Here is a 113,340-nt window from a genome sequence, read left to right on the forward strand (position 1 = left end):
GGTTGCCTGTGCGGGTTGGGGGTTGCCCCCTGGGATTTTGCCGTGGCAACCCCCGGTTTGCGGGGTTAACCCCTCGGGTTGGGGGTTGTCCGGGCGGGCTGGGGGTTGCCTGTGCGGGTTGGGGGTTGCCCCCTGGGATTTTGCCGTGGCAACCCCCGGTTTGCGGGGTTAACCCCTCGGGTTGGGGGTTGTCCGGGCGGATTGGGGGTTGCCTGTGCGGGTTGGGGGTTGCGCGGGGTGCGGGTGGTGGGTCGGTGGGTTTAAGGGGTGGGTGGGGTTACGGCGGTTAGGAAGGATTTGGCTCGGGTGGCTAGTTCGGATTGGGGGCCGCCGGTGGCGGCGTTGCCTAGGAGGGGGGAGGCTACGCCGACTGCCAGGGCCCCGGCGGCCAGGTACTCGGGGGCGGATTCGGCGTCGACGCCGCCGACTGCGATCAGCGGGGCGTCGGGGAGTGGGGCGCGCAGCTCGCGGAAGTAGCTGGGGCCGTAGACCTTGGCGGGGAAGATCTTGACCGCGGTGGCGCCGAGGTCGAGGGCGGCGACGACCTCGGTGGGGGTGAGGGCGCCGCAGAGCAGGGGAAGACCGAGCTCGACGCTGCGGTGCGCGCCGCGGGTGATCGCGGGCGTGACCGCGAACCCGGCGCCGGCGGCGGCGACCTCGTCGGCCTGGGCGGGTGTGATGACGGTGCCCGCGCCGATCAGGATCGACGGGTCGTACGTCGAGCGCGCCTTGGCGATCGCCTCGACCCCGCCGGGTGTGGTCAGGGACACCTCGAGGGCAGTGATTCCCGCTTCGACCAGGGTGTGGATGCACTCCAGGGCGCGGTCGGGGTCGTCGGTGCGGATGATGGCCAGCACCTTGCGGCGCCGGAGCTCGGCAAGCAGATCCATGGTTCCTCCTCGGGGTCCACGCTATTGGATCGTTCCAGACATAGGACGTCCCATGTCATCGGTTTTGGACGCGCGGAAGTGGATAAATTACGAGGTGAACAACCGCCCCGTTGTTTACTTTCAGTTTTGGAGGCATCCGCCCATGCCCACCCGACTTCCACTCCTCGCCGCGCTCGCCCTGCTGGTCCCCGCACTTCCGGCAGCCGCGAGCCCACCGCCCGACGAGACCACCCAAGCCCTGACGGCGATCGCCCAAGGCACGATGGCAATCACCCAGACCGTCCTCTTCAACAAGGGAGACGCGGGGTACGGCTGCTACCGGATCCCCGCGATCGTGAAGACCAAAGCCGGCACGCTGCTCGCCTTCGCCGAGGCCCGGCGAGCCTGGTGTGCGGACTCGCAGGAGATCGACCTGGTGATGCGCCGGTCCGACGACGACGGCCGGACCTGGTCGGCGACGCAGACCGTGCTCTCCGGCACTGACTCCGACCCGAACGCGGTGGCGACCCGCGGCAACCCGGCGCCGATCGTCGACTACGAGACCGGCCGGATCGTCCTGCTGAGCACGATGGACCCCGGTACGACGAGCCGGCCGCGGACGCCGTACGTGCAGACCAGTGATGACGACGGCCGGACCTGGAGCACGGCCCGCAACATCGGCGACCAGATCGACGACCCGGCCTGGGGCTGGTACGCCACCGGGCCGGTGCACGGCATCCAACTGACGCGTGGTGCGCATGCCGGGCGGTTGGTGGCCGGGACCAACTACGACAACGGCAGCGGTCGTGCGGCCGGGCAGTTGGTGTACAGCGACGACAGTGGCGAGACCTGGCACAAGGGGGCGACCGACCTGCGGTCCGATGGCGCCGTACCGCAGGAGATCAGCGTCGTCGAGAAGGTGGACGGTGGCGTCTACGCAATTGCCCGCAACAACGCCGGTGCTGCCGGGGCCAGCCGGATGTCTGCGGTGAGCAACGACGGCGGGCAGACGTACGTCGCGCCGTACGCGACTATCGCCGGCCTGACCACTCCAGTGGTGCAGACGTCGCTGCAGCGGTTGCGGGCCGTGGATCGCGGTGACAAGTACAACCGCATCCTGTTCGCCGGGCCGGCCGATCCGGAGCGGCGGCGGTACATGACGATCCGGTCCAGCTTCGACGAAGGCAAGACCTGGCAGTCCGTGGCCGAAGGCACCAGGATCACCAGCGACTGGTCCGGGTACTCCGACATGGCGATCCTGGACACCGGTGAGATCGGGCTGCTGTATGAAGGCGGCACGGTCGACGCGCGCGACCAGGTCCGGTTCGCCCGGTTCACCGAGAACGACATCGGCCACCCGGACGCGCCCCTCGGCACGACGACGCCGGACGTCTCCGGGCTCGGCAACCACAGCTACCTGCGCGGCGGGACGATCTCGGTCACCGGCAAGTTCGGGCAGGCGCGCGACCTCGACGGCGTCGACGACGCGATCCAGTTGCCGTTCGCGGAGTCGCTCGCGGTCGGCGGCGGTGACTTCACCGCGATGGCGTGGATCAAGTACGGCGCGAGTACGGCGAACCAGGCCATCTTCTGGGCTTACGGCATCAACGAGTTCTCGCAGTTCTGGCTGCGGGCCGAGCCCGCGGACAGCCGCATCCGCGGACTGATCACCACCAACGGCAACACCGCGTCCGTCGCCACGACCAGCGCCTACAACAACAACGCCTGGCACCACGTCGCCCTGCAGCGCAAGGTGGGCACGCTGTCGATCTGGGTCGACGGAGTACAAGCCGCCAGCGTTACGGCGCCGGCCGGCTCGGTCAGCCCGGCGCGGCCGTTCAAGATGTACGTCGGCCAACGGCTCGACGGAGCGCATCACTTCGACGGCTCGATGGACGAGGTCCGGATCTACAAGCGGGCACTGACCGCGACAGAGATCAACAGCATCCGCATGACGAACAGCACCGCGGTCGCAAACGTCGTACTCGATCTGCCGCTCGGGTAGCGCCATCACACTGGCCTGGCGGAGACCGTCAACCGCCAGGCCAGCTTGCCACTCGGCGGTACGACGGCCGCGTCCTCCGGACCGGCCTCCGCAAGGTCGAACACCCGCCCGAGCATCGGTTCCACACCCAGGCTCCGGTACGGCGCCTCGTCGGGGAATCCGGCCTGGTTACGCCACAACGCCGTCGACACTGGTTGCCCGGGGCAACTCAACTCGAGCTGCAGGAGGGCGCCACGATCGAGGACGGAGACCGTGGGACAGTCGACGAGGATCGCGCCTACCGCGGTCCCGTCGGACGGGCCGTAGGTGTTGAGATCGAGCGGCGTCGGCCAGGTCGTGTCGAGCCAGGGCGCGTCCGCGGGCCAGGGCGTCGGGAGATAGGGAGCGGCTTCGGGGTAGAGCCTGCAGGGCGTGCCGCCGGGCGCCTGCACCGATGCGCCGACTGCGCAGTCCAGGAGTGCGTGTGCCGCCCACGTGAAGCGGTAGCCCGGCGGTGCCTGCAGATGGTAATCAGCGGTCACTGAGTCGGTGTCGGACGCGAAGGTCCGGGTCAGGGTGGCATCGCCAAACGTGACCTCGAAGTCCCAGGGTTGGTTCCAGAGACCGCCGTGGTCCGGGGTGCCGCGGACAGTGGGGAAGCACTCGTCGAGCCCGCCCGCGTCGGTGAAGGCGGTGTGGTTCGTGCGGGGTCCGCTCAGGAGGCCGGGACCCTGCCAGAGCCATTCCCGGCCTGCCAGCTGCAGTGACTTCCAGCGGCCGCCGTCCTCCGCATCGATGACTACCATTCGGCGAACGAGCCGTCGGGGTGCGTCCAGACGGGGTTGCGCCAAGCGTGACCGGTCTGGTCGGCGGCTCGGACCGCGGCCTCGTCGACCGTGATTCCCAAGCCAGGCAGGGGATTCCACTCGGCATGCCCGTTGACCCAGGTGTACGGCGTCGGGTCCGTCACGTACGACGTGAGGTCGCTCGCGAGGTTGTAGTGGATGCCCCGGCTCTGCTCCTGGATGAGGAAGTTCGGCGTCGCGAACGCGACCTGCAGACTCGCGGCCAGCGAGATCGGGCCGAGCGGGCAATGCGGCGCCAGCATCGCGCCATGCGTGTCGGCCAGCACCGCGATCCGGCGCAGCTCGGAGATCCCGCCGGCGTGTGACACGTCCGGTTGAACCACGGCGACACCCGCGTTGAGCGGCGCTACGAAGTCGGAGCGGTGGTAGAGCCGTTCACCCAACGCGAGCGGCACGGTCGACGCGCTGACCACTTCGGACAGATGCACCATGTGCTCAGGCAGCACCGGCTCCTCGACGAAGAACGGCTGCAGGTCCTCGACTGCGTGCAGGATCCGCCGCGCACCGGCCACGCCGACCCGGCCGTGCAGGTCGATGGCCACGTCGCGGGTGTCGCCGAGAGCATCCCGGGCCGCACTCAACCGAGCCACGATGTCCTTGATCTCGGCAACAGAAGGCGACGGCTGGATCAGGCCGCTGCCGTTCATCTTGACCGCGGTCATCCCCGCCTCGACCTGTTCCGCGACCTGGTCGGCCACGGCGGCCGGCTCGTCCCCGCCGACCCAGGCGTAGACGCGGACTCGGTCGCGTACCCGTCCACCGAGCAGTGCGGCGACAGGAGCGCCGTACACCTTGCCGGCGATGTCCCAGAGCGCGTGGTCGAGCCCGGCGACCGCGCTGCTCAGGACGGGGCCGCCGCGGTAGAAGCCGCCCTTCGACAGCACCTGCCAGTGCCGCTCGATCTGCAACGGGTCCTGGCCGATCAGGTACTCCGACAGCGTCTCGATCGCGGTCCGGACGACCTCGGCGCGGCCCTCGACCACGGGTTCACCCCAGCCGACGACGCCGTCGCTCGTCTCGATCCGGCAGAACAACCACCGCGGCGGGACCAGGAAGGTCTCGATCCTCTCGACCTTCACGAGCGGCGTCCCCGACCCCGGGCCGACGACGATCCACGGACCTCGGTCAAGTCCTCCGCCGCCTTCGCCAGCAGTTCGCGCATGGCTGCCTCCGCGGCACCAGGGTCGCCGGAGCGGACGGCGTCCACCACGCGCTGGTGACTGGGCAGCGGATCATCCGACGGCTTCACCTTGTGCACGAGCCGGTCGCGATCGGCGAGCCCGGTCTCCATGATCACTTCCATCTTGGTCAGCAGCTCGTTCCCCGTCGCCGCCAGCAACGCCCGGTGGAACTTGAGGTCCGCCGCGACCGCCGCGAGGTCGTCCTTCGCCGAGGCCATCTCCTCGAGCGCCGCGTCCAACGCCTCCAGGTGCGTCGACTCCGCACGCAGCGCGGCCAGCCGGGCGGCGGCCGGCTCGACGATGCCGCGCACCTCGTGCAGCTCCTCGAGGAGCTCCGGCCGGACGTCGTCGTCGAAGTGCCAGCGGATCATGTCCGCGTCCAGCAGGTTCCAGTCCGACCGCGGGCGGACGAACGTGCCGCGCTTCTGCCGCGCGTCGACCAGCCCCTTGGCGGTCAGCACCTTCAACGCCTCGCGGACCGCGGTCAAGCTGACGCCGAGGTCGGCCTGCAGCTCGGGCACGTTGATGGTCGCGCCCTCCGGGATCTGCCCGGACAGGATGCGCTGCGCCATCACCTCCACGATCTGCCCGTGCAGTCCCCGCGTCACGCCGCGCTGAATCCCCGTCACACCGCTCTCCCTCATGCCGAGTCCTTCACCGCGGACCAACCACCGTCGACCACCAGGCTGGCAGCCGTCACGTACGACGCTTCCTCCGACAACAGGAACGCCACGACCTGTGCCACCTCGTCCGGCTGCCCGAGCCGGCCGACCGCCGTGGCCTTCGCGCTCTGCTCGCGGCCCTCGGCATCGACGCGGTCCCACATCGCTGTCTCGATCGGGCCGGGCAGCACAGTGTTCACCCGGATGGAGCCGCCGTACTCGACCGCGAGCTGGCGTCCGAGCGCAACCAGGGCGCCCTTGCTTGCCGCGTAGGCAGGGTGTCCCGGTAGGCCGACCAGCGCGTGCACCGACGACACCAGCACGACGGAGGTCAGGTCGTCGTACAGGGTGCGGAAGCCGAGGAACGCGGCGGTGAGGTTCACGTCCAGCTGTCGCTGCCAGGACTCGGCGGTGAGCTCGTGCGCCGGGCGAACGTCGACGAAGACCGCGTTGCTGACGAGTCCGTCGATCGGCCCGAGCTCGTCGCGGCCACGGGACCGAACCTCGGCCCACGTGTCCGGCGACGACACATCACCCAGTACGGCGATCGCGCGGCCCGGCACCTCCTTGCACGGCTGCACGTCGACCTGCACGACCGACGCGCCGTCGGCCAGCAGCCGCTCGACACAGGCCGCGCCGATCCCGGACGCGGCCCCGGTCACCACGATCACCCGCCCCGTCAACCGCACCCGCGCCTCCTCAACAGCCGGCGATCCCGCCAGGCCTCCAACGATGAACGAGGCACCAGTTGACCGTGACGCCGCTGTCCCGTCAAGCGATTTGCTCGTAATTTACGAATTAATATTGACACCCGGGGGCGCTCGCCGCAAGATCGTCCGCAACACACCACTCACTCGACTGGCACATCGCTCAGATGGCCGTCGGGACGATTCCAGGAGTTGGCATGACGGGTCTGGCAGCAGATCGGCGGACTTTCCTCAAGGGACTCGGACTGCTCGGGGCGGCTGCCCTGGTGCCCGGGTGCGCGACCTCGACGAGCAGTCCGGGCAGCGGCAGCGCGGCCACTGGTGAGCTCTCGCTGCAGTCGAACCTCTCCAGCGAGCAGGCGAAGGCCGCGATGGAGAAGCTCGTTGCTGCGTACAACAAATCCGGCGGGTCCCAGGTCAAGCTGAACACGGTCGCGTCGGAGATCTTCCGGACCCAGCTGCCGACGTACCTGACCTCGGCGAGCCCGCCGGACGTCTACACCTGGTACGCCGGTTCGGTCGCGGACTCGTACGCGAAGAAGGACCTGCTGCTCGACGTCACCAGCGTGTGGGACGGCCTGCAGAACTACCCGAAGTCGATGCAGACGCTGTCCACCAGCAGCAACGGGCAGAAGATCTTCGTGCCGACCAGCTACTACTGGTGGGGCATGTTCTACCGGAAGTCGAACTTCGCCAAGTGGGGCGTGACGCCGCCGAAGACCTGGGAGGAGTTCCTGCAGGTCTGCAAGACGATCCAGGGCAAGGGCGTCCCGCCGATCGGCATCGGGCTCGGGGACACGCCGTGGGTCGCGTCGGCCTGGTTCGACTACCTGAACATCCGGATCAACGGGGCGCCGTTCCACCGCCAGCTGCTGGCCGGGCAGGAGCGGTTCGACGACCCGAAGGTGAAGGCGGTCTTCACCAAGTGGCGCGAGGCGCTGCCGTACTTCGACCCGAAGGGCAAGTCGTTCCCGTTCCAGGAGGCGACGTCGGCGCTGCTGGCCGGCAAGACCGGGATGTTCCTGATCGGCACGTTCTTCGCCGACTCGGCGCCGAAGGACGCGCTGGACGACATCGACTTCTTCCAGTTCCCGATCATCGATCCCGCCGTACCGGTCGCCGAGGAAGCGCCGACGGACGGGTACTTCGCGTCGAAGAAGGCGAAGGACCCCGAGGGCGTGAAGAAGTTCATGACGTGGCTGGCGACGGCCGAGGCGCAGGAGATCTACGTGCAGAACTCCTCCGGTACGGCGATCCCGGCGAACCCGGACGGGAAGGCCGCCGACACGCCGCTGGTGGCGAAGGGCAAGGCGATGATCGAGAGCGCCGCCGAGCTGACGCAGTTCTTCAACCGCGACTCCAGCGACGCGCTGCAGCCGACCGCCGACGCCGCCCTCACCAAGTTCCTCGACAAGCCCGACCAGATCGACCAGATCCTGAAGGACTGGCAAGCCGCCGCCCAGAAGGTCTTCCAGGCGTGACTTCCACTCTGACCGAGACGGCTCCCGGCCGGTCCGCACCACGGGCCGGCGGGGGCGCGTCCCGCCGTACCAAACGCTCCGGGCCGCGGCGGGTGTCGCCGTTGATCCTGGTGTTCGTGTTCGTGCCGTTTGCGGTCGAGGCGGTGTGGGTGTTCTGGCCCGCGCTGCAAGGGTTCTGGCTGGCGCTGACGAGCTGGGATGGGTTGTCGGCGCCGACGTTCGTGGGGTTCGGGAACTTCGCCGACATGCCGTCGGACCCGATCTTCCGGACGGCGTTGAAGAACACCGCGATCTGGCTCGTGCTGTTCGGCGGGCTGAGCGTGGTCGGCGGGTTCGGGATGGCGTTGCTGCTGCAGCGGGAGCGACGCGGTGTCGGCATCTACCGGGCCGCGCTGTTCACCCCGGTCGTCTTCTCGCTCGTCGTCACCGCGCTGATCTGGCGCGTCTTTTACCAGCCCGACGGGCTCGTCGACACGATCCTGCGCACGATCGGGCTCGGTGACTTCATCCGCCCGTGGCTCGCCGACCCCGACACCGCCCTGTACGCCGTCATCGTGCCGGCGCTCTGGCGCCAGATCGGCTACGTGATGGTGCTGTACCTGGCCGGCCTCAAGGCGGTCGACCCCGCGCTCTACGAAGCCGCGAAGGTCGACGGCGCCTCGGCCTGGCAGCGGACCCGCTACGTGACGATCCCGCAGTTGAAGGGCGTGAACTCCGTCGTCCTGTCGGTGATCGTGATCGACTCGCTGCGATCCTTCGACATCGTCTGGTCGATGACGAGGGGCGGTCCGTACCACTCGTCGGAGCTGCTCAGCACCTACATGTACTCGACTGCGTTCCAGTCCACCCAGCTCGGCTACGCGTCCGCGCTGGCCGTGGTCATCTTCCTGCTCGCCCTCGCCGTCATCCTCGGCTACCTGATCCGCGCCTTCCGGGAGGAGTCCTGACGTCCTCCTCGACCTGCTGATCGAGGATTCCAACTACTACACGGAGGTAGCGTGTTGAGGTTCACGCTTCGGCGAGACCCGTACGGGCGTCTCTCGGCGTGCGCTGACGGCCCGTCCGGCCGCGATGTTGACTGCCGCGTTCACGTCCGCGTTGGCCCGATGCCCGCAGGCCACGCACCGGAACACCGCTTGGCTCTCGCGGTTCTCCGGTGCGCAGTGCCCGCAGACGCTGCAGGTCCGCGACGTGTACGCAGGGTTGATCTTCTCGACCCGTCCCGCTGCTTTGTGCTCCAGCCGCTGGACGAGCAGTCCCCAGCCGTTGGCCAGGATGCCCCGGTTGAGTCCGGCCTTGGCGCGCCGGCGATTCGGCAGGTAGCCGCCTCGCCGGTCTGGGTCGGGTTTCGGCCTTGGACGGTGTGTCATCTGCGCGATCCGCAAGTCCTCAACCCGGATGACGTCGAAGCGACGGGCGAGGTCGGTGCTGATCTTCTCGACCCAGTCCTTGCGGCGGTCGCGGGCACGGGAGTACAGCCTCGCGATCGCGGCCCTCACCCGGAGGCGCCGGTTGGAGCCGCGGCGGCACCGGGCCAGGCGTTGCTGCAGGTGTCTGAGCCGTTCGCGCTCGCGGTCCGACAGGCTCGGACAGGTCAGGCGGTCGCCGGTCGACAGCGCGGCCGAGACGGTGATGCCGCGGTCCACGCCGACGACCTCACCCGTGCCGGGCGCCGGGATCGGCGCCGGCACGACAGCGAACGCGAGGTGCCAGCGGCCGGCCCGGTCGCGGGTGACCCGGTACGACTTCGCGTCGGGGATCGCGCGGGACAGGCGGAACCGCACCCAGCCGACCTTGGGCACCAGCACCCGCGCCCACTTCCGGCTCAGCTTCTCGATCCGGGCGGCCTGGGAACCGACGATGCGAAACCCTTCGTGCAGCCCGGCTTTGCGCCAGGTCGGACGCCGATGGGTCCTGGCATAGAAGTTCTTGACGGCCTGCGCGAAGTCCCGCAACGCCTGCTGTTGCACGGTCTGCGACCCGGCCCGCAGCCAACCGAACTCGGCCCTCGCCTCGGTCAGTTGCCGTGCCTGCTCCACAAACCTCGCCGCCGGCGCCTTGTCGGGGGTCCACATCGACCATTGCTCGAGCGCCAAGTTCCACATGTATCGGGCATGCCTGCACTGCCGCAGCAGCGCAGGCTCCTGCGCGCCAGATGGGTACATGCGGAACCTGGACATGCCACCCACTCAATCAGCCGGGACCGACAGTCCCCGATGCACGAAGGGAGGGAGTCGCGGGCGGTTTCGGTTCTGCATCACGGAGCATCCCCGCGGCACCTCAGGTGAACCGCCTCAAGACGTCCGGGTACCACCTGACGATGGGGTTGATCTCGTTCCTGTGGGTTGCGCCGATCCTGTGGGTGATCGTTATCTCGTTCCGCAGCTTCGACGACGTCGCCGCGAACGGGCTGGGCTCGCTGCCGCACTCGTTCACGTTCTCGACGTACAAGTCGGCGTGGGAGGACGCGGACGAGTTCCGGGCCCTGATCAACAGCCTGCTGGTCACGATCCCGGCGGTGCTCCTGAGCCTGGGGCTGGCGTCGATCGCGGCGTACGGGCTGGCGCGGTACAGCATCCCGTTCCGGCGGACGGTGCTGCTGCTGATGCTGATGGGCAACCTGCTGCCGCCGCAGATCCTGCTGATCCCGATCTCGCGGTTCGTGGAGCTGATCGGGTACTACGACACGCTGATCGCGCTGATCGCCGTCCATGTCGGGTTCGGGCTCGGGTTCTACACGTTCGTGCTGCACGGGTTCATGCGGGACCTGCCGCGGGAGATCCAGGAGGCGGCGACGATCGACGGGGCCGGGCCGGGGAAGATCTACTCGAGCGTGATCCTGCCGCTGACCCGGCCGGCGCTGGCGGCGCTCGGCGCGCTGTCGTTCACCTGGATCTTCAACGACCTGCTCTGGTCGATCACGGTGATCCGGTCCGGCGAGAAGATGCCGGTCACGCCGGCGTTGCTCGGTCTGCAGGGCTTGTTCGTCTCGTCCTGGAACGTGATCGCGGCCGGCACCGTGATCGCCGCGATCCCGACGGTCGCGGTCTTCCTCCGCTTCCAGAAGCACTTCGTCGGCGGCCTCGCGATCGGAGCCGTCAAGTGAGGACCTGGACCCTGCGCGGCCCGAGCACGTCGTACGTCGTCGGCGTGCCCGACCACGGCGGGTGGGCCGAACTGGTTGCCTGGGGCCCGCACGCCGTTGCCGAAGGCCCCTCCACCCTCGCCCCTGAAGGCACCGAGCACTTCCTCCCCCGAGCCGACATCCAACCCCTCGAGTACGCCGCCCGCGGAATCCGCTACGGCGCCCCCGTAGACCTGATCGTCGCCGGCGCAGACGGATCGGACGAGCTCCGCCCGACCTTCGCCGGTGTGCGTGAAGGCGGGGAGCTGCAACTGGAGTTCAAGGATGAGGTTCGGTCGGTGTGGGTGGTGTTGCACTACCGGATGGTGGGGGACGTGGTGGAGCGGTGGGTTTCGGTGCACAACGATGGTGCGGACGGGCTCATTTTGTACCGGCATGGGTCGGCCGGGTTTGTGATTCCTGCGCGGGGACCTGTCAGGTACTTGTGGGGGGAGTGGAACAGCGAGTTCCAGCAGGCTGAGGTCGACCTCGAGCGCGGGCGGTTCTGCATCGGGAGTCAGCAGGGGATCACCGGGCACTCCTACTCGCCGTTTCTGTCGGTCGACGGGTACGGCGTGCAGCTCGCGTGGACCGGGTCGTGGGAGATGTCGGCAGAGGTGGACACCACGGGGCAGACCCGGATCCAGGCTGGTCGTGCACCCTCCACGCTCGGGCTGAGGCTCGGCCCTGGGGAGTCGTGGGAGTCGCCGAAGGCCGTCGGGGCGTACAGCTCCGAAGGACCAGACGGCCTCGCCCGCGTCTTTCACGACTACCAGCGCTCCTTCTCCCGTCGCCGTACGCCGAAGGTCCTCTACAACTCGTGGTTCGCCACCGAGTTCGACGTCCGCGCGGAGCACCAGCTCGAGCTGGCGCGACGGGCGGCCGCGATCGGTGTGGAGACGTTCGTCGTCGACGACGGCTGGTTCACCGGGCGGACCGACGACAAGCATGGGCTCGGCGGCTGGGAGGTCGATCCGGCCAAGTTCCCTGATGGGCTCGACGCGTTCATCACACAGCTGAAGGACCTCGGACTCGACTTCGGACTGTGGATCGAGCCGGAGTCGGTCAGCCCGGGATCGCAGCTGGCCGCCGAACATCCGGAGTGGATCCTGCGCACCGAGGGCCGCGAGCCACTCCAGGTCCGCAACCAGCTCCTGCTCGACCTGAGCCGGGACGACGTTCGCGAGTTCATCTCGGGCACGCTGCACCACCTGTTGTCGACGTACGACATCAGCTACCTGAAGTGGGACGCGAACCGCCCGCGTCTCGACGCCGGCGACCAGCGTCGCAACCTCGATGGCCGCGTCGTCGCCAACCTGTACGCGATCCTCGACCGGCTCCGCGCCGAGCACCCGCAGGTGTACGTCGAGGGCTGCGCCGGTGGCGGCGCCCGCGTCGACCTCGGGATGGCCGCCCGGGTCGATACGCTCTGGCCGAGTGACAACACCGCCCCGCTGGATCGGCTCAGGATCCAGCGGGGATTCCTCACCGGGTACGCGCCGCACCTGATGAGCTCGTGGGTGACCGATGCCGTCGGCACCCATGACGGCCGCGAGCGGTCGCTGGACTTCCGGTTCCACGTGGCGATGTCCGGCGTGCTAGGGATCGGCGCTGACCTGTCCCGGTGGAACGACGACCAGCTCGAGACGGCACGGCACCACATCGCGGAGTACAAGTCGATCCGCGACGTGGTTGCCAACGGCACCGTTTATCAGCTCGGCGCCGGCCTGCAGTACGTCGGCGCCGACCGGTCGGTGGTGTTTCTGTGGGAGACGGGTGACGGCAACGTGCGCGGGACGTTGCCGACCAGGCCGCGCCGCGTGCCGCTCGTCCAGCTGGACCCCGCGACGAACTACCGGGTGGGAGACGAGGTCCACCCGGGCAGCTACCTGCTGCAGGCCGGCGTCCGCTGGGACGGCTCGGCCGACTCGAACTGCCTGGTCGTCGAAGCACTCGACTGACCGTTCCGCTCAACGGCAGCAAAGGACAACAGATGAAGCGACTATCCGCATTGCTTGCGGCGGCCCTGGTGAGCGCCTCGCTCGTCACCACCACGACAACCTCGGCCAGTGCGACCGGCGTGACCGCGGCGCAGCCCCAGGCCGACGTGCCCAGCCCCACGCCGTACATGGGCTGGAACACGTACTACGGTCTCGCCGGCGACTTCACCGAGGACTCGGTCAAGTCGGTGGCCGACTCGATGGTGAGCCGAGGGCTCGCGAAGGCCGGCTACGACATCGTCTGGCTGGACGGGGGCTGGCAGGCCGACGTACCGCGGAGTGCGGCCGGCGACCTGCAGCCGAACCCGGCCAAGTTCCCGAACGGGCTCGAGCCGCTCGTCGACTACATCCACAGCTTGGGACTCAAGGCCGGTATCTACACCGACGCCGGTCCGTACATCCCGGGCAAGTGTGGTCTCGGCAGCGGTGGTTACTACCAGCGCGACGCGGACCAGTTCGCGGCCTGGGGGTTCGACGCGGTGAAGGTCGACTACCTTTGCGGGATCGCGGCCGACCTGGACCCGAAGACGGTGTTCACCGAGTTCGCCCAGGCGTTGCGGAACAACGCCAGCAACCGGCCGATGATCTTCAACCTGTGCAACCCGGTGACGTCGCCGGACTGGGGCAACTACCCGGAGTCCCAGCAGTCGATCAACTCGTGGACGTACGCGCCCGGGATCGCGCAGTCGTGGCGGACGTACACCGACGTCGGGTTCCTCGGTGACATCAAGTTCAAGGACGTGCTGCGCAACTACGACGCCAACGCGCGGCACCCCGAGGTGGTCAGGCCGGGTGCGTTCAGCGACCCCGACTACCTCGGACCTGAGCTCGGCATGACGGACGAGGAGTTCCGCAGCCAGTTCACGCTGTGGGCCGTGGCCGCGGCGCCGCTCGTCATCGGCAGCGACGTACGCAAGCTGAGTGCGACCTCGATCGCCACCCTGACCGACCCCGACGTGATCGCGATCAACCAGGACAAGGCCGCGGTTCAGGCGGTCCGTGTCGGTGCCGCGGGTACGACGGAGACGTGGGTCAAGCGGCTCGCGGACGGCAGCCGGGCGGTCGTGCTGCTGAACCGTGGCGACTCCGCGAAGACGATCACCACGACGGCAGGCGCGGTCGGCCTGAGCGGGGACCGGTTCACGCTGAAGAACGCGTGGACCAACGCGGTGACCGAGAGCGCGGGCACGATCAGCGCGGCGGTTCCGGCCCACGGTACGGCGCTCTTCCGCGTGCAGCCCGCCACGGGCCTGCCGGCCATCCCGCACGTGACCGCCGGGATTCCGCAGGTGACCAAGGTCGGGACCGACGCACAGCCCGAGGGAGTTGCGCCGGTGGTTGCCGGTGGCGACGAGCTGACGGTGCAGGTTGCCGTCCGCAACGACGGCGTGCTGCCGGTGTTCAAGCCGGCCGTGAAGGTTGCCGGTGGCACCGGGTGGACGGTGAAGGCGTTGACCAAGTCCCCGGGCCTGCTCGCCAGCGGTCAGCAGGCGACGTTCGCCTTCACTGTGAAGCTTCCCGCCGGCGCCCCGGCCGGGTCCGCGAGTCTCACAGCGACGACGTCGTACGAGACCCTCGGGTACGGCGTCCAGCGGCAGACAACCGTGTCGCCGGTGATCGTCGCGCCGGAACCGCCGGACGGTACGGTCGCGCTCTCGCACCACGACTGGATCAGCGCGACCAGCGGCTGGATGTCGCCGACGATCGACGAGAGTGTCGGTGGTGGCAACCCGATCAAGCTGGTCGGCACGACGTACGCGACTGGGATCGGGGTGGCGTCGCCGTCGACCGTGCGGTACTACCTGGGCAAGGCGTGCACGCGGCTGACCGGAGTGGTCGGAATCGACGATGCTGTGCGCAATGTCGGGCCGGAGGGTGGCACGGCGACGTTCCAGGTGATCGGTGACGGGAAGGTGCTGTACGACAGCGGGGTCGTGGACCGCGACAACCCGAAGTCGATCGACGTCGACCTGACCGGCGTACGCGTCCTCGACCTCTTCGTCAGCGACGCCGGCGACGGCGGCTACAACGACCGAGCCGACTGGGCCGACCCAACGGCAACCTGCTAGGCCCGCATTCGAGGGGATAACCCCTGAGCTTGTCCCTTCTCCCTCCGTATACGAGGGGAGAAGGGACAACGCGAGGGGTTATCCGGCTCTTGTGACTGATGTGTGGTTGGTATGGCGGGTGTGCTGGTCTGGCTGGGCCGTGGGTGAGTCTGCGGTGGCGGCGAGACGGGAGGGCATGCATTTCGACAGGTTGTGCCGGGTCGACGGTGGTGCGGTTGAGCGCCGTCGGGTCGGCGTGTACGGCGTTTCGCCGGTGCACTACCTGTCCGCATGTCCCGGCCCTCCACGCAACGTCGTCCGCGGTGGGCGACCACAACTGCCAGCTTGGTGCGGGCCGTGGCCGGCGGGGCTCCGGGGGCGTGGGAGACCCTTCGGCCCGGAATGGGCAGCGTTGCGCATCGGGGCTTGACCTTCGGAGGGATATCCGTTCGAGTTGTGGGTTCTCCTCTCGTCTGCGAGGGGAGAACCCACAAGCGAAGGGGTTATCCCCTCGAACGGGCGGGTGTCAGATTCTTACGGGGTTTGGCGACTCGCCGTGTGGTGGTGACATGTTGTTCATTCTGCGCCAGTCTCATCTTGTCGGAATGTGCTTGTTCGGACAGTTGAGGAGACATTTGTGCGCAGAATCCGCCCCCGCACCCTGGCCGCCACGATCGCCGCGGTCCTCGTCGCCGGCGTCAGTCCACCGGCCGCAGCACTGGCCCCAGCGGGCGCCAGCCCCGCTCAAACCGACCCGGTGCCGGTGCAGCTGGTATCGATCACCGACTTCCACGGGTACCTGCGGCCGCCGTCGCCCGCTGACGGCGGGACGATTGCCGGTCCGGACGGGAAGGCCCAGGTTGTCGGCGGAGCAGCGTACCTGGCGACCCACCTGAAGAGCATCCGCGCCGGACACCGCAACTCGATCTTCTTCGCCGACGGAGACAGCTTCTCCGGGTGGCCGTTCGAGGTGGACGCGCACGCGGACGAGCCGACCGTCGAGGTGCTGAACGCGCTCGGCGTCGAGTTCTCCAGCGTCGGCAACCACGAGCTCGACGTGTCGAGGAGCTTCCTGGTCGACCACATGGCGAAGGGCAAGTGCTTCGGCACGGTCGGCGTGGACAGCTGCTTCACGGACTCGACCGGCCGCCGCTTCCACGGCGCCGACTTCAGCTTCCAGTCGGCCAACATCGTCGACGCCAAGGGCCGCACGATCGTCGCGCCGTACACGATCCGTTGGGTCCGCGACCACGGCCGCTCGTACCCGGTCGGCTTCATCGGCCTGACCGTCCCGGACACCCCGGTCGGCTCCACGTCGTACCAGCCGGAGCTCAGGGCGCTCGACCCGGTCGAGTCCGCGAACAAGGCAGCGGCCGAGCTGACCCGGCGCGGGGTGAAGGCGATCGTGCTCAACATGCACGACGGCGGCACCGACGGCTCGGCGACGTACGACAACTGCGTCAACCCGAGCGGTCCCGCGATCGACCTGGCCCGCAAGGTGACGCCGCAGATCGACGCGATCGTCACCGGCCACTGGCACGCGGCGTTCAACTGCAGCATCCCGGACCCGGCCGGCAACCCGCGCCCGGTCGTCGAGGCCGCGAACCACGGCCGCCTGATCAACGAGATCAACGTCCAGCTCGACCGCCGGACCGGCGAGGTACTGCGGGACCGGACCACGTCGACCAACCGCCCGGTCACCCGCGACGTCACCCCCGACCCGAAGATCCAGGGCATCGTCGACTACTGGACCGCGGCCGGCGACCGCAAGTACGCCGAGCCCGTCGCGACGGTCACCGGCGACTTCACGCGTACGGCGAACGCAGCCGGCGAGAGCACCTTCGCCGATCTCGCGGCCGACGTACACCTCTGGACCGCCCGCCAGGACGGGCCCGCCGACCTCGGCCTGATCGCAGCCAGGCCGGCCACCGGGTCGACCGCACTCCGCGGCGACCTCCTGGTTGCCAACAGCAACAAGCCGGGCGACGGGGACGGCCGGGTGCTGCTGGGGGAGTCGTGGGAGGCGTACGGCTACGGCAACCCGGTCCTGACCGTCAGCCTGACCGGTGCACAACTGGACGCCGTACTCGAGCAGCAGTGGCAGACCCAGCCCAACGGCACGGTGAAGTTCGCGCCGCTCGCGGTCTCAGGCAACGTCAGCTACGCCTTCGACGCCGGCCGCCCGGTCGGTGACCGGGTCGACCCGGCCGACGTGAAGATCGACGGCGCCGTACTCGATCCGGCCAGGACCTACCGGGTCGCCGCGCTGGTCTACACGGTGATCGGCGCGGACGGCTACTCCGCCTTCAAGGTCGCCACGGACCCGGTCCGGAACAACACCGACCACGAGACCTTCGCGTCGTACCTGAGAACCCACAAGACCTTGACCCCGGCGCCCCTTACCCGAGTGGTTCAGAAGGGGGCATAGTCGGGGTGTGGTGCTTGGGTTCGGGGGAGATCTGGAGTTCGACCCGGTGTTGTTCGAGGTGCGCCGGGGTGGAGTTCCGGTGCCCCTGGAGCCGCAGGCGTTCGACGTGCTCGCCTACCTCGTCTCGCACCGTGACCGGGTGGTCGCAAAAGAGGAACTGATGGACGGTGTCTGGGGCGGCCGTTTCGTGAGCGAGACGGCCGTCACCAGCCGGATCAAGCAGGTACGGCGCGCGCTCGGCGACGACGGCCACAGCCAGCGGATGATCCGGACCCTGCACGGTCGCGGCTACCGCTTCGTCGCGCCGGTCGAAGCGTCGGATCGGCCGGCCGAACCGATCCGCTACACCGTCAGCGACGGCCTGCACATCGCGTACCAGGTGACCGGCGGCGGCGACCTCGACCTCGTGCTGATCTCCGGATTCGTGTCGCACCTCGAACTGGACTGGGCCGATCCGCGGCACGCCCACTTCCTGCACCGGTTGGGGTCGATGGGCCGGCTGATCCGGTTCGACAAGCGCGGCACCGGGATGTCGGACCGGCCGTCCGGCCTGCCGGACCTCGAGACGCGGATGCACGACGTACTCGCGGTGATGGACGCGGTCGGGTCGCAGCGGGCAGTGCTCGTCGGGTACTCCGAGGGCGGGCCGATGGCGATCCTGTGCGCGGCGACCCATCCCGAGCGGGTCGCGGGGCTGGTCCTGTACGGCGCCTACGCCAAGCGGATCTCGGCGCCCGACTACCCCTGGGCGCAGCCCCAGGAAGTCTGGCGGGTCTACACCGATCACCTCGTGAACGGGTGGGACTGGGAGGCGGACATGCGACTGCGCTGCCCGTCGGCCGACGTACCGATGCAGCGGTGGTGGGCACAGCGCATGCGAGCGTCCGCGACACCGTCCACCGTGCGGGCGCTACTGGACATGAACTCGCTCGTCGATGTCCGGGACGCGCTCCCCGCGGTCCGCGTCCCGACCCTCGTGCTGCACCGGGTCGGCGACGCCCTGATCGATGTCGGCGGCGCTCGTTTCATCGCCGACCGGATTCCCGGCGCGCGACTGGAACTGCTCGAGGGGGCCGACCACTTCGTCTCCGGGAACCCGGACCAGATCCTCGACCCGATCGAGCGGTTCGTCGCCGACCTGCCGAAGACGGTCGGCCGGCCGGTGGCGCTGACCGCCGTCACCGCGCCCGCCGGGCCGTCTGCCGGTGAGTTGGTCTCGAGCCTGGTCGCGGCCGGCGGGCGCCGGTGCGCCGGGCCGGACTCACGAGCAGTCGTGTTGTTCGACGGTCCTGCCACCGCTGTGCGCGCCGGACTCGCCCTCTTGCATCCTGCCGACACGCTCGGCGTCGCGATCGCCGAGGTCCCGCGCGATGCGATCGAGCTGGACGCGTACGGCGTACAGGTCGCGATCGGCCTGGCCGACGAGGCTCCCCCGGGGTCGTTGTGGATCACCCCGGGGGTGCGCGATTTGCTGGCCGGCTCCGGGGTTGCGACGGAGCCTGCCGACTCGGTGTTCCGGGCAGTGCCGAGCTAGGCGGTCGCCACGTCGATTGACACCGGGACGCCGTGCGTGATCACGTCGTACACCGCGGAGCGCCGGCGCGACTGATCGACCAGGGCGGCCAGCTTCTCCGCCGCCTCGTCGCCCTTGACGTGGAAGACGACCCGGATCGCCTCGTACCCGTTGCGGACCTCGGGGTCGAGCCCGAGGATGCCGAGCAGGTTGATGTCGCCCTCGACCGTCGAGGTGACCTCCTCGAGGTCGATGCCGCGAGCGGCGGCGATGTTCGCCAGCCCGCTGGTGAGGCAGGCGGCCAACGCGTGCAGGAGATGCTCGGCCGGGGTCGGGCCGTTGTCGCCACCGACCAGCACCGGCGGGTGGTCGGCGTCGAAGGTGAAGGCGCTCGCGTGGCTGTGCTCCTGCCCGGCGCCGTAGAACCCGCTGATCGTGCCGCGGTTGTGGGTGCCGCTGATCCACTTGTTCGTGGCGCGGAACTGGAACCGGGCGAGCTCGGGCTGTGCCTTGACCGCGTCGAGGGTGGCGAACAAGGTCGCGGTGTCGACGCCGTTGCGGCGGTTCTCTGTCGTGGTGGTCATGATTCTTGTCCTCTCAAGCTGCTGAGGTGACGGCCTGGTGGCCGGGAAACGAGGCCAGTTGGTCGGCCTCTCGTTCGAGCGCGTCGCTGAGCCGGACCTGCAGCTCGACGAAGCGTTCCGGTGCTGGGAAGGCGGTCAGTGCGCGCGTCAGGTCGAGCACCTCACGCGCCATCGCGGTCCGATTCGCCTGGTACGACGACATCGCGGCGCGCTCGGTGGACGGGTCGCGGAGGCCTTGGTCGATGGCCGTCGCGAGGAGTTCGGCGTCCCGGAAGGCGTCGGTGATCCCGTGCCCGGTGATCGGATCGCGGTGGTAGCCGGCGTCGCCGACGAGCGCCCAGCCGGGGCCGTGCGACTGGCGGAGATAGTTCGGCAGGTCGGCCGCTCCGCGCAGTCGTTCGGTGATGCGACCGGCGCGGACCCGGGTGCCGAGGCTCGGCACCAGTTGCTCGAGTTGCCTGACGAAGGCCGCCGTACGGCGGGAGCCCGCCGTACGGATCGGGTCGAGAAGTGGAGTCGGCCGGATCAGCCAGACGCAGGCCTCGCCGTTGTGCGTCGGGAACACACCGGCGAACGCGTCCGGCGCGACATGGAACTCGTAGGTGTCCGGCGCCAGTCCGGTCACGTAGGTGAAGTAGACCGCGCACGGCGAGGTGTAGTGCTCCAGCGTCCTGGCTTGAACGAACTCCGCCATTCGTGAGCGGCGACCGTCTGCGCCGACGACAACGCGGGCGGACAGTTCGACGCGATCGCCGTTCCGGTCGCGGCCGACGATGCCGGTGACTCGTCCGTCGCGCGCTCGCAACAGACCGGTCGCGGTCACGCCCGTTCGGAGCTCCGCGCCTGAGTCCACAGCGGCATCGGCGAGCAGGCTGTCCAGGATCTGCCGACGGGGCGCGACGAGGATGTCCACGCCGACGCGCGGCTTGATCCGCCGTACCTTGGTCTCACCTGGAAGCTCGAACCGCACCTTCGTCACCGGCGGCGCACCACTCGCCAGGACGGAATCGAGCAGTCCCCAGCGGGACAGCTGGACCACCCCGCCCCGAAGCAGACCATGCGTCGACAAGGTGTCACTCGGCATCCGCGCCTTGTCCACCATCACCACGCGATACCCCATCCGCCCCAGCAACATCCCCGTCGCCGCGCCCGCACACCGCGCCCCCACAACCACCACGTCGTACATTCCCGCCCCCATCGTCGATACAACGACTCTGCGACAGGACCGCACCCAATACTTGGAGACCGAATGGAGGCCCGATCTCCACGATTTCTCCACACTTCCGCCGCCCGGCCGCCAAAGCCAGGCAGACGGACCGCTGGGCCATCACAATTGCCGGACTCGGTCCGGTTCAGGCGCGCGGGCGGGCGAACGGTGTGATTGTGATGGCCTGGCGGTCCGTAGCCCTACTGTCCCCGGTGCGTCTCGGCGAGCCGCTTCAGGTACAACGCGCTGGATTTGGGGGTTCGGGTTTGGGTTTCGTAGTCGACGCGGACGATGCCGAAGCGTTTTGCGTAGCCGTAGGCCCATTCGAAGTTGTCCATCAGGGACCAGGCGAGGTAACCGCGGATGTCTGCGCCCTGCTGGATCGCGGCGGCGACGGCGGCCAGGTGGGAGGTGAAGTAGGCGACCCGGTCGGTGTCGTCGACGAAGCCGGTCGAGTCGGGGTGGTCCTCGAAGGCGGATCCGTTCTCGGTGATGACCATCGGCAGCCCCGGGTAGTCCCGGGCGATCCCGACCAGCAGATCGGTGAAGCCCTCCGGCACGATCTCCCAGTCCATCGCAGTGCGCGGCTTGTTCAGCGGGACAGTGCGACTCACCGGCCGCCCGTCGTCATCGACAGTCCGCCCGTCCTCACCGAACCCGGTGAACTTCTGGCTGAAGTAGTAGTTCACCCCGAGTACGTCGATCGGCGCCGAGATCACCTCGAGATCGCCATCGACGACCGGCAGCGCGACCCCCTCAGCAGCAAGATCCGCAACCACATCGGCGGGATACCGCCCGAACACCAGCGGATCGAGATAGAGGCGCCGCCCTATCCCATCCGCCCGCCGAGCCGCGTCGACGTCGGGCCGCGCATCCGAGGCCGGGTACGCCGTCGCCACGTTCAACGTGATCCCGATGTCCAACCTCCGCGGAGACGCCTCCCGCATCCGAGTCGTCGCCAGACCGTGCCCGAGCAGCAGATGATGTACGGCGGCCAACGCCGCCGGGTACTCACGCCGACCCGGCGCATGAGCGCCGTACGCGTAACCCAGCATCGCCGAGCACCACGGCTCGTTGAGCGTGGTCCACGTGTCGACGCGATCGCTCAACGCGTCGAAGACCAGCATCGCGTAGTCGGCGAACCGGTACGCCGTGTCGCGCACCGGCCAACCGCCGGCGTCCTCCAGGTCCTGCGGCAGGTCCCAGTGGTACAGGGTCACCCACGGGTCGATGCCCTGGGCAAGCAGTTCGTCGACGAGCCGGTCGTAGAAGTCGATGCCGGCCAGGTTGACCGGGCCCTTCCCGTGCGGCTGGACCCGCGGCCACGCCACCGAGAACCGGTAGGTGTCCAGGCCGAGGTCCTTGATCATCGCCACGTCGGCCGGCATCCGGTGGTAGTGGTCGCAGGCGATGTCGCCGGTGTCGCCGTTGTCGATCGCACCCGGCACCCGGCAGTAGGTGTCCCAGATGGACGGCGTCCGCCCGTCAACGGCGACGGCGCCCTCGATCTGGTACGCCGACGTCGCGACACCCCACCGGAATCCGGCCGGCAGCCCCGCGATCAGCTCGGCGTCCCCCGAGACAGAAGTTGTGCTCATCCGCGTCCTCGCTTCGCTGCGGGCGCGGATGAAGCACGAGGTGCACTGTGCCTTCTGATGAACTCGCTTCGCTCGCTCATAGAGAACCTTTCAGGAGGTAGGTACGCGGCCAGGGAGCCAGCAGGCGACGGACCGGCTGGGATCGTTGCGGGCGGACGGAATCCCGAGCACCGGGATCTCGGCCGAGCACCGGTCGAACGCGTGCGGGCACCGCGGATGGAACGAGCAGCCGGACGGCATCCCGCGCAGGTCGGGCGGCGATCCCGGAATCCCGGCCAGCTCCCGCCGCGGTCCACGCAACGCCGGGAACGACTTCAGCAACCCCTCGCTGTACGGATGCAGCGAGTCCTTGTACAGATCCGCAGACCGCGCCTCCTCGACGATCCGGCCGCCGTACATGATCGCGATCCGGTCCGAGAACTCCACCAGCAGCGACAGGTCGTGCGTGATGAACAGGACGGAGAACCCGAGCCGCTCACGCAGCTCGACCAACTGGGCGAGGATCTGCCGCTGCATCACCACGTCGAGCGCGGTGGTCGGCTCGTCCATGATGACGATCTGCGGTTCCAGGACGAGCGCCATCCCGATCATCACCCGCTGCCGCATTCCGCCGGACAGTTGGTGCGGATAGGCGTCCATCCGGTCCGCCGAGATCCCGACCAGTTTCAGCATCTGGGCGGCCCGGGCGGTCCGTGCCTGCGGGCTCAACCCGGGTTCGTGCGCCTTGATGACGTCGAGCATCTGGGTCGAGACCTTGTGCACGGGGTTGAGCGAGTTCATCGCGCCCTGGAACACGATCGACGTCTCGGCCCATCGGAATGCCCGCAACTCCGGGTCCGTCAGCGCCATCACGTCGTACGAGTCACCGCTCGGCGGGTGGTACACGACCGAGCCGCCGCTGATCACTCCAGGCGGCGGGAGCAGCCGCGTCACGCCGTACGCGAGCGTCGACTTCCCGCTGCCGCTCTCGCCCGCGAGCCCGAGGACCTCACCGCGATGCAGGGTCAGCGTGACGTCGCGGACCGCCTGGACGGCCTGGTCGCCGAGACCGTAGTCGACGCAGAAGTCCTTGATCTCGAGCACCGGCTCCTTCATGCGGCCTCCTTCTTACGCCGTACCACAGGAGTCGCAGCGCCGGCCCTGGACCCGAGGACCGGGGTGAAGCCGACCCGCATCCGGACCGAGTGACCGTCCTTCGTCTTGACCTTGGTGTGCCCGCTGCTCCGCAACCGCGGGCTGACGAACTCGTCGATGCCGAAGTTGATCAGCGACAGTGCCGTGCCGAGGATCGCGATCGCGAGACCGGCCGGGACGAACCACCACCAGGCGCCCTGGGCCAGCGCCTGCTGGCTCTGCGCCCAGAACAGGATCGTGCCCCAGTTCCACTCGGAGATGGTCGAGATGCCGATGAACGCCAGGGTGATCTCGGACATCACCGCGAAGATCACCGTACCGACGAAGCCGGAGGCGATGATCGCGGTCAGGTTCGGCATGATCTCGGCGGTGATGATCCGCCAGGTGCTCTCACCGGTCGCCCGCGCGGCCTCGACGTAGTCGCGCCGCCGCAACGACAGCGTCTGTGCCCGCAACACCCGCGCGCCCCAGGCCCACGAGGTGAGGCCGATGACGAGGGCAACCATCAGGTCGCCGGCACTGGGGATGGTCGAGGCGACGATGATGATCAGCGGCAGCGCCGGGATGACCAGGAAGACGTTCGACAACGCCGACAGGCTCTCGTCCGCCGCGCCGCCGAGGAAGCCGGCGCTGACCCCGATCAGCACGGACAGCGCGGTCGCGACGATGCCGGCCAGCAGGCCGACGAACATCACGCCGCGGGTGCCGACGAGCACCTGGCTGAAGATGTCCTGGCCGAGGTGCGTCGTACCGAACCAGTGCTTGCCGGACGGCGGCTGGATCAGGTCGCTGCTGCGCGCAGACGGGTCGTACGGCGCGATCCACGGCCCGATGACCGCGATCACGCAGAAGAAGGCGAGCACGATCAGGCCGGTCGCGGCCTTCGGGTTGGCGACGAACCGCAGCCGGCGGCGCTTGGCCGGCGCGGCCGCGACCTCGGGACCTTCCGGCGTCACCGCGGTGATGGTGCTGGCTGGCGCGGACATCTCAGCCCTCCTTCCGGGTACGCGGGTCGAGCAGCAGGTAGGCGATGTCGGCCATCAGGTTGGCGACCAGGACGGACAGCGTGATGACCAGGAAGATGCCCTGCATCAGCGGGTAGTCCTTGGAGCCGACCGCCTGGAAGAGGTTGTAGCCGATCCCCGGGTAGGAGAAGACGATTTCCACCAGCAGCGTGCCGCCGACGATGAAGCCGAGCGACAACGCGAAGCCGGAGACGTTCGGCAGCAGCGCGTTGCGGGCCGCGTAGCTGACCATCACCCGGCGCTCGGGCAGGCCCTTGGCGTGCGCGACGGTGATGTAGTCCTCGGAGGCGACCGTCACCATCATGTTCCGCATGCTCAGGATCCAGCCGCTGACCGAGGAGATCAGGATGGTGACCGCCGGCAGCAGGCTGTGCTGGATCGCGCTGCCGATGAACTCGCCGTTCCAGGACGGCACCAGGCCGGGCTCGTAGCCGCCGGACGACGGGAAGATGCTGCCCGGGCCGGCCAGCAGGGTGATCGCCAGCAGGCCGAGCCAGAAGTACGGGATCGACGACAGGAAAGTTGTCACCGGCAACAGCCCGTCCAGCCAGGAGCCGCGGCGCCAGCCGGCCAGCACGCCGAGCGACGTACCGATCATGAAGCTCGCGAACGTCGTGATCCCGACCAGCGCGATCGTCCACGGCAGGCTCTGGCTGAGGATCTCCGAGACCGGCGTGGGGAAGAAGGTGAACGACAACCCGAGGTCGCCGCGGAACACCTGGCCCCAGTAGTCGACGTACTGGCTCCACAGGCTGGCGTCCTTGTCGAGGCCGAACAGCACGTAGAGCGAGTTGATCGCCTCGGTGCTCATCTGCCCCTGGAACTTGTTGATCAGCGAGGTGACCGGGTCGCCGGGGATCATCCGCGGGATGAAGAAGTTGATGGTCAGCGCGGCCCAGGCGGTGAAGAGGTAGAAGGCGACGCGTTGCAGCAGGAACTTCACTTCGCCGCTCCTTCCTCGTACAGCCAGCACGCGGCCCAGTGACCGTGGTTCGTGGGTAGGTCGAAGCGGGGCGGAAGGTCGGTCGAGCACTTCGGCATCGCGTGCACGCAGCGCGGGTGGAACCGGCAGCCGGTCGGCGGAGCGATCAGGCTCGGCGGTTCGCCGCTGCCACGGTCCTCCTCGGACTGGAGATCGCCGACCCGGTCCAGCCGGTCCGGGTCCGGCGCGCTCTCGATCAGCAGCCGGGTGTATGGGTGGGCCGGGTTCTGCGTGACGGTCTCGGAGTCACCGCCCTCGACCATCCGGCCGGCGTACATCACCAGCGTCTCGTCGGCGAAGTAGCGGGCCGACGCGATGTCGTGGGTGATGTAGAGGATGGCCAGGTTCAGCCGTTCCTTCAGGTCGCGCAGCAGGTTCAGCACACCGAGCCGGATCGAGACGTCGAGCATCGACACCGGCTCGTCGGCGAGCAGCGCCTCCGGGTCGGCGCCGAGCGCGCGGGCGATCGACACCCGCTGACGCTGACCGCCGGACAGTTCGTGCGGGAACTTGTCCAGGTAGCGCTCCGGGGGAGTGAGTTGCACCCGGAGCAGCAGGTCGCGCAGGTTCTGCTCGAGCTCGGCGGCCGATTCACCAGCCCGGCCGTGGATCTTCAGCGAACGGGTCAGGTGGTACCGCACGGTGTGCGTCGGGTTCAGTGACGCGAACGGGTCCTGGAAGATCATCTGCACCCGGCGGCAGTACGCGCGGAACTTGCGGCCGCCCTTCACCGTGACGGTCTCGCCGTGCAGGCGGATGTCTCCCGCCGTCCGTCCGTACAGCTGGGCGAGCAGGCGGGCGACGGTCGACTTGCCCGAACCGGACTCGCCGACCAGCGCGGTGACCCGGCCCCGGCGCAGCGTGAGCCGGATGTCGTCGACCGCGTGCACGACCTTGCGCTCCTTGGTGAGCAGGTCGCGGACTCCCCGCCGTACCGGGAAGTGCTTGGTGAGGCCTTGAGCCTCGAGGACCACCTCGGTGTCGGTAACCGTCATGGGACTCCAATCGTGGTACCGCGGCGCCGGGGGACATCCCGGCGCCGCGGTACGGCGGTCACTGGGCGCCGGCGGGCTTCAGGTTCAGGACGATCTGCAGCGCGTTCTGCTGGGTCGGCTGAGCAGGCGCGTACTGGTTCTGCTCGTCCGGCCAGCCCTCCCAGTTCTTGGTGCTGTAGAGACCGCCGACGTTCGAGGCCGAGGTCGGCACGACCGGCATCTGCTCGACCATGATCTTCTGCAGCGTGTTCAGCGCCGCGGTCCTGGTCGCGTCGTCGGTGGCGTTGGCGTACTGGTCCAGCGCCTTGGTCGCCTCCGGGCTGCTGAACCGGCCGTAGTTGCCGCTCACCCCGCCCTTGCCGACCGGCTTCAGGATCTTGCCGTCCATGATGTTCTGGTAGATGTCGTACGGCGTCGCGCCGCCGTTGGTCCAGTGCATCCCGGCGTCGAAGTTGCCCTCGTCGAACGCCTTGAACCAGGCGTCCTGGTTGGCCTTGTCGACGGTCGCCTTGATGCCGATCGTGGACAGGTTGTCCTTGATGATCTCGAGGTCGGTGATGTAGTCGGACCAGCCGGCCGGGTCGGTCAGCGTGATCGTGACCGGCTTGCCGGTCGGGTCCTTGAGCACGTCGCCCTCGAGCTTGAAGCCGGCGTCGGCGAGCTCCTTCTTGGCGCCCTCGACGTCGACGGAGTGCAACTTGTCCTTGAACTCCGGCGCGATGAACGATTCACCGGCCGGGGTCGGGATGCCGGTGATCGACTCGACCTTCGGGTAGAAGTAGCCGGCCTCGCCCTGCATGAAGATGTCGTCGCGGTTGATCACCTTGTCCATCGCCCGCCGCAGCGCCGGGTTGTCGAAGGGCTTGCGGGTGGTGTTGATCCACAGGCCGTGGATGCCCAGGTTCGCCGGGAACCACAGCTTGTGGTGCTCGGGGTCCTTGTCCTGGTAGACGGCCTTCACGTTCGGGACGAAGACGAAGCTCCACTCCGACGCGCCGTTGGCCAGCGCGGTGGTCTGCGCGTTGTTGTCGTTGTACGACGTGTACCGCAGCTCCTTCACCTTCGGCAGGTCCTGCCAGTACGAGTCGCGGACGGACAGCGTGGTCGTCTGCGGGGTGAACGACTTCACCGTGTACGGGCCGGTGCCGACCGGGCTCTTCAGCGTGTCCTGGCTCGGGTCCTTGAGCGTCGACCACTGGTGCTTCGGCACCACGAACACGGTCAGGATCTTGTTCTGGTTGACGAACTGGGACCGGGTGAAGGTCAGGTCGACCTTGTTGCCGGACGCGGTGATAGCGCCGTACGGGATGGCGTCCTGGTTCAGCCCCTCGTTGTCCTTGCGGAGCTGGAACGAGTACGCGACGTCGTCGGCCGTCATCGGCTTGCCGTCGGAGAACTTCACGCCGTCGCGGATGGTCAGCGACAGCTTGGTGAAGTTGTCGGCCCACTTCCACTCGGTGGCCAGCCAGGGCTTGCCCGGCTCGGTCGGCTTGATGCCGTTGACCATCACCAGCGGCTCGAAGATCATCCACCGGTACCCCAGCGAGGCACCCGAGGAGGAGCCGAGGAACGGGTTGTGGTTCTCGGTCTGCGGGCCGTTCGGCATCCCGACGTTCAGCACCGTGGCGGCGCTGCCGGATCCGCTCGTCGTGGTGCTCCCGTCCCCGCTACTACAGGCAGCCAATGTGGCTGCCGCGAGCAGGCCCGTCAGGGCCAGCGCGACTGTGCGTCGTGCTCGCATCGGTTCCTCCTGTGCATCTGTTGGCGGATTGCTCACGCCTGAGCCGCGTGAGCGAGTGCATCGTGGCGTGAGAACGCTCTCATGGGAAGAGCGAACGCCTTAACGGATCGATCTCAGGGGTTCGCCGGCGGCGGGACAGGGGCAGCTGCCCCGCCGCCGGAGTCTCAGGAACGCCGGTGTCTCGGGGCGGGTTTCGGCGATCTCGACGGTGACTTCTTCGGGGCGGTTGAGCTGCGGACCACCAGCGTGGTCGGCAGCACTTGCGGGTCCTCGGGCAGCGGAGTGCCGCCGAAGTACCCCATCAGCATCCGGGCCGCCGCCTGGCCCATCTGGCGCATCGGCTGATGCACCGTGGTCAGCGGGGGCTCGGTGTGCTCGGCGTACGGGATGTCGTCGAACCCGACCACCGAGACGTCGTCCGGCACGTTCCGCCCGGCCTCCCGGACGGCCTGGATGGCGCCGCCGGCGGACAGGTCGTTGTGGGCGAAGATCGCGTCGAACTCGAGTTTCTGGTCGAGGGCGTGCTGGACGCCGCGGCGGCCGCTCTCGTGGGTGAAGTCGCCTTCGAACACGAGCCTCTGGTCGAGCTCGATCCCGGCTTCGGCGTAGGTGTCGCGGAAGCCGTCCAGGCGTTCGTGCGTGCAGCCGAACCGCTCGACACCGGTGATCACCAGCGGCCGCTGCCGGCCGAGCTCGAGCAGGTGCCGGGCGGCCGACTCGCCCCCGGCCCGGTTGGTGGTGGCGACGGACGGGAACTGCGGCCGCTTGGCCCGATCGTCGATCAGTACGACGGGCAGGCCGCGCGCATGGAGTTGCTCGATGTAGGTGAGCGTGCCTTCGGGCTCTATCACCAGCAGGCCGTCGAACGACTGGGCCGAGACCTGGGAGGCGAACTGGTGCATCGACTCCTCACCCCGGTTGAAGGTGAACAGCAGCAGCCCGTAGCCCTCGCTCTCGACCACATCGACGGCGCCCTGCAGGACCTCGCCCATCCATGGCCAGGTCAGCGAGGGGACGAGCATGCCGACGATCCGGGTCCGGCCGCGGGCCAGGCCGACCGCGCGGGCGCTCGGCACGTAGCCGAGCTCGGCAATCACCTGGCGGACCCGCTCGGCGGTGCGCAGGTCGAGCTCACCTTTGCCGTTGAGGACGCGCGAAACCGTCGTCTTGCTGACGCCGGCACGCGCTGCGACATCGGCGATGGTGATCGACAAGGCACTGCTCCCCTCGGGCGGGTGCGGCCCCGGCCTGGTCGGCCGGAACCGGTTTCGGAAGCGGTTCCGTAGAGTGAATCCGAGGGGGCGGCAACCGTCAATCACGGGACGGTAACGAATCAGGTCTTAGTTCACGACCTGCATGAAGGCCGTCTTCCGGGCTACCGGTGTGGCGTGATGAACTTCGCGTGAGCGGCCTGCCTGAGGCCGGACCAGGTAGGGGTAGACGGCATGGATGTACGGCGGACCACTGTGCGCGACATGCGGCGGTCCAACCGGTCGGCGCTGCTGACCACCATCTACCGGGAGGGTCCGCTCAGCCGGCACGAGCTGGGCCTGCGCACGTCGCTGAGCGCCGCGAGCGTGAGCAACCTGGTCAGCGAGCTGATCGCCGAGGGCGTCGTCGAGGAAGCCGGATCGGTCGACTCCGAAGGCGGCCGCCCGCGTGTGCTGCTGCGGGTCTCACCAACGTTCCGGTACGTCGTGGGCGCTGAGGTCGGCGAGACCCGGGTGAAGGTCGAGCTGTTCGATCTCGCGATGAACGTGCTGGCGAGTGCCGAGTACCCGATCGACGCACCGCAGCCCGCGGTGGTCGTGAAGCACGTCCTGGAAGGGCTTTCGACGGTCATCGCCTCGTCCGGCGTCCGGTCCGACCTGATCCTCGGGGTCGGAGTCGGGGTCGCCGGCGTGGTCGAGGGCAACGCCGTCGTCGATGCGCAGACGCTCGGCTGGGACGCCGTACCGCTGCGGGAGATGATTGCCGAGAGCACCGAGATTCCGATCCAGGTGGACAACGGCGCGAACATGCTGGGCCAGGCCGAGATGTGGTTCGGCGCCGGCCGTGGAGCGACCGATGCCGTGGTCGCTCTGATCGGTTCGGGGGTCGGCGCGGCGTTGGTTGCCGACGGCTCCAGTTATCGCGGAACCCGCAGCAGTGCAGGAGAATGGGGCCACATGACGATCGCGTACGGCGGTCGCCAGTGCCGGTGTGGAGCGCTTGGCTGCCTGGAGGCCTACGCCGGCGCCGAGGCTGTCCTCGAGCGATACCGCGAGGCCGGTGGAACCGTGTCGGCGACCGATGAGGAGGCGGCTCTCGTCGAGCTGCTCGACGCCGTCGGTACGTCGGAAGTCGCGGCAACGATCGTGGACGCGACAGTCGGGTACCTGGCCGCGGGCGTCGCGAATCTCGTGAACCTGGTCAACCCGGAGCGGATCGTGCTCGGCGGATGGGCCGGACTGTTGCTGGGGGAGCGGTACCTGGACGACCTGCGGGCGGCTGTTGGTCAGCACGCGTTGCGGCAGCCGTACTCGCAGGTGTCGATCGAGCTGTGTGAACTCGGCAGGGACGCGGTCGCTTTGGGCGCCGCGACCCTGCCGGTTCTCCGATTGCTACGCGATGGCGGCGTTGTGCCGGCGCGTAGCTAGACGTTCCACTTCTGGTTGGCTGCTCCGGAGCAGGTCCAGGTCTGCAAAGGAGTTGCGTTGGCCGAGTTGTTGCCGGTGACATCGAGGCACTTGTTCGCCTGTGGGTTCACCAGGTCCCGGCCGGACGTGTAGACCCATTGCTGGGCACCGGTCCCGTTGCAGGTCCAGAGCTGGACTTTGGCGCCGTCGGCAACGGATCCGGCGTTGACGTCGAGGCACTTGCCCAGCGCGCGGATCGTGCCGTCACCGGGACGGCTCCACTGCTGGGCGTTGGTGCCGTTGCAGTCGTACAGTTGGACCGGCGTACCGTCCGCGGTGTTGGCGGCGGCGACGTCGACGCACTTGCCGGCCAGGCCGGTGATCGGTGTGCCGCCTGAGCTGCTGCCGATGGTGGAGACGCGGACGTAGTCGATCGTCATCGTCTGCGGCAGGACCGTCGTACCGTCGGGGTAGCCGGGCCAGTTCCCGCCGACCGCGACGTTCATGATCATGAAGAACGGGTGGTTGAAGACCCAGGCGTTGCCGTTGAGGTCGGCCGGCGTCCGTTGCTGGTACTGGACGCCGTCCACGAACCACTTGATCGAGTTCGGCTCCCAGTCGACCCGGAAGGTGTGGAAGTCGTCGGCGAACGCCCACCCGTTCGGATGGTTGTACGCGGCCCCGATCCCGCCGGCGCCGGCGTAGCCCGGTCCGTGGATCGTGCCGTGCACGGTCGCGGGCTCGCGGCCGATGTTCTCCATGATGTCGATCTCGCCGTCGTTCGGCCAGTTGCCGCCGCCGAGCATCCAGAACGCCGGCCAGATCCCTTGGGTCCTGGGGATCTTGATCCGGGCCTCGAACCGGCCGTAGGTCTGGGTGAAGGTCTGCGCGGTGAGCAGCCGGGCCGACGTGTACTCGCAGGTGCCGTAGTGGCACTGGTGCCCGCCGCTCTCGCGGCGCGCGGTGATGACCAGGTTGCCGTTGCCGTCGAGCGCGGAGTTGCGGGTGCTGTTGGTGTAGTACTGGCGTTCGTTGTTGCCCCAGCCGGAGCCGCCGATGTCGTAGCGCCACTTCGACTGGTCGGGCGCCTGGCCGGCGGGACCGTCGAAGTTGTCCTCCCAGATGGTCGCCGTCGGTGCGGCGGCCGCCTGGGGATCGGCGTTGGCGGGGGACTGGAGCAGTGCGGCGCCGACCAATGCGGCGCCGATCGCGACGAGCGCCGTGATGCGGGAACGCTTCATGATGCCTCATTTCTCGCGGGGGCGGTCGGGAGACAGGGCTCGGCCGGGATCTTGCTGTGAGAACGCTTTCACGTCAAGGTCGGGACTAAATAAAAGACGTGAAAAAAGTTCGGGTCTGCCGTTGACACACCTATATACGGATGGTTACCTCTTGCTGACCACCTGTTGCGGCGCGGGCAGACGCCGGAACCCCCGAAACCCTTCTAGCCAAGGGAGAACCGCCCCATGCCCGCGAACGGGACACTTCGTCGTGCCCAGCTGTGGCGACGACGCCTCCTGCCGGCCGCGGTTGCCGCTGCGTGCGTCGGCGCCGTCCTCAGTGTCGGAAATCCGCCACCCGCGCAGGCCGCCGGTGAGCAGGTGAACATCTGGCTGACCACCACGAACGACTCGGCCGGCCGCAACGTCACCCGCGGCCTGCAGCAGCAGACGCCGGTCAACTTCGGCCCGGCCGGTGGCACCGCGAACCAGACCATCACGGTCAACGAGAACACGACGTACCAGTCCTTCGAAGGCGGCGGCGCGTCGTTCACCGACAGCGCTGCCTGGCTGCTGAACAGCAGCAACACGATCACCGCGGCCACCCGCGACCAGGTGATGCGCGACCTGTTCGACCCGGTCAACGGGATCGGCCTCGCCTTCGTCCGCAACCCGATGGGCGCCTCCGACCTGGCCCGCTTCAACTACTCCTACGACGACACCTGCTGCGACCTGAACGACTTCAGCATCAACCACGACCTGGCGGACGTGGTGCCGCTGACCAAGAAGGCGCGGCAGCTCAACCCGGCGCTGAAGGTGAAGGGCGCGCCGTGGAGCTCGCCGGCCTGGATGAAGGACAACAACAAGTTCACCAACCGCGGCTGGCTGAAGTGGGAGTACTACCCGATGTACGCCCAGTACTTCGTCAAGTACGTCCAGCAGAACGAGGCCCAGGGCAACCACATCGACTACGTCTCGGTGCAGAACGAGCCGACCTGCTGCGGCACCGACGACACCGGCTACGCGTCGATGAACTGGAACGGCTCCGGCCTGCTCGAGTTCACCAAGAACCACCTGATCCCCGCGTTCCGGGCGGCCGGCCTCACCACCAAGGTGATGATCCTGGACTACAACTGGGGCAACTACAACGACCTCGGCTCGGCGCCGCTGGCCGACGCCGCGCTGCGCAACGACCCGCTGTTCGGCGGCATCGCCTGGCACGGGTACGGCGGTGACGTGAACCTGCAGACCCAGGTGCACAACCAGTACCCGGCCGTGAACCACTACATGACCGAGCACTCCGGCGGGACCTGGATCGCGAACCAGCAGGTCGAGGACATGAACAACCTGATCGACTACACCCGGAACTGGAGCAAGTCCTGGGTGAAGTGGAGCCTCGCCCTCGACCAGAACCATCTCCCGTACGTCGGCGCCGGCTGCAACGTGTGCACCGGTCTGGTGACGGTGCAGCGTGGCGGCAGCCGCGCGGGCCAGGTGGACAAGACCGTCGAGTACTACACGATGGGCCACCTGACGAAGTTCGTGAAGCCGGGCGGGGTCCGGGTCGAGTCGAACGCCAACAACTCGGTGAAGAACGTGGCCTGGAAGAACCCGGACGGGTCGAAGGCGCTGATCGCGTTCAACACCACCGGGAGCTCGCAGTCGGTGCGGGTGAACTGGGGATCGCAGTCGTTCATCTACACGCTGCCGACCAAGACGTCCGCGACGTTCACGTGGACGGGTTCGCAGAGCGGCGGCGGCACGGGTACGGCGATCACCGGGCTGGCCGGGAAGTGCATCGACGTCGCCGGGGCCAACAATGCGGACGGGACCGCCGTACAGCTCTATGACTGCAACGGTACGACGGCCCAGCAGTGGACTCGGCCTGGTGACGGGACGATCCGGGCTCTCGGCAAGTGTCTGGACGTGAGCGGTGGGTCGGTCGCCGACGGCGCTCGCGTTCAGCTGTGGACGTGCAACGGCAGTGGTGCTCAGCAATGGACCTATACGAGCGGAAGAGATCTGGTGAATCCACAGGCGAACAAGTGTCTTGATGTGACCGGCAACAACTCCGCGAACGCGACGCCGCTGCAGATTTGGACCTGCACTGGCGCCGCCAACCAGAAGTGGACCGTCTGATGCGCCGGGTGGCGGCAGTCGCCGCATCCGTGATGCTCGGGGCCGGCTTGCTGGTTGTTTCGTCCCCGGCTCAGGCGGCGACCGGCACAATCACCGGGCTGGCCGGCAAGTGCGCTGATGTTGCCGGTGCCAACAGTGCGGACGGGACCGTCGTACAGCTGTATGACTGCAACGGGACCGCTGCGCAGTCGTGGACGCGTTCGTCCGATGGGACGATTCGGGCCCTGGGCAAGTGCTTGGACGTGAGCGGTGGCTCTACTGCGAACGGCGCTCGGGTCCAGCTGTGGACCTGCAACGGGAGTGGCGCGCAGCAGTGGACGTACACGTCCGGGCGTGACCTGGTGAATCCGCAGGCGAACAAGTGTCTTGATGTCACCGGCAACAACTCGGCGAACGCGACCCCGCTGCAGTTGTGGACCTGCACCGGCGCGGCGAACCAGAAGTGGAACGTCCCGGCGGCCGACGACGGTCCGCCGCCGACTGGCGGCGCTCCGATGGCGGCGGCGCCGTACCTCTATCAGGGTTGGGGCAGTCCGCCGAACCCGGCGACCGTGATGAATGCGACCGGGGTCAAGTGGTTCACGATGGCGTTCATCCTGTCCAATGGGTACTGCAACCCGATGTGGGACGGCCAGCGGCCGCTGACCGGTGGCGTCGACCAGCAGGCGATCAACGCGATCCGCGCGAACGGCGGAGACGTCGTCGTGTCGGTCGGCGGCTGGTCCGGGAACAAGCTCGGCCAAAGCTGCGGCAGTGCCGGTGAGCTGGCGGCGGCGTACCAGAAGGTGATCAACGCGCTGTCGCTGAAGGCGTTCGACGTGGACATCGAGGCGGGCGAGTTCACCAACGCGACCGTCCGGCAGCGGGTGATCGACGCGCTGAAGATCGTCGAGCAGAACAACCCGGGGATCGCGACGTACCTCACCTTCGGCACGTCGACCACCGGGCCGGACGGCGACGGCCAGGACCTGATCCGTCGCGGTGCGGCGTCCGGGCTGAACCTGGACGGCTGGGTCATCATGCCGTTCAACTTCGGCGGCGGTACGACGAACATGGCCACGCTGACCCGGCAGGCTGCCGACGGGCTGAAGAACCGGGTCCGGGACGCGTACGGGCTGAGCGACGACGCGGCGTACCGGAAGATCGGCATCTCCTCGATGAACGGCATCACCGACGTCGCCGGCGAGCGGGTCAACCTGTCGGACTTCGAGTCGATGCTGTCCTACGCGTCGCAGCACCACCTGGCGCGCTTCACCTTCTGGTCTGTCAACCGCGACCGTCCCTGCACCGGCGGCCCCGCCGACAGCTGCTCCGGCGTACCCCAGCAACCCTGGGACTTCACCAAGGTCATCGGCCGCTACCGCGGCTGACCTTCCACCCGGCAGCCACCCGTCTCCGGGCGGGTGGCTGTCGTGTTGGTTGACTCTCCGGCTACCGGAGGGTGGAAGGTTAGGGGCATGACGGCGACCGTGACTGTGGGCGAGTTCTCCCGCCTGACGCATCTGAGCGTGAAGACCCTGCACCACTACCACGAGATCGGGCTGCTGGCGCCCGCCTCCGTCGACTCGTCGTCCGGCTACCGCCGCTATGACACCGCCCAGGTCGACACCGCCCTCCTGATCCGCCGGCTCCGCGAGCTCCGCATGCCACTCCCAGAGGTCCGCCAGCTCGTCGAGACGAGCGACGGCACGGAGCGCGAGGAGACCCTCCGCGCCCACCTCGAGCGCATGGAGCAGGAGCTCGCCCACACCCGCGAGGTCGTCACCTCGCTGCGCGAGATGCTCACCCCGGGCCAGCCGGCGCTCGACGTGGAGTACCGCTTCATCCCTGCGTTCCGCGCGTACGGCGTCCGCGACCAGGTCGAGCGCGAGCTGATCGGGCCCTGGTGTGAGCGCACCTTCCGACAGTTGGGCGAGGTCGGCACCGCGCGTGGCATCTTCGCCACGTCCGGGGCGACGTACAGCGACGAGTTCTTCACCGACGACACCGGCGAGGTGGTCGCGTTCCTCCCGGTCGCCCCCGACCAGGAGCCGGCCGACGGCGTCGAGCTCGTCGACCTCCCCGGTCGGTTCTTCGCGATCGCCGTACACGCCGGACCCCTGACCGACTTCGACCGCACGTACGGCGCGCTCGGCAGTCACGTCGCCGAACACTGCGAGGTCGCACCCGGACCGATCCGGGAGCTGTACGTCGTCAGTCCGGGCGACGTGGACGACCCGGCCGCCTGGCGAACCGAAATCTGCTGGCCGATCCAGCGCATCCCCGCACCGAAAGGCTGAAATATGTCCGTCTCCATCGCCCAGGTCACCATCGACAGCGACAACCCGCGCGACCTCGCCGCCTTCTGGTCCGCCGTCCTCGAGCAGGAGATCGACGACTACGGAAACGAGTTCGTCGCCACCGTCGGCCGGGCCGGCGGGAGCACCACACCGCTGATGTTCATCAAGGTCCCCGAAGGCCGCAACGGCAAGAACCGCCTGCACCTGGACCTCGCCACGGCCGAGTGGTCCGCCGAGATCGACCGCCTCGTCGGCCTGGGCGCCAAGCGCCTCGACGAGTACGACGAGTTCGGCACCCACTGGATCACCTTCGCCGACCCCGAAGGCAACCTCTTCGACCTCGCCGAGATCCGCTAGACCGATCGGTAGCGGTTGCCGTCGACCGTCGCCCGGCCGTCGTCGGCCAAGTCGTTGAGGTGAGCTCGCGCCTGTGCCACCGGCCAGCGGAAGGCACGGCCGAGCTCGCCGGGCGTCGTCTGCAGCATCGTGCTCAGGAAGCGCTCGGTGGCTCGGGCGTGGTCGGGCCCGCCGCCTACCTCGAACTGGTCGCAGGTGAGAGTGATCAGGGCGGCGGGCCAGCCGGACGCGGTCTCGTGGACGCCGGCCGTGGTGATGAGAAGGTTGCGCTGGAGCTCGGTGATCGCGCGTTGGTAGCGGCTGCGGTCGCCGATCAGTGCGCGGACGGTCGCGCTCGGCAACGGCTCTGCGGCGACCGCTTTGGCGATCTCGTGGGCTGCGGGCGAGAGATCGAGCGTCTCGTGATCGCTGGGGTGGCCGGCTGCCGGGTAGAGCGCTGCGAGGAGATCCGGTGCGAGGAACGATCCTCGGCCGCCGAGATAAGCGCCGTACCAGGCGAGTCCCTGGCGTGGCAGCTCGTCCTTCCAGGTCCAGACGCGCTGCTCGTTCGTCCCCATGCCTTCGCCGAACGGCGGCTCGTCCTCGCCGGCTACCGCCTCCCACAGTGACGGCACGGCGGCGCGCGGTGCCGGGAACAACGCCGCGAACCCCACGTCGTCGACGAACGCGGCAGCCCGCTTGATCGACCCGACCCGCCGCCCCCGCACCCACCACCGGGCAGCCCGCGCCCGCCCAAGCTCTGCATCGACTGTCACCACGCCAGCCAATCACTGTCCGCCGACAGTTCCAGCCAGGGTCCGGCAGATCCCCCGGTGGGGGGAGGTGATTCCCTCTCCGGCGGGAGTCCGACGTGCGACGCCCGTTCGTATCGTCGAGCCATGACTGCCCCCGGTTCCGTACGCCGCTGGCCGGCGTACCTGCTGGCTTTGCTCTTTGCCGGGTATGCGGCCGGGAAAGCCGCCTTCGCCCTGCAAGCCCGGCTGGGCTTCCCGAGCGGGCCGCCGGTGTCCGAGGCGGAGACTGCGGGCTACTTCCTCGACCCGACCCTCGCGCAGTGGCTCGCGTGTGCGTCCGGCGTACTCGGTGCGTGCATCGCCATCGCTTCCGTTTCGGCTCGGGGTCGCGGGGTGCCAAGACCCTTGATGCTGGTCGTGCTGGCGGTCATGACGCTGGCCGTCCTCGGTGGTGGCGGGGTCATGCTGGTGGACGGGTTCGTCGGCATCGGCGTCGGTTGGCAGTGGTACCACGGAGTCGTTGGCCTGGTTGCGATCGCCTTGTGCCTGGAGATGTTCCGCTCCTACGCGATGACAACCCGTGCCGCGCGCTGACCGCACGCGTGCGGCTGGCTACGGCGCGGCCGCACTCTCCGCCGCGTACGGATCGATGAAGCTCGCCCAAGCACTCGGCGCCAACGCACTGGCCGACAAGGACCCGCTCCCGCCCGACCTGCGCGAACGACTGCTCACCCGGGACCCACTCTTCGTCGCCAGCCACTGGGCGCTCGCCTGCGCGGCGGTCGTCGGCGTGATCGTCGCGCTGGCCACCGTCCGGCCGTGGGGTACGTCGCGTGCACGCCGGCTACTCGTGGTGGCGACCACGACTCTGGGCATCCTCATGATGGCCCGATCGCTCGGAGTTGTCGGGTTCGGCTTCGTCGGGGATGTCCTCGTGTTGACCGGAGTACGACCGGCACGGCCCGAGTACGCCGTACTGGCTCGGGACCTGGCGTGGTGGGACCTGTTGTTGTGGTCGCCGTTCTTCCTGCTGTGGGGTGCGTGCTGGGTGACCGCCGGCCGAGGGCTCCGGCGTGCCGAACGTGAGCGGTCGTGACCGTTGAGACACGGGCGGGCGGGTGTGGGCGCCGGGCATTGCCAGGGCCGCGCTCGCGGAGCAGTGTGGGTTCCGACCGGTGGCGCCACCGGGGCGCTGCCCTGAGGGGTAAGGGGGTGGACCGTGTACGCGCGTTCCACCACGATCAACGCCAAGCCGGGGTCGATCGACGCCGGCATCGCGCAGGTGCGCGACGAAGTGATGCCCATGATCCTGGACATGGACGGCTGTATCGGGCTGTCCATGCTCGCCGACCGGGAGTCAGGCCGGTGCATCGCCACCAGCGCCTGGCAGTCGGAGGAGGCGATGCGGGCCAGCGACGAAGGGCTCCGGTCCGTCCGCGAACGGATCGCCGAGACGATGGGCGGTGGCAGCCCCAAGGTCGAGGAGTGGGAGATCGCCGTACTGCACCGCGACCACCGCTCGGGTGAGGGCGCCTGCGTCCGCGCGACCTGGGTGAAGGTCGACCCGACGAACCTGGACCGGTCGATCGACGTCTACAAACTGGCCTCACTGCCGCGGATGGAAGACCTGGCAGGCTTCTGCAGCGCCAGCCTGCTGATCGACCGCGCCTCCGGCCGGGCGGTCTCGTCCGTCACGTACGACAGCCAGGAGGCGATGGACAGCAACCGCGAAGCCGCCGCCTCGATGCGCTCCGCCACCACCAAGGAAGCCGGCGCCGAAGTCCTCGACGTCTGCGAGTTCGAACTGGCCATCGCCCACCTTCGCGTCCCCGAACTCACCTGACCCCACCACCCACCGCACGGCCCGGAACCCCCTCCGGGCCGTCCTCATCCACCTCCACCCCTCCGGCGCTCGCCTCGGCCGCCCGTGCCCCATCCGGCGCTCGCCTCGGCTACCCCCGCCGCCCTGCTTGGCTACCCCGGGCCGCATCAGTCCATCGTGTCGAGGTGGGCTTCGAGGGCGTCGAGGCGGGAGCGCCAGAGGTCGCGGTACGGCTCGAGCCAGGCGTCGATCTCGGCCAGCGGGGCGGGGCTCAGCCGGTACCAGCGGCGCTGGGCGTCGTGGCGGACTTCGACCAGCCCGGCGTCACGCAGTACCTTCAAGTGCTTCGACACGGCCGGCTGGCTCATCGACAGTTCCTCGACCAGCTCGCCGACCGGGCGCTCCCCAGTCCGCAGCAGGTCCAGGATCTCCCGCCGCCGCCCCTCCGCGAGCACTTCGAACGTACTTGCCATACGAGGAATATACGTCGATCCACCCTCAGAGCGGGTGCCCGAACGTCGCCGTGAACGCTTCCTCGAACAACCTGCGCAGGTCCGGCTCACCGTCCTCGGCCGCCCACCGCAGCAGGGCGATGTGAGCAACTCCCAGGCACGCACTGGCCGCGGCCCGCGCCTGGAACTCGCTCGCCGGATCTTCCGAGCCGGCTGTCAACGCAGCGACGAGCGCCTCCTGAGTGGCGTACTGACTGTCGAGGTGACGGGCGCGCAGAGCCTCGGTCGCGATCATCAGCCGCAACCGAGCGAGGTGGAACTCCTTGTCCGCGATCGCCTGGTCGTACGTCGCGATGAGCGTCCGAGCAATCCGTACGACGAGGGGCTCGTCGGCTCGCAGTTCGTTGACAGTCGCGGCGGCCTGCTGGTCGAAGTCGTCGTACAGGACCAGGTCCTCCTTCGTGGCGAAGTGCCGGTAGACCGTCATCGCCGAGACACCGGCGGCTTCGGCGACGTCGTTGACCGTGGTCGCGTCGTACCCGCGTTCCATGAACAGCCGGATCGCCTGTCGCTGGATCGTGTGCTTCGTTTCGCTGCGACGACGTGCCCTCAGGTTCATGTGATAGATACTAACATCATGAGAGTATCTAACAGTTCTGACAGGGTGGCGTTGGTGACCGGTGCCTCGCGAGGGATCGGGCGAGCGATCGCGGAGCGGTTGGCTGCGGATGGGGTCGAGGTGGCTGTGCACTACAACAGCGACAAGGCCGGAGCCGAGGAGACGCTTGCTCGGATCGGTCGCGGGTTCCGGATCGGTGCGGAGCTCGGGGTGCCTGGTGATGTGGAGGGGTTGGTCGCGCAGCTCGAGGCCGGTCTGGCCGGTCGGCCGCTCGACATCCTCGTGAACAACGCTGCCGCCCCACCGGCCGGTCCGATCGAGACGGACACCGTTGAGGCGTTCGATCGGCTGTTCGCGGTCAACGTGCGAGCGCCGTACTTCCTCATTCAGCGGGTGCTGCCGCTGCTGCGGGACGGCGGCCGGATCATCTCGGTCTCGACGGTCGCCACCCGGATGGCGAACCCGACCCAAACCTCCTTCGCCATGACCAAAGCCGCCCTCGAAACCATGACCCGCACCCTCGCCCAGTCGCTGGGGCCACGCGGCATCACCGTCAACGCGGTCGCCCCCGGAGCCACCCGCACCGACGCCAACGCGGCCTTCTTCGCCACCCCCGGCCTGACCGACGCCATCACTGCGCTGACCGCCCTCAACCGCCTCGGCCGCGCCGAGGATGTCGCTGACGTCGTCGGCTTCCTGGCCTCGGACCAGGCCCGCTGGCTGACCGCCCAGACCTTCGAAGCCTCCGGCGGCCTCTTCCTCGGCCCTCAAGTCGCGTGAGGTCGCGCAGTTGATGGTGGAATGAGGCCCGCTGGTCTGGGTCTCCGCTCGTCGGAGCTGAGCTGTGGTCAGTTGGTGAGATAGGTGACCACGGCTCGGATTCGGCGGTTGTAGCCGGGGGTGTGGGTGAGGCCGAGTTTGTCGAAGATGGCGTTGGCGTGTTTCTCGACGGCGCTGGAGGAGATGAACAGACGCTGCGCGATCGCGCTGTTGTTGTGCCCCTCGGCCATCGCCGCGAGGACCTCGCGCTCTCTCGCACTCAGCCGTTCCAGCGGGTCGGTGTGGGTGGTGCGGGACAGCAGTTGCCGCACCACCTCCGGGTCCAGCGCCACCCCACCGGACCCGACCCGCTCGAGCGCATCGAGGAACTCCTCGACCCGCATCACCCGATCCTTCAGCAGATAACCGATCCGTGCCTGCCCGGAGGTGATCAGCTCACTCGCATACGACCTCTCGACGTACTGCGACAACACGAGGACCCCCACCGACGGCCAGGTCTCCCGGATCGCCAACGCGGCCCGCAGTCCCTCGTCGGTGTGGGTTGGTGGCATGCGTACGTCGACGCACACAACGTCAGGCAGAACCCCGTCATCGGCCCCCGCGCGCACCGCCGCCACCAACGCGTCCCCGTCCCCGACCGCCGCCGGCACCTCATGCCCTTCCTCAACCAGCAGCCGAACCAGGCCCTCCCGCAACAATGTCGAGTCCTCCGCCAAGATCACCCGCACAACTCCTCCTCCGTCCCAGCCGCCAACCGCGTAGCCGATGAGTGGGGTTTGGGGACGGTGCAGGGGAACTCGGCGTGGATGGTGGTGGGGCCTCCGGGCGGGCTGGTGATGGTGAGGTGGCCGTCGGTGGCGGCTACTCGGCCGGCCAGGCCGGTGAGGCCGCGGCCGTGGGGGTCGGCGCCGCCGTGGCCGTCGTCGGTGATGGTGATCAGGATCCTCGCGTCGTCTGTGTCGTGTGTGGAGTCGGCGGTGAGCGCCGGACTGGTGAGGGTGACATCGATGTGGGTGGCGTTGGAGTGTTTGGTGGCGTTGGTGAGTGCTTCGGAGACGACGAAGTACGCCGCCGTCTCAAGGTCCGGTGGTGGGCGGTCGGGGAGGTCGTACTGCAGTTGCACCGGGATGCTGGAGCGCTCTGCGAGGACGGCGATCACGTCGCGGAGGCCGAGTTGATCCAGGACGGTCGGGTAGACCCGCCAGGCGACGTCACGGAGATCCGCGAGCGCGAGCTCGGACTCCTCGTGTGCCTGGCGGACCAGTTCGGCGGCTTGCGCCGGATCGCGGGTCCGGCGGGCGCGGCTCAGGAGCAGGCCGAGGGCGACCAGGCGTTGCTGGACGCCGTCGTGCAGATCGCGCTCGATCCGGCGACGCTCGTCGTTCACGACCTCGACCACCTCGGCCCGGCTCACGGTCAGCTCGGAGATCCGGCGGGTGAGCGTCTCCTCGACGGACGGCACCAGGTGGCGCCGGGCGAGCCGGGCGTCCAGGTCGACGACGCCGATCAGCCCCATCACGTTCAGATAGAGCAGTAGGGCGCCAGGAACCGACGCGACCGCGAGCGTGCCGGTGCTGACTCGGCCGGCGCTCTCGATGAAGCCCCAGGTCCCGTCCAGGGCCCAGGCGCTGATCATCGTCCCCGCGACGACCAGCCCGTACAGAAGTAACAGCACGACGAGGCCGCCGAGCCCGCCGATCGCAAAGCGTCTGAGGATGTAGCCGTACGCCGAGCGGTCGGTGAACGGGCCGAGATCCCGGATCTCGTGGAACGTGCCGAGCCGGCGCTGCTCGACCACTGCAAGTTGCCGTGCGCAACGATGATTGAACGCCTCGACCGAGCGGCGGGCGCGTGGTGTTGCGAGGACCGGAACCAGCGCCAGCGCCGACAGGAGCACGAAGCACAGCTCGACGACAGCTGTGAGCGTGCCGGACATCAGACCCGCCAGGGTCGCGATGCTCCGTCGCAGGAGGCCGTGTCGTTGCTGCATGCACGCAAGAGTAGTGGGCACAGGACAAGAGGAAACTGCGGTTTTCCTCAGTTCTGTACTGTGGAAAATCCCAGCAAAAGACGGCGGTTGGCTTCAATGTGCGGACATCGTCCGCACGCCTACCGTCGTCGCCATGTTCACGACGAATCAGGTGATGATGACCGCGCTGCAAGCGACGCACGAGCCGACCGGAGGTGTGGCCGGATGGGCGATCGGCTTGATGGAGAAGCTCGGTGCACCGGGCGCCGGGCTCGCGGTAGCGCTGGAGAACTTGTTTCCGCCCCTGCCCAGCGAGGTGATCCTGCCGCTGGCCGGGTTCGCCGCCAGCCGGGGTGACCTGGGTCTCATCGACGCGATCATCTGGACCACGATCGGCTCGGTCGTCGGTGCGCTGGCTCTGTACGGCGTGGGCGCCGGACTGGGCCGTGATCGGACCAGGGCGCTGGCGGGGAAGCTGCCGCTGGTCAAGGTGGAGGACGTCGACAAGGCCGAGGACTGGTTCAACCGGCACGGGCCGAGGGCCGTGCTGATCGGGCGGTTGGTGCCGGTGGTGCGAAGCCTGATCTCGGTTCCGGCCGGCGTGGAACGGATGTCGGTGCCGCTGTTTCTCATGCTGACGGCGGTCGGCAGCCTGACCTGGAACTCGTTGCTGATCATCGCCGGGTATCAACTCGGTGAGCGGTGGCACGTGGTCGAGTCCTCGGTGGGCGTCTTCCAATGGGTCGTGATCGCGGGTGCGGTGGCGGCGGTGACGTGGTTCGTGGTTGTCAAGGTTCGGGCCAGGCGTTCGGAATCTGAGAAAGTCAAGTAGGAAGCTCGACTTTGGCTAGTCTCGATCCATCACTGCCGAGCTCAGGAGATGGGTCAGATGCCCTCAGTCGCGTTCGAACCGCAGGTCGTGCCGGATCCGCCGGTGTGGCCGCAGTCTGTCGTCACCGTGGTGGGCAACCCCCGGGCCGGGTCACGGACCGCGGTGGCGGCCGCCTCGGTCGCCGAACTGCTTGCGTCCGAGCTCGGGACGCCGTACCGGATCGATGAGCTCGTGGATCTGGTGACGTTTGCGCCGGCGATCTTCGAGGGGGAGAACGCGGGGGAGGAGCAGCGGGCGGCGCTGGAGAACGCGATCGATCTGGTGTCGTCGGCGTCGGTGCTCGTGGTGGGGACGCCGGTGTACAAGGGCAGTTATACGGGGTTGTTGAAGAGCTTCCTGGATGTGCTGAAGCCGCAGGCGTTGGCGGGGGCGGTTGTGGTACCGGTCACCGTCTCTGCGGCGCCGAGCCACAAATTGCTGGCGGATCAGCATCTGCGTCCGGTGCTCGCGGAGTTGGGTGCGAGTGTGCCGGTGCCTGGCGTGATCCTGGAGGAGCGGGACCTCGAGGACCTGCAGGTCGTCCTCTCCGGCTGGATCCGCGAAAACGCCGGCATCGTCCAGGCCACCACCATCGCCCTCCAACCCGTCGCCGAGCCGACCCCAGCCCGTTAGCCATCGAGTCGACCCCGGCACGGTGGTCGTCGAGCCGGCTCCAGTCCGGTGGCCGTCGGGCTGACCCGAGCCCGGTGGCCGTCGAGCCGGCTCCAGTCCGGTGGTCGTCGGGTCGGCTCCAGTCCGGTGGGCGTCGTGCCGGTCCTAGTCCGTGGCTGTCGAGCGGGCCGGAGGCTGGTGGGTGGGGTGGGACGTTGGGCGGGTTGTTGTGGACGTTCGGCCCTGCTCGGGGCTGCGTGCTGGGGATGTGCTGAGGGTGCGGGTAAGTGCCCGCGGCGGGATGCGGCACTGGAGGGGTGGTCTCGATGACAGCTGCCATAGCGGTCTCTGGACTGGTGAAGGAGTTCGGGCCGAGCACTCGGGCTCTCGACGGTTTGGATCTGCAGGTCGAGGCGGGGGAGGTGCACGGGTTCCTGGGGCCGAACGGTGCTGGGAAGACGACCACGATCCGGGTGCTGCTCGGCTTGCTGCGTGCCGACGCCGGGCACGTCGTACTGCTCGGTGGTGACCCCTGGCGTGGCGCGGCGAAGCTGCATCGACGTCTTGCCTACGTTCCGGGGGAGGTGAATCTGTGGCCGAACCTGACCGGCGGCGAGGTGATCGACGTACTGGGCGACCTGCGGGGTGGCCTGAACGCACATCGCCGCGCGGAGCTGCTCGAGCGCTTCCAGCTCGATCCGACCAAGAAGATCCGGGCCTACTCCAAAGGCAACCGGCAGAAGGTCGCCTTGGTGGCTGCGTTCGCCTCCGACGTCGAGCTCTATCTTCTGGACGAGCCGACGTCAGGGCTGGATCCGCTGATGGAGGCGGCCTTCCAGGACCTGGTCCAGGAGCTGCGGACCGACGGACGAAGCGTCCTGCTGTCCAGCCACATCCTGGCGGAGGTGGAAGCGCTGTGCGACCGCGTCACGATCATCCGGTCCGGTCGTGCCGCCGAGAGCGGTACCTTCGCCGACCTGCGCCACCTCACGCGTACGTCGGTTGTGGTCGACACTGTCCAACCGCCGGAGTCGATCGCGACCTGGCCTGGCGTGCACGACGCCCGAGTCCACGACTGCCATGCGGAATTCAGCGTCGAACCGGACGACTTGAGCGACGTGCTCGGACGCCTGGTCGAGCTCGAGGTGCGGTCGATGATCACCTCGCCGCCAACGCTTGAGGAGCTGTTCCTGCGGCACTACGACGAGGACATCGCCGTACCTGCCGCTGAGACAGCCGAGGTGGTGACGGTGCGATGAGCGGCTTCACCGGAACGATCCGGCTGGTTCGCCTCGCGCTGCGGCGGGACCGGATCACTCTGCCGGCGTGGATCCTGGGCATGGCCGGCTTCCTGGCGGCGACCACCGCCATGTTCGAGGACAGCTACACCAAGCACCCCCAGCTTCTCGTGCCGGACACCCGGATCGTGGTCGAGAATCCCGGCATGCGCGTGCTCGGCCTGGTCACCGGCCCGAGCGTCGGCGGCTACACCCTGCACCGGGACGCACTCACGTTGGCCGTGCTGGCGGCGATGATGAGCGTGCTTGCAGTCGTCCGGCACACCCGTCAGTCCGAGGAACTCGGTCGTGAGGAGATGCTGCGCGCCGGTGTGGTCGGCCGGCATGCCTCCCTGGCTGCCGCCGTCCTCGTTGCCCTTGCGGCGAACGCCGTACTGCTGCTTGCTCTCGGTCTCGGTATGGTGATCGCGGGTCAGCCCGCAGCCGGCTCGCTGGTTGCCGGCGCCTCGATTGCCTTGGTGGGTATCGTCTTCACCGGTGTCGCTGCCGTGACGTCCCAGCTGACGTCGACTGCGCGCGGAGCGATCGGCCTTGCCGGTGCGGGACTCGGCGTCTCGTTCATGCTTGCGGCTCTCGGCAACATGCTCGGGACCGTGGATTCGGCCGCGCTCCGGGTCACGAGCGCGTGGCCGGCCTGGTTGTCCCCGATCGGCTGGGGCCAGCAGATGCGGCCGTTCGCCGACGACACCTGGTGGCCGATGGCGCTCGCCGTGCTGATCATGGCATCCCTGTGCGCACTGGCGATCGTCCTCGTCGGAAGACGCGATGTAGGCCGGGGTACCTGGCCCGAGCGCAGGGGTGCTGCTCACGCCAGCCCAGCTCTGCTGAGCTCGATCGGCCTGGTCTGGCGGCTGCAGCGTGGAGCGCTGCTGGGCTGGGTGATCGGTCTGCTCGGGTTCGGGCTGGTGTTCGGGGCGCTGAGCGACCAGATCGGTGGGCTTCAGGGAGAGGCGACCGAGTGGTACAGCACGTTCGGCGGTGACGCCGACCTGCTCGGCGCCTACTGGGCCTCGATGATGCAGATGGCCGGAATGGCCGTCGCGATCTTCGTGACCACGCTCCTGCTGCGCTTGCACCACGACGAGGCGCAGGGCGAACTGGAGGCGGTGCTCGGCACCGCGGTCTCACGAGTTCGCTGGTTGGGCGCGTACGCCGTCAACGCCCTGGTCGGGTCGGTGTTGCTCCTTCTCGTCTTCGCGTCGGCGATGGCGGTCACCGGCGGTCGAACTGCCGGCGGTACCGGACCGTTGCTGCGCGACCTGGTCGGAGCGGCCTTGATCCAACTCCCAGCCATCGGTGTCCTGGGAGCCGCAGTCGTCACGGTGATCATGGTGCTGCCGCGATGGTCGGTCGGCCTGTCCTGGGCACTCGTGGTGGGCTCGATCGCGGTCGGTCCGATGTTCGGGCCGGCGCTGGGACTGCCGACCTGGCTGTTGGACCTTTCTCCCTTCACCCACGTGCCCAACGCGCCGGCCGTCGACCCGACCATCGGGCCGATCCTCGGTCTCTGCCTGGCTGGTGGCCTGCTGGCAGCAGCAGCGGTCCTGTCGCTGCGCCGCAGGAACCTCACCCTCCCCGTCTAGTCGGTGTGGGTTGGCTGGGTGGGGGACTGGCGGAGGGTTGTGGTGGCGGGGATGACGGTTGAGAGGAAGGTCAGAGCGCCTGCGGTTGCCACGATGAGGAGGTAGATCCACAGCGGGCCGGTGGGTAGCGACGAGCCGGAAACCTTGGCGGAGAAGGGGATCAGGCAGGCCAGGGCGACGAGAGTACCCAGCGTGATACCGGTAAGCCAGACCAGCGTGCTCTCGGTCGTGAGCATGCGCAGAACCTGGGCGCGGGTGGATCCGGTCAGGCGCTGGAGGGCGAACTCGCGACGCCGGCGGAGCGTGGTCGAGACCAGGTTGTTGACGACCGAGACTGCGGTGTACGCGATCAGCATGCCGACGAGCATGTAGTTGACCCAGGCCTGTGTCTGCAGGTCTTCCGCATTCGACGCGACCAGGGATTCGCGGTCCGCGACCTGTACGGCGGGGTGCTTGGCCGCAACCGTTGCCAGAGCCGGACGGACGTCGGTGCCGGGCGCAGCGCGGACCAGCAATTGCGTGATCAACCCGTCCGTGGTGTGAGCCGCGACGAGGGAGGCGGGCAGGATGATGGACTCGTAGCCGCGTTCAGCCGCGAAGGTTGCGACGACCCGCAGCTTCACCGCCGTCCCGTCGCCCAACGTCATGTCGATCTCCGAGCCGACGCGCCGATCGATCTTGTCGGCCACATAGTCCGGCAGCGCGACGGTCGATCCGGTCAGGCCGGCCAGTGATCCGCTCGTCAAGCGGACCGGCGCCGTACCGTCTGCGCCCTGCGCGTCGACGCCGATCAGGGGAGCGCCCTCCTCGTCGAAGGGCGCGTTGCGGGGCTCGTCGATGACGCCGGTACTGCGGACGAACGCCGAAGCACTCGCCACACCAGGAGTCTCGCGCACCTCGGCGAGCAGCTGAGATGACAGGCCTGCCGAGGAGACCAGTACGGCGTCCGCGCGAAGGTCCCGCGTGAACGCCTCGGTGGCGGCGTGGACCTGCGTGGTCTGCATGTAGAGGTTCGCGGTGGAGATGCCAACGGCAAGCATCATCGGCATCGCAGCCGCCGACAGCGCCACCGATCGTGCCGTGACGTTGCGAATCGCGAGCCGCCCGTTGACCCGGGTCAGCGCCTGCACCGGCCAACGCCACACCAGCAGCGCGGCCTTCGTCCAGAACGGGCCGAGCAACGCGACACCGATCGCCCAGCACAGGATCGACGGCCCGGCGGTCGCACCGGCCAGCGGACCGGTCATCACGGTCGCGGTCACGATCAACAGAGCCAGACCGCCGCCGAGGAACAACACACCGAAGAGCAACCGCAGCCAGCTGAACCACTTGCGCTGCAGCGACGCCTCCATCAGCGCCTCGACCGGCCGGATCTTGGCCGACCTGCGCCCCGCGATCAGGGCGGCGCCGACGGCCGCGAGTACGGCGGCTCCCGCGCCGGCGGCGAACGGGATCCAGCCCTGGGAGAACTCGATGACAGTCGACGCAACACCGTGCGCGCCAAGCTCCTTGAACAGGAATCGACCGAGGAAGACGCCGGGAACGACGCCGAGCAGCACAGCCGGGAGCGACACCAGCAACGCTTCGCCGAGGATCATCCGCCGTACCTGGCCGGGCGTCGTGCCGATGCCACGCAGCAGCGCGAACTCGCGCTCGCGATGCTGTGCGGACAAGGCCAGCGTGGAGGCGACGACGAACATCATCGTCATCGTCGCGATCCCGCCGAACGAGCCGGCGATCGCGATCAGCGCCACCGCCTGCGACTCGCCGCCGGGGTGCTCGGCCAGGCCGCGGTCGATCCCGGTCCGGACGGTGATCCCGGCGTCGAGCGCCTCGATCCGGTCCTTCACCGCGTCGAGGTCGGCGCCGGGGGCGATCAGTACGCCGACGTCGGCGAAGCGCGCCGGATTGTCGACAATCCGACGAGCATCGCGGTCGGAGAAGAACGCGTGACCGGCCGGACCCTGGACGATGCCGCTGACGGTGAAAGCAGTCGGTGCGCCGTCGAGGAGGAAGGTGACGCGGTCGCCGATCTTCGCGCCCGGCGCGGTCGTGACGACCTGGCCGGCGGAGGGCGCCCGGCCTGAGGTCAGCTGGTACGGCGCCAAGGCCGCGGAGCTCCAGTTGTGGCCTTCAGCAACCGTCGAGGCACCCTTGGAGGCGCCTGCGCCGAGCATCGCGACTGGGAACGTGTAGTCGCCGATCGCGGCCGAAATGCCTTCCACAGAACGGATCCGCTCCAGCAGCGAGGTCGGGACGCCGACCCGCTCGGGAAGCGGAGTCGAGTCCTCCGCACCGGGACGAAGATGCGACTGATTGCCAGTGACAACGATCGGCGCGGCCGCGAGGCGCTCCGGCGCGACGTTGGAGCGGATGCCGGTCTCCATCAGGCCGCCACAGGCCATCACGATCGCAGTACCGAAGACGACCGCGACGAAGGTTGCGATGAAGCCGCCCTTGCGGAAGCGCAGGGTACGGACAGCCAGCCGCATCATCCCGCCACCGCCGACAGGGCACGCGCGCCGAGGTGAGTCATCCGGTCGGCGACCTGTTCCGCGGTGGGCGCGACCAGGCTCCCGGCCAGTACGCCGTCCGCGAGGAAGACGACCTGGTCGGCGTACGACGCGGCGACCGGATCGTGGGTGACCATGACAACCGTCTGGCCTTGGGTGCGGACCGGCTCACGAAGCAGCTCGAGGACGTCGGCGGCGGTCTGGGTGTCGAGCGCGCCGGTGGGCTCGTCGGCGAAGATCACCGCGGGCCGGGCGACCAGCGCGCGGGCGATGGCGACCCGCTGCTGCTGACCGCCGGACAGTTCGCCGGGCCGGTGCTTGTGGCGATCGCCGAGGCCGACCCGGTCGAGGACGTCGCGGACGGCGGCGCGGTTCGCGCGGCGGCCGTCGAGCTCCTGCGGCAGGCAGACGTTCTGCCAGACGGTCAACGCCGGAAGGAGGTTGAACGACTGGAACACGAAGCCGATGCGCTCGCGGCGGAGCTCGGTCAGCCTGCGCTCGTTCAGTTCGGCGAGCGACTGGCCGGCGATGACCACACTGCCCGACGTGGGCCGGTCCAGACCGGCCGCACAGTGCAGGAACGTGCTCTTGCCCGAGCCGGACGGGCCCATCACCGCGGTGAAGGTGCCGGGGGCGAAGTTGATCGAGATGCCGTTGAGGGCGGTGACGGCGTTGGCGCCACGGCCGTAGACCCGTCGTACGTCGTGCAGGACGACCGAGTACTCGGATCCGCCGACTGATTCCTGCGACCGTCGCGTCTTCTTCTTCATGGGCAAGACGCTACGGAGCACACGCGCCGCTCCCCAGGGTGCTGGACCGCCGTGAATGGTGGGTGAAACTCCACCAAATGCGCTACGGCTGGAGCAGTGCGCGCAGGCCGGCGCTGTAGGTCTCGGGGGAGACGTCGCCGATCAGCAGCCGCTGGAGCAGGAAGCCGGGGAGGAAGCCGAACAGCGCCTGGGAGATGTAGCGCGGGTCGACCGAGGCGTCCACCGTGCCGTCGGCCTGAGCGCGCCGGGCGACCGCCTCGAAGTGTCCGCGGAGCTCGCTGTACTTGCTCTGCGCGGTCGCCATGATCGCGGGGTTGCGCAGCGCCTCCGCCCAGGCCTGGATCGCGACCCTGGTGACGTCGCCGCCGGGGCGCTCGGCGATCGCGACGATGTGCTTGAGCGCGGCCTCGAGCGCGTCGAACGGGGAGAGCGGCTTCTCACTCGCCAGGATCTTCTCGAACAGCTCGTCGACCGTGCTCAGTGCTTCCTCGGCGATGGCCGCGACGATCTCCTCCTTGCTCTTGAAGTACCCGTACACCGCGCCGGCGGACAGGCCGGACTCGCGGATCACGTCGGCCATCGTCGTCTTGTGGAAGCCCTGCTCGATCACGCAGCGCCGGGCCGCGTCGACGATCTGCCGGCGACGGGCCAGCCGGTGTTCCTCGGTGACTTTCGGCATGCTGGGAACATAAAACGAATGTCCGTTCTTGACAAGTTGCGGTGCAGGGTCCACGCTCGAACTAATAAAGAACGGTCATTCGGTTTACAAGGAGTCCCCATCATGTCCGCTCAGCTGACCGGGCACCACGAGCAAGCGCCCGAACACACCCCCGAACACGCCGCCGACAACCGTCAGCGACCGCCTGTAGTCGTCATCATCACGCTGCTGACCGCACTGCTTACCGTGCTACTGATCGCGTTCGCCTGGCCGGCCGCGCGGTCCGAACCGCGGGACGTCCCCCTCGCGGTGGCCGGACCTCCGCAGGCTGTTGCCCAGGTGGAGAAGGGTCTCGAGCAGGCGATGCCGGGTGGCTTCGAGATCACCGCCGTACCGGATCGGGCTGCAGCCGTGCAGCTGATCGAGGATCGGGACGTGTACGGCGCCATCGTGCTCGACCCGCAGCAGCCCGAGGTGCTGACCGCTTCCGCCGGCAGTCCTGCGGTCGCGCAGATCCTCACGCAACTCTCGACCCGGTTGTCGCCCGAGGCGCCGGCCAAGGTGACGGACGTCGTACCGCTGCCGGCGGACGACCCGCGGGGTGCCGGTCTGGCTGCGGGCGCGCTGCCGCTGGTGCTCGGCGGGATCATCGCCGCAGCGTTGTTGACTCAACTGGTCAAGACCGGGTCCCGGCGGATGGTTGGGGCGATCGGGTTCGCGATCACGGGTGGGCTGGCGCTGGCCGCCGTACTGCAGTTCTGGCTGGGGTCGTTCGAGGGCAGCTACTGGGGGAATGCGGGCGTGATCGCGCTGTCGATCGGCGCGGTGAGCCTCACGCTGCTCGGGCTCGAATGGTTGTTCGGCCGGGCAGGGCTCGCTCTCGGGGCGGCCGTGATGATGCTGCTCGGCAACCCGCTGTCCGGGCTGACGAGTGCGCCGGAGATGCTGCCGAGCGGTTGGGGTGCGCTGGGGCAGCTGCTGCCTCCGGGAGCCGCGGGTACGGCGCTTCGTTCGGTGAGCTTCTTCGACGGCGCCGGAGCCGGGCAGCCCCTCGTCGTACTGGGGTGCTGGCTGGCCGCCGGACTGGTCCTTTGCGCACTCGGCGCACTCAAGTCACAACGCGTCGTACACCCTCGCCACGAGGCGAATCCGGCTACTGCCTGAATGTCATGACAACGCGGTGACCGGATTGTTACCTGCCGGTCACCGCGTGCTGGCGTTCGGACCGGGACAACGTTGTCTGTCAAGCATTGACTTCGGCCGCCTCGGCCTCCTACGGTCGCAAAAAGCCCAGCGGGTTTGGGTCGTGGTACCGGGATGACAACGATTGCCCGAAGGTGGACGTGATGGTGACAAGGAAACGTTTCAAAGCAGCTGCCGCAGTGAGTGCGCTGCTGCTGGCGGTCTCGGCCTGCAGCCAGGGGTCGACGACGAAGGAGCCGGAGGCGGGTGGCTCGCAGAGCGCCGGCCCGGCGAACATCAAGATCGCGTACCAGCAGTGGGGCCCGGGCACGGTGATGAAGAACTTCCTCGCCGGCGTCAAGACCGAGTACGAGTCGGCCAACCCCGGTTCCACCGTCGAGATCCTGCCCATCGTGGCCAGTGAGAACGACTACTACACCAAGCTGCAGCTGATGATGCGGTCGCCGAACACGGCGCCGGACGTGGTCTACGAGGACACGTTCCTGATCAACTCCGACATCACTGCCGGCTACCTGCGGCCGCTGGACGACTACATCAAGAACTGGGACCAGTGGGGCCAGTTCGAGGACACCGCCAAGGGCGCGGCCAAGGCGCTCGACGGCAAGACGTACGGCGTCCCGGACGGCACCGACACGCGGGCCCTCTGGTACAACAAGCAGCTGTTCGCGAAGGCCGGCCTGCCCGCCGATTGGCAGCCGAAGACCTGGGACGACGTCCTCAGCGCGGCCCGGACCATCAAGGAGAAGGTCCCCGGTGTCATCCCGCTGAACGTGTACTCGGGCAAGCCGATGGGTGAGGCCTCGGCCATGCAGGGCTTCGAGATGTTGCTGTACGGCACCAAGGACTCGCTGTACAACAACGACCAGCAGAAGTGGGTCGTCGGCAGCCAGGGCTTCAAGGACTCGCTGAACTTCATCAAGACCATCTACTCCGAGGGCCTTGCGCCGACGCCGAAGCAGGCGCTCGACCCGAACATGGGCAGCAAGGTCGGCACCGAGCTGCTGCCGGGCGGCAAGCTGGCGATCGCGCTGGACGGCTCCTGGATCTACGGCAACTGGCAGAAGACCGGCGCCAAGCCGTGGCCGCAGTGGAGCGAGGTGCTCGGCCAGACCGCGATGCCGACGCAGGACGGCGGCGGCAAGGGCAAGGTCAGCCTCTCCGGCGGCTGGACCTGGGCGATCCCGGCCAAGTCGAAGAACCCGGACGCGGCCTGGAACCTGATCAAGACGCTGCAGACCCAGAAGAACGCGGCGAAGTACGCCACCGAGGGCGCGCAGATCGCCGTACGTAAGGACGTCGCGTCCGACGAGACCTACAAGTCGTCCGCGAAGAGCACGCAGTTCTTCACGGACCTGGTGTCGGTCACCGTGTACCGGCCGGCGTACGCCGAGTACCCGAAGGTCTCCAACGAGATCATCACCGCGATGGAGGCGGTGATGACCGGGCAGTCCACACCGGACGAGGCCGCCAAGAACTATGACGAAGCCGTCGAAGGCATCGTCAGCAAGGACAAGACGACCACGGACAGCGGCGGGCAGTAGCCCCCGTCTGAGCCCCCGTCAACTAGCCCCCGGCTGACGAAGGATCCCTCCCTGTGACGACGACAGTCGCTCCCGCGGCGGCCAAGCCCGCTCCGTCCGGCAAGAAGTCCGGGCCGAGCGGGCGGCCGCGCGCCGCCAAGCTGTTCAGGATGTTGCCGCTGACACCGGCGATCGGGTTGATGCTGGTCTTCCTGGCCGGCCCGATCATCTACTGCCTGTACGCCGCGTTCACCAACATGGCGCTCACCGGCACCGGTGCGGCCGAGGTCAGGTTCGTCGGCCTCGACAACTTCCGCAAGGCGTTCGGCAGCGGCGCCTTCACCAACGCGATCTGGCTGACCCTGGTGTTCACGCTGATCTCCGCGATCATCGGCCAGAACACCCTGGGTCTCGGCCTGGCCCTGCTGATGCGCCGGTCCACCAAGCTGGTTCGCAACTTCGTCGGTACGGCGGTCATCGGAGCCTGGGTGCTGCCCGAAGTCGTGGCGGCGTACCTGCTCAGCGCGTTCTTCAACGACGAGGGCACGCTGAACGTGATGCTGCACGCGGTCGGCCTGCCCGGCCAGGACTGGTTGTACGCGGCACCGATCATCGCGGTGTCACTCGCCAACATCTGGCGCGGTACGGCGTTCTCGATGCTGGTCTACTCGGCCGCGCTCAGCGAGATCCCCAAGGAGATCGAGGAATCCGCCGAGATGGACGGCGCCCGCGGCGGCCGGCGGCTGCTGTGGGTCACGCTGCCGATGATCAGCCGGGCGATCATGACCAACCTGATGCTGATCACGCTGCAGACGCTGAGCGTGTTCGGCCTCATCTACGCAATGACCCGCGGCGGGCCCGGCACCAAGAGCCAGACGCTGCCGCTGTACATGTACGAGCAGGCGTTCAGCTTCTCCCAGATCGGCTACGGCACAGCGATCGCCCTGGTGATGCTGGCGATCGGCGCGGTCTTCTCGCTGATCTACCTGCGTGGACTGAGTTCGGAGGCCGCATGATTGCCCGCGACCGGATCAGCAAGCTGTCCGCCAACCTGATCCTGTTGGCGATCGGCGTGCTGTTCGTCCTGCCGCTGCTGTGGGTGCTGTTCGCGTCGATCAACCGGACCGCCGGTCTGCGGGTCGAGTTCCCGACGAACCCGACCCTCGGCAACTTCAAGGCGGTCCTCAACACCGACACGACGTACCGGCCGGTGCTGAACGGCGTGGTGCTGTGCGGTGGTGCTGCACTGCTCACGATGGTCTGTGCGGTGCTGGCGGCGTACCCGCTGTCGAGGTTCAAGTCGAAATTCAACCGGCCGTTCCTGCTCACCGTGCTGTTCTGCACCGGGTTGCCGATCACCGCGGTCATGGTGCCGGTGTACGGCCTGTTCGTGCAGCTCAACCTGGTCGACACGATCGGCGGCACGATCATGTTCATGGCGACCTCTTCGCTGCCCTTTGCGATCTGGTTGACGAAGACGTTCATGGACGGGGTGCCGCTGTCTCTCGAGGAAGCTGCGTGGGTGGATGGCGCGAGTAACATGCAGGCGCTGCGGCGGATCGTGCTGCCGTTGATGTGGCCGGGGATCGCGGTCGTGATGATTTTCACCTTCATCGGCATGTGGGGGAACTTCTTCGTCCCGTTCATGCTGCTGCTGTCGCCTGAGCGGCTGCCGGCCTCGGTCAGCATCTTCACCTTCTTCGGCCAGTATGGCGAACCCAACTACGGCCAGCTGGCCGCCTACTCGTTGATCTACACGACTCCTGTGTTGCTGCTGTATCTGCTGCTGAGTCGCAAGCTGGGCGGCGCGTTCGCGCTCGGCGGCGCGATCAAGGGCTAGTACGGCGGGACGACCAAAGGACGCCGCCGCGGCGGTCAAAGGACACCGCTTCGCGGCGGCAGTCCTATTGGCCGCCTCCGGCGGCATGCGCGGATCGCGGTGACGGGTCGGCCTGGTCGGCGCCGGGCCAACGCGCCGAGCGGCCACCGAGTCGTGGATTTCGGTCGTGAACGGGACGCCAAGTGGACCAAATTCCACGATTCGGGGGGTCAGCGGCCTCCTAGCGGGCGGTCAGGGATTGGTGGGTTTGTTGCCAGAAGGTGAGTTTTTGGGGGAAGGGCCAGTCCCACTGGTAGTCGGGGGCGGCGTTGGCGAAGCGGGAGAGGGCGGTGGGGACAAGGGGGGTGGCGGCTGGGGCGGCGTCCAGTACGACGGCCAGGCGGATGGTGAAGGTGGTCAGTCTGGTGAGGCGGGCGTGGTCGGTCGAGGTTTCGATGTCCTTGAGTTGGCCGCGGAGTTGTTTGATGGTGCGTACGGCGGCGCGGTGTTCGGAGCGGTCTGGTGGGGTGATCTCGTCGGTGGGGATGCCGAGGAGTTCGGCCAGCGGGGCATCGGGAGTGGCGGCGGTGGGCTTGCGCAGGAGGCCGGGTTTGTCGGCCTGGAGGCGGTCGGCGATCTGGTTGAGCAGTTCGTCGAGGCCGCGGACGACCGCGGGTAGTGCGAGGTCGGCGGTTTTGCGGCGGTTGGTGGCGAGGGCGGTGACGCGTTCGTGTTCGGCCTCGACCGTCGTACGCAGTGGCTGCGGCCAGTCGTCGAGCCCGGCCAGCTCCTCCTTGGGGGCAGCCGAGGTGTTGAGATCACCTGCATTCAGGGGCTTGGCGCCGGCGAGTGCCGCGGCGATCTCCTCGCCGATCTTCTTCTGCGGACCCGGAACGATTGAGCTCACCTTTCCACCCTACGCACCCAAGAGGTTGGATACGGAGAGTGATCATGTGAAGGGGTTCACGCAGTACGAGCTGTCACAAGCTGTGATCGTTGAGGGCTGCCGCTGGGGCTGGGATTTCGCTACCTTGGGGTATTGGTCCCTCGATTTGCAGGAGGCTCCGTGAAGATCAAGGACGTACTGCGCGGCAAGGGCAATCAGGTCGTCACCATCTCCCCAGAAGCCACTGTCACTGAACTGCTCGCCCTGCTGGCCGACCACAACATCGGCGCCGTGGTCGTGAGTCCGGACGGGTCCTCCGTGGCCGGCATCGTCTCCGAGCGCGACATCGTGCGGCTGTGGAACGGCACCCCGGACGCGGGAGATGTCCGGGTCAGCTCGATCATGACGTCCGAGGTCGCCACCTGCAGCCCGGACGAGCACATCGACAACCTGATGCGGCTGATGACCGATCGCCGGATCCGGCACGTGCCGGTCGTCGTCGACGGTGCGTTGGTCGGCCTGGTCAGCATCGGTGACGTGGTCAAGTCCCGGATCGGCGAACTCGAATTCGAACGCGAGCAACTCTCGAACTACATCACCCGTTAGACGGCGAGCGCGAGAACCACCATCGCCACGATGAACAGCAGGCCGATGGCGAGCAGGGCCGTGCCGATCAGGCCGCAGATCTGCCCGGCCTGCGCCATTCCACGGTTGTTGTAGACGCCCGGCGACGCGTCGATCTCGGCGAGTGCCTGGCTGCCCAGCCACCAGGCGACCGGCGAGACGATCAGCAGACCGGTGCAGAGCGCGATCGCACCGAGCACGAGAGCGACGGTGGCCTGCGAGTGGTCGCGCAGGACGCCGTACGCCGGTTGGTCCGGGAAGCCCGGCTGGAGCGGGTACGACGGGGACCAGAAGGTGTGGGTGCGGTCGGTCGCGTCGGTCGGCCGCTCGGTGAACGACATGGTCTTGCTCCTCTGCTCAGAACCCAGGCGCTGAGCAGAGGAGCGCGGCGCTCTCAGCCCAGTTCGATCAGGTCGCCCAGCGCGAGCTCGGTGAGCTGCGGCCGGACGTCCTTCGCTTCCCCTACGACGACGACCAGCAGGCCGTCGGTTCCGACATACCGCCGGTAGGCCTCGGTGGCGTCCTCTGCGGTGGTGGCGGCGATCTGGGCCAGGTAGGTGTCGGCGAAGCCGATCGGGACCCCGTTCGCGATGTTGCTGCCGACCTGCTGGGCGATCGAGTCGGCCTGCTCGTACCGCAGTGGGGCGGTCCGGATCAGGCTGTCCTTCGCCTCCTGGACCTCCTGCTCGGTCAGCCCGTTGCGGGCCTCCCGGAGGATCCGGAGCGCGTCGCTGATCGCGGCGCCGGTCACCTCGGTGCGTACGGCGCCACCCAGGCTGAACGTGCCGCCCTTGCGCGGAGCCGCGAAGCTCGTCCGGGTGCCGTAGGTGTAGCCCTTCTCCTCGCGCAGCACGGTGTCGACGCGGGACGTGATCGTGCCGCCGACCACGTGGTTCGCGACGGCGGCCGCCCCCCAGGCGGGGTCACGACGGTCCGGGCCGGCACAGCCGATCAGCAGCTGGCTCTGGACGGAGCCCGGCCGGTCGACCAGGACGACGCGGTCGCCCGGGATGTAGATCGGCTCGGGCGTCTCCAGCGCGGGACCGGAGGCAGAGGTCCAGCCGCCGAACGCCTCGTCGATGATGCCGGCCACGTCCACACCGGTCGCGTCACCCGCGAACAGGATCTGCGCGCGGCCCGGGCCGATGTTGTCCCGGTAGAACTCGGCCACCTGGACGTTCGTCAGCGGCCGGATCGTGTCCGGCGTCCCGGCGGTTGGGCGCGAGCGCCGGGTCGCGTTGTCGAACAGGTTGGCCGCGAACGCCTCGCGGGCCCGGTAGCCGGCGTTCGCCCGCTCCTGGTTGATCTCGCCGAGCCGGATCGTCACGTGCCGGCCGACGTCGGCCTGGTTGAACGCGGGCCGGGTGATCGCCTCGGCCAGCAGCTGCACCGCCGGGGCCAGGTGCGACACCGGCACCGAGATCTCCACGTGCAACGCGTCTGAGCTCACGTCGACGCCGTACGCCGCTCCGTGCCGCTCCAGCGCCGCCGCGAAGTCGTTGGCCGATCGCAGCTCGGTGCCCTCGTCGAGGGTCCGGGACATGATCGTCGCGACGCCTTCCAGCTCGCGCGGCTCGGCGATCAGCGGCATCGCGATCGTGACCCGGACGGTGGCGACGTACTGACCCGGGCGGTCGAAGACGTGCACCGGGGTCCCGGCGGCGGTCGTCGTCGTGGTCGCTTCCGGGAACTTCCAGGGGCGTTGCGCGCCGACGGCCGGCGGGGTGGTCAGAACCTGGTTCATGCGTTCTCTCCTGCCGACTCGGTACGGCGGTACGTCACCTGGGCGCGCCCGGACGCGCGGATCCACTTCGAGGCCGCAGCCTGGACCTGGTCGGTGGTGATCGCCTTGACCTGGTCGATCCGGGTGTTGATCCGGCTCGGGTCGCCGAACAGCAGGGCGTGGTGCGAGATCTCGTCGGCCCGGCCGGCGCAGGTCGCCAGCTGCTCCAGCCAGTCCCGCTCGGCCTGTGCCTGCACGGTGGCCAGCTCGTCCTCGGTGATGCCGTTCTCGGCGAGCTTCTCGATCTCCTCGAGCAGCGCGTCCTCGACCTTCTGCAGGTCCACGCCGTCCGAGGCGATCCCGGTCAGCGTGCCGAACGAGACGCCGCCGATCAGCGGCAGCGCGCCGCCGGACACCGACTGCGCGATCTGCTCGTCGCGGACCAGCCGGCGGTTCAGGCGACCGCTCTGGCCGGCGGCGAGGATGTCGAGCGCGAGGCCGGCCGCGTCCAGCTCCGGCGTGCCGTCGACCGGTAGCCGGAACATCATCGTGACCAGGTCGGACGGTACGTCGGAGACCACGTCGTCACGCAGCACCTCGGTCAGCGGGCCGATCGTGCCGTCCGGTGCGGCCGGCGGCTTCGGGATGGCCGGCAGGTGGCCGAAGTACCGCTTGACGGCGTCGAAGGCGTCCTCCTCCGCGACGTCGCCGACGATCGTCAGGACGGCGTTGTTCGGGCCGTAGTACTGCCGGAAGAACGCGTGCACGTCCTCGACCGACGCGGCGTCGAGGTCGGCCATCGAGCCGATCGTCATGTGCGCGTACGGATGTCCCTCGGGGAAGGACAGCTTGACCAGCCGCTCGTAGGAGTCGCCGTACGGGCGGTTGTCGTAGCTCTGCCGCTTCTCTTCCTTGACCACGTCGCGCTGGTTGTCCAGGTTCTCCTGGTTGACCGCGTCGAGCAGGTAGCCCATCCGGTCGGCCTCGAGCCACAGCGCCAGGTCGAGACCGCCGCTGGGCAGCGACTCGAAGTAGTTCGTCCGGTCGAAGAAGGTGCTCGCGTTCAGGCTGGCGCCGGCGGTCTCCAGCAGGCTGAAGTGCTGCCCGGACGCCACGTTGCGTGACCCCTGGAACATCAGGTGCTCGAACAGGTGCGCGAACCCGGTCAGCCCCTCCGGCTCGTGCCGCGAGCCCACGTCGTACCAGAGGTTCACGGCGACGATCGGGACTGCGCGGTCGGAGCTGACGACGACGCGGAGGCCGTTGTCGAGCGTCTGCTCCGCGATGGGGTAGGTCAAGGGCATGCCAGCCACCCTACGTGGTCCGGAAATTCTCCGCGTCGGATGTCGATCTCGCCGGTGTCCGCGCATCGGGTTGGTAGATGCTGGATTCCGACCTGCACAGGAGAGGTGACATCGGTGGGCAAGTACCTGGTGATGATCTACGACAACGAGGCGATGTGGGCGGCGGCCGGGCCGGAGGTGGCGGAGGCGAACCACCAGCGGCACCAGGCGTTCGCGGCGGCCAACGGCGCGGCGCTGCGCGGCGGCGCGCAGCTCGGTGAGAGCGACACCGCGACCTCGATCCGCTCCGACGGCAACGGCGGGTACGTCGTCACCGACGGGACGTTCGTGGAGACGAAGGAAGTGATGGGCGGCTACTACCTGATCGAGGCGGCCGACCTGGACGAGGCGCTGGAGATCGCCAAGCAGGTGCCGGCGCCGATGGGCGGCGTCGAGGTCCGGCCGATCGTCAACGGTGGCTGACTCTGTCGCCCAGGCCGTGGCGGAGGCTCACTCGTCGGAGTGGGCCTTCGTCCTGGCCGCGACGGCCCGGGTCGCGGCCGATCTCGACCTGGCCGAGGACTGTGTCCAGGACGCGTACGCGCAGGCGTTGGTGCACTGGAAGGAACAGGGTGTGCCGCGCCGGCCGGGAGCCTGGCTGACGACTGTCGCCACGCGGCGGGCGCTGGAGCTGCGCCGGCGGGCGTCGGTGGCCGAGCGGAAGCTGCCGTTGCTGGTGACTGACCCGATCGAGGACTCCGGCGCCGAGGTGTTCCCGGACGACCGGTTGCGGCTGGTATTCACCTGTTGCCACCCGGCGCTGGCGCAGGAGGCGCAGATCGCGCTCACGCTGCGGCTGGTGTGCGGGTTGTCGTCGGCGGAGATCGCGAAGGCGTTCCTGGTCAAGGAGACCGCGATGCAGGCCCGGATCACGCGGGCCAAGCACAAGATCTCCCGGTCCGGGATTCCCTACCGAGTGCCTCGGCTGACCGATCTGCCGGAGCGCACCGACGCGGTGCTGGACGTCGTACACCTGGTCTACACCGCGGGGCACACAGCTGCGGATGGTGCTGAGCTGTCGCGGCCGGACCTGGCCCGGCGGGGTATCGACCTCGCTCGGATGGTGCGGCTGCTGCTACCGGACAGTGGGGAGGCGACGGCGCTGCTCGCGTTGCTGCTGCTGACGCAGGCGCGGCAGACAGCACGGGTGGACGCTGCCGGTCAGCTGGTGTTGATGGAAGACCAGGACCGTTCGCTGTGGGATCGAGAACTGATCTCGGAGGGTCTCGGGTTGGTGCGCGAGGCATTGGGGTGGCCGGCTGGGCGGTTCGGGTTGATGGCGGCCATTGCTGCGGTGCATGCCGAGGCAGAGCGATGGGAGGACACGGACTGGCCCGAGATCCTGGGGCTGTACGACCTGCTGCTCGCACGCTGGCCGTCTCCGGTGGTTGCGCTCAACCGGGTGGTGGCGCTCAGCTATGTCGACGGGCCCGCTGCCGGGTTGCGGGCGCTGTCGGACTTGGCCGACGATCCCGCGTTGGCGACGTACCCGTATCTCGCGTCCACTCGCGCCGAGCTGCTGTGGCGGTGCGGCCGGGTCGCGGAGGCGCGAGCGGCCTACCAGGAGGCCTTGGCGTTCACGAGCAATGCCGTGGAGGCGGAGTTCCTGGTACGGCGGATCAGTCGAGGCGCTTGAGGACCTCGTCGTGCAGGCGGCCGTTGGTGGCCACGGCGTTGGGTCCGTTCGGGCCGGGGACGCCGTCGACCGAGGTGAACTTGCCGCCGGCCTCCTCGACGATGATCGCGAGGGCGGCCATGTCGTACAGGTTGAGCTCGGGCTCGGCGGCGATGTCGACGGCGCCCTCCGCGACCAGCATGTAGGACCAGAAGTCGCCGTACGCGCGGGTCCGCCAGCAGGAGTCCATCAGGTCGGCCCACTGGTTCTTCTTGCCGAGCTTCTCCCAGCCCTTGAGCGACGCGTACGACAGCGAGGCGTCCTCGATCTTGCTCACGTCGCTGACCCGGCACGGCTGCGAGGAGTGCAGGGCGCGGCCGGTCCAGGCGCCGTCGCCGTACGACGCCCACCAGCGCTTCCCGAGGGCGGGAGCCGACACCACCCCGACGACCACCTGGTCCTCGATCATCAGGCTGATCAGCGTCGCCCAGACCGGGACGCCGCGGATGTAGTTCTTGGTGCCGTCGATCGGGTCGACCACCCAGCGCCGTACTCCCCAGCCGGAGGTGCCGTCCTCTTCGCCCACGAACGCGTCCCGCGGGCGGGCCCGGGCCAGCGTCTTGCGCATCACGTCCTCGACCTTCTGGTCCGACTCGCTCACCGGGGTCAGGTCCGGCTTGGTGGCCACGTGCAGGTCGAGCGCCTTGTAGCGGTCCATCGTGGTCGAGTCCGCGTCGTCGGCCAGGATGTGGGCGAGCCGCAGGTCATCCGTGTGCGAAGGCATGCCGGAAGGCTAGCCTGAACCCCCGCTCAGCGGACCAGATGTCCGCAAAGGTTGCGGAACGGTTGCGGCACGCATTGAACCGAATCGAGTCGTTGAACGTGCAGTTAGTGTCTGATCACGTTCACGACTGCCATGGAGGCGTCAATGTTCGAGCGCTTCGGGGACCTGCCGCTGCACGTGCTGGTGATCCACGCTGCGGTCGTCGTTCTGCCGGTGGCCGCCCTCACCCTGATCGCGTTCGCGGTGTTGCCACGCTGGCGCTGGCTGCTTCGCTGGCCGGCGCTGCTGCTCGGGCTCGGTGCGCTGGTGCTCGCCTACGTCGCGAAGGAGAGCGGGGAGGCGTTCGTCGCCGCAGTGCCGACGCTGGAGCAGGCAGTGCGGGTGCACGAGGAGCGGGGCGATCTGCTGTTCTGGTTCTGCCTGGTGTTCGCCGTGGTTTCGGTGGCTGCGGTACTGCTGCTCGGCGGGCCGTCCGCGCTGGCCAGCGGAAAGGGTGCCAAGGCAACCAAGAGCAAGCCGCTCGAGTTGGTCACCAGCGCTGCCGTCGTGGTCATCGGCGTACTCGTCATCTACCAAACCATCCGCACCGGCGACGCCGGCGCCAAAGCAGTCTGGGACGGGCAGCTTCCTAAGTAGCCTCGGGGACCGCCGGGGGAGCATCCCGGCTTTCTCGGCCTTCGCGGCCTTCGCGGCTAGCCAGGAGGCGGCGGAAGGAGGCGATGCGGGCTGGGTCCACGTCCTTGGCTTCGTCCAGGGCGCAGTCGGGGGCGGACTCGGTGTGGGTGCAGCCGCGCGGGCAGTCTTTGGCGATCTCGGCAAGGTCGGGGAAGGCGTGGATCAGGTGGTCGGGGTCGACATGGGCCAGGCCGAACGAGCGGATGCCGGGGGTGTCGATCAGCCAGCCACCGTCGGGGAGGCGCAGTACCTGGGCGTTCGTCGAGGTGTGGCGGCCGCGGCCGGTGACCTCGTTGACGACGCCGATGGCGCGGTCGGCTCCGGGGATCAGCGCGTTGACCAGCGTGGACTTGCCGACGCCGGAGTGCCCGACGAGCACGCTGGCGCGGTCGTGGAGCTGCTCGCGGAGCTCGCTCAGGTCGCCGTTCTGGTGCGTTGCCACCGACTCGACCCCGAGCGGGCGGTAGATCGAGAGCAGCGGGCTCGGGTCGGCGAGGTCGGTCTTGGTGAGGCAGAGCAGCGGCCGCATCCCGGCGTCGTACGCGGCCACCAGGAAGCGGTCGATCAGGCCGGTCCGCGGCTCGGGGTTCGCGACGGCGACCACGATCACGAGTTGCTCCGCGTTCGCGACCAGCGGGCGCTCGACCGGGTCGTCGTCATCGGCCGACCTGCGCAGCAGCGTCGTCCGCGGAAGCACCTCGACGATCCGGGCCAGCGTCCCCTCGTCGCCACTCGCGTCGCCGTCGAGCTTGACCCGGTCGCCGACGATCACGCCCTTGCGGCCGAGTTGCCGGGCCTTCATCGCGGTGACCTGGCGGTCGTCGACCCAGCAGGTGTAGCGGCCGCGGTCGCGGGTGATCACGAAGCCGATGACGGCGTCGTCGTACGAGGGGCGGTCCTTGGTCCGCGGCCGGGTCCGGCGCTTCGGCCGGTCGTACCGGGCCTCCTCGTCGTACCGCGACATCAGCTGGCGAGCTCCGACCAGAGTTCGGGGAACTCGGGCAGCGTCTTCGCCGTGGTCCCGATGTTCTCGATCCGCAGGCCGTCGACGAGCAGGCCGAGTACGGCGGCCGCGTGCGCCATCCGGTGGTCGTGGTACGTGCCGAAAAGCCCACCGTGCAAGGGCTTCGGCCGGATCTCCAGGCCGTCCGCGGTCTGCGTCACGTCGCCGCCGAGCGCGTTGAGCTCCCGCTCGAGCGCCGCCAGCCGGTCCGTCTCGTGGTTGCGCAGATGCGCGATCCCGCGCAGGTACGACGGTCCGTCGGCCAACGCAGCCACCGCCGCGATGACCGGTGAGAGCTCACCGACCTCGCCCAGATCGAGGTCGACCCCCTGCACCCGGCCGGTCCCGCGCACGGTCAGACCCTCGTCCGTACGGGTCGCCTCGGCGCCGAAGCGGGTGAAGATCTCGGGCAGCTGACCGCCCGGCTGGGTGGTCCGCTCCGGCCAGGCGGTCACGGTCACCTCGCCACCGGTGAGTACGGCGGCGGCCAGGAACGGCGCGGCGTTCGACAGGTCCGGCTCGATCGCGGTGTCCGTCGCCCGAATGGGGCCGGGGGCAACGACCCAGCGGTTCGGTTCGCTGTCGTCGACCTGGACGCCGCGTTCGCGCAGCATCCCGACCGACATGTCCAGGTGCGGCTGGGACGGCACCGGCTTCCCGTCGTGGCGGACGTCGACGCCCTCGTCGTACCGGGCGCCGGCGAGCAGCAGAGCGGAGACGAACTGGCTCGAGCCGGACGCGTCCAGCGTGACCTTGCCGCCGCGGACCGAGCCCGCGCCGGACACCGAGTACGGCATCCGGCCGGTGCCGTTGTCGTCGATCTGGACGCCGAGCGTGCGCAGGGCGGTCAGGATGACGTTCATCGGCCGCTCCCGCGCGTACGGGTCGCCGTCGAACTCGACCACACCGTCGGCCAGCGCGGCCACCGGCGGGACGAACCGCATGACGGTGCCGGCCAGGCCGCAGTCCACGCTCGCCGGGCCCTTGAGCGAGCCGGGGGTCACGGTGACCGTGCCGCCGTTCTCGGTGATGCCTACGCCGAGCGAGACCAGGGCGGACCGCATCAGCATGGTGTCGCGGGCCGCGAGCAGGCCGGTCAGATGCGAGGGGCCGTCCGCGATCGCGGCGAGGATGAGCGCACGGTTACTGATCGACTTCGATCCGGGCACCGTGACCCGGCCGGTGACCGGTCCCTCAGCCCGCGGCGCCGCCCAGCCCTGCTCGCTCATCCCACTCCTTCGGCTCGATTCCCTGCCCCGAGCCTAGGGCATGAGCGTCACCCCACCCCCATCCTTCTGAAACCAAGAGCGCGAGGGGTTTCGGCGTCCCGCCCAGCGCCGGCGGCGGGAGCGCGCCGGGGAACCTGAAGTCGAGCACCTGGATCTCGTCCCGGGTGCTCCCCGGCTGTCCGCTGCCGGCTGGGGTAGCTCTTGTCGGCGAGCATCATCGGCTTCAGGTCCACCACATGCCAGCCGCGGCCGTCCCACGACCCGCTGACCGTTGCCGGCCGGGGTAGTTCTTGTCGGCGAGCGTGATCGACTTCAGGTCCACCACCTGTCAGGCGCTGCCGTCCCACGACCGCTGACCGTTGCTGGCTGGGGTGGTTCTTGTCGGCGAGCGTGACCGGCTTCAGGTCCACCACCTGTCAGGCGCGGCCGTCTCACCACCATGGACCGTCGTCACTGGCCCAGGACAGCAGGTCGCCGTCGGGCTGAGACGTCCCGGGCAAACCGGAGGTCGCCGGCCACGACCCCAGGGCGGACCCGCAGCGACGAGAGCACCTGGCCCGGTCGTCCTTCGGGCGAGTACGTGGGCACCGTCACAGCGTCGAGCTGCGTCCGGTCAGGTAAGCGTCGAGCTGCGTCCGGTCAGGTGAGCTCCGCCTTCGCGAGCCGGGCCGCCTGCTTGGCCTCGTGGGCGAGCTGCTTCGCCTCACGCTTGGCTGCCTTCGCCCCGCGCTTGGTCTCGCGCTTGGCCGCCCGGGCCCCATGCGACGCCCGCCAGGCGAGCCCCGGCTGACCCTCGGTGTCGACCGCCGCGAGCAACAGGCCGCCGAGCAAACCGAGGTTCTTCATGAACTGGACTCGCTGCGCGGCGCGTGTCTCCTTGTCCTTCACCTGCCAGAACGGATGCCCCGCGACGGTAACCGGCAGCAGCGTGGTCGCCAGCGTCGCGGCACCGAGCCGACGGCCCTTGCCGGTCGCCAACGCGAGACCGCCGAGCACCTGGACGGCACCGTTCAGGCGAACCAGGTTGACCGTGGTCTCCGGGATCCGGTCGCCGACCTGCGGCGGGGCGACCCGCTTCACCATCGGCACCAGACGGTCAGTCACCGGCTGGGCCTTGGGCACCAGCGGCTCGGGGTTGCGGATCGAGTTCGCACCCTGCACGACGAAGATCATGGACAGCAACGGCCTGGCCAGTGCGCGCACGACAGTCATGCCTCCTTCATACACCACGTTCCGAATGACTCCCGGTACCCACGGCAAACACCCCCACCCCCACCCCCACCCACCCGACGCGTCGTCCCCCGAAATCCCCAACGGGCAACCCCCGACCTCAGCAGACATCCCTCCGGCTCGGGGCTTCTCCGCCCGGCGCAGGGGTTCTCCGGTCGAGTACGAGGGGAGAACCCGTGCTTCGAGGGGATATCCACCGAGCTGAGGGGTTGCCCACCGAGATTCTCAAGGGCCAACCCCCGAGTTGAGTGGATATCCCTCGGGATCGGGGGTTCTCCGTCCGGCTCGGGGGTTCGCCGCTCGGCGCGGGGGTTCTCTCCCCGGCTCGGTGGTTCTCAGGTCGACTCGGGGATTCTCCAGTCGGGTGAGAGGGGAGCACCCGTGCTTCGAGGGGATATCCACCGAGGTGAGGGGTTGCCCACCGAGGTTCTCAGGGGGCAACCCCCGAGTTCAGTGGATGTCCCTCGGGATCGGGGGTTCTCTGCCCGGCTCGGGCGTTCGCCACTCGGCTCGGGGGTTCTCCGGTCGGGTACGAGGGGAGAGCCCGTGCTTCGAGGGGATATCCACCGAGGTGAGGGGTTGCCCACTGAGAATCTCAGGGGGCAACCCCCGAGTTCAGTGGATATCCCTCGGGCTCGGGGGTTGTCCGCCCGGATCTGGGGTTCTCCGGTCGGGTTGGGGGTTGTCCGGGTGCGTGCGAGGGGAGGGCCTGGACTTCGCGGGGAGATCCGCTTGGAGGGTGGGTTAGATGGGGCAGCCGTCGGGGCCGCAGGTGGGATCGTCGGGGGTGGTGGAGGTGGTGCCGGGGGTGGGGCCGGAGGCGGAGGTGGTGGCCGGGGCGCTGATCAGGGTTACGGGGGTGCGGTCGGCGGTGGCTCGGCGGAGGGCTTCCTGGAAGACCTCGACGGGCTGGGCTCCGCTGACGCCGTACTTTTCGTCGATGACGAAGAACGGGACGCCGTTGGCGCCGTAGGCGAGTGCCTGGGCCTGGTCGGCGGCTACCTCTTCGGCGTACGTCGTACTGGCCAGGACGGCTGTGACACGTTCGGCGGGTAGGCCGACCTCCGTCGCCAGGCTCGTCAGGGTGGCGTGGTCGCCGACCGGGAGGCCGTCGGTGAAGTAGGCCTTGAGCAGGCGCTCCTTGAGGCGGTCCTGGGTGTCGGCCGGAACCTGGCCGGCGTCGACCAGTTCGCGGGCGAGGTGCAGGACGCGGTGCGCGTCGACGGTGTTGGCGGACTTCGCCTGGTCGAGGTGGTAGTCCAGACCGAGCTCGGCCGCGATCTCGGTCACGTGCGCGTTGGCCTGCACGCCCCACTCGCGGCCGCGGCCGTACTTCTCGCCGAGCCGGGTCGGAAGGTCCCGGGGGTCGTCGTTGGTGGCCGACGGATCCAGCTGGAAGCTGTGCCAGACGATCTCCGCCTGCTCGCCGCTGGCGGCCAGCGCCTGCTCCAGGCGGCGCTTGCCGATGTAGCACCACGGACAGACCACGTCGGACCACACATCGATACGCATGCCCGAGGCAACCTGGCCCGATCCGGACCTATTCCCAACCAGCTCCGGATGTGACGCGTCTGACGCTCCATGGACGAAGAACTCGTGCGCGGAGCCTTGCAGGAGCAACACCCGGACCTGGCCGAGCTGCCGCTGCGGCCGGTCGTCGGCGGCTGGGGCAACCAGATGTGGCGGCTCGGAGACGAGTTGGCGGTGCGGTGGGCGCGCCAGGATGGCGCTCCGGAGCTGCTGCGGAAGGAGTACCGCTGGCTGCCGGCGCTCGCGCCGCGGCTGCCCTTGCCGGCGCCGGTGCCGCAGCGGTTCGGCGAGCCGACCGAGCGCTTCCCGCACACCTGGCTCGTCACCACCTGGGTCCACGGAGAGCCCGCGGACCATGCACCGATCACGGATCCGGCCGCGGCCGACGTACTGGCGCACTTCCTGCAGGCGCTGCACACCGAGGCGCCGGCCGATGCGCCGGTGAGCGACCGATCCGGTCTGCCGCGGGGCCTGGGCTTCGAGGAGATCCACGAGTACGTCGGCCGCCGCGACCAGATCCGCGCGGTGTGGGAGGACGCGGTGGCGGCCCCGGCGTGGGACGGACCGCCGGTATGGCTGCACGGCGACCTGCACCCGGCGAACGTGGTCGTTGCCAACGGCACACTCACCGGTGTCGTGGACTTCGGCGACGTGTGCGTCGGCGATCCGGCGACCGACCTCGCGGCCGCCTGGATCCTGCTCCCGGACGGCGCCGCCGGCCGGTTCTTCGAGCGCTACCCGGTGGACGAGGCAACGGTACGGCGAGCTCGCGGCTGGGCGGTGACCCGGGCCCTGTTCCTGATCGCGATGGGGATCAACGGCGACAAGGGCCTCCCCGGCGGCAAGCCGCACTGGGGACCAGCTGGGCAAGCGGCCCTCGACCGATTGCTGTAAGCGGGTTGTCCGGGCCGACCCCGGATGGTCGGGGTCGGCCGGCGTACTACTTCAGCGGACTGCTTGGGTGATGAGGTCGGCTACGGCCTTGGGCTGGGAGACCGAGACGGCGTGGGAGGCGTCGACCTCGATCGTGGTGGCGCCGGCGCGGGCGGCCATCGTGCGCTGGCCGTCCGGGTGGATCGCCTGGTCGCCGGTGGCCACCAGGAAGTGGACCGGCAGGCGCTTCCAGCTCGCCGGGCCGGACTTCTCCTCGAACGCGGCCGCCGCGATCGGCCGCTGGAACCGGCCGAGCAGTTCGGCGTTCGGCACGTCGGCCGCGAACAGCGCCGGGAACTTGTCCAGCGCGATGCTCAGGAACGTCTCCTCGCCACCGTCACCGGTCGGCAGGGTGTGCGGGACGAGCCCGGAGGCGAAGTCGTTGGCGGGGAAGCCGCCGATCAGGCCCTGCAGGCTCTCGCCCTCGTCGGGTGCGAAGGCGGCGACGTACACCAGCCCGGTCACGTTGTCGGCCTCGTTCGCGGCGTTGGTGATGACGGCGCCGCCGTACGAGTGCCCGACCAGGACGACCGGGCCGTCGATCTCCCGGACCAGCGCGGCCACCCGGCTGCCGTCGATCCCCGCGCCCCGCAGCTCGTTCGCCACGGCCACGGCCGGGATGCCCCGGCTGGTCAGCTCCGCGATCACCTCGGCCCACGCCGATCCATCCGCAAACGCACCGTGCACCAGGACGACGGTCGGGGTCTTGTCAGTCATGTTTCTCGATCTCCTTCGGTTGGCTTGTGTAGAAGGAAACCGCTTGGAGCCGCTCCGCCGTATCGAGCGAACAGCTGAACTTGCCACCGCCGGATCGCCCCACCCGGCGCGCGCCTGCACCCAAATCTCATGCGTTTGGGGGAGGGGTGAACCTCTCCAGCACCAGCCGGGTCAGCTGGACCCGGGAGTTGACCCCCAGCTTGCCGAACGCCGACCGCAGATGCGTCCCGACCGTGCTCGCGGACACCACGAGCTCCTCCGCCGCCGAGCGGTTCGTATGCCCCTCGGCCACCAGCAGCGCGACCCGGCGCTCCATCGGTGTGAGCGCCTCCCACCCCTCCTGCGCTCGCGGCGGTACGGCGGCCCAGCGACGTCGCCGTACTCCGGCCGCCTGCAGCCTCGCCTGGATCCGCGCAGCCGGTGCGGTCGCGCCGAGCCGGGTCAACGCGTCGAGAGCGTCCTCCAACGTCGAGATGCCGATGGAGCGGTCGCCGGTCTCGAGCTCAGCCGGGCCGTAGCGCTCCTGGGCACTCGCCAGCAGCAGCGGTCGGTGCGCCTCGCGCAGCAGCTCAGTGGCGGCCTGCAACCGCCGCAGGTCGTTGCCAGCGGCCACCAGCTCGCAAGCGCCACGGAAGGCGGCAGACGGCGTGGCAGCAGCCTGGGCTGCCAACTGCTCCCCGGCATCAGCCTGCAGTAGCACATCGGTACGCTCCGGAAAGTCGAGCGGTACGTCGTGCAGCCGCGCTGCCGCCTTGGTGTCGCCGTCGGCGATGGCAAGCAGCGCGTTGATCGTCGGATCGTGCCCGGCGAGCTCCCGGGCCTCGGTGAGGTGGCCGCGTAGCAGTGCGATCAGGGCAAGCACCTGGTGAGCCACCGGCGCTTGCGTCGAGTCGCCGAGGTCGGCCATCCAGCGCAGACCAGTCCGGGCGGCTGCCTCGGCTTGTTGCAGGTTGCCCGCCGCCAGCTCGAGCCGGGCGCGCAGTACGGCGAGCTGAGGCGCTGACCACGAGTCACCGGCGCTCAGCAACTCCCGCACGCGCTCCAACGCTGACGGGAGCTCGTCGGTCTCGGCGCGGCAGTAGAGCTCGCCCACCTCGACCAGTGTGTCCGGCAGATCCGCGCCGGCTAGTCGCGCTTCGACGTACAGGTCGCGGGCCTCGACGTACCTGCCCTCAGCCCGTGCGTGCTCGGCTGCCGCGACGTGCAGCACAGCACGTGCTACAGGGTCGTCTGCCGGGCCAGGAGCCTCTGCGCCAGCTAGGACTCGGTAGGCGGCCAAGCGCTCGGCGAGATGTGGCGCAGCGTTGTGGACGGTGAGCTCTCTGGGATCCAGGCGGCTCGCTGCCCACTGGTACGGCGCCAGCAGCAGGCGGAGTGATGCGGTGAGGTCGGGGGTGATCGGGCCGCGGTAGAGCGCCGTACCGCTCAGCAGGTCGTCGGCGAAGGCCTTGGCGCGGTCGTACTGGCGCGCTGCGAGCAGGATGCCGACCACGTCGCTGCCGACCTCGGCCCGGAGTGGCTCGTCGACCAGAGTCAGGTCGAAGGCCTCCTGGATCACCTCGGCGGCGGTGCTCGACATCGTGGCGAGCAGGTCTTGAGCCGCCTTGCGCAAGGTGCCCACAGCGGACGCGTCACCTGGTTGAGCGACGGCGATGACGTGCGGAGCCGCCGCAGCCGCCCCGCGTCCGGCGGAGATCAGCTGGTCGGCGATGGCTCCGTGCAACGCGCGCTGGGCGGACGGCGGTACGTCGGCCAACGCAGCGGACCGCAGTAGCTCGTGGCGGAACCGCAGTACCGAGCCGGTGTCGGTCAGCAGCCCAGCCTGGATGACCTCGTCCAGCGGCACCGCCAGTCTCGCCACCGGCTCGGCCATGAGTACGGCGACGTCCTCCAGCCGGAACTCGCTGCCGAACACCGCGGCGGTCCGGACAAGCGACCGGCTCTGCTCGGACAGTCCGCTGGTGCGTCGCCGTACGCCCTCGACCAGACCGGGCGGGAGCGGACCGGTCGGGGCTGCGGGGTTGTCGAGGTACAGACCGGCGATGAGCTGCTCGGCGAGGAACGGGATGCCGTGGACGCCGGCCAGTTGCACAGCGAGGGTGGGGTCGACCGGGCGCTGCAGCAGGTCGGCCGCGATGTCCTGGATGGCGTCCGGGGCCAGTGGGGTCAGGTCGACGGCGTGGACGGGGACCTGGGCGCAGACGGCGTCCGTCAGCTGGTCCGTCACGCCGCCAGGGTGCGGTCGGGTCGCGAGGATCCAGAGGAGGTTCGCGGTGGAGAGGCGGGGGATGACGACGCGCAGTACGAAGGCTGTGAGCGGGTCGGACCACTGGGCGTCGTCCAGCACGATCAGCGCGGGGCTGCCGTCGAGCCGGCGGCCGATGAGGTCGGCCAGGCGCTCAGCCAACCACAGTGGTTGCGTGTTGAGGCTTGCCAGCTCCAGGAAATGCTCTGTGTCGATCAGCGGGTGCTGACCGGCGCGGAGGGCGGGCGCGAGGGAGGCGAGCGGGCTGATGTTGTCGGTCTGCTGTGCGGCCGCGCTGGCCACGAGGAAGCCTCGGCGTTCGGCCTGCTCGACCGCTGCCCGCACCAAAGCGGACTTGCCGATGCCGGGCTCGCCGGTGACGACGGCCAGCGACGCCTGGCCGTCACCGGCCGCGCGCAGCGCCTCCAGGAGCCGTCCAAGCTCCTGTGAACGCCCCCGCAACGGTCCCATGGCCGACTTTGTATCAGCCGCAGCGCCGGAGGGCTAAGAGGGCGTAAGAGCGGGCGGCGTGCAGGACTTCGTCCAGCCGGACGTGCTCGTCGGTGGCGTGCGCGTAGCGGACGTCACCGGGGCCGTACTGCAGCGTGGGGATGCCTGCGGCGGCGTACTGACGGAGATCCGAGCCGTACGGCGCGCCCCTGACCTCGGGAGCCGGATCACCGGCCGCGTCGAGCGTGTCGGTGAGGAGCGGGTCGTCAGTCGCGAGCAGACCGGAGGCGAAGGCGCCGCCGGGCCAAGTGACCTTCACCGGGTGGTCACGGAGCCAGTCGTCCTTGGCGCACGCTTCGGCGACGGCGGACTCGAAGGCATCGCGGGCCGCGGGTAGCGATTCGCCGAGGCGTACGCCGTACCTGCCCTCAGCGATGAGTACGTCGGGGACGGTGCTGGCCCAGTCGCCGGACTGGATCGTGCCGACGGACAGCGGGTTCGCCAGCTCGAGGTGGGCGAGCAGCGGGTGTGGATCGCGGTTGCGCTCGGCCTCCAGCGCTTGCAGAGCGGCCTGGATCACGACGAACTTCTCGATCGCGCTGACTCCACGGGTCCGCGTCGAGCCGTGCGTCGCCAGGCCGGGGATCTCCAGCCGGAAGGTCAGCGACCCGGAGTTGGCCGGGATCACGCAGCCCGCGGTCGGCTCCGCGATCAGGCACGCCTCGCCGGTGTGCCCGCGGCGCAACGTCGCGAACGCCCCGAGCCCGCCGTCCTCCTCGCCGACCACGCTGTGCACCGCCAGCGGCTTTCGCAGCTGGATGCCCGAGGCAACGATCGCCGCTACCGCCCCGAGGATCGCCGCGACGCCGCCCTTCATGTCACACGTCCCGCGGCCCCACATCACCCCGTCCTCGATCCGCGCCGAGAACGGATCGCCCTCCGGCCACAGACCCGGCGGCACCACATCGACATGACCGTTGAGAATCAGCCCCGGCGTCCCCGACCCACCGAGCACCCCGACACACCCCCACGCCTGCTCCCGCTCGACCTCCATCCCCGGAAACTCCGGGTCGGCAGCCACCTCAGGCAGGTCGATCCGCCAATGATCCAACTCCAGCCCAAGCTCCCCCAACCGGCCCGCACACCACGCCTGCACGTCGCTCTCGGCCGCCGTCCCGTCAACACTCGGGATCCGCACCAACTCCCGCAGATCGTCGACAATCCGAACGTCGTCAATCGCCGCCAGCACCCGCCCCGCGTCCACACTCACCATGCGCACATCATGCATGGAGGTGCCTCCGCGGGGACGAGCTGTCCCCGCGGAGGCAACGCACATCAGGGCGTCAGGCGGTGGAGGTCGCGGGGGAAGAGGGTTACCTCGCGGATGTTCTCTGCGCCTGTCAAGCGTGCTACGAAGCGTTCCAGGCCGATGGCGAAGCCGCCGTGGGGTGGCATGCCGTGTTTGAAGGCCTGGAGGTAGGAGCTGTACGCCGGGGCGTCCGCCGACTCGCCGCGGGCTTCCAGAGCACGGACGTAGTCGGAGTACCGGTGCAGGCGCTGGCCGCCGGTGACCAACTCCATGCCTCGGAAGAGGAGGTCGAAGGAGTTGGACCAGCGCGGGTCGGACGGCTGCGGGTGGGTGTAGAACGGGCGCTTCACCATCGGGTAGCCCTCGACGGCGACGAACTCACTGCCGTGCTCACGCAGCGCCCACTCGCCGATCGCGCGCTCGTCGGCCGGTGCCAGGTCCGGCTCGTCCGGGTCCGCGCCGGCGATCTTCAGCGCCTCGCTGAAATGCAGCACCGGCACGTCGACCGGGATCTCCGGCAACGCGACCCCGAGCCGTTCCAGCGCAGCGCCGGCCCTCGAGCCCACCGAGGACAGCATCCCCGCGATCGCCGACCGCAGCATGGCGAGCACGTCGCGATGGTCCGTGATGAACCCGAACTCCGCGTCCAGCGACACGTACTCGGCCAGGTGCCGGATCGTGTCGTGCGGCTCGGCCCGGAACACCGGCCCGACCTCGAAGACCCGCTCGAACACCCCGACCATCGTCTGCTTGTAGAACTGCGGAGACTGGGCCAGGTACGCCGGCCCGCCGAAGTAGTCCAGCGCGAACACGTTGGCCCCGGACTCGGTCGCCGTACCGACGATCTTCGGCGTCTGGATCTCGGTGAAGCCCTGACCGTCCAGCGCCGTACGGAACCCGTGCAGCGCCGCCGCGGCGATCTCCCATCCGGCGCGTACGGCGGGATGCCGCAGCGCGACCGGCGCGTTGTCCAGTACGACGGGAAGCCCGGCGCCCACAGCCGGCCGCCACAACTCGATCGGCGGGGTGTGGGCGGGCTCGGTCAGCGCCTCGATCACCGGGTCGACCAGCTCGGCGCCACCCGGCGCCTGCGGGTTGGCGGCGACCGTGCCGGTCACCTGGACGACGGTCTCCTCACCGAGCTCGTCCAGCTGCGATTGGGTTTCCGGCGCCTTCACGACGATCTGGCTGAGGCCGGACCGGTCGCGCAGGATCAGGAAACTGACGGCGGCCAGCCGTCGTCTTCGGTGCACCCAGCCGGCCACCGTGACGGTCTGGCCCACTGCTGAGGGGATCTCATGGCTGAGAATGCGCATCGCTGTTGTCACCTCCAGGTCTGTTCTCGAACCCCGGAGGTGTGGGCGAAGGGGAACTCGCGGTGCCACCACACCTTCACCGGATCCGGCGGACCCGGCCTCTTGCCGTGCAGTCGCTCAGGAGTGTCTTCGCCACCGCTCCAGGTATCGCCTCACAGCAACCGGCGACTCTCTCTGACCTGGCGTACGGCGCTACTTGGTTCCGTCAGCGCGAACAGATCCAGAGTAAAGCAGCCGGCAACCCGATTTCACCGGCGGGTCGTGGACGGCGGGAGCTGGACGGTGTCGGTGTCCTCGCGGCCGCCGACCCGGGCGCGCACGGTGATCTGGTTGGCCGCGCCGGTCCCGGGCAGCCACGCGCTCCACTCGGAGTTGAACGGCTTGACGTAGTTGTCGGTCCGGCACGTGGCCCGCCGTACGTCGCTCGAGCGCGAGCACGTCCAGCCCTTGTCGAGCGCGGACAGGAACGACAGGTTGCGGCCCCACGAGATGTCCAGCGTCACCCGGCGGTTCGCGACCCCGTTCAACTTCAGGAAGCGGTTGTAGACGAACGGGTTCGGGTCGGCACCTGGCGTCGGCGTGAGGATCTGCAGCAGCGACTCGTCTGCCTGGATCCCGGCCAGCGTCTCGGAGTCGGTGTCGCTGACCAGCCCGGCCGTCGCGGCCACGGTGAACGTCCGCGCCGCGGCCGAGCCGTCCTCGGGTACGTCGAAGCTCGCCGGCAGCGGCGCCGGTTTCGCCGGGTTGGCCGCCGTACACGTCTGGGTCTTGGCGTTGCAGGTCCAGCCGGCCGGGCTCTTCGCGATCGGCCACTCGAGGGCGGCGCCGTAGCTGATCTTCAGCGTCACGCTCGGGCGATCCGTGCCGGGGGCAACGGTCAGGATGCGGTGGTGGACGTCCGGGTCGGCCTTGCCGGCGACGATCTTGAGCAGGTTCTCGTCGGTGCGCGGCGGCGCGATCAGGGTCTCGGAGTCGTCGTCGTACAGCCGGCCGGTCTTGGCCGACACGGTGAAGGTCCGGTCGGCCTGCGCTCCGCCGGTGGGGGTGTCGAAGGTGACCGGCAGCGGCTCGGGCGCGGCCGGGTTGTTCGCCGTGCACGTGCTGGTCGAGGCCGTGCAGGTCCAGCCGCGCGGGTTGCCGCTCAACGGCCAGGTCAGGGTCTTGCCGTACTTGATGCCGATGACAACGGGATTGGCGTTCTGCGCCGGCGCCTTGATGGTGATCACGAACCTGACGTCCTGCGCCTGTGCTTCGTCAGCGCCGACGGAAGGCCCGCGACCGCCCGGCGTCATGCTGATCGTCAGCAGGCCCTCGTCCAGGATCGGCGTCGTCGGCACCGGCGGTGTGGCCGAGGGAGACGTGGTCGTCGGAACGGGCGGCGTCGGAGTCGGCGTCGGCTCGGGCTCCGACGGCTCGGTGGTCGGAGCAGTCGTCGGAGCCGTGGTCGGCTGGGTCGCCGGCGGCTTCGTGGGCGACGGCTTCACCGGCGGGACCGTCGGCTGCGTGCCCGGCGGCTGCTGGGTCGGCTGCTGCGCCGGCGGGTTGCTGATCGCCGCTGGGGGAGTCTCGTCGCCGGTCAGCGCCATGGCAGCGAGTACGGCGGCCACCGCGACGACCATGACCGCTCCGGCGCCGACCGCCGTACGCGTGCTGTTCTCTGTGGCCTTCTTCCAGCCGGTGACGAAGAAGCCGACCAGACCGACCTTCGCACCGGACGCGGCAGCCAGGTAGCCGAGGCCTGCGGTGCCCAGCAGGGCCGGGGCGAGCAGCGCCGGCAGGGCGCTGTTGACCTCGACCAGCTCGAGGTAGACCGCCGTGCACTTCGCGCAGTCGTCCAGGTGCTCGCGGACGTTGCGGTTCTCCCGCTTGGTCAGGCCGCCGCGGACGTAGGCGCCGAGGCGCTCGGTCGTCCACCGGCAACGGTCGCCGGCCACGTCGGCGAGGTGCTGCTGGAGGTACGCCTGCCGTAGCCCCTCGCGGGCGCGGTAGGCGAGCGCGGAGACGCCGTTCGCGGTCAGGCCGAGCAGGGGAGCGATGGCCGCGGGCTTCTCACCCTCGACCTCGGTGTGCCAGAGCACGGCCTGCCACCGCTCGGGCAGGCTCGCGAACGCCTTGGCCGCCGCGCCGCTCTCGAAGCCGGTCACGGTCGGGTCGTTGAAGCCCTCCGGCTCCCGCTCGTACGACGCGATGTCGTCGGTCGCCTGCACCTTCCGGCCGGACCGGATCCGGTCGACGTGTACTCGCCGTACCGTCGTCAGCAGGTACGCGCGGAAGGAGATGTCCGGACCGCCGCCGGCGCGCAGCGCGTCCAGCACCTTGGCGAACGCGTCGCTGGCCAGGTCGTCGGCGTCGTTGGCCGGGACCAGCTGGCGGGCCATCCGCTCGGCCGCGTGGTGGTGCCGGCCGAACAGCTCGCCGTACGCCTCCAGGTCGCCGTTGCGGACGCGCGCGATCAACTCGGCGTCGCTCGGTCCTTCCGGCGTCTCCATCTGTCTCCCCGTGGGTGTCACGACTGTCCGTGCTGCGACGTCACCGTCCGTCACGTCGTTGCCGGGAACAAGGTTCCCACGTGAGACGCGGCGGCGCACCATTCCTGACGCGGAACTGTGCTCCTTTCCTGACGAGAGCGGTAGTCCGGAAGTTACGCGGAAAAAGTTCGGCGAATCCGCGTCATGAACCTCGGCCCCCGCTGTCTCACCTCCGGAACGACGCTTCCGGCCGACTGGTCGGGAGACTGACGGGGCTGTTCGAGGAGGGCCATGTCGCTGTTCGCGGACATCCGCAGACGGTTCGACCTGCGTCCGGCCAAGTCCCTGAACCTGGCGGGGTCGCCCGCCCGGACCCGGCCGGAGGCGTCGTCTCCAGACGATCGACCGTGCGAGGGGAGGGACTCGCACGGCACAGCCGGCACAGCCGTGCCGAGCTGTCGGGCAAGCTGCTCCGACTCCAGCGCCTACCTCGCGATCGCCGAGGCGCTGCGGGACGGAGCCGATGTCGTGCCTGCGAGCGACGAGGTCGGCCGGCAGTTGGCGGCCGACGGCGTCTCGTTGCTCGAGGCACTTGATGGGCTGAGTGCGCTGTACCGCTCGATCGCCGGGGGCGAGCCGGCTTTCGCCGCGGTACGCGCACTCAGTTCCAGCTGGGCCGAGGCCTCGCTGGTCTACCTGCACTCGCTGTCCTGCGAGGACCCGCTGACCGGGCTGTCCAGCCTGGCGCACCTGCGGTCCCGGCTCGGCGAGCTCTACCGAGAGGCCGAGTTCCGTGGAACTTCCGTACCGCAGACCCACGCACTGGTGGTTGTCGAGCCGCTCAATCCCCCGGGGACGACGCCGTTCGACCGCGAGCTCCGGCTGGTCGACGTGGCGGAGTGCCTGCGGATCGTCTTCTGCGGCGGTGACGTACTGGGCCGCGTCGGCTCACGCCGCGCGGCGGCGCTCGTCGGCCGCGAGCCGAACCTGCCGGAGCAGGTCGAGACGGTACGAGCCCTGATCACCCAGTGGCGGCTGGACACCGACGTGCCGCAGCTGGCCCGGATCTGGATCGAAGGACTGCCCGGGACCGACGCGATGGCCGGGAGGGTGCTCGACGAGCTCGCCAGACCCTAGGACCTGCGTCCGGACGCCTACAGGGGGGCGCCCGGACGCAAAGGCCGGCGGCGGATCGCCTGACACGGGGTGGGCGATCCGTCGCCGCTTGTCCGCTGCCACTGTCGGTGGACCTGATTAGGCTGTCGGTATGTGCGGAAGGTATGCGTCCAGCCGGGATCCGTCCGACCTCGTGGCCGAGTTCGAGATCGAGTCCGGGAACGTGCGCGAGTCCGTGCAGGAGGTGGGGGAGAACTACAACGTCGCGCCGACCGACCAGGTGATCGCGGTGGTCGAGCGGAAGAACCGCGAGGCGCCGGAGGAGACGGTGCGCAAGCTGACCACGGTCAAGTGGGGGCTGGTGCCGTCCTGGGCCAAGGACACCTCGATCGGGAACCGGCTGATCAACGCCCGGATGGAGACGGTCGCGGACAAGCCGGCCTTCAAGAAGGCGTTCGCGACCCGGCGCTGCATCCTGCCCGCCGACGGGTACTACGAGTGGTACAAGTCCGAGCAGAAGGTGAACGGCAAGCCGGTCAAGCAGCCGTACTTCATCCGGCCCGCCGACGGCGGCATCCTGGCGATGGCCGGGCTCTACGAGATCTGGCGGGACAAGACGGTCGAGGACCCGGAGTCCGACGAGGCCTGGCTGTGGACCTGCACGGTCCTGACTACCTCGTCCACCGACGACCTCGGCCGCATCCACGACCGGATGCCGCTGCTCGTCGAACGCGAGCGGTACGACGTCTGGCTCAACCCGCTGAGCTCCGACAAGGACGACCTGCTCGACCTGCTCGACCTGCTCGTCCCGGCGGCCCCCGGACGGCTCGAGGCGTACGCCGTCTCGAAGGCGGTCAGCTCGGTGAAGAACAACGGACCGCACCTGGTCGACCCGCTCCCACCCGACGGCGTCGACCCGCTCGACAAACCCGAGGAGCCGAAGGAACCCCCGCTGTTCTGACCCACCGTGTCCTTTGACGCACCGCGCCGGCACCACCGATCGGTGCTGAAGTGATGACAGGATGGGGCGGTGACCGACGAACGGATTGTGGAGACGCCGCACGGGGACGCCCGGATCGTGGCGCATCGGGCCCGGCGACCGGTGGCGACGCTGGCCCTCGGTCACGGCGCCGGGGGCGGGATCGAGTCGGCCGACCTGGCCGCGCTGGCGTCCCGGCTGCCGAAGCAGGACATCAACGTGTTCCTGATCGAGCAGCCCTGGCGGCACGCCGGGAAGAAGCTTGCCCCCGGCCCGAAGATCCTCGACGAGGCCTGGATCGCGATCATCGGCCAGCTCCGGATCCGGACGCCGCTGGTGGTCGGCGGCCGCAGCGCCGGCGCCCGGGTGGCCTGCCGGACCGCGAGCAGTCTGGGGTCATCCGGCGTACTGGCGCTGGCCTTTCCGCTGCATGCGCCGGGGAAGCCGGAGAAGTCCAGGGTGGACGAGTTGCAGAGTGCCGGCTTGCCGACGCTGGTGGTGCAGGGGGAGCGGGACCCGTTCGGGACGCCCGAGGAGTTCCCGCCGCTCACCGAGATGGCCGTGGTGCCGGACGCCGACCACTCGTTCAAGGTGCCGAAGCGCGCCGAGCTCAGTCAGCAGGAGACCCATCAGCTGCTGGTCGAGGCCGTGTTCGAGTGGGTCAGCCGCGAAGTGTCCGGATAGTGGTCACCGGTTGACCACCGCCGCCGTACGGGGAATGCCCCCGCGCCGGGGCGTGTTGTGCCGGGCATGATGGCGACGAGAGAGGCTCCGGCGAGGACCGGCGGGAAGACCCCGGTATTCTCGATCCCGATGCCGACTCCCACCACGACCGAGACACCCGAGCAGCGGACCGCGCGCTTCGAGCGCGAGGCGCTGCCCTTCCTCGACCAGATGTACGCCGCGGCGATGCGGATGACCCGTAATCCGTCGGACGCCGAGGACCTGGTCCAGGACACCTTCGCGAAGGCGTACAGCTCGTTCCACCAGTTCACGCCCGGCACCAACCTGAAGGCGTGGCTGTACCGGATCCTGACCAACACGTTCATCAACGGATACCGCAAGCGCCAGCGCCAGCCGACGCAGTCGCCGACCGAGGAGATCGAGGACTGGCAGCTGACCGCCGCCGAGTCGCACACTCCCGGCGGCCTGAAGTCGGCCGAGGCGGTCGCGCTGGAGCATCTGCCCGACTCCGACGTCAAGGAGGCCCTGCAGGCGATCCCGGAGGACTTCCGGCTGGCCGTCTACCTGGCCGACGTCGAGGGCTTTGCGTACAAGGAGATCGCCGACATCATGGGTACGCCGGTCGGCACCGTGATGTCGCGGTTGCACCGTGGCCGGCGCCAGCTGCGTGACCTGCTGGGCGACTACGCGCGCGACCGGGGCCTGATCCCGTCCGACGAGACCGGAACCGAGGAGGAGTCGTGAGCTGCGGCGAGCACCACGACATCGACTGCAGCGAGATCCTGCAGCGTGCGTACCTTTTCATCGACAACGAGCTCGAGGGCGCCAGTACCGACGAGATCCGGCAGCACCTCGAAGAGTGCGCGCCGTGCCTGGACGAGTACGACCTGGAGCGCTGCGTGAAGAAACTCGTGCACCGTTCCTGCGGTTCCGACCACGCCCCCGACGCACTCCGTCAGAAAATCCTCCTCCGCCTCACCCAAATCCAGGTCGAAACCACCATCACCACCACCGACTGAAGCGCGGTCAGGAGTAATTCGGCCGGTAGGTGTAGGTTTCGTCTCGGTCCAGGACGGCCAGCAGGTCCAGCGCATCGCGTTCGACCTTGTCGGCGGCGGCATGCAGTGACGGGATGGCTTCGGTGAGCAGTTGTCTGGCGCTCTCCGAATCTTCGGACGCGGCCCTGATCTTCGCCAGCTGCAGCAGCAATCGGCCCTCGCGTAGTCGATTTCGGTAAGCCCTGGCCAATTGGATCCCGGAGTGCGCGTGTTCCTCGGCCACGGCGAACTCGCCTTTGCCGGCGAAGGCCACGGTGAGGACCTCTTTACTCTCGGACTGGCCATTGCCGTCGCCCAGCCGTCCGGATACCTGGATGCTCGTCCGCAGTGATTCGATCGCGTTGTCGAATCGCTGGTTGGCGACGTGCGAGATGCCCGCGTTGAGGTAGCGCTTCGCCAGCGATCGTTGATCGCCGCTCTGCTCGGCAAGCCGGATGCTCTCCGCGAACGCCTGGTCGGCTTCGGCGAAATCGCCCAGCCGGTTGTGCAGGCCGCCGAGAGCGAGATATGTGACGCCTTCGACCGACCTGTCGTCGAGCTGGCGACTGAGCTCCAGCGCCTGCTGGATCATTGACAGCGCCTCTTCCGTCCGGCCTAGCCGCTCGAGCACATGACTGAGCGAGGAGCAGCAGCGAGCCTGACCCGCGATGTCGGAGACGCCGCGGAACCTCTCCAGCGCCTTGACCAGGTGCGCCCGGGCAGACTCGAAGTCACCGAGCTCGACCATGGGGATCGCGGTGTCGTGCTCGAGCCACGCCGCCATCAATGGCAGGTCCAGTCGCTCGGCCAGTTCGACCATGCCCCGGCTGAACTCGCGCATCTCGACCCAGCGGGACCGGGGCTCGTGGTAACCGAACAGCGCGAGGGCGAGCTCGGGTAGCAGCGCCGACCCTGCAAGCGACGTCGCCGATGCCTGGCGAAACCGGTCGATCAGGTTGCGCTCCTCGTCGTCCAGCCACCGCAGCGCCGAAACCGTGTCCCTGAGCGCCGGGACGGGCGGGATCCGGATGGTGGCGAGCCCAGGCCGCTGGCTTGCCTCGTGCGTAAGACTCTGACAGGCCCACGCGAAGCCGATGTAGAAGCGCAGGACGCGGCCCAGACCCGCGTCGAGCTCGGACTGGGTGAGGGACTGCTCGGCCAGCTCGCGAGCGTAGGCACGGATCAAGTCGTGGAAGCGGTAGCGCTCGGGTGCGACGGGATCGAGGAGGTTGAGGTCCACGAGGCGTTCGAGAACGAGGCCTGCGTGACGGATCGGCATGTCGAGCAGGTGTGCGGCCACGGAGGTGTGCAGGTCCGAGCCGTCGGGCACACTCAGGGTCGGCAACGCCAGGGCTGCCTCGCGATCGAGCTCACGATCGCTGGACTCGAGGAACCGCACGGAGCTGGCGATGCTCGCGCGGACGCCGGTGTCGTCGGAGCCCAGGCTGTCCAGTCGCCGTCCTTCGTTCTCCAGGAAGTCGACGAGGTGCTGGATCGGCCAGCCCGGCCGCGCGGCGAGCCGGGCGCCGATCAGCCGGACGGCGAGTGGCAGCCGGCCGGCGAAGCGAGTCAGGCTCTCGGCGGCATCCGGTTCGGCCGCGACCCGGTCCGTGCCGGCGACTCCGGCCAGGAGGTCGACGGACTCCGTCTCGGACAACGCGTCAAGGCGGATCTGGCGGGCCCCGGGCAGCGCTGCGAGCGAGGCCCTGCTGGTGATGATCACCGCTGATCCGGGGCTGCCGGGCAACAGCGGCGTGATCTGGTGAACGTCGGTCGCGTTGTCGAGCAGCATCAGCATCCGCCGACCGGCCAGCTGGGATCGAAGCAGTGCGGCCGCCTCCTCCACGCCCTCGGGGATCAGCTGGACATCCAGGCCCAGCGAGCGGAGCAGCTGTCCCAGAGCGTCCGCGGTCGCGGTCGGCTTGCCGGGGCCGTACCCGCGGAGGTTGAGATAGAGCTGGCCATCCGGGTAGCTCATCACCAGCTTGTGCGCTGCCCGGACTGCCAGCGCGGTCTTGCCGATCCCGCCCATGCCGGTCACGGCGACCAGGCCGACGGCGCCGCCACCTGATCCGTCCGGGTCCCGGAGTGCCGACAGGACGGCATCGAGCTGTGCGCTCCGGCCGGTGAAGTCGGGGATCGCCGGCGGCAGTTGCCAGGGCACCGGCAGTGAGTCGATCGAGGCAGCCGGTCCGGAAGGTGCAGTAGTTGCCGAGGCCAGACGTCCGGTACCCCGGGCAACAGCCATGAAATCTGCGGCGTCTGCGGCGTCCAGGCCGAGCGCTGTGGTCAGTGCCCGAACAGTGTCGAGGCGGGGCCGGCGACGGGTTCCGCGTTCGAGCACGCTGATCGCCTGCTCGCTCAGTCCGGCCTTTTCGGCCAGGGCGGCCTGGGTCAGGCCTAGCCCGGTTCGATGTCGGCGCAGCAGTTCACCCAGGCTCTCGACGTTCAGCCGAACCACCTCTCTCGCTCGCCGAATCGATCTGGTCACAGTCGGTTCCGGATGCCCGAGCTAACTCTAGGAGGTACGGCGACTGCAGGGCTTCTCCACAACCTGATGGACCCTGCGCACTATCAGGCCGCCCGACACTTCCACGCAAACGACTGTTTGAACATGACAAAGGGTATTGGGCTCGGGACGCTCCGAATACGAAGCCTGGGTGAATGGTGATCTGACCGACCTGTGACCAAATTGCAAAGACCCCGGTTTTGGCCGGGGTCCTCGCTTTCTGTAGCCGCCTGAGTCAGGCGTTGGGGCGCTTACCGTGGTTTGCGCCCTTCTTCTTGCGTGCGCGGCGCTTGCGGCCGGTCTTGCCCATTCCTAAGCCTCCTTGTTACAACTGCAAAGAGTCACAGTCTCTCATATCGCGGGAGACTCTTCAGTTCGTGCGGCGGGTCACGGTCTGGCTTACAGTGTTTCGGCGCAGCCCTGATGAGCAAAATTCAAGTCGAGTCAGCGATGTGCTGTCTGGCCCCCCTGCGCCCGCCGAGTGGGCGCAAGACAAGCGACCCGCTGATCGGAGGTGACGTAGTATGTTCGGCGACGTCTGGGACTGGTGATCCTTCTGTCATGGAGGGCATGAGATGACGTGGCGCCCCCGTGTCAGGATGTTGCGTTCTGCTGTCGCGGGAACTGCCGTCATCGCCCTGGTCGCGCTGGGGCTCGCGATCTCCGAGACACAAAATCCACTGGTGGTGGCTGGGCTGTGCCTGGTCGCGCTCGTCGCCAGTTCGCTGCGATCGGTGCACACTCAGCGCCAGATCGAACTGGTCTCCGTCGTATTGGTTGCCGTCTACGTGATCGCAGGGCCCGCGGCGGCGGTCATCGTCGCTGCCGCCGGATCTCTCGTCCAGGCGCCGGCCCCGGCGATCAAGCGGATCTTCAACAGCGCGCAGCGGGTCGTGTCCGCCGCCGGTGCGGCGATCGCCTACGCGGCCTTGGACGGGCCGGTCGGCGAGGAGGTGTTCGCGCGGGTCCCGGACGCCCTCATCGCGACGACAGCCGCCAGCGTCGCGCTCCAGCTCGTGAACGCCGTGCTCGTCTCCATGGTGCTCAGTCTCGAGCGCGGACCGAATGCCGTGAAGGAGTTTCTCCGGCACGTGGTCCGCACGACCGCGCTCCCGGTGCTCGGCTACGGACTGCTCGGTCTGTCGATGGCCGTGGTGTGGATCGGTGGCCTGAGCATTTTCGCCGGCGTGCTCATCCTCGGTCCGCTGGTCGTCGCCCGCTGGGCGCTGTCGCAGTACGAGGCAGAGAGGCTGGCTCAGGCGGCGACCATGCGAGCGTTCATCCAGGTCATCGAGGCCAAGGACCTGTACACGCGCGGGCACTCGGAGCGGGTCAGTGAAGGGGTTGGGATGCTCGGCAGGCAGCTTGGGCTGAACCAGGATCGCCAGAGCGCCCTCGAGCATGCCGGACTGCTGCACGATGTCGGGAAGGTCGGCGTGCCGACCAGCATCATTCGCAAGCCCGGCCGGCTGGACGACGCGGAGATGGACGCCATCCGCCTGCATCCGGCGCGGGGAGTCGAGCTGATCGGCAACATCCCGTTCCTGGAAGAAGTGAAGTCGGCGGTCCTTCATCACCACGAGAAGTACGACGGCACTGGCTACCCGGCAGGGTTGGCCGGTGAGAACATCCCCTATTTCGCTCGCATCATCGGCATCGTGGACGCTTTCGACTGCCTCACCTCGACGCGCTCGTACCGCCCGGCCCGGGGCGTCGAGGAGACGCTGGAGATCCTGCTGCAGGACCGCTACACGCACTTCGATCCGCAATTGGTCGACTCGTTCGTCCAAGTGATCCGGCAGCGAGGCTGGAACGCGGCTGCGGACCAGCCGGCCCCGGATGCCAACGTGGAGGTGAGCATCGACCACGACGACCTCAGCCTCGGCAGTGGTGGCGGCGCGTCGGGGTCGGCGGCCGGACCGGCCGACGGATGAGCACCGTGCAGGGCAACTATCAGGTCCGGATCTCCGGCAGCGGGATCGCCATCTTGCTGGTCGGGGCCGTCCTCGGGGTGACGGCCACGGTTCTGACCATCGAGCGGGGAGTCACCGGCTGGTCTTTCGCGATCACCTTCGGGCTGCTGATCGCGGTCGGGGAGATGGTGCAGTTCCGGGTGGACCGGAGCCGCAACCGGGCGCCGATCGCGACGAGCGCCGCCTTGGCCTACGCGCTCCTGCGCGGGCCGGAGGTGCCGGTCGTGCCGGATGTCGCCCAGATCATCACCGTAGTGACGGTGGCCACGATCGCCGGCGTCATTCCGCGTACGGTGGCCGGCCTTCGGTGGGATCTGGTGATCTCCACTCGGCGGGTGATCTCGGTGGCCGCGGCCGCGACCGTGTTCTCGGTCGTCCTTCCGAACCACCTGCAGTGGGACGGGACCTGGTCGCACGCGCTGCCGATCACCGCGGCGATGTTCCTCGCTGTGCTGACCGCCGCCTTGAGCGACGGTCTGGTCGGCGCGGGGCAGATGACCGAGGCGTCGAACCGGCCGTTCCCGGCTGCCCTGCGCGACGAGTTGGTGGTGCTGGCGAGGATCGGGCTGGCGATGGGTATCAGCGGTGTCCTCCTGGCCGCAAGCACGTCGCTGCTCGGGTTGTGGGCCGTGCCGATGGTCGTGGTGCCGTTGTTGTTGACCCAGTTCGCCTTCCGGCGGTTCGCGTCGGCGCAGCGGACGTATCGAACCACGGTTCGGTCGATGGCGCGGAGTACGGAGATCGCCGGTTTCAGCAGTCCGGGGCAGAACGCACGAACGGCGCAGCTGGCCGTTGCGCTGGGCCACGATCTGGGGCTGACTCCGCCACGAATGGAGGCGCTGGAGTACGCCGCACTGCTGTCCGGGGTGGGACAGTTGGCGTTGTCCGATCCCAGTCCTGGTGGGGCTTCGTTGCTGCGGACAAGGGAAGAGCGGCAACGGGCGGCGGAGATCGGTGCGTCGGTCATCGAACGGTCCGGTGTGCTCGATCGCGTGGCCGAGATCGTGCGGCACTCCAATGATCCGTACCGGCGGGGCCGGGCGAAGAACGCCGACATTCCCTTGGAGAGTGGGATTGTCAATGTGGCGTTGGCCTATGAGCAGTTGGTCGGTGAGGGGACCGGGCAGTCGCCGGGGAAGGCGATGGAGTCGATCGGGTTGGGGATCGGGGCGGAGTACGACCCGGTGGTGGTCGAGTCACTCAGGAGGGTGATCGGCCGGGGCTTCCGCTTTTAGGCGAAGCAGTGCAGGCGTTCCCGCACAAGGCTTCAGGTCGCCCCAGACCGGCGCCTCGGTGGCCGGGATACGGTGCGAACCGCCCATTCCGGCGTACAGCAGAAGGCCCGCTCCGGCGGCGATCAAGACATCTCCCGGGCTGACCGCCTGACCGAGGCCGGGAAGCGCAACGGGTACGACGTCGCCGAGCCACGGCAACCTGGTCGCCGCATCGGACAACTCGTGGCGCGGTGAGCCGGTGAAGGGCCCGACGCCGGCGCGGGCCAGCGCGTCGGCGTCGACCGGCATCGCGCCGTTCAGGGCGACCACCAAGGCGTTGCAGAAGAAGCCCAGGGCAAGCAGTCCGACACCGGGATGCCGCAGGTTCTGGCGGAGGAAGACCGCGATGCAGACCGCGGACCCGACCAGCCCGACCGGGTACGCCGTACTGCCGATGATCGCGCCGAGGAACTGGCCGATCGCGGCGGCGGCCAGCCAGTGCACGCCGGTCAGCGAGTTGCCGGCCAGGCTGGTGAGGCGTCCACCGGTTGCCCAGGCCGCACCCGCGGCGAGCACCATGACGAGGAGGACCAGCAGCACCCTCGCGATTCTGCCGCGCCGGACCCGGAATCCCGGGCAAGCTGATCCCGCAGCGTGTCGACATAACGGCAAAGAGTGATGGCGGCCCCTTCCGGAGAAGGGACCGCCATCGGCGGCTCAGGACTTGGCCGAGGCCGCGCCGCCCTCGTCGAGCAGCTCCGGAAGGTCCTTCACCCCCGGGTCGCCCTGGTCGGCGCGGTAGTCCGACGCGTGCGTGCTGTCCACACCGTCCGGCACCTTCACCGCCCGGAACACCAGCGTCAGCACGACGACCACGATCAGGTTGAGCCCGAAGGCCGTCAACGCGATGTAGGCCTGGGTGTCGGTGAACGGGATGTTCGTGACCGAGCCACCGAAGTGCTTGCCGGTCGCCGGGTTGACCACGTTGTAGGCCTCGAGGGTGCCGTACACCATCGCGACCGCCCAGCCGGCCAGCAACGCCCAGCGATGGAACCATCTGGTGTACAGACCGACCACGATCGCCGGGAAGGTCTGCAGGATCCAGATGCCACCCAGTAGCTGGAAGTTCAGCGCGAGGGTCTTGTCCAGCGTGAGGACGAACGCCAGCGCGCCCAGCTTCACCACCAGCGACGCGAGCTTGGAGACCTTCGCCTCCTGGGCCGGCGACGCGTTCGGTTTGAGGAAGTCGCGGTAGATGTTGCGGGTGAACAGGTTCGCGGCCGCGATCGACATGATCGCCGCCGGCACCAGCGCCCCGACCGCGATCGCCGCGAACGCGATCCCGGCGAACCAGGACGGGAACTCCTGGTCGAACAGCCGCGGGATGGCCAGCTGCGGGTTCGCGATGCCGTCCAGGCCCTTCACGTCCACGTTGGCCTTGATCGCCATGAAGCCGAGCAGCGCGAGCAGGCCGAGCAGCAGCGAGTACGCCGGCAGGATCGCGGCGTTCCGCCGGACGATGTTGCGGTTCTTGGTCGACAGCACCGCGGTCACCGAGTGCGGGTACATGAACAGCGCCATCGCCGAGCCCAGGGCCAGCGTCCAGTACGCCGAGTAGCCCGTCTCACCCGGGATGAACGCACCCACCGGCTTGCCGGTGTTCGGGTTCGTCGCGGTGAGCTTGGCCTCCGCGGCGTCGAAGATCGAGCCCCACCCGCCGAGCACGTGCGGCAGGTAGAAGATCGCGACCGCGATCACCAGGTAGATCAGGCCGTCCTTGACGAACGCGATCATCGCCGGCGCCCGCAGGCCGGAGGAGTACGTGTACGCCGCCAGCACCGCGAACGCGATCAGCAGCGGCAGGTCCTTGGCCAGCAGGTTGTCGCCGCCCAGGCCCATCGTCTCGAACACGGCCTGCATACCCACCAGCTGCAAGGCGATGTACGGCATCGTGGCGAGGATGCCGGTCACCGCGACCGCCAGCGACAGCGACTTGCTGCCGTAGCGGCCGTGCACGAAGTCGGCCGGGGTCACGTAGCCGTTGCGGTGCGAGACCGACCACAGCCGGGACATGAAGATGAAGATGATCGGGTAGACCACGATCGTGTACGGCACCGCGAAGAAACCGCTGATCGCACCGGTGGCGTACATCGCGGCGGGTACGGCGATGAACGTGTACGCGGTGTAGAGGTCGCCACCCAGCAGGAACCAGGTGACGAAGGTGCCGAACCCGCGGCCGCCCAGACCCCACTCGTCCAGGTTGTCCAGGTTGCCGGTGCTGCGCCAGCGAGCGGCCATGAAGCCCATCGCGGTGACGGCGCCGAAGATGAGTACGACGATCGTGAGCTGGACCCAGTCGACTGTGTGGTTCACTGCTCGCCCTCCTTCGCCGCAGCCGGCTTGTCAGGGTCACCAAGGCCCTGCGCCGCCCGTCGCTTGCGTTCCTCGGTGATGACCAGCCTGTAGCAGATGCTGACCAGGCCGGCGGAGAGGAAGACCCAGAGGAACTGGTACCAGTAGAAGAAGGGGAAACCCCACAGGCGGGGTTCGTCCCTGGCGTACGTCGACACCAGGAGCGGCACCACGACCGCGATCGCCAGCAGAACGCCGGAGATCCAGTACGCGGGTCTGACCGCGGACAATCGGGACACTGCAAACCTCCTCGGGACACAGGCGCAACGGAGCACGCTACCGTTCGACCCGACACGGGACCAGATCTAAGTGCCGGGTAACATCAGGCACTCGTACCAGGGTGGTTCATGGACAACGAACGAGCATGGTTCGTACGGCGGGTCGTGCTGTCCGTTCTCTTTCTGCTGATCGTTGCCGTCCCGCTGTATCCGGAGCTGTACGGCCTAGACGAGGTCACCCCTTTCACGCAACTTGTGGCGTTTCGCCCACAGGGACTGGCTGTTCTGCTGCTGCTCGGCCTGCTCATGCTGGTACGGCGGGCCTGGCGCATCGCCGCCGTACTCGTGCTGGGCCTGGCGCTGACCGGGGCGGTGCTGACGGCGCCGCGGCAGTTCTCCGACGCGGACCCGCCATCGGACGGCGCGCGGGTGCTGACGATCATGGTCGCCAACGTGCTCGGCGGCGGCGCCGACGCCGGTGCGGTGGCCAAGGTGATCCGGGAGCGCCGGCCCGACCTGGTTTCGTTGCCGGAGGCACAGGTCGACGTCCGCGAGGACATCCGGGCACACCTGCAGGGCCTTGCGTACAACGGTTACACGCTGCAGCCGAGCAAGGCGGTCGAGAGCGCCACGAGCGTCCTGGTGTCGTCCTCACTGGGCACTGTGCGTTTCCAGGCCGACCAGCTCGCCACGACGTTCGGGCACATCATCGTGACCGGCGGGAACCTCGGTGACGTGCGGCTGATCGCGTACCACGGCTTCCCGCCGTTGCCGGCCGAAGTGACCACCTGGAAGCAGGATCTCGACGTCCTCCGGCAGTGGTGCGCGCAGAATCCGCCGACGATCGTGGCCGGCGACTTCAACGCCACCACGGATCACGCGGACTTCCGGTACGCGCTCGGCTCGAATTGCCGCAGTGTCGCGTCGCTGACGGGCGCAGGCCTCGTCGGGACCTGGCCGTCGGACCGGCCGGCGGTCACGCGGTCGCAGATCGACCATGTGCTGATCACCCGGCAACTCGAGCCGGGGCGCTTCACGACGTACGCGATCGAGGGCAGCGATCACCGTGCCGTCGTCGCGACTGTGGCTGTACCTAAGACTGGGTAGAGGCCGGGCGGTAGATGTAGGGCTGGGAGGCCTGCACGGCCTCGGTGAGCATCAGCAGCATGTCGGCCCGGGCCTCGATCGGCCGGCCGAACAGCTCGTCGTCACCCGGGATCGGGAACCCCTTCACGCCGATCGCCAGCTGGCTCAGCAGGACGTGCAGAACACCACGGGCGTTGAAGACCGGAGGAGTGGGCCACTCCGGCAACGTCTCGTGCATCAGCGGCTGCTGGGCCGCAGCCGCGGCCACCGGCTTCAGCCAGCGCTCGAGCTCGTCGCTGGTCAGCATGTTCCGGTGCAGGATCGTCATGACCGCGTGCGCGACCCGGTCGTGCTCCTCGTGCACCCAGCGGTACTGCGTGTCCTTCACGATCCGGTCGGCCAGTACGTCGAGCAGCGCCCGAAGCACCCCGGTGTCGCAGTGCCGCGACCGGGCCAGCGCGCCGATCGCGTCCGCGCCATGGGCAACGGCATGCGCCCACCCGCAGTCCGGCACGTAGCCGCGCAGGTCGCGCTCCCGCAGCAGCCAGGTGGCCAGCCGGTCGCCCCAGCGCATCACCACCTCGTCGTGCACCAGGAACTCGGCGTTGTCGCGGTGGATCACCTCCGCCAGCGTCAGCGCGGTGAACGACCGCCGGAAGACGGTGTCCGTGCCGTCCTCACCCAGGCCGTAGGCGAGGCCGGCACACAGACCGTCGCCGAAGCCCGGCAGCAGGTCGTCGTACACCCCGCGCTCCAGCCAGGTGGCCAGCGTCGGGTACGCCAGCGCGTCCCGGATCTGCGGGTTGGTGCTGGCGAGGCCGCGGACGAGCTCCTCGGTGAGGTCGGTCAGACCACGGTCGCGCGGTACCGCGTAGTCCGCGGCCATCACGTCCTGCCAGTACGTCGACTCCACCGAAGCATCCTTTCATCCGTGCCTGATCAATCAACACCTAGATACACCCACTTGTCGAGTGGACCTCCGCGGGTACTGGTATACGCCGTCGGTAGCATCGAACCGTGCCGTCTCTGACCGACGTGGCCCGTAACCACACCACCCTGGACCAGGCCGACCTGGACCGCCTGCAGTTGCTCGTCTCCGACTGGCAGATGCTGGCCGACCTGTCGTTCGCCGACCTGGTGCTCTGGCTGCCCGACACCGAGGGCCTCGGCTTCTGGGCCGGGGCGCAGATGCGGCCCACCACCGGCCCGACGGCGTACCTGGACGACATCGTCGGCAGCTTCATCCCACGCGGCCGCCGGCACCTGCTGGACCAGGCGTACGACGGCGGCCGGATCTGCCGCGAGGGCGACCCGGAGTGGCGCGACGACGTGCCGGTCCGGGTCGAGACGATCCCGGTCCGGCGCGGCACCCGGGTGATCGCGGTGATCGCGCGGAACACCAACCTGCTCGGCGTCCGGACCCCGTCCCGGCTGGAGATCGCCTACCTGCAGAGCGCCACCGACCTGGCCCGAATGATCACCGACGGCGTCTTCCCGTACGGCGGGGAGCGGCTGCTGTCCACCACCCCACGCGTCGGCGACGGGTGCATCCGGGTCGATCGGCACGGGATGGTGACGTTCGCGAGCCCGAACGCGTTGTCGGCGTACCGGCGGATGGGACTGGTCACCGACCTGGTCGGCAGCCGGCTGAAGGACATCTCCGGCGAGCTGCTGCACAGCGGGCACAAGGTCGACGACGTGCTGGCGTCGGTGCTGACCGGGCGCGCGGCCAAGGAGCTCGAGATCGAGAACGCCGACGCGACGCTGTTCCTGCGCGCGATCCCGTTGCGCGCCGAGGGGCAGCACGTGGGGGCGCTGATCCTGCTCCGGGACGTGACGGAGCTGCGCAGCCGGGAGCGGGAGCTGGTCACCAAGGAGGCGACCATCCGGGAGATTCATCATCGCGTCAAGAACAACTTGCAGACCGTCGCGGCGTTACTGCGGATGCAGGGCCGGCGGATCACGGTGCCGGAGGCCCAGGCCGCGCTGGCCGAGGCGGTCCGCCGGGTCGGGTCGATCGCCATCGTGCACGAGACGCTGTCGGAGTCGTTCGACGAGCACGTCGACTTCGACGACGTCGCCGACCGGGTCGGCGCGATGGTGGCCGACGTGTCCACGGTCGCCACCTCGGTCGAGACCAAGCGGTCCGGGAGCTTCGGCGTGCTGGACTCCGAGATCGCGACCCCGCTGGCGATGGTGCTGACGGAGCTGATGCAGAACTCGGTGGAGCACGCTTTCCGGTCGCGTGACGGTGGTACGGCCAGCGGCACCATCGAGCTATGGGCCGAGCGTTCGGTCGGCCGCTTGCACGTCACCGTGATCGACGACGGGCAAGGGCTGCCGGCGAACTTCGACTCGGAGCTGTCCGGGAACCTCGGCCTGTCCATCGTCCGCACCCTGGTGATCGGTGAGCTGGACGGGACTCTCGACTTCGGGCCCCGTCATGACGGGAAGTCCGGCGCTCAGGTCACCCTCGACCTTCCGGTCAAGGAGTAGCGCCGAAGCTTGCCGGGGAACTTGCAGGGGAAAGCGAAAGGCCCCGCGGGATTCTCCGCGGGGCCTCGAAGATCTTGCTCAGGCGGTGCGGATGCGGGCGCGAGCGTTGCGGCGCTTCAGAGCGCGGCGCTCGTCCTCACTCAGCCCACCCCAGACTCCGTGATCCTGGCCGGCTTCCAGCGCCCACGCGAGGCACTGCTCGCGCACGTCGCAGCGACGGCACACCTGCTTGGCCTCCTCGATCTGCATGATCGCGGGCCCGGTGTTGCCGATGGGGAAGAACAGTTCCGGGTCCTCATCGAGGCAAACGGCCCGGTGGCGCCAATCCATGGCGGATCCCATCTCTCTCAGTAGTTGTCATACGCTGTGAGCCTGGTCTGTGCCCAGTCAGCGCGGCTTTACTCGTCGTTCAGCTCGCACAGGGGGTTCGAGGTGCGAGGGTGTTCGATCCAGGAACGTGTTGTGAACGTTTTCACGAACGAGACCATGTTCCCAATCTCGGCTGAGTGAAACAAGGGTTCTGGAGTTGTCGATCCGATCACAACACTTCCTTAACACTACGAACCGGTGCGCAGCCGTTCACCCCGTCCGGTAACCGGACAGAGACTCGTTCTTGCACTCACCCGTTCACTGCAAGTAACCGATCCAACGGCCTTTTGGTTACGCACGACCTCAGATCCCTGTGGGGCTGGGGTTCCCGCGAGGATTGGGCTCGCAGGAAGAGGGGGTGGTCGTCCCTTGCGCCCGAACTACTCGAACGGCACGGGGCACTAAGCTGGCGAAGTGCCGACCGACCCCCCAGCTGCCGCCGTACCGAGACCGCTCAAGCTAGCCGCGGCTGTGGTGGCTGCGGAAGGGCTCGTGCTCGTCGTTCTCGGAATTGCCGAAGCATTAACGATCCAAGGCTCCCGGCTCTTCATGGGGCTGACCACCACCGCGTTCTTCATCCTGTACGGCGTGGGCCTCGGCCTGGTCGCCCGCGGCCTGTCGCGCGCGTCCACCTGGAGCCGCGGGCCGGCCGTGTTCGCGCAGCTGATCCAGATCCTGGTCGCGTACAGCTTCTGGGGCGGCGGCACCAAGCCGATCGCCGTCGCACTGGCCCTGGCGGCCCTCTTCGTCCTGGTCGCGATCTTCCGGAAGGCCTCCACCGAAGCCCTCGCGGACGACCCCACCAAGGACCGCCCGGTCCTGTAGCTATTCCTTGAGCAGGCCGGTTCTGAGCTCGGTGAGCGTGCGGGCCAGCAGGCGGGAGACGTGCATCTGGGAGATGCCGATCTCGTCGGCGATCTGGGACTGCGTCATGCCGCGGAAGAACCGCAGCGTCAGGATCCGCTTCTCCCGGGTGTCCAGCTGCGCCAGCAGCGGTTTGAGGGACTCCCGGTACTCCACGCTCTCCAGCGCCTCGTCCTCGCCGCCGAGGCCGTCCAGGACCGTCGTGGCGTCGGTCTCATTCTGGTCCGGGGCGTCCAGGGACAGCGTGTTGTAAGCGTTTGCGGACTCCAGCCCCTCGATCACCAGGTCCGGTGAGAGGCCCAGCCGGTCGGACAGCTCGGCGACGGTCGGGGCCCGGCCCAGCTCCTGGGTCAGCTCGGCGGTCGCGGCGGTCAGGGAGAGCCGGAGCTCCTGCAGCCGCCGCGGCACCCGGATGGCCCAGCCCTTGTCCCGGAAGTACCGCTTGATCTCGCCCAGGATCGTCGGCGTCGCGTACGTCGAGAACTCCACGCCGCGATCGGAGTCGAACCGGTCGATCGCCTTGATCAGGCCGATGGTGGCCACCTGGACGAGGTCGTCGTACGGCTCGCCGCGGTTGCGGAAGCGGCGGGCCAGGTGCTCCACCAGCGGCATGTGCAACGCGACCAGGCCGTCCCGGGCGCCGCCGTACGCCGGGTCCCCCGGGCCGTCGGCGGCGGACATCGCCCGGAACAAGTCGGCCGTCCGCGTACGCAGATCTGGAGAGTCCTGAGGTTCGCCCAGGGTCAGGTCCTCGGTCACGCCTCCGCCTCGCTGGCGCTCGGCTCCAGCGTGACCGACAACGGTGCTCTATTCATCGCTCGCTCGCTGCGCTCGCTCACAGGGTCTCCGTGGCCGTGGCGGTCGCCGTCACGGTGATGGTGAGCCGTCCGTCGATCGTCTCGGCGGCCGCGGACTCGACCAGCGCGGTCAGCACGGTCCAGCCGAACGACGAGGTGTCGGGACGCCAGCCGTTGGGCACGACGGCGCTGGTGCGCACCGTCAGCTGCGGCGGGTCGATCTCGAACACGCAGTCCAGCACGCCGTCGGACGCCTGCGGCAGCAGCAGCGCGCACGCCTCGTCGACGGCGATCCGCAGGTCGTCGATCGCGTCCACGGTGAAGTCGTTACGGGCCGCCAGGTTGCCCACCACCGACCGCGGTACGGCGATGTACGCACTGTCCGCCGGAATACTCAGACGGACCTCGGCGGATCGTCCCCTGCTGCCCACACTGCCTCCCTCGAGTCCGGCGGGCGATCGTCCCACCACGCCGTACATCTTCCACTCTCACACGCCGCAATGCACGGCGAAGGCCCGGCCTTGTGGACAAGACCGGGCCTCCGCGGCGAACGAACGTCAGCTGGTCGGCTCGACGTGGGTCGGGTCGAGCACCCGGCGCAGGAACGTGCGGGTGCGCTCGTGCTTGGGGTTGCCGATCACGTCGGCCGGCGGGCCTTGCTCGACGATGACACCGCCGTCCATGAAGACGACGCGGTCGGCGACCTCACGGGCGAACGCCATCTCGTGGGTGACCACGAGCATCGTCATCCCGTCCAGCGCCAGCTTGCGCATGACCGTGAGCACGTCGCCGACGAGCTCCGGGTCGAGCGCCGAGGTCGGCTCGTCGAACAGCATCAGCGCCGGGTCCATCGACAGCGCCCGGGCGATCGCCACCCGCTGCTGCTGACCGCCGGACAGCTGTGCCGGGTACGCCAGCACCTTCTCGCTCAGGCCGACCCGCTCCAGGTTGGCCCGGGCGATCTTGTCCGCCTCGGCCGGCTTGCGTTTCAGCACGGTGGTCTGGGCGATCGTGCAGTTGGCCAGCGCGTTCAGGTGCGGGAACAGGTTGAACTGCTGGAACACCATCCCGATCTGCTGCCGGGCGGCGTCCAGGTGGCAGTCCGGATCGGTGATGTCGTCACCGCGCACGAACACCTGCCCCTCCTGCGGCTGCTCGAGCAGGTTGACGCAGCGCAGCAGGGTCGACTTGCCCGAGCCGGACGGGCCGATGACGCAGACCACCTCGCCCTGCTCGACGGTGAAGTCGATTCCGCGCAGGACGTGGTTGCTGCCGAAGGACTTGTGCAGGTTCTTGATCTCGACCAGTGCCATCAGCGGCTCCTCGCAGCGCGCGCCTCGAGCCGGCGGACCAGGATGCCCAGCGGCAGCGTGATGATCAGGTAGCAGAAGCCGGCGGTGACGAGCGGGGTCAGGTTCGAGTAGGTGTTGGCCAGGTCCCGGCCGAAGCCGGTCAGCTCGTACCCTTCCGCCGAGACGCCGATGATGAAGACCAGCGAGGAGTCCTTGACCAGCAGGATCAGGTCGTTCGTCAGCGGTGGCAGCACGATCCGGAACGCCTGCGGCAGCACGATCTTCCGGGTCGCCAGCCCGGCCGGCATGCCGAGCGAGCGGGCCGCCTCGATCTGTCCCTTCGGAACCGCCTGGATGCCGGCCCGGATCACCTCGGCCATGTAGGCCGAGGCGACGATGCCGAGCGCCAGCCAGACGACGCCGTACGGATCGAAGGGGATGGTCAGGCCCTCGAACGCCAGCGGCAGCAGGCTGAAGGCGATGAACACCACGATGGCCGGCAGGCCACGGAAGAACTCGATGTACGCCGTCGCGAGCCACCGGTACGGGCCGACGCTGCTGAGCCGCATCAGCGCCAGCACGGTGCCGCCGACCAGGCCGATGACGAAGGCGCCGGCGGTGTACTCCAGCGTCTTGACCAGGGCCTGGAGCAGGCCGTCCTCGAACGCCGCCTTGATGTACTCCGGCTTGAAGAAGACCTCGGCGATCTGGCCCCAGTCGGCCGTGAACACGGCGACCACGACCAGGCCGACGAGGACCGCGTACTGGATCCCGCGCGAGCGCCGAGCCCGCTGCCGCGGGCTCAGCCCCTTCCGCTCAACGGCTTCGGTCGACGTGCTCACTTCTTCGGCTCAACCCCGAACCACTTCTTGTAGATCTCGTTGTACTGGCCGTCCGACTTGGCCTTGGCCAGCAGCTCGTTGAACTTGGCCACCAGCTTCGGGCCGCTGCCGTCCTTGAGGGCGGCGAAGCCGTACTGCTCACCGGTGTTGAACTCGGTCGCGATCTCCATGTCCGGGTTCGCCTTGACGAAGTCGTAGAGCACGCCGTTGTCGTTGATGGCGGCGTCGACCCGGCCGGACTTGACGTTGTTGGTCTGCAGCGCCAGGTCGTTGAACGGGATCACCGTGTAGCCGTTGGCCGCGGCGTTGTCGTCGGCGTACTTCTTGCCGGTGGTGTCCGCCTGGGCGCCGATCTTCTTGCCCTTCAGGTCCGCCAGGCTCTTGATGCCGGAGTCCTTCTTGACCATCAGCACCTGGGTGGCGTCCATGTACGGCTCGGTGATGCTGATCGCGGCCTGCCGCTCCGGTGTGATCGTCATCGCGCCCATGCCCATGTCGCACTTCTTGGCCGCGAAGGCGGCGCCGGAGGTGACCTGGGCCCACTCGATGTTGACGACCTCCTGCTCCAGGCCGAGGTCCTTGGCGACCAGGTCGAGGAGATCCACGTCGAAGCCGACGACGTCTGCGCCGTCCTTGTACTGGAACGGCTTGTACGGCAGGTGGGTGCAGACCATCAGCTTGCCGGACTTCACCAGGGTGATGCCGGCCGCGGCGGCCTTGTCCTCGGTTCCACCGCTGCTCCCCGAGCCCGAGTCGTCACTGCCGCAGGCTGAGAGGGTGAGCGCGAGCACTGCGGCCGCGGCGACGACGGTGCGGGCGCGGCTCTTGCGGAGGGTGGAGACGATGTTCATCGCTGTTACTCCTCGACACTGGAACTTGTATTCCGTCCCGCACGGTAACCGGGCCGGATGCCGCATCCTGACACAGCAACCAGCCGGGTGGCGGCAGCAGACTCCGGCCGATACCTCATCGTCACCCTGTTGGGGCTGTTCGGAACCCTGTGGGGACCCTCACAGAGCAGACCAGTGCGGTGTGTGGTTTACTCGGTGCGACGGGTGACCCCCTGGCCACGGCGTTGTTCGGCGTACCCACTGACCGAACCGCCCACTCACTGTAATCGACCGCCATCTCGCTGTTACGAAGGGTCCCCGCATGGTCGCCCAGCCGCATCCGTCCGTTTCCACGCCGCTTCCCGAGTCCGACCAGTACGCCGGTGACGCAGTCTTCGAGCTGCACCGCGGCGGCAAGATCGAGGTCACCTCGTCGGTGCACGTCCGCGACGCCGCCGACCTGTCCAAGGCCTACACGCCGGGGGTCGCCCGGGTCTGTACGGCGATCGCCGAGGACCCGTCGCTGGTCCGGCGCTACACCTGGAAGTCCAACGTGGTCGCGGTCGTCACCGACGGCACCGCCGTACTCGGGCTCGGCGACATCGGCCCGGCCGCGTCGCTGCCGGTGATGGAGGGCAAAGCCCTGCTGTTCAAGGAGTTCGGCGGTGTCGACTCGGTGCCGATCGCGCTCGACTGCACCGACGTGGACGAGTTCGTCGAGACCGTGGCCCGGCTGGCCCCGACGTTCGGCGGGATCAACCTGGAGGACATCTCGGCGCCGCGCTGCTTCGAGATCGAGCGCCGGCTGAAGGAGCGGCTCGACATTCCGGTGTTCCACGACGACCAGCACGGTACGGCGGTCGTCGTACTGGCCGCGCTGCGGAACGCGCTCCGGGTCACCGGGAAGTCGATCGAGGACATCCGCGTGGTCATCTCCGGTGCCGGTGCGGCCGGGGTCGCGTGTGCGCGGATCCTGCTGCAGGCCGGCGTCGGCGACCTGGCCGTTGTCGACAGCAAGGGTGTGCTGCACGAGGACCGCCCGGACCTGAACCCGGTGAAGCTGTCGCTGGCCCGGGACACCAACACCGGTGGGCTTTCCGGCCGGCTCGTCGACGCGCTGGACGGCGCCGACGTGTTCCTCGGGGTGTCCGGCGGGACGGTGCCCGAGGAGGCGATCGCGCGGATGGCCGACGGGTCGATGATCTTCGCGCTGGCGAACCCGAACCCGGAGGTGCACCCGGACATCGCGCACCGGCATGCCGCCGTGGTCGCGACCGGCCGCTCCGACTTCCCGAACCAGATCAACAACGTGCTCGCGTTCCCCGGCATCTTCCGCGGCGCCTTCGACGCGAACGCCTCCCGGATCACCGAGGGCATGAAGCTCGCCGCCGCCGACGCCCTCGCCAACCTGATCGCCGAGGACGACCTCCGCCCCGACTACATCATCCCGTCCCCCTTCGACGCCCGCGTCGCCCCAGCAGTAGCCGCCGCGGTCGCCACCGCCGCAGCAACAGACGGCGTCGCCCGCACCTGACCCGTGGTGAATTCGGTAACTGACTTGGGGTGGGGCAGCGCGTAGGTTGGGTCGCATGCTTGCTGCTTACGCCGCCAAGTTCGACGCCGACGACCCGATCGCTGCGCTGGAGGTGGGGGAGCGGCCCGACCCGACCGTGCCCGAGGGATGGGTGACGATCGACGTCCGGGCCACCGCTCTCAACCACCACGACCTCTGGTCGTTGAAGGGGGTGGGGCTGGCCGAGAAGAGCCTGCCGATGATCCTCGGCTGCGACGCGGCCGGGATCGACCCGGACGGCAACGAGGTCGTCGTGCACGCGGTGATCTCGGACCCGGCGTGGAAGGGCGACGAGACGCTCGACCCGAAGCGGTCGCTGCTCAGCGAGCGCTACCAGGGGACGCTGGCCGAGAAGGTCGCCGTACCCGCGCACAACGTGGTGCCGAAGCCGGCCGGACTGAGCTTCGAGCAGGCCGCATGCCTGCCGACGGCGTGGCTGACGGCGTACCGGATGCTGTTCACCCAGTCGGGGCTCAAGCCGGGTGACACCGTGCTGGTGCAGGGCGCCGGCGGTGGTGTGGCGACCGCGCTGATCACGCTGGCCCGCGCCGCCGGGATCCGCGTCTGGGCGACCAGCCGGGACGAGGGGAAGCGCGCGCGGGCGCTGGAGCTCGGCGCGCACGACGCGTTCGAGTCCGGGGCCCGGCTGCCGGAGCGGGTCGACGCGGTGATGGAGACGGTGGGCCAGGCGACCTGGTCGCACTCGCTGAAGTCGCTGAAGCAGGGCGGCACCGTGGTGATCTCCGGCGCGACCAGCGGACAGGCGCCGAAGTCGGCCGAGCTGAACCGGATCTTCTTCCTCCAGCTGCGCGTCCAGGGCTCAACGATGGGCACCCGGACCGAGCTCGCTGAGCTCGTCCAGTTCATGGCGAACGCCGGCATCTCGCCGCACATCGACTCGGTGCTCCCGCTGGCCGACGCCCGCAAGGGCTTCGCCAAGATGAATGAGGGCGACGTGTTCGGGAAGATCGTCTTTACTGTCTGAGTGCAACCGGAGATTCGCCGCGCGACGACCGACGATGCCGAGGCTGCGGCCTGGTGTCACCTGCTGTGCTGGCGGGAGGCGTACGACGGCCTGGTGGACCCCGACGTACTCGCGGAGCGGACCAGCGACATCGACCGCCGGATCGAACGCTGGTCGCACGCGCTCGGCGAGGGCTGGATCCGGTGGGTCGCGATCGACCCGGATCCGGCCGCCGGGGTCGAGGACCGGGTGATCGGCTTCTCGGCGGCCGGCCCGGCCCGGGACGACGACGCGCCCACGCCGCTCGAGCTGTTCGCGATCTACGTCCGCAAGTCCTGGTGGAGTACCGGCCTGGGCGCCCGGCTGCTGGAGGTTGCCATTGGCAAGGAACCGGCCACCCTGTGGGTGCTGGAGGGCAACGAGCGGGCCCGGGCCTTCTATCGCCGGCAAGGCTTCCGCGAAGACGGCACCCGCGTCGACGAGCCCTTCTTCGGCGTCCCGGAGATCCGCATGGTGCGCAGCTAGGCCGTGCCTGGTGCCACCGGCACTTTTGTGCCGGATGACGTTTCACGCCGGAAACATTCGCGTCGCACCGGGGCAACGCGACTGGCTCACTCTGTTCCTACCGCAGCACGTTTCGATCCGCCCGATCGATGAGGAGCAGGAGTGCCCATGAGGCCGACCTTGACGGTGATCGCCGACCCCGCCGACCGCTGGATGACCAAGGCCGCGTGCGTCGGCCAGGCCCCGTCGTACGACGAGACCGCCAGCCAGTGGGAGCAGCGCAAGGCCCAGGCCGTGTGCCTGACGTCGTGCCCGGTGATCGAGGAGTGCCGCGAGTGGGCCCGCCGCACCAAGTTCACCGGCACCGCGGCCGGCGAGAAGTTCCTCTACGGTCGCCGCCGCGGCCGCCCGGGCCCCCAGGAGCGCCGCCGCCCCATCGTCGAGGAGCAGCAGGCCAGCTGAACCTCAGACCCCGACAAGCTCGTCGGCGCGCTTCGCGTCGGCGGGCTTTTCCGTACGGCGGAACGGGGAGGTCAGCGTCGGCAGCAGCTCGCGCCGGTTCCGCGTGAAGGCAACGATCGCCAGTACGAGGTAAATCCCGCTCAGCACGTACCGCCCGGTCTGACCAGGTACGGCGAACTGCACCGCGAACAACCCGAGCAGCGTCCAGGCCGCCCACCGCGGGAACCGAAGGCTCAGCAGTACGGCGAGACCCAGTAACGTCTGCGTCGCGGTGAGCAGGAACTCCTCGACCTGCCGTCCGTCCAGGTGCAGCGCCGTCGACCCGCCGCCGATCCCGTAGGCGACCGGCAGGCTGCCGATCAGCAGGGTCCACTGGTTCACCTTGGCCGAGATGAGCAGGCCGAGCGCGGCCGCTCCCTTCCCTCGCCAGGCGAACAGCAGCGCCACGATGAACTCCGGCGCCTCCGAGGCCAGTGGAGCCAGCCACTGCACCAGCAGGAACTGGTCGATCCCCAGCGCGTGCCCGCTCTCGACCAGCGAGTCCGCGAACGGCTCCGCGGCCGCCAGGATCACGCCCGCCGAGGCGAGGAACATCCCGATCACGGTGATCCGGCGCTGCACGGTCGGCAGCCCGCCGATCGTGGCCGCCGGGCCGATCAGGTCCGGCTCGTCGTCGTGCCCGGAGACCGCGGCGCGGTAGAGGTAGTAGGCGAAGAACGCGAGCAGCAGGATGCCGAGCACCAGATGGATCTCGCCGGTCACCGGGATCACGAAGGCGACCACCGCGGCGATCGCGAGGAAGCCGAGCTCGCGGCGGTAACCGGAGTCGAGGACGAGGGTCTTGACCGTACGGCCGCTGCGGCGCGAGGCGACGTACAAGCTGATCAGGACGACGCTCGACCAGCCGAGGCCGAGGAGCAGTCGGTTCGACCCGGTCATGTTCGCCGCGGCGTACTGCACGTATTCGGGGTTGGTGCCGGCCGTGTGCGCGAAGTAGAGGTCCACGGCGTACTCCGGGAGAACCGCGATCACCGCCAGTAGCGCGATGGCCAGGCCGCCGGAGATGTCCACCTCCGCCGCCTCGGCCGCCCACGCCAGCACGAAGGACGCGGCGACCACGGCCAGGCCGAAGACGAACAGCGACGCCAGGGCCGGCGGGTGCGTGCCGGTGAGCCGGAGGGCGACCGCTGGGATCGCCACTGCGAGCAGCATCAGCACGGGGCGGAGGGCTCGGAACATGGTTCCAGCCTGACATCGTTTTGATACTTTCGCAATTGCGAAAGTATGAGACCGTCATCACGACGGCCTGCCGCGCTCCCGCCTGACCGCTCCAGCGGTCACAATGACTGCGCGATGACGACTCCGTTCCCCGAACCCACGAAGGCCCAGCTGGAATCCGCCGCCGGCACCTTCGCCATGCTGTCCGCCCCGGTGCGGCTGCATCTGGTCTCACTGGCGGCCCAGGGCGAGTACGACGTCGGCACACTGGCGGACCGGGCCGGCGTCAGCATCGCCACCGCCAGCCAGCACCTGGGCAAGCTCCGGCTGGCCGGCATCATCACGGCCCGCCGCGAGGGCCGGCGGCACATCTACACCGTCGACGACCCGCACGTCCTCAATCTGGTCGACCAGATCTTCGAACACATCGCCCCCGACGGCTCCCTCGCCCCCGACCCACCCCGCCCAACCCGCCCACCCCACACGGACTAGAGCACGTGGCGTAGATACCGAGCCGGCGCATCCAGGTACGCGCGCCAGTTCGCGACCAGCTCCAGCTCGTCCCACGTCGTACGACGGATGCCCCAGTCACCGGTCTCCAGGATGGTGGCGCCGGGCAACGCCGCGATGACCGGGGAGTGGGTCGCGCAGAGCACCTGCGAACCCGACTCGGCCAGCCGATTCAGCACGCCGACCACGGCAAGACTGCTCGAGAACGAGAGCGCCGACTCCGGCTCATCCAGGCAGTAGAACCCGCTCCGGGTGAAGCGGTCGTTGATCAGGCTGAGGAAGCTCTCACCATGACTCATCTCGTGAAACACCGGCTCCGGCCGGGCGCCGGGATTCTGCTCGAGGTAGGTGTAGAACCCGTGCATCGTCTCGGCCCGCAGGAAGAACCCGGCCCGCTTGCCCCCGACGCCGCGCGTCAGCAGGAGTTCATCCGCCAGTGGTGACTCGCTCGCCCGCGTGGTCAGCCGGGCGCCGGTCGATCCGCCTTCCGGGGAGAGACCGTAGGCGACGGCGATCGCCTCGAGCAGCGTGGACTTGCCCGTGCCGTTCTCGCCGACGAGGAACGTGACGCCAGGATCCAGGTCCAGGCCGTTGGTGAGGAGTTGGCGTACTGCCGGGATGGTGTGCGGCCAGTGCCTGGACGCACGAATGCCCTCCGCCGCGGCAACCCGTCGTACGGGCTGACTGGCGAAGGGCATTCGCTCAGACTAGTCGTCTTCGTCGTCGAGGCGGGCTAGCCAGGTGGCGAAGCGTTCTATGGGGGTTTCGAAGTCGGGGTTCAGGTCGACGAACTCGCGGAGGCGTTCGGCCACCCAGGCCAGCGTGACGTCTTCCTCGCCGCGCCGGCCCTCGAGCTCCTCGATCCCTCGATCGGTGAAGTACACGTCAGCTGAACGCCTGCTTCAGCAGCGTGGACTGCTCGGACTGGTGCACACCGTGCGAGCCGACCGACGGCGCCGACATGGCCGGGCGGGAGACCCGGTAGAACGGCTTGCCGCCGAGGTGCTCGGTCAGGTTCAGCGCCATGAACGGCCACGGGCCCTGGTTCGCGGGCTCGTCCTGGACCCAGCGGACCTCGGTCGCGTTCGGGTACTTGGCCAGCTCGGCGGAGACCTCCTCGGCCGGCAGCGGGTAGAGCTGCTCGACCCGGAGGACCGCGGTGCTGAGCTTGTCCGGCTCCGCCTTCTTCCGCTCGGCCAGCAGGTCGTACACGATCCGCCCCGACGCCAGGATGACGCGCTCGATGGTGCCCGCGGTCGCCTCGGCGTCGGCGTCGCCGAGCACCGGCTTGAACGTGCCGTGGGTCAGCTCCTCCGGCTGCGACACCGCCTCCTTGCGCCGCAGCAGCTGCTTCGGCGTGAAGACGATCATCGGGTTGTGCTCCTCGCCGAGCGTGTGCCGGCGGATCAGGTGGAAGTACGACGCCGGCGTCGACGGCTGTGCCACCGTCATCGCGTTCTCGGCGCACAGCTGCAGGAACCGCTCGATCCGGGCCGACGAGTGGTCCGGGCCCTGGCCCTCGTACCCGTGCGGCAGCAGCAGCACGACACCCGACTTCTGGCCCCACTTCGCCTCACCGGACGAGATGTACTCGTCGATGATCGACTGGGCGCCGTTGACGAAGTCGCCGAACTGCGCCTCCCACAGCACCAGCGCGTCCGGCCGGGCCACGGAGTACCCGTACTCGAAGCCGAGTGCGGCGTACTCGCTCAGCAGCGAGTCGTAGACGTGGAAGTTCGCCTGGCCCTCGTCCAGGTGCTGCAGCGGCACCCAGTCCTGGCCGTTGACCCGGTCGATGATCGCCGCGAACCGCTGCACGAAGGTGCCGCGCCGGCTGTCCTGGCCGGCGAGCCGGACCGGCCGGTTGGCCAGCAGCAGCGTGCCGAACGCGGTGATCTCCGCGCTGGCCCAGTCGATCGGGCCCTGGGTGATCGCGGACGCCCGGCGCTGCAGCTGCGGCAGCACCTTCGGGTGCACGGTGAAGCCCTCCGGCAGCGTGGTGTACGCGTCGGCGATCTTCTTCAGCACCTCGGGCGTGGTCGCGGTCGCGTCCGGGCCCTCCGGCTTGTCCGGGTACACCGGGACGGTGACGTACGGCGCCGGCCTGTCCGGCTGGCTCTTCGCCTCGCGGACCTCGGTGAACACCCGCTCCAGCCGCTGCTGGAAGTCCCGCATCGCCTGCTCGGCCTCTTCGACCGTAATGTCGCCGCGGCCGATCAGGGCCTCGGTGTAGAGCTTGCGGACGGACCGCTTCTGCTCGATCAGGTCGTACATCAGCGGCTGGGTGAAGCTCGGGTCGTCGCCCTCGTTGTGACCGCGGCGGCGGTAGCAGACCAGGTCGATGACGACGTCCTTGTTGAACGCCTGGCGGTACTCGAAGGCCAGGTCGGCGACCCGGACACAGGCCTCGGGGTCGTCGCCGTTCACGTGGAAGATCGGCGCCTGCACCATCCGGGCCACGTCGGTGCTGTACATCGACGACCGCGACGAGGCCGGGGAGGTGGTGAAGCCGACCTGGTTGTTCACGATCACGTGGATCGTGCCGCCGGTGCGGTAGCCGCGCAGCTGGGACAGGTTCAGCGTCTCGGCCACCACGCCCTGGCCGGCGAAGGCCGCGTCACCGTGCACGAGCACCGGCAGCACGGGGAACGCGGTGCCGCGGTCCAGGATGTCCTGCTTGGCCCGGACGATGCCCTCGAGCACCGGGTCGACGGTCTCCAGGTGGGACGGGTTCGCGGCCACCGAGACCTTGATCTTGTCGCCGAACTCGGAGACGAACTCGCCCTCGGCGCCCAGGTGGTACTTGACGTCACCGGAGCCCTGCACGGTCCGCGGGTCGATGTTGCCGTCGAACTCGCGGAAGATCTGCCCGTAGGACTTGCCGACGATGTTGGCCAGCACGTTCAGCCGGCCGCGGTGCGCCATCCCGATGACGACCTCGTCCAGGCCGGCCCCGGCCGCCTCCTCGCAGAGCTCGTCGAGCAGCGGGATGGTGGTCTCGCCACCCTCCAGGGAGAACCGCTTCTGGCCGACGTACTTGGTCTGCAGGAAGGTCTCGAACGCCTCGGCCTCGTTCAGCTTGGCCAGGATCCGCAGCTGCTCCTCGCGCGGCGGCTTGGTGTGCGGCCGCTCGACCCGCTCCTGGAGCCACTTGCGCTGCTCGGGGTCCTGGATGTGCATGTACTCGATACCGGTGGTCCGGCAGTACGAGTCGCGCAGGATGCCGAGGATCTCGCGCAGCTTCATGAACTTGCGGTCCGCGCCGCCGAACGAGCCGGTGGCGAACTCGCGGTCCAGGTCCCACAGGGTCAGGCCGTGGGTGGCCACGTCCAGGTCGGGGTGGCTGCGCTGCTTGTACTCCAGCGGGTCGGTGTCGGCCATGATGTGGCCGCGCACCCGGAAGGCGTGGATCAGCTCCAGGATCCGGGCCTGCTTGCTGATGTCCTCCTCGTGGCTGTGCGGGAGGTCGGCGGCCCAGCGGATCGGCTCGTACGGAATCCGCAGCGACTGGAAGATCTCGTCGTAGAAGCCCTCCTGGCCGAGCAGCAGCTGGTGCAGCCGGCGCAGGAACTCACCCGACTGGGCGCCCTGGATGATCCGGTGGTCGTACGTCGAGGTCAGCGTCATCACCTTGCTGACCGCGAGCTTGGCCATCGTCTCGTCGGCCGCGCCCTGGTACTCCGGCGGGTACTCCATCGCGCCGACGCCGACGATGCAGCCCTGGTTGGTCATCAGCCGCGGCACCGAGTGCTGGGTGCCGATGGTGCCGGGGTTGGTCAGGCTGATCGTGGTGCCCTGGAAGTCGGGCAGCGCCAGCTTGTTGTCCCGGGCCCGCCGGACGATGTCCTCGTAGGCCATCCAGAACTCGGCGAACGTCATGTCCTCGGCGGCCTTGATCGACGGCACCAGCAGCTGCCGGGTGCCGTCCGGCTTCTGCATGTCGATGGCCAGGCCCAGGTTGATGTGGGCCGGCTGCACCAGGGTCGGCTTGCCGTCGGTCTCGGCGTACGACGCGTTCATCTCGGGCAGCGTCTTGAGCGCCTTCACCAGCGCCCAGCCGATCAGGTGGGTGAAGGAGACCTTGCCGCCGCGGGCGCGCTTGAGGTGGTTGTTGATGACGATGCGGTTGTCGATCAGCAGCTTGACCGGGACCTGCCGGACGCTGGTCGCGGTCGGGACCGTGAGGCTGGTCTCCATGTTCTGCGCCGTCCGCGCGGGCGCGCCGCGCAGGATCTGCCGCTCGGCGTCGCTGCTGGACGCGGGAGCGGCCTTGGGCTGGGCGCTGGGCGGCTGGTTCACCGTGCCTCCGGTCGGGACCGCGCTGCCGGCGGCAGGCGCTGCCTTCGCTGCTGGTTGTGCTGCGGGCTGGCTCTTCGGCACGGCGGCCTGCGCAGCGGCCGGCGGTGTTGCGGCAGCCGGGGCCGGAGCGGCGGCTGGGGGAGCTGCGGCGGCGGCCGCCGCTGCAGGCTGGCTCGAGGCGGGCGCGGACGCTGCCGTGCCGCGGCTCGGGGCCTCAGGAGTCTTGTTCTCTGACACCGCGTCGGGCCTGGGAGCGTCGGCCGGGGTCGTGGTCACCGGCTTCGCGTCACCTGGGTTGTAGTTCTTGAAGAAGTCGAGCCACGCCGGATCCACTGAATTCGGGTCCTGCAGGTACTTCTCGTACAGCTCGTCGACCAGCCATTCGTTCGCACCGAAGGCTGCTAGTGGATTGGTGTCTGATGGCTCGGTGGCCACTTGGCAGTTCGCCTCTTCCGATCGGTCCGGTACCGCGGGTGTTAATGCTGATGTTATGGGTGGTGTCCCAGGGCAAGGCTAATAGCACGCGGACCACTTCCACAGCCCGGGACCACCGGACCAGTGCGTCGGGTGGTCAGGCCCTGGCGACTTGATCGATCGAGGCCTGAAACACTGTGCTGGCAGGTGTTTCAGCTCACAGGCCCCGGGTCCCGATGTGAGTGACCGGACGGAAACTCGGCCGGAGTCCGGGACGCCTTGCAGAGGTGGGATTCCGGCCGGTCCGGCGGTCACTCTCGGTGCACCGTTTGAGCGTGCCTGGCCACTGTATGCAACTGACCACTCGCGGTGGGTGCTGATCAGCACTAGGCAGAAATGTGGTGAAGCTCACGCTGTGGATCAGTCCAGTTCGCCGCGACTGGGCTCACCGGTTGGTCAGCCGGCGGACCAGCTTGAGCCCGGACCAGGTCGCGTCGATCGCACACACCTTGACGTCGACGACGCCGAGCGGGAGGGCGAGCTCGCGGATCCCGTTCTCGTCCAGGTCGGTCGGTACGCCGGACGACCGCTTCGGCCAGGCGATCCAGACCATCCCGGCGGCCGTCGTCTTCTGGAGCAGCAGCGGCAGCCGTTTCGCCAGCCGGTCCCGGTCCGGGCAGAACGCCAGCACGACCTCGTACGGCGTGCGGCCGGGCTGGCGCGCGATCGTCGTACCGTCCGGCAGGCCGTCGATCGCGAAGTCGTCCGGGGCGTTGTCGACCAGCACGACCTGGCCGGGCTTGATGCCCAGCTTGGCCGCGAGCGGCTTGCCCGAGTAGCCCGGCGTGGTCGCCATGACCGCATGCTATGTTCTGGATATCAGATATCCAGAATGTGAGGAGTGGGGATGATCACGAATCCAGCGGAGCTGCATGATCCGGCCGGCTTCGGCTACAGCCACGTGGCGAGCGTCGGGGATCTGGTCTTCGTCGCCGGTCAGTACGCGTCCGGACCGGACGGCCTGGTCTCGGTCGACGACTTCGCCGAGCAGGTGAAGTTGTCGTTCGAGAACCTCGGGATCGCCCTGCGCTCGGCCGGGCTCGACTACGCCGACGTGTTCCAGTTGCGCACGTACGTCGTCGACCACTCGGCGGAGAAGCTCGCCGTCCTGGGCGCCGCGATCGCCGAGCGCTGGCCCGCCGAGCCGCCGGTCCAGACCCTGCTCGGCGTCGACCGGCTGGCCCTGCCCGAAATGCGCTTCGAGGTCGATGCCATCGCAGTACGCCCCTAGGGCTGCATACTGACCAGATGGCGTTGACGGATGAGGCGATCGTCAAGATCAAGGGGATGATCACCTCGGGGGAACTGGGGCCTGGGGATCGACTGCCGAAGGAGGCGGATCTCGCGGCGCGGCTCGGCCTGTCGCGGAACTCGCTGCGCGAGGCGGTCAAGGCGCTGACGCTGGTGAACGTGCTGGACGTCCGGCACGGCGACGGCACGTACGTGACCAGCCTGGACTCGGCGCACCTGCTCGACGCGCTGAACTTCATGGTCGACCTGCACCGCGACGACTCGGTCCTGCAGTTCTTCGAGGTACGGCGCCTGCTCGAGCCCGGCGTGGCTGCGCTGGCCGCCACCCGGATCACCAAGGAGCAGGTGATCGAGCTGCGGTTGCTGTGCAGCGACCTGACGCCGGAGGCCGAGGTGGAGGAGCTGGTCGCCAACGACCTGCGCTTCCACCGCGGCATCGCCGAGGCGACGGGGAACCAGGTCGTCTGCTCCTTGCTGGACGGTATCTCCGGCGCGACCCAACGGGCCCGGATCTGGCGTGGGGTCACCCAGGCCGGCGCTGTCGAGCGGACGCTGCTGGAGCACGCCGCGATCCTGGACGCGATCGAGATCGGCGATGCCGAGGCGGCCCGGGCGTGGATGACCGCCCACATCGCCGGCGTCGAGACCTGGCTGCGCAAAGCCCCATAAGGGTACTGGGCAGGCATGGCGTTCGAGCCGCCTCCACCGCGCAGTGCGCTGACGTTGCGTCTGGTCCTGGCGTGCTTCGGCGTGGCCATGTGGATCACGGCGGCGGTGCTGTCCGCCGTACTGGACCTGCCGCAGGGCTGGGTGATCGCGTTCGGCATGCTCGCCGTGGTCGCGGCCGTCGACCTGGTGATCGTTGCCTGGCGCAAACACCGGATAAGAAGTTGAAGCGGTGAACCACGACCCCGTAGGCTTGGTCACGTCCCATTCCCGACGTCAGGGGTCTGCGTTGTAACTCCGAGGTCTTTCCTTCAGCCGGTGATCGCCACCCGTCGCGGTGCGCGGTCTCGTCCGAGACCTCTTTCTGGAGTACGCGCACATGAGTCATTCCCTGTCCTGTACGGACCTCTTCTTCGCCTGGCCGGACGGCGACGTGCTGTTCGACGGGCTCAGCTTCGTCGCCGGGCCGGTGCGGTCCGGGCTGGTCGGCCGCAACGGCGCCGGCAAGTCGACGCTGCTCCGGCTGATCGCCGGTCGGCTCACGCCGCAACGTGGGTCGATCCGGGTCAGCGGCGAGCTCGGGTACCTGCCGCAGGACCTCACCCTCGACACCACGCTGCGCGTCGACCAGGCGCTCGGCATCGACGGCGTCCGGCGGGCGATCACCGCGATCGAGTCCGGTGACGCCTCCGAGGAGAACTTCGCCGCCGTCGGTGACGAGTGGGACGTCGAGGAGCGGGCCGAGGCGATGCTGGGCAAGCTCGGCCTCGGCGCGATCGGGCTGGACCGCAACGTCGGCGAGCTGTCCGGCGGCGAGACGATCCTGCTCGGCCTGGCCGCCGAGCTGCTGCGGCGTCCCGACGTACTGCTGCTGGACGAGCCGACCAACAATCTCGACCTGCGGGCGCGGCGGCATCTGTACGACGCCGTCGAGCAGTTCCGCGGTGCGCTGCTGATCGTCAGCCACGACCGGGAGTTGCTGGACCGGGTCGACCAGATCGGCGACCTGCGCAAGGGCGACATCACCTGGTACGGCGGCAACCTGACGGCGTACGAGGAGGCGGTCGCAGTCGAGCAGGAGGCGGCCGAGCGGATGATGCGGGCGGCGGAGGCCGACGTACGCAAACAGAAGAAGGACCTGATCGAGGCGCGGATGAAGATGGACCAGCGCCGGGCGCGGGGGCAGCGGGCCTTCGAGCAGGGCGGGATCCCGAAGATCGTCGCCGGCAACCTGAAGCGCGGGGCGCAGGTGTCGGCCGGCAAGCACCTCGGCATGCAGAGCGAGCGGCTGGAGTCGGCGCAGGAGGCGCTGGCCGATGCGGAGGCGAAGGTCCACGACGACGACACGATCAGGGTCGACCTGCCGAAGACCGCCGTACCCGCGGGGCGGATCGTGCTGCAGCTGGAGGATCACGAACTGCGGACCGGCGCGCGCGTCGAGCTGGAGATCCGCGGGCCGGAGCGGATCGCGTTGACCGGGCCGAACGGCGCGGGCAAGACGACGCTGCTGCAGTCGATCGTGGCGGGGGAGTTGCCGGTGGTGCCGTTCCGGTACCTTCCGCAGCGGCTGGACCTGCTGCGGGACGACCTGTCGATCGTCGACAATCTCGCTTTGCTTGCTCCGAGCACGGAGAACCAGGAGCGCCGGTCGCGGTTGGCGCGCTTCCTGTTCCGGGGGCGTTCGGCGGATCAGCTGGTCAGCACGTTGTCGGGTGGCGAGCGCTTCCGGGCAACGCTGGCGGCTCTCCTGCTGGCCGAGCCGCCGCCTCAGTTGCTGATGCTTGACGAGCCGACGAACAACCTGGATCTGGCCAGCGCCGCGCAGTTGCGTGACGCGCTCGCGTCGTACAACGGCGCCCTGGTCGTCGCGAGCCACGACCTCCCGTTCCTCCGCGAGATCGGCATCACCCGCTGGGTCGAGCTGACCCCGGAGACCCTGACCGACATCGATCCGCTGTAGTCCGCTACCGACAGCCCCGTCACCCCGCTGGGGGGTGGCGGGGCTTTGTCGTGCCCTTGCCTTCAATACCCCTAGGGGGTATAGTCTGGGGCATGGATGAGCATCACGAGCACGTTTCGCACGACCAGCACGGTGCGCATGCCGAGCACGGCGATCACGGTGGGCATGCGGGGCATGGGGATCACGCGGCGCAGTTCAAGGACCGGTTCTGGATCAGCCTCGCGCTGGCGGTGCCGGTGGTGTTCTTCAGCGAGATGTTCGCCGACCTGCTCGGGTACATGCCGCCGGAGTTCCCCGGCTCGAACCTGATCGCGCCGGTGCTCGGCACCGTGATCTTCCTGTACGGCGGCCGGCCCTTCCTGACCGGTGGATGGTCCGAGCTGACGTCCCGCCGGCCCGGGATGATGCTGCTGATCTCGATGGCGATCACGGTCGCGTTCGTGGCGTCCTGGGTCACCACGCTCGGCCTCGGCGGCTTCGACCTGGACTTCTGGTGGGAGCTCGCGCTGCTGATCGTGATCATGTTGCTCGGGCACTGGCTGGAGATGCGTGCGCTCGGCGCCGCGTCCGGCGCCCTCGACGCGCTGGCCGCGTTGCTGCCGGACTCGGCGGAGAAGGTGACCGCCGACGGTGTGGTCGAGGTGTCGCTGTCCGAATTGCAGGCGGGCGACGTCGTACTGGTCCGTTCCGGTGGTC

The 113,340-nt window shown here is 68.9% G+C and carries 105 protein-coding genes (1 of these 105 running past the window's edge); 50 read left to right on the plus strand and 55 right to left on the minus strand.

Annotated elements, in window-relative coordinates:
- Positions 1–260: 260 nt before the first annotated feature.
- Positions 261–890, minus strand: a complete 630-nt coding sequence (locus tag ACIBGM_RS34505; RefSeq protein ID WP_396387913.1) for a bifunctional 4-hydroxy-2-oxoglutarate aldolase/2-dehydro-3-deoxy-phosphogluconate aldolase — start codon at positions 888–890, stop codon at positions 261–263.
- 142 nt (positions 891–1,032) lie between these two features.
- Between ACIBGM_RS34505 and ACIBGM_RS34510 the strand changes: the two genes are divergently transcribed.
- Complete coding sequence (locus ACIBGM_RS34510) at positions 1,033–2,874, plus strand: sialidase family protein (protein ID WP_360528100.1); 1,842 nt, start codon at positions 1,033–1,035, stop codon at positions 2,872–2,874.
- 5 nt (positions 2,875–2,879) lie between these two features.
- Here the strand turns inward: ACIBGM_RS34510 and ACIBGM_RS34515 are convergent, their stop codons facing one another.
- From ACIBGM_RS34515 to ACIBGM_RS34530, 4 genes are read right to left on the minus strand one after another with little or no spacing between them, the layout of a single operon-like run.
- Positions 2,880–3,659, minus strand: coding sequence for a hypothetical protein (locus tag ACIBGM_RS34515; RefSeq protein WP_396387914.1), 780 nt, complete (start codon positions 3,657–3,659; stop codon positions 2,880–2,882).
- The gene (gene dgoD, locus ACIBGM_RS34520) at positions 3,653–4,798 is read right to left on the minus strand and encodes a galactonate dehydratase (protein WP_396387915.1); all 1,146 of its coding nucleotides are present in this window, start codon (positions 4,796–4,798) and stop codon (positions 3,653–3,655) included. Before dgoD ends, ACIBGM_RS34515 begins: the two co-directional genes overlap by 7 nt.
- The gene (locus tag ACIBGM_RS34525) at positions 4,795–5,544 is read right to left on the minus strand and encodes a FadR/GntR family transcriptional regulator (RefSeq protein WP_360528091.1); all 750 of its coding nucleotides are present in this window, start codon (positions 5,542–5,544) and stop codon (positions 4,795–4,797) included. Before ACIBGM_RS34525 ends, dgoD begins: the two co-directional genes overlap by 4 nt.
- The gene (locus ACIBGM_RS34530; RefSeq protein ID WP_360528088.1) at positions 5,541–6,251 is read right to left on the minus strand and encodes an SDR family NAD(P)-dependent oxidoreductase; all 711 of its coding nucleotides are present in this window, start codon (positions 6,249–6,251) and stop codon (positions 5,541–5,543) included. The genes ACIBGM_RS34525 and ACIBGM_RS34530 overlap by 4 nt, the downstream gene beginning before the upstream one ends.
- Positions 6,252–6,466: 215 nt before the next feature.
- Between ACIBGM_RS34530 and ACIBGM_RS34535 the strand changes: the two genes are divergently transcribed.
- Entirely contained in the window at positions 6,467–7,750 is a 1,284-nt protein-coding gene (locus ACIBGM_RS34535; RefSeq protein WP_360528084.1) for an extracellular solute-binding protein, read from the plus strand.
- Entirely contained in the window at positions 7,747–8,697 is a 951-nt protein-coding gene (locus ACIBGM_RS34540; protein ID WP_360528081.1) for a sugar ABC transporter permease, read from the plus strand. Before ACIBGM_RS34535 ends, ACIBGM_RS34540 begins: the two co-directional genes overlap by 4 nt.
- A 36-nt stretch (positions 8,698–8,733) precedes the next feature.
- On the opposite strand, the gene ACIBGM_RS34545 is transcribed toward ACIBGM_RS34540, so the two are convergent.
- The gene (locus tag ACIBGM_RS34545) at positions 8,734–9,930 is read right to left on the minus strand and encodes an RNA-guided endonuclease InsQ/TnpB family protein (protein ID WP_396387916.1); all 1,197 of its coding nucleotides are present in this window, start codon (positions 9,928–9,930) and stop codon (positions 8,734–8,736) included.
- 104 nt (positions 9,931–10,034) lie between these two features.
- Between ACIBGM_RS34545 and ACIBGM_RS34550 the strand changes: the two genes are divergently transcribed.
- From ACIBGM_RS34550 to ACIBGM_RS34570, 5 genes are all read left to right on the plus strand, one after another.
- On the plus strand, positions 10,035–10,856 hold the full coding sequence (locus ACIBGM_RS34550; RefSeq protein ID WP_396387917.1) for a carbohydrate ABC transporter permease: 822 nt from the start codon (positions 10,035–10,037) through the stop codon (positions 10,854–10,856).
- Entirely contained in the window at positions 10,853–12,835 is a 1,983-nt protein-coding gene (locus ACIBGM_RS34555) for an alpha-galactosidase (protein WP_396387918.1), read from the plus strand. The genes ACIBGM_RS34550 and ACIBGM_RS34555 overlap by 4 nt, the downstream gene beginning before the upstream one ends.
- A gap of 32 nt (positions 12,836–12,867) precedes the next feature.
- Positions 12,868–14,943, plus strand: coding sequence for an NPCBM/NEW2 domain-containing protein (locus ACIBGM_RS34560; RefSeq protein ID WP_396387919.1), 2,076 nt, complete (start codon positions 12,868–12,870; stop codon positions 14,941–14,943).
- 616 nt (positions 14,944–15,559) lie between these two features.
- Complete coding sequence (locus ACIBGM_RS34565) at positions 15,560–17,350, plus strand: bifunctional metallophosphatase/5'-nucleotidase (protein WP_396387920.1); 1,791 nt, start codon at positions 15,560–15,562, stop codon at positions 17,348–17,350.
- A 7-nt stretch (positions 17,351–17,357) separates the two neighbouring features.
- Positions 17,358–18,884, plus strand: a complete 1,527-nt coding sequence (locus ACIBGM_RS34570; protein WP_396387921.1) for an alpha/beta fold hydrolase — start codon at positions 17,358–17,360, stop codon at positions 18,882–18,884.
- On the opposite strand, the gene ACIBGM_RS34575 is transcribed toward ACIBGM_RS34570, so the two are convergent.
- From ACIBGM_RS34575 to ACIBGM_RS34615, 9 genes are all read right to left on the minus strand, one after another.
- The gene (locus ACIBGM_RS34575; RefSeq protein WP_396387922.1) at positions 18,881–19,447 is read right to left on the minus strand and encodes an OsmC family protein; all 567 of its coding nucleotides are present in this window, start codon (positions 19,445–19,447) and stop codon (positions 18,881–18,883) included. The two genes, ACIBGM_RS34570 and ACIBGM_RS34575, sit on opposite strands and share 4 nt — an antisense overlap.
- A gap of 13 nt (positions 19,448–19,460) precedes the next feature.
- The gene (locus ACIBGM_RS34580) at positions 19,461–20,633 is read right to left on the minus strand and encodes an NAD(P)/FAD-dependent oxidoreductase (protein WP_396387923.1); all 1,173 of its coding nucleotides are present in this window, start codon (positions 20,631–20,633) and stop codon (positions 19,461–19,463) included.
- A 221-nt stretch (positions 20,634–20,854) separates the two neighbouring features.
- Positions 20,855–22,252 carry a GH1 family beta-glucosidase gene (locus ACIBGM_RS34585; protein ID WP_396387925.1) on the minus strand — a complete coding sequence of 466 codons (1,398 nt, stop codon included), beginning with the start codon at positions 22,250–22,252 and terminating at the stop codon, positions 20,855–20,857.
- 90 nt (positions 22,253–22,342) lie between these two features.
- Positions 22,343–23,347, minus strand: a complete 1,005-nt coding sequence (locus ACIBGM_RS34590) for an ABC transporter ATP-binding protein (RefSeq protein ID WP_360538640.1) — start codon at positions 23,345–23,347, stop codon at positions 22,343–22,345.
- Entirely contained in the window at positions 23,344–24,372 is a 1,029-nt protein-coding gene (locus ACIBGM_RS34595; RefSeq protein ID WP_396387926.1) for an ABC transporter permease, read from the minus strand. The genes ACIBGM_RS34590 and ACIBGM_RS34595 overlap by 4 nt, the downstream gene beginning before the upstream one ends.
- Position 24,373: 1 nt before the next feature.
- On the minus strand, positions 24,374–25,354 hold the full coding sequence (locus ACIBGM_RS34600) for an ABC transporter permease (RefSeq protein ID WP_360538645.1): 981 nt from the start codon (positions 25,352–25,354) through the stop codon (positions 24,374–24,376).
- Complete coding sequence (locus tag ACIBGM_RS34605; protein WP_396387927.1) at positions 25,351–26,388, minus strand: ABC transporter ATP-binding protein; 1,038 nt, start codon at positions 26,386–26,388, stop codon at positions 25,351–25,353. The genes ACIBGM_RS34600 and ACIBGM_RS34605 overlap by 4 nt, the downstream gene beginning before the upstream one ends.
- Positions 26,389–26,446: 58 nt before the next feature.
- The gene (locus ACIBGM_RS34610) at positions 26,447–28,129 is read right to left on the minus strand and encodes an ABC transporter substrate-binding protein (protein WP_396387928.1); all 1,683 of its coding nucleotides are present in this window, start codon (positions 28,127–28,129) and stop codon (positions 26,447–26,449) included.
- Positions 28,130–28,293: 164 nt separating this feature from the next.
- The gene (locus tag ACIBGM_RS34615) at positions 28,294–29,343 is read right to left on the minus strand and encodes a LacI family DNA-binding transcriptional regulator (protein ID WP_360535258.1); all 1,050 of its coding nucleotides are present in this window, start codon (positions 29,341–29,343) and stop codon (positions 28,294–28,296) included.
- A gap of 231 nt (positions 29,344–29,574) precedes the next feature.
- Between ACIBGM_RS34615 and ACIBGM_RS34620 the strand changes: the two genes are divergently transcribed.
- Positions 29,575–30,768 (plus strand): ROK family protein, encoded by a 1,194-nt coding sequence (locus ACIBGM_RS34620; RefSeq protein ID WP_396387929.1) that lies wholly within the window; start codon positions 29,575–29,577, stop codon positions 30,766–30,768.
- On the opposite strand, the gene ACIBGM_RS34625 is transcribed toward ACIBGM_RS34620, so the two are convergent.
- Positions 30,765–31,988, minus strand: a complete 1,224-nt coding sequence (locus ACIBGM_RS34625; RefSeq protein ID WP_396387930.1) for a ricin-type beta-trefoil lectin domain protein — start codon at positions 31,986–31,988, stop codon at positions 30,765–30,767. The genes ACIBGM_RS34620 and ACIBGM_RS34625 overlap by 4 nt on opposite strands.
- 225 nt (positions 31,989–32,213) lie before the next feature.
- Between ACIBGM_RS34625 and ACIBGM_RS34630 the strand changes: the two genes are divergently transcribed.
- The 4 genes from ACIBGM_RS34630 to ACIBGM_RS34645 all read left to right on the plus strand — a co-directional run bounded on the left by ACIBGM_RS34630 (position 32,214) and on the right by ACIBGM_RS34645 (position 36,742).
- Positions 32,214–34,106, plus strand: coding sequence for a ricin-type beta-trefoil lectin domain protein (locus ACIBGM_RS34630; RefSeq protein ID WP_360535264.1), 1,893 nt, complete (start codon positions 32,214–32,216; stop codon positions 34,104–34,106).
- Positions 34,106–35,476, plus strand: a complete 1,371-nt coding sequence (locus ACIBGM_RS34635; protein ID WP_396387931.1) for a ricin-type beta-trefoil lectin domain protein — start codon at positions 34,106–34,108, stop codon at positions 35,474–35,476. The genes ACIBGM_RS34630 and ACIBGM_RS34635 overlap by 1 nt, the downstream gene beginning before the upstream one ends.
- Before the next feature lie 87 nt (positions 35,477–35,563).
- Complete coding sequence (locus ACIBGM_RS34640) at positions 35,564–36,385, plus strand: MerR family transcriptional regulator (protein WP_396387932.1); 822 nt, start codon at positions 35,564–35,566, stop codon at positions 36,383–36,385.
- A gap of 3 nt (positions 36,386–36,388) precedes the next feature.
- Positions 36,389–36,742 carry a VOC family protein gene (locus tag ACIBGM_RS34645; protein WP_396387933.1) on the plus strand — a complete coding sequence of 118 codons (354 nt, stop codon included), beginning with the start codon at positions 36,389–36,391 and terminating at the stop codon, positions 36,740–36,742.
- Here the strand turns inward: ACIBGM_RS34645 and ACIBGM_RS34650 are convergent.
- A complete protein-coding gene (locus ACIBGM_RS34650) occupies positions 36,739–37,497 on the minus strand; it encodes a hypothetical protein (protein ID WP_396387934.1) in 759 nt (252 codons plus the stop codon). The genes ACIBGM_RS34645 and ACIBGM_RS34650 overlap by 4 nt on opposite strands.
- A gap of 123 nt (positions 37,498–37,620) precedes the next feature.
- On the opposite strand from ACIBGM_RS34650, the gene ACIBGM_RS34655 reads away from it, so the two are divergent.
- The 3 genes from ACIBGM_RS34655 to ACIBGM_RS34665 all read left to right on the plus strand — a co-directional run bounded on the left by ACIBGM_RS34655 (position 37,621) and on the right by ACIBGM_RS34665 (position 39,319).
- Entirely contained in the window at positions 37,621–38,070 is a 450-nt protein-coding gene (locus ACIBGM_RS34655; protein ID WP_360535274.1) for a hypothetical protein, read from the plus strand.
- The gene (locus ACIBGM_RS34660) at positions 38,057–38,572 is read left to right on the plus strand and encodes a DUF3995 domain-containing protein (RefSeq protein ID WP_396387935.1); all 516 of its coding nucleotides are present in this window, start codon (positions 38,057–38,059) and stop codon (positions 38,570–38,572) included. Before ACIBGM_RS34655 ends, ACIBGM_RS34660 begins: the two co-directional genes overlap by 14 nt.
- Positions 38,573–38,695: 123 nt before the next feature.
- A complete protein-coding gene (locus ACIBGM_RS34665; protein ID WP_360535278.1) occupies positions 38,696–39,319 on the plus strand; it encodes an antibiotic biosynthesis monooxygenase in 624 nt (207 codons plus the stop codon).
- Between the two features lie 146 nt (positions 39,320–39,465).
- Here ACIBGM_RS34665 and ACIBGM_RS34670 read toward each other — a convergent pair whose 3' ends face one another.
- Positions 39,466–39,771 carry a metalloregulator ArsR/SmtB family transcription factor gene (locus ACIBGM_RS34670; RefSeq protein ID WP_360535280.1) on the minus strand — a complete coding sequence of 102 codons (306 nt, stop codon included), beginning with the start codon at positions 39,769–39,771 and terminating at the stop codon, positions 39,466–39,468.
- A 25-nt stretch (positions 39,772–39,796) separates the two neighbouring features.
- Positions 39,797–40,369, minus strand: coding sequence for a TetR family transcriptional regulator (locus ACIBGM_RS34675; protein WP_360535282.1), 573 nt, complete (start codon positions 40,367–40,369; stop codon positions 39,797–39,799).
- 54 nt (positions 40,370–40,423) lie between these two features.
- On the opposite strand from ACIBGM_RS34675, the gene ACIBGM_RS34680 reads away from it, so the two are divergent.
- Positions 40,424–41,149 carry an SDR family oxidoreductase gene (locus tag ACIBGM_RS34680; protein ID WP_360535284.1) on the plus strand — a complete coding sequence of 242 codons (726 nt, stop codon included), beginning with the start codon at positions 40,424–40,426 and terminating at the stop codon, positions 41,147–41,149.
- Between the two features lie 68 nt (positions 41,150–41,217).
- On the opposite strand, the gene ACIBGM_RS34685 is transcribed toward ACIBGM_RS34680, so the two are convergent.
- Together ACIBGM_RS34685 and ACIBGM_RS34690 are read right to left on the minus strand one after the other, a co-directional pair.
- The gene (locus tag ACIBGM_RS34685; RefSeq protein WP_360535286.1) at positions 41,218–41,877 is read right to left on the minus strand and encodes a response regulator transcription factor; all 660 of its coding nucleotides are present in this window, start codon (positions 41,875–41,877) and stop codon (positions 41,218–41,220) included.
- Positions 41,868–43,139: a histidine kinase gene (locus ACIBGM_RS34690; protein WP_360535288.1), complete on the minus strand. Its 1,272-nt coding sequence runs from the start codon at positions 43,137–43,139 to the stop codon at positions 41,868–41,870. Before ACIBGM_RS34690 ends, ACIBGM_RS34685 begins: the two co-directional genes overlap by 10 nt.
- A 133-nt stretch (positions 43,140–43,272) precedes the next feature.
- Between ACIBGM_RS34690 and ACIBGM_RS34695 the strand changes: the two genes are divergently transcribed.
- From ACIBGM_RS34695 to ACIBGM_RS34710, 4 genes are all read left to right on the plus strand, one after another.
- The gene (locus ACIBGM_RS34695) at positions 43,273–43,950 is read left to right on the plus strand and encodes a DedA family protein (RefSeq protein WP_360535289.1); all 678 of its coding nucleotides are present in this window, start codon (positions 43,273–43,275) and stop codon (positions 43,948–43,950) included.
- A gap of 57 nt (positions 43,951–44,007) precedes the next feature.
- Complete coding sequence (locus tag ACIBGM_RS34700) at positions 44,008–44,622, plus strand: NAD(P)H-dependent oxidoreductase (RefSeq protein ID WP_360535291.1); 615 nt, start codon at positions 44,008–44,010, stop codon at positions 44,620–44,622.
- 305 nt (positions 44,623–44,927) lie between these two features.
- Positions 44,928–45,860 carry an ATP-binding cassette domain-containing protein gene (locus ACIBGM_RS34705; RefSeq protein WP_396387936.1) on the plus strand — a complete coding sequence of 311 codons (933 nt, stop codon included), beginning with the start codon at positions 44,928–44,930 and terminating at the stop codon, positions 45,858–45,860.
- Complete coding sequence (locus ACIBGM_RS34710) at positions 45,857–47,482, plus strand: ABC transporter permease (protein WP_396387937.1); 1,626 nt, start codon at positions 45,857–45,859, stop codon at positions 47,480–47,482. Before ACIBGM_RS34705 ends, ACIBGM_RS34710 begins: the two co-directional genes overlap by 4 nt.
- Here the strand turns inward: ACIBGM_RS34710 and ACIBGM_RS34715 are convergent.
- From ACIBGM_RS34715 to ACIBGM_RS34725, 3 genes are all read right to left on the minus strand, one after another.
- Positions 47,479–49,977, minus strand: coding sequence for an ABC transporter permease (locus ACIBGM_RS34715; protein ID WP_396387938.1), 2,499 nt, complete (start codon positions 49,975–49,977; stop codon positions 47,479–47,481). The genes ACIBGM_RS34710 and ACIBGM_RS34715 overlap by 4 nt on opposite strands.
- Positions 49,974–50,765 (minus strand): ABC transporter ATP-binding protein, encoded by a 792-nt coding sequence (locus tag ACIBGM_RS34720; protein WP_360535299.1) that lies wholly within the window; start codon positions 50,763–50,765, stop codon positions 49,974–49,976. Before ACIBGM_RS34720 ends, ACIBGM_RS34715 begins: the two co-directional genes overlap by 4 nt.
- A gap of 82 nt (positions 50,766–50,847) precedes the next feature.
- Positions 50,848–51,444, minus strand: coding sequence for a TetR/AcrR family transcriptional regulator (locus ACIBGM_RS34725; protein WP_360535301.1), 597 nt, complete (start codon positions 51,442–51,444; stop codon positions 50,848–50,850).
- 102 nt (positions 51,445–51,546) lie between these two features.
- Here ACIBGM_RS34725 and ACIBGM_RS34730 point away from each other — a divergent pair, with 102 nt between their 5' ends.
- From ACIBGM_RS34730 to ACIBGM_RS34745, 4 genes are all read left to right on the plus strand, one after another.
- Entirely contained in the window at positions 51,547–52,587 is a 1,041-nt protein-coding gene (locus ACIBGM_RS34730; RefSeq protein WP_396387939.1) for a hypothetical protein, read from the plus strand.
- A gap of 218 nt (positions 52,588–52,805) precedes the next feature.
- Positions 52,806–54,167 (plus strand): extracellular solute-binding protein, encoded by a 1,362-nt coding sequence (locus ACIBGM_RS34735; protein WP_360535305.1) that lies wholly within the window; start codon positions 52,806–52,808, stop codon positions 54,165–54,167.
- Between the two features lie 53 nt (positions 54,168–54,220).
- The gene (locus ACIBGM_RS34740; protein WP_360535307.1) at positions 54,221–55,162 is read left to right on the plus strand and encodes a sugar ABC transporter permease; all 942 of its coding nucleotides are present in this window, start codon (positions 54,221–54,223) and stop codon (positions 55,160–55,162) included.
- Entirely contained in the window at positions 55,159–55,986 is an 828-nt protein-coding gene (locus ACIBGM_RS34745) for a carbohydrate ABC transporter permease (RefSeq protein WP_360535309.1), read from the plus strand. The genes ACIBGM_RS34740 and ACIBGM_RS34745 overlap by 4 nt, the downstream gene beginning before the upstream one ends.
- A 220-nt stretch (positions 55,987–56,206) precedes the next feature.
- Here ACIBGM_RS34745 and ACIBGM_RS34750 read toward each other — a convergent pair whose 3' ends face one another.
- Positions 56,207–56,872: a hypothetical protein gene (locus ACIBGM_RS34750; RefSeq protein WP_396387940.1), complete on the minus strand. Its 666-nt coding sequence runs from the start codon at positions 56,870–56,872 to the stop codon at positions 56,207–56,209.
- A gap of 159 nt (positions 56,873–57,031) precedes the next feature.
- Here ACIBGM_RS34750 and ACIBGM_RS34755 point away from each other — a divergent pair, with 159 nt between their 5' ends.
- Positions 57,032–57,457: a CBS domain-containing protein gene (locus ACIBGM_RS34755; protein WP_360535313.1), complete on the plus strand. Its 426-nt coding sequence runs from the start codon at positions 57,032–57,034 to the stop codon at positions 57,455–57,457.
- Here the strand turns inward: ACIBGM_RS34755 and ACIBGM_RS34760 are convergent.
- The 3 genes from ACIBGM_RS34760 to ACIBGM_RS34770 are packed head-to-tail and all read right to left on the minus strand — an operon-like array spanning position 57,454 to position 60,502.
- Complete coding sequence (locus ACIBGM_RS34760) at positions 57,454–57,816, minus strand: DUF4190 domain-containing protein (RefSeq protein WP_360535315.1); 363 nt, start codon at positions 57,814–57,816, stop codon at positions 57,454–57,456. The genes ACIBGM_RS34755 and ACIBGM_RS34760 overlap by 4 nt on opposite strands.
- 53 nt (positions 57,817–57,869) lie before the next feature.
- Entirely contained in the window at positions 57,870–59,219 is a 1,350-nt protein-coding gene (locus ACIBGM_RS34765) for a pitrilysin family protein (RefSeq protein ID WP_360535317.1), read from the minus strand.
- Positions 59,216–60,502, minus strand: coding sequence for a pitrilysin family protein (locus ACIBGM_RS34770; RefSeq protein ID WP_360535319.1), 1,287 nt, complete (start codon positions 60,500–60,502; stop codon positions 59,216–59,218). The genes ACIBGM_RS34765 and ACIBGM_RS34770 overlap by 4 nt, the downstream gene beginning before the upstream one ends.
- A gap of 114 nt (positions 60,503–60,616) precedes the next feature.
- Between ACIBGM_RS34770 and ACIBGM_RS34775 the strand changes: the two genes are divergently transcribed.
- Positions 60,617–60,964: a YciI family protein gene (locus tag ACIBGM_RS34775; RefSeq protein ID WP_360535321.1), complete on the plus strand. Its 348-nt coding sequence runs from the start codon at positions 60,617–60,619 to the stop codon at positions 60,962–60,964.
- Positions 60,957–62,177 (plus strand): RNA polymerase sigma factor, encoded by a 1,221-nt coding sequence (locus ACIBGM_RS34780; protein ID WP_396387941.1) that lies wholly within the window; start codon positions 60,957–60,959, stop codon positions 62,175–62,177. Before ACIBGM_RS34775 ends, ACIBGM_RS34780 begins: the two co-directional genes overlap by 8 nt.
- Here ACIBGM_RS34780 and hisN read toward each other — a convergent pair.
- Complete coding sequence (hisN, locus tag ACIBGM_RS34785) at positions 62,161–62,940, minus strand: histidinol-phosphatase (protein ID WP_396387942.1); 780 nt, start codon at positions 62,938–62,940, stop codon at positions 62,161–62,163. The two genes, ACIBGM_RS34780 and hisN, sit on opposite strands and share 17 nt — an antisense overlap.
- Before the next feature lie 144 nt (positions 62,941–63,084).
- On the opposite strand from hisN, the gene ACIBGM_RS34790 reads away from it, so the two are divergent.
- Positions 63,085–63,576: a DUF2231 domain-containing protein gene (locus ACIBGM_RS34790; protein WP_396387943.1), complete on the plus strand. Its 492-nt coding sequence runs from the start codon at positions 63,085–63,087 to the stop codon at positions 63,574–63,576.
- Here the strand turns inward: ACIBGM_RS34790 and rsgA are convergent.
- From rsgA to ACIBGM_RS34810, 4 genes are all read right to left on the minus strand, one after another.
- The gene (gene rsgA, locus ACIBGM_RS34795) at positions 63,569–64,579 is read right to left on the minus strand and encodes a ribosome small subunit-dependent GTPase A (RefSeq protein ID WP_396387944.1); all 1,011 of its coding nucleotides are present in this window, start codon (positions 64,577–64,579) and stop codon (positions 63,569–63,571) included. The two genes, ACIBGM_RS34790 and rsgA, sit on opposite strands and share 8 nt — an antisense overlap.
- Positions 64,579–65,847 (minus strand): 3-phosphoshikimate 1-carboxyvinyltransferase, encoded by a 1,269-nt coding sequence (gene aroA, locus ACIBGM_RS34800; protein WP_396387945.1) that lies wholly within the window; start codon positions 65,845–65,847, stop codon positions 64,579–64,581. The genes rsgA and aroA overlap by 1 nt, the downstream gene beginning before the upstream one ends.
- Before the next feature lie 639 nt (positions 65,848–66,486).
- The gene (locus tag ACIBGM_RS34805; protein WP_360535334.1) at positions 66,487–67,059 is read right to left on the minus strand and encodes a DoxX family protein; all 573 of its coding nucleotides are present in this window, start codon (positions 67,057–67,059) and stop codon (positions 66,487–66,489) included.
- 762 nt (positions 67,060–67,821) lie between these two features.
- A complete protein-coding gene (locus ACIBGM_RS34810) occupies positions 67,822–68,589 on the minus strand; it encodes a DsbA family oxidoreductase (protein WP_396387946.1) in 768 nt (255 codons plus the stop codon).
- A gap of 69 nt (positions 68,590–68,658) precedes the next feature.
- On the opposite strand from ACIBGM_RS34810, the gene ACIBGM_RS34815 reads away from it, so the two are divergent.
- Positions 68,659–69,501: an aminoglycoside phosphotransferase family protein gene (locus ACIBGM_RS34815; RefSeq protein ID WP_396387947.1), complete on the plus strand. Its 843-nt coding sequence runs from the start codon at positions 68,659–68,661 to the stop codon at positions 69,499–69,501.
- Between the two features lie 51 nt (positions 69,502–69,552).
- Here the strand turns inward: ACIBGM_RS34815 and ACIBGM_RS34820 are convergent, their stop codons facing one another.
- The 5 genes from ACIBGM_RS34820 to ACIBGM_RS34840 form a co-directional block, all read right to left on the minus strand.
- The gene (locus tag ACIBGM_RS34820) at positions 69,553–70,257 is read right to left on the minus strand and encodes an alpha/beta hydrolase (protein ID WP_360535341.1); all 705 of its coding nucleotides are present in this window, start codon (positions 70,255–70,257) and stop codon (positions 69,553–69,555) included.
- A 127-nt stretch (positions 70,258–70,384) separates the two neighbouring features.
- Positions 70,385–72,973, minus strand: a complete 2,589-nt coding sequence (locus ACIBGM_RS34825; protein ID WP_396387948.1) for an ATP-binding protein — start codon at positions 72,971–72,973, stop codon at positions 70,385–70,387.
- A gap of 13 nt (positions 72,974–72,986) precedes the next feature.
- Entirely contained in the window at positions 72,987–74,225 is a 1,239-nt protein-coding gene (locus ACIBGM_RS34830) for an ArgE/DapE family deacylase (RefSeq protein ID WP_396387949.1), read from the minus strand.
- 62 nt (positions 74,226–74,287) lie between these two features.
- A complete protein-coding gene (gene aspS / locus ACIBGM_RS34835) occupies positions 74,288–75,577 on the minus strand; it encodes an aspartate--tRNA(Asn) ligase (protein ID WP_396387950.1) in 1,290 nt (429 codons plus the stop codon).
- Between the two features lie 248 nt (positions 75,578–75,825).
- Positions 75,826–78,066, minus strand: a complete 2,241-nt coding sequence (locus tag ACIBGM_RS34840) for a sigma-70 family RNA polymerase sigma factor (protein ID WP_396387951.1) — start codon at positions 78,064–78,066, stop codon at positions 75,826–75,828.
- A 270-nt stretch (positions 78,067–78,336) separates the two neighbouring features.
- Between ACIBGM_RS34840 and ACIBGM_RS34845 the strand changes: the two genes are divergently transcribed.
- From ACIBGM_RS34845 to rsrA, 5 genes are all read left to right on the plus strand, one after another.
- Positions 78,337–79,182 carry a hypothetical protein gene (locus ACIBGM_RS34845; protein WP_396387952.1) on the plus strand — a complete coding sequence of 282 codons (846 nt, stop codon included), beginning with the start codon at positions 78,337–78,339 and terminating at the stop codon, positions 79,180–79,182.
- Positions 79,183–79,312: 130 nt separating this feature from the next.
- Positions 79,313–80,122, plus strand: a complete 810-nt coding sequence (locus tag ACIBGM_RS34850; protein ID WP_396387953.1) for an SOS response-associated peptidase — start codon at positions 79,313–79,315, stop codon at positions 80,120–80,122.
- A 69-nt stretch (positions 80,123–80,191) separates the two neighbouring features.
- Positions 80,192–80,824, plus strand: a complete 633-nt coding sequence (locus ACIBGM_RS34855; RefSeq protein ID WP_396387954.1) for an alpha/beta family hydrolase — start codon at positions 80,192–80,194, stop codon at positions 80,822–80,824.
- A 129-nt stretch (positions 80,825–80,953) separates the two neighbouring features.
- Entirely contained in the window at positions 80,954–81,568 is a 615-nt protein-coding gene (locus tag ACIBGM_RS34860; protein ID WP_132207908.1) for a sigma-70 family RNA polymerase sigma factor, read from the plus strand.
- A complete protein-coding gene (rsrA, locus tag ACIBGM_RS34865) occupies positions 81,565–81,843 on the plus strand; it encodes a mycothiol system anti-sigma-R factor (RefSeq protein WP_360532723.1) in 279 nt (92 codons plus the stop codon). The genes ACIBGM_RS34860 and rsrA overlap by 4 nt, the downstream gene beginning before the upstream one ends.
- Positions 81,844–81,850: 7 nt before the next feature.
- On the opposite strand, the gene ACIBGM_RS34870 is transcribed toward rsrA, so the two are convergent.
- A complete protein-coding gene (locus ACIBGM_RS34870; protein ID WP_396387955.1) occupies positions 81,851–84,322 on the minus strand; it encodes an ATP-binding protein in 2,472 nt (823 codons plus the stop codon).
- 283 nt (positions 84,323–84,605) lie between these two features.
- Positions 84,606–84,680: a 50S ribosomal protein bL37 gene (locus tag ACIBGM_RS34875; protein WP_369759046.1), complete on the minus strand. Its 75-nt coding sequence runs from the start codon at positions 84,678–84,680 to the stop codon at positions 84,606–84,608.
- Between the two features lie 289 nt (positions 84,681–84,969).
- Here ACIBGM_RS34875 and ACIBGM_RS34880 point away from each other — a divergent pair, with 289 nt between their 5' ends.
- A complete protein-coding gene (locus ACIBGM_RS34880) occupies positions 84,970–86,304 on the plus strand; it encodes an HD-GYP domain-containing protein (protein ID WP_396387956.1) in 1,335 nt (444 codons plus the stop codon).
- Entirely contained in the window at positions 86,301–87,578 is a 1,278-nt protein-coding gene (locus ACIBGM_RS34885) for an HD-GYP domain-containing protein (protein WP_396387957.1), read from the plus strand. Before ACIBGM_RS34880 ends, ACIBGM_RS34885 begins: the two co-directional genes overlap by 4 nt.
- Here ACIBGM_RS34885 and ACIBGM_RS34890 read toward each other — a convergent pair.
- From ACIBGM_RS34890 to ACIBGM_RS34900, 3 genes are all read right to left on the minus strand, one after another.
- On the minus strand, positions 87,540–88,157 hold the full coding sequence (locus ACIBGM_RS34890; RefSeq protein ID WP_396387958.1) for a DUF5317 domain-containing protein: 618 nt from the start codon (positions 88,155–88,157) through the stop codon (positions 87,540–87,542). The two genes, ACIBGM_RS34885 and ACIBGM_RS34890, sit on opposite strands and share 39 nt — an antisense overlap.
- 117 nt (positions 88,158–88,274) lie before the next feature.
- Complete coding sequence (gene mctP / locus ACIBGM_RS34895) at positions 88,275–89,930, minus strand: monocarboxylate uptake permease MctP (protein ID WP_396387959.1); 1,656 nt, start codon at positions 89,928–89,930, stop codon at positions 88,275–88,277.
- The gene (locus tag ACIBGM_RS34900; protein ID WP_396387960.1) at positions 89,927–90,208 is read right to left on the minus strand and encodes a DUF3311 domain-containing protein; all 282 of its coding nucleotides are present in this window, start codon (positions 90,206–90,208) and stop codon (positions 89,927–89,929) included. The genes mctP and ACIBGM_RS34900 overlap by 4 nt, the downstream gene beginning before the upstream one ends.
- A 108-nt stretch (positions 90,209–90,316) precedes the next feature.
- Between ACIBGM_RS34900 and ACIBGM_RS34905 the strand changes: the two genes are divergently transcribed.
- Positions 90,317–91,294 (plus strand): endonuclease/exonuclease/phosphatase family protein, encoded by a 978-nt coding sequence (locus tag ACIBGM_RS34905; RefSeq protein WP_396387961.1) that lies wholly within the window; start codon positions 90,317–90,319, stop codon positions 91,292–91,294.
- Here ACIBGM_RS34905 and ACIBGM_RS34910 read toward each other — a convergent pair.
- Positions 91,281–92,186 carry a DUF2785 domain-containing protein gene (locus ACIBGM_RS34910; RefSeq protein WP_396387962.1) on the minus strand — a complete coding sequence of 302 codons (906 nt, stop codon included), beginning with the start codon at positions 92,184–92,186 and terminating at the stop codon, positions 91,281–91,283. The genes ACIBGM_RS34905 and ACIBGM_RS34910 overlap by 14 nt on opposite strands.
- Positions 92,187–92,290: 104 nt before the next feature.
- Here ACIBGM_RS34910 and ACIBGM_RS34915 point away from each other — a divergent pair, with 104 nt between their 5' ends.
- On the plus strand, positions 92,291–93,769 hold the full coding sequence (locus ACIBGM_RS34915; protein WP_360532749.1) for a histidine kinase N-terminal domain-containing protein: 1,479 nt from the start codon (positions 92,291–92,293) through the stop codon (positions 93,767–93,769).
- Between the two features lie 78 nt (positions 93,770–93,847).
- Here ACIBGM_RS34915 and ACIBGM_RS34920 read toward each other — a convergent pair whose 3' ends face one another.
- Entirely contained in the window at positions 93,848–94,099 is a 252-nt protein-coding gene (locus ACIBGM_RS34920) for a WhiB family transcriptional regulator (protein WP_012922773.1), read from the minus strand.
- A gap of 588 nt (positions 94,100–94,687) precedes the next feature.
- On the opposite strand from ACIBGM_RS34920, the gene ACIBGM_RS34925 reads away from it, so the two are divergent.
- Complete coding sequence (locus ACIBGM_RS34925) at positions 94,688–94,963, plus strand: hypothetical protein (protein WP_360532752.1); 276 nt, start codon at positions 94,688–94,690, stop codon at positions 94,961–94,963.
- Here the strand turns inward: ACIBGM_RS34925 and ACIBGM_RS34930 are convergent, their stop codons facing one another.
- From ACIBGM_RS34930 to ACIBGM_RS34950, 5 genes are all read right to left on the minus strand, one after another.
- Complete coding sequence (locus ACIBGM_RS34930; RefSeq protein ID WP_396387963.1) at positions 94,964–95,761, minus strand: RNA polymerase sigma factor SigF; 798 nt, start codon at positions 95,759–95,761, stop codon at positions 94,964–94,966.
- Positions 95,762–95,837: 76 nt separating this feature from the next.
- Entirely contained in the window at positions 95,838–96,230 is a 393-nt protein-coding gene (locus tag ACIBGM_RS34935) for an anti-sigma regulatory factor (protein WP_360532758.1), read from the minus strand.
- Between the two features lie 126 nt (positions 96,231–96,356).
- A complete protein-coding gene (locus ACIBGM_RS34940; RefSeq protein WP_360532761.1) occupies positions 96,357–97,112 on the minus strand; it encodes an amino acid ABC transporter ATP-binding protein in 756 nt (251 codons plus the stop codon).
- A complete protein-coding gene (locus ACIBGM_RS34945; RefSeq protein ID WP_360532764.1) occupies positions 97,112–97,933 on the minus strand; it encodes an amino acid ABC transporter permease in 822 nt (273 codons plus the stop codon). Before ACIBGM_RS34945 ends, ACIBGM_RS34940 begins: the two co-directional genes overlap by 1 nt.
- Complete coding sequence (locus ACIBGM_RS34950; protein WP_360532767.1) at positions 97,930–98,784, minus strand: ABC transporter substrate-binding protein; 855 nt, start codon at positions 98,782–98,784, stop codon at positions 97,930–97,932. Before ACIBGM_RS34950 ends, ACIBGM_RS34945 begins: the two co-directional genes overlap by 4 nt.
- A gap of 301 nt (positions 98,785–99,085) precedes the next feature.
- On the opposite strand from ACIBGM_RS34950, the gene ACIBGM_RS34955 reads away from it, so the two are divergent.
- The 4 genes from ACIBGM_RS34955 (at position 99,086) to ACIBGM_RS34970 (ending at position 102,266) form a co-directional block, all read left to right on the plus strand.
- Positions 99,086–100,297, plus strand: a complete 1,212-nt coding sequence (locus ACIBGM_RS34955; protein WP_396387964.1) for an NADP-dependent malic enzyme — start codon at positions 99,086–99,088, stop codon at positions 100,295–100,297.
- Positions 100,298–100,352: 55 nt separating this feature from the next.
- Positions 100,353–101,321 (plus strand): zinc-binding dehydrogenase, encoded by a 969-nt coding sequence (locus ACIBGM_RS34960; protein ID WP_396387965.1) that lies wholly within the window; start codon positions 100,353–100,355, stop codon positions 101,319–101,321.
- Positions 101,322–101,825, plus strand: a complete 504-nt coding sequence (locus tag ACIBGM_RS34965; protein WP_396387966.1) for a GNAT family N-acetyltransferase — start codon at positions 101,322–101,324, stop codon at positions 101,823–101,825.
- A gap of 147 nt (positions 101,826–101,972) precedes the next feature.
- Entirely contained in the window at positions 101,973–102,266 is a 294-nt protein-coding gene (locus ACIBGM_RS34970; protein WP_360532779.1) for a WhiB family transcriptional regulator, read from the plus strand.
- Positions 102,267–102,269: 3 nt separating this feature from the next.
- On the opposite strand, the gene ACIBGM_RS34975 is transcribed toward ACIBGM_RS34970, so the two are convergent.
- On the minus strand, positions 102,270–103,505 hold the full coding sequence (locus ACIBGM_RS34975) for a sodium:proton exchanger (RefSeq protein WP_360532782.1): 1,236 nt from the start codon (positions 103,503–103,505) through the stop codon (positions 102,270–102,272).
- Between the two features lie 114 nt (positions 103,506–103,619).
- On the opposite strand from ACIBGM_RS34975, the gene ACIBGM_RS34980 reads away from it, so the two are divergent.
- The gene (locus ACIBGM_RS34980) at positions 103,620–103,976 is read left to right on the plus strand and encodes an ArsR/SmtB family transcription factor (RefSeq protein ID WP_396387967.1); all 357 of its coding nucleotides are present in this window, start codon (positions 103,620–103,622) and stop codon (positions 103,974–103,976) included.
- On the opposite strand, the gene ACIBGM_RS34985 is transcribed toward ACIBGM_RS34980, so the two are convergent.
- The 4 genes from ACIBGM_RS34985 to ACIBGM_RS35000 form a co-directional block, all read right to left on the minus strand.
- Positions 103,973–104,692 (minus strand): AAA family ATPase, encoded by a 720-nt coding sequence (locus ACIBGM_RS34985; protein WP_396387968.1) that lies wholly within the window; start codon positions 104,690–104,692, stop codon positions 103,973–103,975. The two genes, ACIBGM_RS34980 and ACIBGM_RS34985, sit on opposite strands and share 4 nt — an antisense overlap.
- A gap of 9 nt (positions 104,693–104,701) precedes the next feature.
- Positions 104,702–104,878 (minus strand): DUF6104 family protein, encoded by a 177-nt coding sequence (locus tag ACIBGM_RS34990; protein WP_360365326.1) that lies wholly within the window; start codon positions 104,876–104,878, stop codon positions 104,702–104,704.
- Between the two features lies 1 nt (position 104,879).
- Positions 104,880–108,728, minus strand: coding sequence for a multifunctional oxoglutarate decarboxylase/oxoglutarate dehydrogenase thiamine pyrophosphate-binding subunit/dihydrolipoyllysine-residue succinyltransferase subunit (locus ACIBGM_RS34995; RefSeq protein WP_396387969.1), 3,849 nt, complete (start codon positions 108,726–108,728; stop codon positions 104,880–104,882).
- Positions 108,729–109,152: 424 nt separating this feature from the next.
- Complete coding sequence (locus ACIBGM_RS35000; RefSeq protein WP_396387970.1) at positions 109,153–109,563, minus strand: DUF3052 domain-containing protein; 411 nt, start codon at positions 109,561–109,563, stop codon at positions 109,153–109,155.
- 51 nt (positions 109,564–109,614) lie between these two features.
- On the opposite strand from ACIBGM_RS35000, the gene ACIBGM_RS35005 reads away from it, so the two are divergent.
- From ACIBGM_RS35005 to ACIBGM_RS35025, 5 genes are all read left to right on the plus strand, one after another.
- On the plus strand, positions 109,615–109,998 hold the full coding sequence (locus ACIBGM_RS35005) for a RidA family protein (RefSeq protein ID WP_396387971.1): 384 nt from the start codon (positions 109,615–109,617) through the stop codon (positions 109,996–109,998).
- 17 nt (positions 109,999–110,015) lie between these two features.
- Positions 110,016–110,687: a FadR/GntR family transcriptional regulator gene (locus tag ACIBGM_RS35010; protein ID WP_360532797.1), complete on the plus strand. Its 672-nt coding sequence runs from the start codon at positions 110,016–110,018 to the stop codon at positions 110,685–110,687.
- Between the two features lie 15 nt (positions 110,688–110,702).
- Positions 110,703–110,912, plus strand: coding sequence for a DUF6343 family protein (locus ACIBGM_RS35015; protein ID WP_360532800.1), 210 nt, complete (start codon positions 110,703–110,705; stop codon positions 110,910–110,912).
- A gap of 151 nt (positions 110,913–111,063) precedes the next feature.
- A complete protein-coding gene (locus ACIBGM_RS35020; RefSeq protein ID WP_396387972.1) occupies positions 111,064–112,644 on the plus strand; it encodes an ABC-F family ATP-binding cassette domain-containing protein in 1,581 nt (526 codons plus the stop codon).
- Positions 112,645–112,736: 92 nt separating this feature from the next.
- Positions 112,737–113,340, plus strand: the 5' portion of a protein-coding gene (locus tag ACIBGM_RS35025) for a copper-translocating P-type ATPase (RefSeq protein ID WP_396387973.1). It continues 1,469 nt past the right edge of the window; the window shows 604 of its 2,073 coding nt (coding positions 1–604); its start codon is at positions 112,737–112,739; the stop codon falls past the right edge of the window.

The sequence above is a fragment of the Kribbella sp. NPDC050470 genome, assembly GCF_044458365.1.
GTDB lineage: Bacteria > Actinomycetota > Actinomycetes > Propionibacteriales > Kribbellaceae > Kribbella.

Coding starts and splice junctions, on each gene's coding strand:
- ACIBGM_RS34505 (WP_396387913.1), bottom strand. CDS start 890: ATGGATCTGCTTGCCGAGCTCCGGCGCCGCAAGGTGCTGGCCATCATC.
- ACIBGM_RS34510 (WP_360528100.1), top strand. CDS start 1,033: ATGCCCACCCGACTTCCACTCCTCGCCGCGCTCGCCCTGCTGGTCCCC.
- ACIBGM_RS34515 (WP_396387914.1), bottom strand. CDS start 3,659: ATGGTAGTCATCGATGCGGAGGACGGCGGCCGCTGGAAGTCACTGCAG.
- ACIBGM_RS34525 (WP_360528091.1), bottom strand. CDS start 5,544: ATGAGGGAGAGCGGTGTGACGGGGATTCAGCGCGGCGTGACGCGGGGA.
- ACIBGM_RS34535 (WP_360528084.1), top strand. CDS start 6,467: ATGACGGGTCTGGCAGCAGATCGGCGGACTTTCCTCAAGGGACTCGGA.
- ACIBGM_RS34545 (WP_396387916.1), bottom strand. CDS start 9,930: ATGTCCAGGTTCCGCATGTACCCATCTGGCGCGCAGGAGCCTGCGCTG.
- ACIBGM_RS34560 (WP_396387919.1), top strand. CDS start 12,868: ATGAAGCGACTATCCGCATTGCTTGCGGCGGCCCTGGTGAGCGCCTCG.
- ACIBGM_RS34575 (WP_396387922.1), bottom strand. CDS start 19,447: ATGACCACCACGACAGAGAACCGCCGCAACGGCGTCGACACCGCGACC.
- ACIBGM_RS34580 (WP_396387923.1), bottom strand. CDS start 20,633: ATGTACGACGTGGTGGTTGTGGGGGCGCGGTGTGCGGGCGCGGCGACG.
- ACIBGM_RS34585 (WP_396387925.1), bottom strand. CDS start 22,252: ATGAGCACAACTTCTGTCTCGGGGGACGCCGAGCTGATCGCGGGGCTG.
- ACIBGM_RS34590 (WP_360538640.1), bottom strand. CDS start 23,347: ATGAAGGAGCCGGTGCTCGAGATCAAGGACTTCTGCGTCGACTACGGT.
- ACIBGM_RS34595 (WP_396387926.1), bottom strand. CDS start 24,372: ATGTCCGCGCCAGCCAGCACCATCACCGCGGTGACGCCGGAAGGTCCC.
- ACIBGM_RS34605 (WP_396387927.1), bottom strand. CDS start 26,388: ATGACGGTTACCGACACCGAGGTGGTCCTCGAGGCTCAAGGCCTCACC.
- ACIBGM_RS34610 (WP_396387928.1), bottom strand. CDS start 28,129: ATGCGAGCACGACGCACAGTCGCGCTGGCCCTGACGGGCCTGCTCGCG.
- ACIBGM_RS34620 (WP_396387929.1), top strand. CDS start 29,575: ATGGATGTACGGCGGACCACTGTGCGCGACATGCGGCGGTCCAACCGG.
- ACIBGM_RS34625 (WP_396387930.1), bottom strand. CDS start 31,988: ATGAAGCGTTCCCGCATCACGGCGCTCGTCGCGATCGGCGCCGCATTG.
- ACIBGM_RS34630 (WP_360535264.1), top strand. CDS start 32,214: ATGCCCGCGAACGGGACACTTCGTCGTGCCCAGCTGTGGCGACGACGC.
- ACIBGM_RS34635 (WP_396387931.1), top strand. CDS start 34,106: ATGCGCCGGGTGGCGGCAGTCGCCGCATCCGTGATGCTCGGGGCCGGC.
- ACIBGM_RS34640 (WP_396387932.1), top strand. CDS start 35,564: ATGACGGCGACCGTGACTGTGGGCGAGTTCTCCCGCCTGACGCATCTG.
- ACIBGM_RS34645 (WP_396387933.1), top strand. CDS start 36,389: ATGTCCGTCTCCATCGCCCAGGTCACCATCGACAGCGACAACCCGCGC.
- ACIBGM_RS34655 (WP_360535274.1), top strand. CDS start 37,621: ATGACTGCCCCCGGTTCCGTACGCCGCTGGCCGGCGTACCTGCTGGCT.
- ACIBGM_RS34670 (WP_360535280.1), bottom strand. CDS start 39,771: ATGGCAAGTACGTTCGAAGTGCTCGCGGAGGGGCGGCGGCGGGAGATC.
- ACIBGM_RS34675 (WP_360535282.1), bottom strand. CDS start 40,369: ATGAACCTGAGGGCACGTCGTCGCAGCGAAACGAAGCACACGATCCAG.
- ACIBGM_RS34690 (WP_360535288.1), bottom strand. CDS start 43,139: ATGCAGCAACGACACGGCCTCCTGCGACGGAGCATCGCGACCCTGGCG.
- ACIBGM_RS34695 (WP_360535289.1), top strand. CDS start 43,273: ATGTTCACGACGAATCAGGTGATGATGACCGCGCTGCAAGCGACGCAC.
- ACIBGM_RS34700 (WP_360535291.1), top strand. CDS start 44,008: ATGCCCTCAGTCGCGTTCGAACCGCAGGTCGTGCCGGATCCGCCGGTG.
- ACIBGM_RS34705 (WP_396387936.1), top strand. CDS start 44,928: ATGACAGCTGCCATAGCGGTCTCTGGACTGGTGAAGGAGTTCGGGCCG.
- ACIBGM_RS34710 (WP_396387937.1), top strand. CDS start 45,857: ATGAGCGGCTTCACCGGAACGATCCGGCTGGTTCGCCTCGCGCTGCGG.
- ACIBGM_RS34715 (WP_396387938.1), bottom strand. CDS start 49,977: ATGATGCGGCTGGCTGTCCGTACCCTGCGCTTCCGCAAGGGCGGCTTC.
- ACIBGM_RS34720 (WP_360535299.1), bottom strand. CDS start 50,765: ATGAAGAAGAAGACGCGACGGTCGCAGGAATCAGTCGGCGGATCCGAG.
- ACIBGM_RS34725 (WP_360535301.1), bottom strand. CDS start 51,444: ATGCCGAAAGTCACCGAGGAACACCGGCTGGCCCGTCGCCGGCAGATC.
- ACIBGM_RS34730 (WP_396387939.1), top strand. CDS start 51,547: ATGTCCGCTCAGCTGACCGGGCACCACGAGCAAGCGCCCGAACACACC.
- ACIBGM_RS34745 (WP_360535309.1), top strand. CDS start 55,159: ATGATTGCCCGCGACCGGATCAGCAAGCTGTCCGCCAACCTGATCCTG.
- ACIBGM_RS34760 (WP_360535315.1), bottom strand. CDS start 57,816: ATGTCGTTCACCGAGCGGCCGACCGACGCGACCGACCGCACCCACACC.
- ACIBGM_RS34765 (WP_360535317.1), bottom strand. CDS start 59,219: ATGAACCAGGTTCTGACCACCCCGCCGGCCGTCGGCGCGCAACGCCCC.
- ACIBGM_RS34770 (WP_360535319.1), bottom strand. CDS start 60,502: ATGCCCTTGACCTACCCCATCGCGGAGCAGACGCTCGACAACGGCCTC.
- hisN (WP_396387942.1), bottom strand. CDS start 62,940: ATGCCTTCGCACACGGATGACCTGCGGCTCGCCCACATCCTGGCCGAC.
- ACIBGM_RS34790 (WP_396387943.1), top strand. CDS start 63,085: ATGTTCGAGCGCTTCGGGGACCTGCCGCTGCACGTGCTGGTGATCCAC.
- rsgA (WP_396387944.1), bottom strand. CDS start 64,579: ATGTCGCGGTACGACGAGGAGGCCCGGTACGACCGGCCGAAGCGCCGG.
- aroA (WP_396387945.1), bottom strand. CDS start 65,847: ATGAGCGAGCAGGGCTGGGCGGCGCCGCGGGCTGAGGGACCGGTCACC.
- ACIBGM_RS34805 (WP_360535334.1), bottom strand. CDS start 67,059: ATGACTGTCGTGCGCGCACTGGCCAGGCCGTTGCTGTCCATGATCTTC.
- ACIBGM_RS34810 (WP_396387946.1), bottom strand. CDS start 68,589: ATGCGTATCGATGTGTGGTCCGACGTGGTCTGTCCGTGGTGCTACATC.
- ACIBGM_RS34815 (WP_396387947.1), top strand. CDS start 68,659: ATGGACGAAGAACTCGTGCGCGGAGCCTTGCAGGAGCAACACCCGGAC.
- ACIBGM_RS34820 (WP_360535341.1), bottom strand. CDS start 70,257: ATGACTGACAAGACCCCGACCGTCGTCCTGGTGCACGGTGCGTTTGCG.
- ACIBGM_RS34825 (WP_396387948.1), bottom strand. CDS start 72,973: ATGGGACCGTTGCGGGGGCGTTCACAGGAGCTTGGACGGCTCCTGGAG.
- ACIBGM_RS34830 (WP_396387949.1), bottom strand. CDS start 74,225: ATGGTGAGTGTGGACGCGGGGCGGGTGCTGGCGGCGATTGACGACGTT.
- aspS (WP_396387950.1), bottom strand. CDS start 75,577: ATGCGCATTCTCAGCCATGAGATCCCCTCAGCAGTGGGCCAGACCGTC.
- ACIBGM_RS34840 (WP_396387951.1), bottom strand. CDS start 78,066: ATGGAGACGCCGGAAGGACCGAGCGACGCCGAGTTGATCGCGCGCGTC.
- ACIBGM_RS34845 (WP_396387952.1), top strand. CDS start 78,337: ATGTCGCTGTTCGCGGACATCCGCAGACGGTTCGACCTGCGTCCGGCC.
- ACIBGM_RS34850 (WP_396387953.1), top strand. CDS start 79,313: ATGTGCGGAAGGTATGCGTCCAGCCGGGATCCGTCCGACCTCGTGGCC.
- ACIBGM_RS34860 (WP_132207908.1), top strand. CDS start 80,954: ATGCCGACTCCCACCACGACCGAGACACCCGAGCAGCGGACCGCGCGC.
- ACIBGM_RS34880 (WP_396387956.1), top strand. CDS start 84,970: ATGTTGCGTTCTGCTGTCGCGGGAACTGCCGTCATCGCCCTGGTCGCG.
- ACIBGM_RS34885 (WP_396387957.1), top strand. CDS start 86,301: ATGAGCACCGTGCAGGGCAACTATCAGGTCCGGATCTCCGGCAGCGGG.
- ACIBGM_RS34905 (WP_396387961.1), top strand. CDS start 90,317: ATGGACAACGAACGAGCATGGTTCGTACGGCGGGTCGTGCTGTCCGTT.
- ACIBGM_RS34920 (WP_012922773.1), bottom strand. CDS start 94,099: ATGGATTGGCGCCACCGGGCCGTTTGCCTCGATGAGGACCCGGAACTG.
- ACIBGM_RS34925 (WP_360532752.1), top strand. CDS start 94,688: ATGGGGCTGACCACCACCGCGTTCTTCATCCTGTACGGCGTGGGCCTC.
- ACIBGM_RS34940 (WP_360532761.1), bottom strand. CDS start 97,112: ATGGCACTGGTCGAGATCAAGAACCTGCACAAGTCCTTCGGCAGCAAC.
- ACIBGM_RS34950 (WP_360532767.1), bottom strand. CDS start 98,784: ATGAACATCGTCTCCACCCTCCGCAAGAGCCGCGCCCGCACCGTCGTC.
- ACIBGM_RS34955 (WP_396387964.1), top strand. CDS start 99,086: ATGGTCGCCCAGCCGCATCCGTCCGTTTCCACGCCGCTTCCCGAGTCC.
- ACIBGM_RS34960 (WP_396387965.1), top strand. CDS start 100,353: ATGCTTGCTGCTTACGCCGCCAAGTTCGACGCCGACGACCCGATCGCT.
- ACIBGM_RS34970 (WP_360532779.1), top strand. CDS start 101,973: ATGAGGCCGACCTTGACGGTGATCGCCGACCCCGCCGACCGCTGGATG.
- ACIBGM_RS34975 (WP_360532782.1), bottom strand. CDS start 103,505: ATGTTCCGAGCCCTCCGCCCCGTGCTGATGCTGCTCGCAGTGGCGATC.
- ACIBGM_RS34980 (WP_396387967.1), top strand. CDS start 103,620: ATGACGACTCCGTTCCCCGAACCCACGAAGGCCCAGCTGGAATCCGCC.
- ACIBGM_RS34985 (WP_396387968.1), bottom strand. CDS start 104,692: ATGCCCTTCGCCAGTCAGCCCGTACGACGGGTTGCCGCGGCGGAGGGC.
- ACIBGM_RS35000 (WP_396387970.1), bottom strand. CDS start 109,563: ATGGCGACCACGCCGGGCTACTCGGGCAAGCCGCTCGCGGCCAAGCTG.
- ACIBGM_RS35005 (WP_396387971.1), top strand. CDS start 109,615: ATGATCACGAATCCAGCGGAGCTGCATGATCCGGCCGGCTTCGGCTAC.
- ACIBGM_RS35010 (WP_360532797.1), top strand. CDS start 110,016: ATGGCGTTGACGGATGAGGCGATCGTCAAGATCAAGGGGATGATCACC.
- ACIBGM_RS35015 (WP_360532800.1), top strand. CDS start 110,703: ATGGCGTTCGAGCCGCCTCCACCGCGCAGTGCGCTGACGTTGCGTCTG.
- ACIBGM_RS35020 (WP_396387972.1), top strand. CDS start 111,064: ATGAGTCATTCCCTGTCCTGTACGGACCTCTTCTTCGCCTGGCCGGAC.